72 protein-coding genes, 3 tRNA genes and 4 pseudogenes (1 of these 79 cut by a window edge) are annotated in these 85,848 nt (G+C 71.5%); 30 read left to right on the top strand and 49 right to left on the bottom strand.

The window, feature by feature from the left end; all coding sequences use genetic code 11:
* Positions 1–1,205 (bottom strand): sensor histidine kinase (locus ADK64_RS08655; RefSeq protein WP_053656728.1); only part of this gene is annotated, 1,205 nt, incomplete at its 3' end.
* A gap of 170 nt (positions 1,206–1,375) precedes the next feature.
* Here ADK64_RS08655 and ADK64_RS08650 point away from each other — a divergent pair.
* The 3 genes from ADK64_RS08650 to ADK64_RS08640 are packed head-to-tail and all read left to right on the top strand — an operon-like array spanning position 1,376 to position 4,439.
* A complete protein-coding gene (locus ADK64_RS08650; protein WP_053656726.1) occupies positions 1,376–2,461 on the top strand; it encodes an ABC transporter permease in 1,086 nt (361 codons plus the stop codon).
* Positions 2,458–3,195 carry an ABC transporter ATP-binding protein gene (locus tag ADK64_RS08645; protein WP_053656724.1) on the top strand — a complete coding sequence of 246 codons (738 nt, stop codon included), beginning with the start codon at positions 2,458–2,460 and terminating at the stop codon, positions 3,193–3,195. The genes ADK64_RS08650 and ADK64_RS08645 overlap by 4 nt, the downstream gene beginning before the upstream one ends.
* Complete coding sequence (locus ADK64_RS08640; RefSeq protein WP_053656722.1) at positions 3,192–4,439, top strand: sialidase family protein; 1,248 nt, start codon at positions 3,192–3,194, stop codon at positions 4,437–4,439. The genes ADK64_RS08645 and ADK64_RS08640 overlap by 4 nt, the downstream gene beginning before the upstream one ends.
* Before the next feature lie 10 nt (positions 4,440–4,449).
* Here the strand turns inward: ADK64_RS08640 and ADK64_RS08635 are convergent, their stop codons facing one another.
* From ADK64_RS08635 to ADK64_RS08600, 8 genes are all read right to left on the bottom strand, one after another.
* A complete protein-coding gene (locus tag ADK64_RS08635; RefSeq protein WP_053656720.1) occupies positions 4,450–5,376 on the bottom strand; it encodes a dihydrodipicolinate synthase family protein in 927 nt (308 codons plus the stop codon).
* On the bottom strand, positions 5,377–6,393 hold the full coding sequence (locus ADK64_RS08630; protein WP_053656718.1) for an oligopeptide/dipeptide ABC transporter ATP-binding protein: 1,017 nt from the start codon (positions 6,391–6,393) through the stop codon (positions 5,377–5,379). It lies immediately after the preceding gene.
* Positions 6,390–8,363: a dipeptide/oligopeptide/nickel ABC transporter permease/ATP-binding protein gene (locus tag ADK64_RS08625; RefSeq protein WP_053656716.1), complete on the bottom strand. Its 1,974-nt coding sequence runs from the start codon at positions 8,361–8,363 to the stop codon at positions 6,390–6,392. The genes ADK64_RS08630 and ADK64_RS08625 overlap by 4 nt, the downstream gene beginning before the upstream one ends.
* Positions 8,363–9,319 carry an ABC transporter permease gene (locus tag ADK64_RS08620; protein WP_053656714.1) on the bottom strand — a complete coding sequence of 319 codons (957 nt, stop codon included), beginning with the start codon at positions 9,317–9,319 and terminating at the stop codon, positions 8,363–8,365. Before ADK64_RS08620 ends, ADK64_RS08625 begins: the two co-directional genes overlap by 1 nt.
* A 4-nt stretch (positions 9,320–9,323) precedes the next feature.
* Entirely contained in the window at positions 9,324–10,955 is a 1,632-nt protein-coding gene (locus ADK64_RS08615; protein WP_053656712.1) for an ABC transporter substrate-binding protein, read from the bottom strand.
* A 218-nt stretch (positions 10,956–11,173) separates the two neighbouring features.
* Positions 11,174–12,157 carry an SGNH/GDSL hydrolase family protein gene (locus tag ADK64_RS08610; RefSeq protein WP_053656710.1) on the bottom strand — a complete coding sequence of 328 codons (984 nt, stop codon included), beginning with the start codon at positions 12,155–12,157 and terminating at the stop codon, positions 11,174–11,176.
* Between the two features lie 229 nt (positions 12,158–12,386).
* Positions 12,387–12,590 (bottom strand): DUF397 domain-containing protein, encoded by a 204-nt coding sequence (locus tag ADK64_RS08605; protein WP_053656708.1) that lies wholly within the window; start codon positions 12,588–12,590, stop codon positions 12,387–12,389.
* Entirely contained in the window at positions 12,572–13,405 is an 834-nt protein-coding gene (locus ADK64_RS08600) for a helix-turn-helix domain-containing protein (protein ID WP_053656706.1), read from the bottom strand. The genes ADK64_RS08605 and ADK64_RS08600 overlap by 19 nt, the downstream gene beginning before the upstream one ends.
* Positions 13,406–13,521: 116 nt before the next feature.
* On the opposite strand from ADK64_RS08600, the gene ADK64_RS08595 reads away from it, so the two are divergent.
* From ADK64_RS08595 to ADK64_RS08580, 4 genes are read left to right on the top strand one after another with little or no spacing between them, the layout of a single operon-like run.
* A complete protein-coding gene (locus ADK64_RS08595) occupies positions 13,522–13,713 on the top strand; it encodes a hypothetical protein (protein WP_053656704.1) in 192 nt (63 codons plus the stop codon).
* On the top strand, positions 13,710–13,925 hold the full coding sequence (locus ADK64_RS08590) for a hypothetical protein (RefSeq protein ID WP_053656703.1): 216 nt from the start codon (positions 13,710–13,712) through the stop codon (positions 13,923–13,925). The genes ADK64_RS08595 and ADK64_RS08590 overlap by 4 nt, the downstream gene beginning before the upstream one ends.
* Before the next feature lie 40 nt (positions 13,926–13,965).
* Positions 13,966–14,715: a DNA repair protein RecO gene (gene recO, locus ADK64_RS08585; RefSeq protein ID WP_053656700.1), complete on the top strand. Its 750-nt coding sequence runs from the start codon at positions 13,966–13,968 to the stop codon at positions 14,713–14,715.
* 25 nt (positions 14,716–14,740) lie between these two features.
* Entirely contained in the window at positions 14,741–15,592 is an 852-nt protein-coding gene (locus ADK64_RS08580; RefSeq protein ID WP_053656699.1) for an isoprenyl transferase, read from the top strand.
* Between the two features lie 213 nt (positions 15,593–15,805).
* On the opposite strand, the gene ADK64_RS08575 is transcribed toward ADK64_RS08580, so the two are convergent.
* The 4 genes from ADK64_RS08575 to ADK64_RS08560 form a co-directional block, all read right to left on the bottom strand.
* Positions 15,806–16,222, bottom strand: a complete 417-nt coding sequence (locus ADK64_RS08575) for a Fur family transcriptional regulator (RefSeq protein ID WP_053656697.1) — start codon at positions 16,220–16,222, stop codon at positions 15,806–15,808.
* 61 nt (positions 16,223–16,283) lie between these two features.
* A complete protein-coding gene (locus ADK64_RS08570; protein ID WP_053656695.1) occupies positions 16,284–17,186 on the bottom strand; it encodes a metal ABC transporter permease in 903 nt (300 codons plus the stop codon).
* Positions 17,186–17,956, bottom strand: coding sequence for a metal ABC transporter ATP-binding protein (locus ADK64_RS08565; protein WP_053656694.1), 771 nt, complete (start codon positions 17,954–17,956; stop codon positions 17,186–17,188). Before ADK64_RS08565 ends, ADK64_RS08570 begins: the two co-directional genes overlap by 1 nt.
* 17 nt (positions 17,957–17,973) lie before the next feature.
* The gene (locus ADK64_RS08560) at positions 17,974–18,933 is read right to left on the bottom strand and encodes a metal ABC transporter substrate-binding protein (protein WP_053656692.1); all 960 of its coding nucleotides are present in this window, start codon (positions 18,931–18,933) and stop codon (positions 17,974–17,976) included.
* Between the two features lie 171 nt (positions 18,934–19,104).
* Between ADK64_RS08560 and ADK64_RS08555 the strand changes: the two genes are divergently transcribed.
* Positions 19,105–20,487: a glycine--tRNA ligase gene (locus tag ADK64_RS08555; RefSeq protein ID WP_053656690.1), complete on the top strand. Its 1,383-nt coding sequence runs from the start codon at positions 19,105–19,107 to the stop codon at positions 20,485–20,487.
* 56 nt (positions 20,488–20,543) lie between these two features.
* On the opposite strand, the gene ADK64_RS08550 is transcribed toward ADK64_RS08555, so the two are convergent.
* Positions 20,544–21,587 (bottom strand): chitinase, encoded by a 1,044-nt coding sequence (locus tag ADK64_RS08550; protein ID WP_053656688.1) that lies wholly within the window; start codon positions 21,585–21,587, stop codon positions 20,544–20,546.
* A 163-nt stretch (positions 21,588–21,750) separates the two neighbouring features.
* Here ADK64_RS08550 and ADK64_RS08545 point away from each other — a divergent pair, with 163 nt between their 5' ends.
* A complete protein-coding gene (locus ADK64_RS08545; protein ID WP_053656686.1) occupies positions 21,751–22,761 on the top strand; it encodes an aldo/keto reductase in 1,011 nt (336 codons plus the stop codon).
* A 26-nt stretch (positions 22,762–22,787) separates the two neighbouring features.
* A complete protein-coding gene (locus ADK64_RS08540; RefSeq protein WP_053656684.1) occupies positions 22,788–23,387 on the top strand; it encodes a TetR/AcrR family transcriptional regulator in 600 nt (199 codons plus the stop codon).
* Here ADK64_RS08540 and ADK64_RS08535 read toward each other — a convergent pair.
* From ADK64_RS08535 to ADK64_RS08515, 5 genes and pseudogenes are all read right to left on the bottom strand, one after another.
* The gene (locus tag ADK64_RS08535; RefSeq protein WP_053656682.1) at positions 23,368–23,796 is read right to left on the bottom strand and encodes a hypothetical protein; all 429 of its coding nucleotides are present in this window, start codon (positions 23,794–23,796) and stop codon (positions 23,368–23,370) included. The two genes, ADK64_RS08540 and ADK64_RS08535, sit on opposite strands and share 20 nt — an antisense overlap.
* 135 nt (positions 23,797–23,931) lie before the next feature.
* On the bottom strand, positions 23,932–24,165 hold the full coding sequence (locus ADK64_RS08530) for a hypothetical protein (RefSeq protein ID WP_053656679.1): 234 nt from the start codon (positions 24,163–24,165) through the stop codon (positions 23,932–23,934).
* Positions 24,166–24,277: 112 nt separating this feature from the next.
* Positions 24,278–24,799 (bottom strand): annotated as a pseudogene (locus ADK64_RS08525) (MFS transporter); the annotation flags it as partial.
* A 110-nt stretch (positions 24,800–24,909) separates the two neighbouring features.
* Positions 24,910–26,352, bottom strand: a complete 1,443-nt coding sequence (locus tag ADK64_RS08520; protein ID WP_053656677.1) for an MFS transporter — start codon at positions 26,350–26,352, stop codon at positions 24,910–24,912.
* A gap of 68 nt (positions 26,353–26,420) precedes the next feature.
* Positions 26,421–27,845, bottom strand: a complete 1,425-nt coding sequence (locus ADK64_RS08515) for an MFS transporter (RefSeq protein ID WP_053656675.1) — start codon at positions 27,843–27,845, stop codon at positions 26,421–26,423.
* 102 nt (positions 27,846–27,947) lie between these two features.
* Here ADK64_RS08515 and ADK64_RS08510 point away from each other — a divergent pair, with 102 nt between their 5' ends.
* Both ADK64_RS08510 and dusB read left to right on the top strand, forming a co-directional pair.
* Entirely contained in the window at positions 27,948–28,823 is an 876-nt protein-coding gene (locus ADK64_RS08510; RefSeq protein ID WP_053656673.1) for a helix-turn-helix transcriptional regulator, read from the top strand.
* A gap of 58 nt (positions 28,824–28,881) precedes the next feature.
* Positions 28,882–30,015, top strand: a complete 1,134-nt coding sequence (dusB, locus tag ADK64_RS08505; RefSeq protein WP_053656671.1) for a tRNA dihydrouridine synthase DusB — start codon at positions 28,882–28,884, stop codon at positions 30,013–30,015.
* A gap of 436 nt (positions 30,016–30,451) precedes the next feature.
* On the opposite strand, the gene ADK64_RS08500 is transcribed toward dusB, so the two are convergent.
* The 3 genes from ADK64_RS08500 to ADK64_RS08490 all read right to left on the bottom strand — a co-directional run bounded on the left by ADK64_RS08500 (position 30,452) and on the right by ADK64_RS08490 (position 35,765).
* A complete protein-coding gene (locus tag ADK64_RS08500) occupies positions 30,452–32,020 on the bottom strand; it encodes a hypothetical protein (protein WP_053656749.1) in 1,569 nt (522 codons plus the stop codon).
* 344 nt (positions 32,021–32,364) lie between these two features.
* Positions 32,365–34,302: a glycogen debranching N-terminal domain-containing protein gene (locus ADK64_RS08495; RefSeq protein WP_053656669.1), complete on the bottom strand. Its 1,938-nt coding sequence runs from the start codon at positions 34,300–34,302 to the stop codon at positions 32,365–32,367.
* Positions 34,299–35,765 carry an MGH1-like glycoside hydrolase domain-containing protein gene (locus ADK64_RS08490; RefSeq protein WP_053656667.1) on the bottom strand — a complete coding sequence of 489 codons (1,467 nt, stop codon included), beginning with the start codon at positions 35,763–35,765 and terminating at the stop codon, positions 34,299–34,301. The genes ADK64_RS08495 and ADK64_RS08490 overlap by 4 nt, the downstream gene beginning before the upstream one ends.
* Before the next feature lie 131 nt (positions 35,766–35,896).
* Here ADK64_RS08490 and ADK64_RS08485 point away from each other — a divergent pair, with 131 nt between their 5' ends.
* Positions 35,897–37,117: an ROK family protein gene (locus ADK64_RS08485; protein WP_199829536.1), complete on the top strand. Its 1,221-nt coding sequence runs from the start codon at positions 35,897–35,899 to the stop codon at positions 37,115–37,117.
* A gap of 442 nt (positions 37,118–37,559) precedes the next feature.
* Positions 37,560–40,280 carry a pyruvate, phosphate dikinase gene (ppdK, locus tag ADK64_RS08480; protein ID WP_053656664.1) on the top strand — a complete coding sequence of 907 codons (2,721 nt, stop codon included), beginning with the start codon at positions 37,560–37,562 and terminating at the stop codon, positions 40,278–40,280.
* 209 nt (positions 40,281–40,489) lie between these two features.
* Here ppdK and ADK64_RS08475 read toward each other — a convergent pair whose 3' ends face one another.
* Positions 40,490–41,041, bottom strand: a complete 552-nt coding sequence (locus tag ADK64_RS08475; RefSeq protein WP_063789875.1) for a DUF4232 domain-containing protein — start codon at positions 41,039–41,041, stop codon at positions 40,490–40,492.
* Positions 41,042–41,151: 110 nt separating this feature from the next.
* Between ADK64_RS08475 and ADK64_RS08470 the strand changes: the two genes are divergently transcribed.
* From ADK64_RS08470 to ADK64_RS08455, 4 genes are all read left to right on the top strand, one after another.
* Entirely contained in the window at positions 41,152–42,084 is a 933-nt protein-coding gene (locus ADK64_RS08470; RefSeq protein ID WP_053656660.1) for an oxidoreductase, read from the top strand.
* Positions 42,085–42,171: 87 nt separating this feature from the next.
* Entirely contained in the window at positions 42,172–43,428 is a 1,257-nt protein-coding gene (locus tag ADK64_RS08465; RefSeq protein WP_199829537.1) for an ABC transporter substrate-binding protein, read from the top strand.
* The gene (locus tag ADK64_RS08460) at positions 43,425–44,333 is read left to right on the top strand and encodes a carbohydrate ABC transporter permease (protein ID WP_053656658.1); all 909 of its coding nucleotides are present in this window, start codon (positions 43,425–43,427) and stop codon (positions 44,331–44,333) included. Before ADK64_RS08465 ends, ADK64_RS08460 begins: the two co-directional genes overlap by 4 nt.
* On the top strand, positions 44,326–45,159 hold the full coding sequence (locus tag ADK64_RS08455; RefSeq protein ID WP_053656656.1) for a carbohydrate ABC transporter permease: 834 nt from the start codon (positions 44,326–44,328) through the stop codon (positions 45,157–45,159). Before ADK64_RS08460 ends, ADK64_RS08455 begins: the two co-directional genes overlap by 8 nt.
* A gap of 22 nt (positions 45,160–45,181) precedes the next feature.
* Here the strand turns inward: ADK64_RS08455 and ADK64_RS08450 are convergent, their stop codons facing one another.
* From ADK64_RS08450 to ADK64_RS08400, 11 genes are all read right to left on the bottom strand, one after another.
* Entirely contained in the window at positions 45,182–45,967 is a 786-nt protein-coding gene (locus ADK64_RS08450) for an SDR family NAD(P)-dependent oxidoreductase (protein WP_053656654.1), read from the bottom strand.
* A 71-nt stretch (positions 45,968–46,038) separates the two neighbouring features.
* On the bottom strand, positions 46,039–46,623 hold the full coding sequence (locus ADK64_RS08445) for a TetR/AcrR family transcriptional regulator (RefSeq protein WP_053656651.1): 585 nt from the start codon (positions 46,621–46,623) through the stop codon (positions 46,039–46,041).
* 44 nt (positions 46,624–46,667) lie between these two features.
* Positions 46,668–47,027 carry a nitrite reductase small subunit NirD gene (nirD, locus tag ADK64_RS08440; protein ID WP_053656650.1) on the bottom strand — a complete coding sequence of 120 codons (360 nt, stop codon included), beginning with the start codon at positions 47,025–47,027 and terminating at the stop codon, positions 46,668–46,670.
* Entirely contained in the window at positions 47,024–49,630 is a 2,607-nt protein-coding gene (gene nirB / locus ADK64_RS08435) for a nitrite reductase large subunit NirB (RefSeq protein WP_053656648.1), read from the bottom strand. The genes nirD and nirB overlap by 4 nt, the downstream gene beginning before the upstream one ends.
* The gene (locus ADK64_RS08430) at positions 49,631–50,845 is read right to left on the bottom strand and encodes an NAD(P)/FAD-dependent oxidoreductase (RefSeq protein ID WP_053656646.1); all 1,215 of its coding nucleotides are present in this window, start codon (positions 50,843–50,845) and stop codon (positions 49,631–49,633) included.
* A gap of 243 nt (positions 50,846–51,088) precedes the next feature.
* On the bottom strand, positions 51,089–52,009 hold the full coding sequence (locus ADK64_RS08425) for a hypothetical protein (protein ID WP_234384500.1): 921 nt from the start codon (positions 52,007–52,009) through the stop codon (positions 51,089–51,091).
* A gap of 292 nt (positions 52,010–52,301) precedes the next feature.
* Positions 52,302–52,949: a class F sortase gene (locus ADK64_RS08420; protein WP_053656644.1), complete on the bottom strand. Its 648-nt coding sequence runs from the start codon at positions 52,947–52,949 to the stop codon at positions 52,302–52,304.
* Positions 52,950–53,241: 292 nt separating this feature from the next.
* On the bottom strand, positions 53,242–53,745 hold the full coding sequence (locus tag ADK64_RS08415; protein WP_053656642.1) for a hypothetical protein: 504 nt from the start codon (positions 53,743–53,745) through the stop codon (positions 53,242–53,244).
* Between the two features lie 253 nt (positions 53,746–53,998).
* Positions 53,999–55,273 (bottom strand): sensor histidine kinase, encoded by a 1,275-nt coding sequence (locus tag ADK64_RS08410; protein ID WP_053656639.1) that lies wholly within the window; start codon positions 55,271–55,273, stop codon positions 53,999–54,001.
* Complete coding sequence (locus ADK64_RS08405; protein WP_053656637.1) at positions 55,270–55,953, bottom strand: hypothetical protein; 684 nt, start codon at positions 55,951–55,953, stop codon at positions 55,270–55,272. Before ADK64_RS08405 ends, ADK64_RS08410 begins: the two co-directional genes overlap by 4 nt.
* 102 nt (positions 55,954–56,055) lie before the next feature.
* Positions 56,056–56,778, bottom strand: a complete 723-nt coding sequence (locus ADK64_RS08400) for a TetR/AcrR family transcriptional regulator (RefSeq protein WP_053656635.1) — start codon at positions 56,776–56,778, stop codon at positions 56,056–56,058.
* Between the two features lie 131 nt (positions 56,779–56,909).
* On the opposite strand from ADK64_RS08400, the gene ADK64_RS08395 reads away from it, so the two are divergent.
* Positions 56,910–58,433, top strand: coding sequence for an MFS transporter (locus ADK64_RS08395; RefSeq protein WP_053656633.1), 1,524 nt, complete (start codon positions 56,910–56,912; stop codon positions 58,431–58,433).
* 64 nt (positions 58,434–58,497) lie between these two features.
* On the opposite strand, the gene ADK64_RS08390 is transcribed toward ADK64_RS08395, so the two are convergent.
* Entirely contained in the window at positions 58,498–60,150 is a 1,653-nt protein-coding gene (locus ADK64_RS08390; protein ID WP_053656631.1) for a M4 family metallopeptidase, read from the bottom strand.
* A gap of 137 nt (positions 60,151–60,287) precedes the next feature.
* Here ADK64_RS08390 and ADK64_RS08385 point away from each other — a divergent pair, with 137 nt between their 5' ends.
* Positions 60,288–60,719, top strand: coding sequence for a gamma-glutamylcyclotransferase family protein (locus tag ADK64_RS08385; RefSeq protein ID WP_053656629.1), 432 nt, complete (start codon positions 60,288–60,290; stop codon positions 60,717–60,719).
* A 1-nt stretch (position 60,720) separates the two neighbouring features.
* On the opposite strand, the gene ADK64_RS08380 is transcribed toward ADK64_RS08385, so the two are convergent.
* From ADK64_RS08380 to ADK64_RS08365, 4 genes and pseudogenes are all read right to left on the bottom strand, one after another.
* On the bottom strand, positions 60,721–61,551 hold the full coding sequence (locus ADK64_RS08380; RefSeq protein ID WP_053656627.1) for an arylamine N-acetyltransferase family protein: 831 nt from the start codon (positions 61,549–61,551) through the stop codon (positions 60,721–60,723).
* Positions 61,552–61,886: 335 nt separating this feature from the next.
* Positions 61,887–64,035: pseudogene (locus tag ADK64_RS08375) on the bottom strand (molybdopterin oxidoreductase family protein).
* Between the two features lie 141 nt (positions 64,036–64,176).
* A pseudogene (locus ADK64_RS44780) lies at positions 64,177–65,645 on the bottom strand (membrane-associated oxidoreductase).
* A 15-nt stretch (positions 65,646–65,660) separates the two neighbouring features.
* Positions 65,661–66,341 (bottom strand): SanA/YdcF family protein, encoded by a 681-nt coding sequence (locus tag ADK64_RS08365; protein WP_078992557.1) that lies wholly within the window; start codon positions 66,339–66,341, stop codon positions 65,661–65,663.
* Positions 66,342–66,495: 154 nt separating this feature from the next.
* Between ADK64_RS08365 and ADK64_RS08360 the strand changes: the two genes are divergently transcribed.
* The 4 genes from ADK64_RS08360 to dnaG all read left to right on the top strand — a co-directional run bounded on the left by ADK64_RS08360 (position 66,496) and on the right by dnaG (position 71,911).
* Complete coding sequence (locus ADK64_RS08360) at positions 66,496–67,248, top strand: sirohydrochlorin chelatase (protein WP_053656623.1); 753 nt, start codon at positions 66,496–66,498, stop codon at positions 67,246–67,248.
* Positions 67,249–67,326: 78 nt separating this feature from the next.
* Complete coding sequence (locus tag ADK64_RS08355; RefSeq protein ID WP_053656621.1) at positions 67,327–68,595, top strand: deoxyguanosinetriphosphate triphosphohydrolase; 1,269 nt, start codon at positions 67,327–67,329, stop codon at positions 68,593–68,595.
* 116 nt (positions 68,596–68,711) lie between these two features.
* A complete protein-coding gene (locus tag ADK64_RS08350) occupies positions 68,712–69,977 on the top strand; it encodes an NAD(P)/FAD-dependent oxidoreductase (protein ID WP_053656619.1) in 1,266 nt (421 codons plus the stop codon).
* 38 nt (positions 69,978–70,015) lie between these two features.
* Positions 70,016–71,911, top strand: coding sequence for a DNA primase (gene dnaG / locus ADK64_RS08345; protein WP_053656617.1), 1,896 nt, complete (start codon positions 70,016–70,018; stop codon positions 71,909–71,911).
* A gap of 43 nt (positions 71,912–71,954) precedes the next feature.
* Here the strand turns inward: dnaG and ADK64_RS08340 are convergent, their stop codons facing one another.
* Positions 71,955–72,377, bottom strand: coding sequence for a winged helix-turn-helix transcriptional regulator (locus ADK64_RS08340; RefSeq protein ID WP_053656615.1), 423 nt, complete (start codon positions 72,375–72,377; stop codon positions 71,955–71,957).
* Between the two features lie 84 nt (positions 72,378–72,461).
* Between ADK64_RS08340 and ADK64_RS08335 the strand changes: the two genes are divergently transcribed.
* Together ADK64_RS08335 and ADK64_RS08330 are read left to right on the top strand one after the other, a co-directional pair.
* Positions 72,462–73,277, top strand: coding sequence for an NAD(P)H-binding protein (locus ADK64_RS08335; protein ID WP_053656613.1), 816 nt, complete (start codon positions 72,462–72,464; stop codon positions 73,275–73,277).
* Positions 73,278–73,282: 5 nt separating this feature from the next.
* Positions 73,283–74,284: an IS481 family transposase gene (locus ADK64_RS08330; protein ID WP_053656611.1), complete on the top strand. Its 1,002-nt coding sequence runs from the start codon at positions 73,283–73,285 to the stop codon at positions 74,282–74,284.
* On the opposite strand, the gene ADK64_RS08325 is transcribed toward ADK64_RS08330, so the two are convergent.
* Positions 74,281–75,288 carry a nucleotidyl transferase AbiEii/AbiGii toxin family protein gene (locus tag ADK64_RS08325; protein WP_053656609.1) on the bottom strand — a complete coding sequence of 336 codons (1,008 nt, stop codon included), beginning with the start codon at positions 75,286–75,288 and terminating at the stop codon, positions 74,281–74,283. The genes ADK64_RS08330 and ADK64_RS08325 overlap by 4 nt on opposite strands.
* Positions 75,285–75,905 (bottom strand): hypothetical protein, encoded by a 621-nt coding sequence (locus ADK64_RS08320; protein WP_234384499.1) that lies wholly within the window; start codon positions 75,903–75,905, stop codon positions 75,285–75,287. Before ADK64_RS08320 ends, ADK64_RS08325 begins: the two co-directional genes overlap by 4 nt.
* 111 nt (positions 75,906–76,016) lie before the next feature.
* On the opposite strand from ADK64_RS08320, the pseudogene ADK64_RS08315 reads away from it, so the two are divergent.
* Positions 76,017–77,307, top strand: a pseudogene (locus ADK64_RS08315) (RNA polymerase sigma factor).
* 67 nt (positions 77,308–77,374) lie between these two features.
* Here the strand turns inward: ADK64_RS08315 and ADK64_RS08310 are convergent.
* The 4 genes from ADK64_RS08310 to ADK64_RS08295 form a co-directional block, all read right to left on the bottom strand.
* Complete coding sequence (locus ADK64_RS08310) at positions 77,375–79,300, bottom strand: ABC transporter ATP-binding protein (RefSeq protein WP_053656601.1); 1,926 nt, start codon at positions 79,298–79,300, stop codon at positions 77,375–77,377.
* A complete protein-coding gene (locus ADK64_RS08305; RefSeq protein ID WP_053656599.1) occupies positions 79,300–81,033 on the bottom strand; it encodes an ABC transporter ATP-binding protein in 1,734 nt (577 codons plus the stop codon). The genes ADK64_RS08310 and ADK64_RS08305 overlap by 1 nt, the downstream gene beginning before the upstream one ends.
* Before the next feature lie 132 nt (positions 81,034–81,165).
* Positions 81,166–82,620 (bottom strand): xylulokinase, encoded by a 1,455-nt coding sequence (locus tag ADK64_RS08300; RefSeq protein WP_053656597.1) that lies wholly within the window; start codon positions 82,618–82,620, stop codon positions 81,166–81,168.
* A gap of 60 nt (positions 82,621–82,680) precedes the next feature.
* Entirely contained in the window at positions 82,681–82,986 is a 306-nt protein-coding gene (locus tag ADK64_RS08295) for a hypothetical protein (RefSeq protein WP_053656595.1), read from the bottom strand.
* A gap of 159 nt (positions 82,987–83,145) precedes the next feature.
* Here ADK64_RS08295 and ADK64_RS08290 point away from each other — a divergent pair.
* The 3 genes from ADK64_RS08290 to ADK64_RS08280 all read left to right on the top strand — a co-directional run bounded on the left by ADK64_RS08290 (position 83,146) and on the right by ADK64_RS08280 (position 83,550).
* Positions 83,146–83,218 (top strand) — tRNA-Asn (locus tag ADK64_RS08290).
* 6 nt (positions 83,219–83,224) lie between these two features.
* Positions 83,225–83,297 (top strand) — tRNA-Asn (locus ADK64_RS08285).
* A 176-nt stretch (positions 83,298–83,473) separates the two neighbouring features.
* A tRNA-Ile gene (locus tag ADK64_RS08280) sits at positions 83,474–83,550 on the top strand.
* Between the two features lie 97 nt (positions 83,551–83,647).
* On the opposite strand, the gene ADK64_RS08275 is transcribed toward ADK64_RS08280, so the two are convergent.
* From ADK64_RS08275 to ADK64_RS08270, 3 genes are all read right to left on the bottom strand, one after another.
* Positions 83,648–84,907 carry an ATP-grasp domain-containing protein gene (locus ADK64_RS08275; RefSeq protein WP_053656592.1) on the bottom strand — a complete coding sequence of 420 codons (1,260 nt, stop codon included), beginning with the start codon at positions 84,905–84,907 and terminating at the stop codon, positions 83,648–83,650.
* Complete coding sequence (locus tag ADK64_RS46580; RefSeq protein ID WP_199829534.1) at positions 84,904–85,071, bottom strand: hypothetical protein; 168 nt, start codon at positions 85,069–85,071, stop codon at positions 84,904–84,906. Before ADK64_RS46580 ends, ADK64_RS08275 begins: the two co-directional genes overlap by 4 nt.
* 64 nt (positions 85,072–85,135) lie before the next feature.
* Positions 85,136–85,848, bottom strand: the 3' portion of a protein-coding gene (locus ADK64_RS08270) for a carbamoyltransferase (RefSeq protein ID WP_053656590.1). 1,126 nt of this gene lie beyond the right edge of the window; 713 of the gene's 1,839 nt are visible here — the last part of the coding sequence; its start codon lies off the right edge, out of view; the stop codon is at positions 85,136–85,138.

The following is an 85,848-nucleotide window of genomic DNA, read 5'->3' as shown; positions in this document are numbered from 1 at the left end:
GTCTCGGTCTCGGTGGGGGCGGTGAGGGGGAGCCGGGCGGTCAGCGCGGTGCCCCGGCCCGGGGATGACTCGATGGTCAGGGTGCCGCCGAGGGCGTGGAGGCGGGCGTGCATGGCGGTCAGGCCGAAGCCGCCCGTCTCTGGGTCGGGCGCGGGCAGCCGGGCGGGGTCGAAGCCGACGCCGTCGTCGACGACCGTGAGGGTGGCCTCGTCGCCGAAGTGCCCGAGTGTCACCTCCGCCGACCGGGCCCGGGCGTGGTGCACGGTGTTGGCCAGCGCGGACTGGGCGACGCGCAACAGCGCCACCTCGTGCGCGGTCGGCAGGGGAACCGGGTCGCCGCTGAGGCGGAAGCGGGCGGTGAGCCGGTGCCGGGCGCCGGTGGTGGCGCACAGCCGCTCCAGCGCGTCCGCCAGGGTGCCGCCCTCCAGGGCGGGCGGGGCGAGGGCGGCGACGAAGCGGCGGGCCTCGGCGAGGTTGTCGACCGCTGCCTGGCGGGCCTGGCCGACGTAGCGGGCCGCGTTGTCCGGGGCGGCGGGCAGGGTCCGTTCGGCGGCGCGCAGCAGCAACTGGATGCTGGACAGCCCCTGGGCGAGCGTGTCGTGGATCTCACGGGCCAGCCGCTCGCGTTCCGCCAGCACCCCCGCCGTGTGCTGGGCCTCGGCCAGGTCCGCGCGGGTGGCGGTGAGCTCCTCGATCAGCTGTCGGCGCCGTTCGCTCTCCCGGTACAGCGCCTGGTATCCCCACACCACCGCGACCGCGACGGCGGCCCCGAGCGCCGGGCCGATCGCCATGGCCGCGCTGAACGAGCCCTGATGGACGGCGAACGCGACGACCGCCGCGAGCGTGGTCGCGGCCACGGCGGCCAGTCCGGCGCGGCGCGGCAGCAGATGCAGTTGGAGGAAGTACAGCGGGAAGGCGACCCACACCCCGTCGGCGGACAGCCCCAGCAGCACCAGCCACACCACGCCGACAGCGGCCAGCCACCAGGCCGCGGCCCGCCGGTCGCCGCGGATCCGGGGCAGCAGCGGGCCCGCCGCGTACACCAGCCCGCACACCGCCGCCACGGCGACGGTCGCTCCGGCATACGGCAGGCGGCCGGTCACGGCCCGGCCGCCGGTCAGCGCGAGCAGCCCGACGACCAGCAGATGCAGGCACCACGACAGCGCCCGGGTGGTCGGGATCGGAGCGGGAGCGGTGGTGTTCACAGTCCTCCCAGCGTAAAGAAACGATCCGCGGTCGGGCCTCTGTCGAAAGGTGCAATCCGTGCGCCGCCGTTCGGCCCGCGAAGTGCCCCCCGCCGCCGGATGCCCGAGCGGGGCCCGAGGGGCGACGGTGGAGACACACCGCGTCCACCACCGAGAGAGCAGCCGCAGCCGTGTTCGTCGCCTGGAGAGACCTGAGGTTCGCCAAGGGCCGGTTCGCCCTCGTGGGAGCCGTCATCACCCTGATCACCCTGTTGGTCGGGCTGCTGTCCGGACTGACCGCCGGTCTGGGCCGGCAGAACATCTCCGCGATCACCGGCCTGCCCGCCGACAGGATCGCCTTCGCCGCCCCCGCCGCAGGCCAGAGCCTGTCGTACGCCGACTCCACCGTCACCGCCCGGCAGTGGGACCGGTGGGCCGAGGTGCCCGGCGTCACCCGCGCCGAACCGCTCGGGATCACCACCACCAAGGCCACCGCGGGTGCCAGGAGCACCGCGGTCTCCGCCTTCGGCGTCGGGCCCGGCTCCCGGCTGGCCCCCGACGGGGGCAAGGTGCGCGGGGACACGGCGGTGCTGTCCCGTACCGCAGCCGATGACCTCGGCGTCGGGCCGGGCGGCTCCTTCACGCTGGCCGGCCGGACACTGACGGTGGCCGCCGTTCAGGGAGACGCGTCCTTCAGCCACACCCCCGTGATCTGGACCAGCCTCGCGCTCTGGCAGCAGGTGGCGCCCCCCACCAGGGCCGCTGGTCCGACGGCGACCGTGATCGCCCTGGACCTGACCACCGGCGCCGACGTCACCGCCGCCGACCGGGCCCTCGGCACCAGGACGGTCTCCAAGGGCGACTCGCTGTCCGCGATCGGCTCGTACAGCTCCGAGAACGGCTCCCTTCAGCTGATGCGCGGCTTCCTGTTCGCCATCTCCGCCCTCGTCGTCGGCGCCTTCTTCACCGTCTGGACCATCCAGCGCGGCGGCGACATCGCCGTCCTCAAGGCGCTCGGCGCCTCCACCGCGCATCTGCTCAGGGACGCCCTCGGCCAGGCCGCCGTCCTGCTCGTCACCGGCACCCTCCTCGGCACCGGCATCGCCGCCGCCCTCGGCGCCACCGTCGTGGGAGCAGCGGTGCCGTTCCTCCTCACCCCCGCCACCGTCCTCGTCCCGGCCGCCGTGATGATCCTGCTCGGCACGCTCGGGGCCGCCCTGTCCGTCCGCCGCATCACCTCCGTGGACCCGCTGACCGCCCTGGGGAGCGCCCGATGAGCCTGCACCTGTCCGACGTCACCCTCACCTACCCCGACGGCGACGGCCGGCTGACCGCCCTCGACCAGGTCACCCTGGAGGTGCCCCGGTCCACGGTGACCGCCGTGGTCGGCCCCTCCGGCTCCGGCAAGTCCAGCCTCCTCGCCGTCGCCGCCACCCTCGTCACGCCCGACACCGGCACGGTCACCGTCGACGGCGTCACCACGACCGGCATGAGCCGCGGGGAACTGACCGAGCTGCGCCGCCACACGATCGGCATCGTCTTCCAACAGCCCCATCTGCTGCCCTCCCTCACCGCGGCCGAGCAGCTCCTGCTCATGGCGTCGATCGACGGTCGACGGCCGGCCGGGGCCCGCGGCCGGGCCCTGGAGCTGCTCGACGCGGTGGGCCTCGCCGACCGGGCCGGGCGCCGCCCCCACCAGCTCTCCGGCGGCCAGCGCCAGCGGGTCGGCATCGCCCGGGCCCTGATGAACGACCCCACCCTCCTGCTGGTCGACGAACCCACCAGCGCCCTCGACCACGAACGCGGCGCCGCCGTCGTCGACCTGCTCACCCGGCTGACCCGGGAGCGGGCCACCGCCACCGTCCTGGTCACACACGACCGCGCCCAGCTGACCGCCGTCGACCACATCGCCGAGGTCCGCGACGGACGCCTGCGTGTCCTGCCTTCCGGCGGCGGCACGGGCGTGGGCTACCCGTCCGAGCGGGTGATTGCCGAGAACATGAGGGGATGACCCCGCTCCACCGCGCCGTGCTGACCGGTCTCGCCCTCCTCGCCTCGTTCACCGCCCGGCTGCCCGCCCAGGCGGCACCGGACCACGCGGGCCCGGACCAGGCGGGCCGCGCGGGCCCGGCCCGCACGAGCCCCGGTCGCACCGTGCACGGCTGCGTGTCCTCGGTGCCGTACGTCTCGGGGCGGGGCGGCTATCACACGTACCGGATCCCCGCCGTCGTACGGACCCGGCACGGCACGGTGCTGGCGTTCGCCGAAGGGCGGCGCGACAGCGCCGGCGACACCGGTGACATCGACGTCGTGCTGCGCCGCTCCACCGACGGCGGCTGCACCTGGGGCCCGCTGACCGTCGTGGCCGCCGGGCACGGCGACACCCGGGGCAACCCGGCACCGGTCGTGGACCCGCGTACCGGTGCCGTCGTCCTGGTGACCTGCGGCAACAGCGGGGCGGTGACGGAGGGGCAGATCATGCGCGGGGAGGTGTCGGCCGGCCGGGGCCGTCGGGTGTACGTGCAGCGCAGCTGGGACGACGGCCGCCGCTTCAGCCCTGCGGTGGACATCACGGCGCAGGTGAAACGGCGCGGCTGGCGCTGGTACGCAACCGGTCCCGGCCACGCGGTGGCCCTCACCCGGGGCCCGCACGCCGGCCGCCTCCTGGTGCCCGCCAACCACTCCGCCGCCCCGCGCCCCGGCTCCTCCGACACCGGCCGGGAGTTCCGGTACTACGCCGGTCACGCGCTCTACAGCGACGACTCCGGCTGCACCTGGCACCTGGGCTTCGTGGAGGACACCCCCGACGGCAGGGCCAACGTCAACGAGACGACGGCGGCCCAGCTCCCGGACGGACGGCTCTACTTCAACGCCCGCGACCAGTTCGGCGCCGCCTGGAGCCACCGCCTCGACGCCTACTCCTCCGACGGCGGCACCACCCTCGACCACTCCTACACCGTCCAGCCCACCTTGCGCGACGTCCCCGTGGTCCAGGGCAGCGTCCTCCAACTCCGCGCGCCGCAGGGCTGGTTGCTGTTCTCGGCGCCCTCCGTGCCGACCGCCCGCCGGACCCTGGCGATCTGGTACAGCACGGACGCCGGCCGCACCTTCACCCGCCTGCTCACTCTCGCGAACCGCCCGGCCGCCTACTCCGACCTCGTCCAGCTCGGCCCCGACACGGCCGGCGTCCTGTACGAGACGGGCGCCGCCCGCAGCTACGACACCCTGGAGTTCCGCAGACTGAGCCTCGACTAGAGAGAGCCCGCTAGAGCAGTCCCGCCGCCGCCAGGAACTTGCCGACCCGCTCCGTCTCCTCGCCGGACAGCGGCATCTGCGGCTCGGCCGTCACCGGGCAGTCGATGATCCCGCGCAGATGCAGCGCCGCCTTGAACGCGCCCAGCGCCGAGGAACTCCCGCCCATCCGCGCCGGGTCACCGACCCGGACCATCCCGAACAGCGCGCACAGCCGCTCCTGTTCGGTCCGCGCACCCTCCCAGTCGCCCGCCCGGCACAGCCGGTACAGCCGGACGTACCCGTGCGGGTCGACATTGCCCAGCCCCGGTACGCACCCGTCGGCGCCCAGGGCCAGCGCCGCGTCCACGATCAGCTCGGAGCCGGTCAGCACACTGAACGCGGGATGCGCGCGGGCCCCGGTGACGACCTCACGGAACGCCCCCAGGTCCCCGCTGGAGTCCTTGAGCCCCGCCAGCACCCCGTCGGCGGCCAGCCCCAGCACCAGATCGGCGGGAAGCCTGGTGTGCACGGCCACGGGGATGTCGTAGGCGATGACCGGCACCGGGCTCACGGCGGCGATCCGGCGGTAGTGGCGGACGATCTCGGCGTGGTGGGTGCGGGCGTAGAAGGGGGCGGTGACGACGACGGCCTGCGCACCGGCCGCCGCCATGGCGCCGACATGGTCCAGGACGCGCGGGGTGGTCATGTCGATCGCGCCGGCCAGGACGGGCAGCCGGCCGCCCACATGTCCGACGACCGCCTCGACGACCTGCCGTCGCTGCCGGTCCGTCAGGAAGGCGGCCTCGGAGGTCGAGCCGAGCAGGAACAGCCCGTGCACCCCGCCGTCCACCAGATGGTCGACCAGCCTGAGCAGCGAGGGGACGTCCACCTCGCGGTCCGGTGTCAAGGGAGTGCAGACGGGCGGGACGACACCGGTCAGCGGGGCGGGGAACGTCATTCAGGGCTCCTGAAGCAGGCTCTGTCGGGCCAGGTCGCGGGTCGGCCGGTCCTCCTCCACAGGATGGTGACAGCGGTAGCGGTGTCCGGGCCGTGACGCGGCCGAGAAGTCCGGCATCGTGTCCGCGCACACCCCGTCCGCCTTCCAGCAGCGGGTGCGGAAGGGGCAGCCGCTCGGCGGCCGGGTCGCGGACGGCACCGGCCCGGACAGCGGGATCGGGTCGATGGGGTCCAGCAGCCCGGGCGAGGCCGAGAACAGCGCGCGGGTGTACGGGTGCCGGGCGGCGTCGGTGACCCGGTCGGCCGGGGTCTCCTCCACGATCCGGCCCAGGTACATGGTGATCACCCGGTCGCTCATCCGCCGGACCGTCTGGATGTCGTGCGAGACGAACACCAGGGCGAGGCCGAGACGTTCCTTCAGGTCCAGCAGGAGGTTGAGGATCTGCGCGCGGACCGACACGTCCAGGGCGCTGGTCGGCTCGTCGGCGACGACCAGGGCCGGGTCCAGGGCGAGCGCGCGGGCGATGGCGACCCGCTGCCGCTGTCCGCCGGAGAGCTGTCCGGGCAGGGCGTCGGCGAGCGCCCGGGGCAGACCCACCAGACTCATCAGCTCCCGTACCCGGTCCGCCCGTTCGGCCCGGGCGCCGCGCTCGTGGATGTCCAGCGGGTCGCGCAGGATGCGGCGTACGGGCAGCCGCCGGTTCAGCGCGGTCGACGGGTCCTGGAAGATCATGCCGACGCCCGCGCCGACCGTGGCCCGGCGCTCCCCGGCCGGCATCGCCCACAGCTCCCGGCCCCGGAACGCCACCGTCCCCGACGTCGGCCGCTGGACGCCCACCAGCACCTTCGCCAGCGTCGACTTCCCGCACCCCGACTCGCCGACCACACCGACCGTCTCGCCGGCCGCCACGGTCAGATCGGCGCCGGTCAGGGCGTACACCCGGTCGCGGCTGAACAGACCGCCGCTGCGGGCCTTGTGGACGACATGGGCGTCCCTCACGTCGATGACGGCGTTCACTGCACGGCCTCCTCGACGGGCTCCACGGGTACGGCCGGGTGGTGGCAGGCGGCCGCGTGGGCCGCCGTGCCGGTGAGGACGGGGGCGCGCTCGTGGCACACCCCGGTCGCCAGCGGGCAACGGTCGGCGAAGCGGCAGCCCGCCGGGAAGTCGGCAGGAGCGGGTACGACCCCCTTGATCTGCGTCATCCGCACATCGGCCGACTCCAGCGAGAGCACGCTGCCGAGCAGCCCGCGCGTGTAGTGGTGGGCCGGCGCGGCCACCAGATCGGCGGTCACCCCGGTCTCCACGATCTGTCCGCCGTACATCACCACCACCCGGTCGGTGACGTCGGCGACCAGCGCCAGATCGTGCGAGACCAGGATCAGCGCGAAGCCCAGCTCCGCGCGCAGCCGCAGCAGCAGCTCCATCACCTGGGCCTGCACGGTGACGTCGAGGGCGGTCGTCGGCTCGTCGGCGACGATCAGCTCGGGGTCGCGGGAGAGGGCCATGGCGATCAGCACGCGCTGGCGCTGACCGCCGGACAGCTCGTGCGGATAGCTGCGCAGGGTGCGCTCGGGGTCCAGCCCGACCAGCTCCAGCAGCTCGGCCGGAGCGCGCCGGCCACCGCGCCGTACCAACTGCTTGAGCTGGGCGCGGATGGTCATGGCGGGGTTCAGCGAGGACAGCGCGTCCTGGTAGACCATCGCCATCTCGTGCCCGAGCAGCCGCCGCCGTACCCGCATCGGCTCGGTGAGCAGGTTCCGCTGCCGGAAGCGCACCTGGCCCCCGACCCGGGCCTCCTCGGGCTGGAGCCCCATGATCGTGAGCGCGGTCAGCGACTTCCCGCACCCCGACTCGCCGACCAGGCCCAGCACTTCACCGGGGTACACCTCGAAGCCGACGCCGGCCACGATGTCCACGCCCCGGTGCCGGTCCGGGAAGCCGATGGCGAGGTTCTCGACGGCGAGTACCGGCTGTCCGTTCCGGCCGGGCAGCGGCCGGGCCCGGGAGCGCAGCCGCCGGGCGGCCTGCGCCAGACCGGGCAGCGGCAGCACCTCACCACCGCCGGGCTCCGGTGCCTCCAGCCGGTCCTCGGGCGCCCGCACCTCCCTGGGCGCCGGGGCGGCCCACGCGTCGGACACGCCCTCGGAGAGGATGTTCAGCGACAGCACGGTGAGCAGGATCAGCAGCCCGGGGAAGACGGTCGCCCACCAGCCACCCGTCAGCACCATGTTCTTGCCGTCGGCGATGACGCTGCCCCAGGACGGGTCCGGGGGCCGTACACCCGCGCCGACGAAGGACAGCGACGCCTCGAACACGATGGCCTCGGCGACCTGGACCGTGCAGAACACCAGCACCGGAGCGGCACAGTTGACGGCCACGTGCCGCAGCACGATGTGCGGTGTACGGGCGCCGATCACCCGCTCGGCGGTGACGTAGTCCTCCCCGTACTGATCGAGCACATTGGCCCGCACCACCCGCGCCACGGGCGGTGTGAAAAGGAAGGCGATCGCGCAGATCAGCACCCCGATCCCGCCGCCGAACACGGCGACCAGCACGGCCGCGAGCGCGATCCCGGGGAACGCCATGACCACGTCCAGTGCGCGCATCAGCGTCTCGTCGACGCCCTTGCGGGAGGTGGCGGCGACCGCCCCGATGACGGCGCCCACGACCAGCGCGAGCGCGGTCGCCCCCAGCCCGATCGCGAGCGACCACCGGGCCCCGTACATCAGCCGGCTCAGGATGTCCCGGCCGAGGCTGTCCTGCCCGAGCCAGTGCGCGGCCGACGGATGCCCGCTGCCGCCGACCGGGTCCTGCTGGTCGAGCGGATCGTCCGGGGCGAGCAGGGGAGCGAGTACGGCGGTGAGGATGACCAGGGCCAGGAAGCAGACGGCGAGCTTCGACAGCGGCGGCAGCCGGCGCCAGCCGCGCGGCCGGACTCCGCCGGGCCGCAAGAGCCGCTCGGCAAGACGCGCGCGCGTGACCATCAGGCCGCCCTCAGACGTGGGTTGACCAGCAGATACAGGATGTCGATGACGAGGTTGACGACGACGAACCCGGTGGCCGTGGTGAGGACGACCCCCTGGACGACGGCCGGATCGCCGTTCTGCACGGCGTCGATCATCAGCTTGCCCATGCCGGGCAGCGAGAAGATCGTCTCGATGACGACGGCACCGCCGAGCAGATAGCCGACCCGCAGTCCGAGCACGGTCAGCGGATTGACGAGCGCGTTGCGCAGGACGTTGCGCCCGACGACGACCAGGGGCGGCAGCCCGCTCCCGATCGCCGTGCGCACGTAGTCCTTGTCCAGTTCCTCCACGACCGAGGTCCGTACGATCCGGGTGAGCTGGGCCGCCACCGGCAGGGAGAGCGCGAACGCGGGCAGTGCCATGGTCTTCAGCCACCCGCTGAGGGAGTCGGCGGGGTTGATGTACCCGCCGGTCGGGAACCAGCCCCGGTCCACCGCGAGGTACTGGATCATCAGCAGCGCCAGCCAGAACCCGGGCGCGGCGACCCCGACCAGCGAGAGGACCCGGATGACCTGGTCGGGCGGCCGGTCGCGGTGGACGGCGGCAGTGACCCCGCCCGCCAGCGCCAGCACCACCGCGATACCGAGGCCGAGGAAGGTCAGCTGGAGAGTGAGCGGCAGCGCGGTGGTGACCTGGTCGACGACCGGCGCCCGGGTCAGGGCGCTGGTACCGAGGTCGCCGTGCAGGAGATCGCCGACGAAGTGGACGTAGCGCACGGGCAGCGGATCGAGCAGACCGTTCTGTTCGCGGAAGTCGTGCAGCTGCTTCGGGGTCGGATTGGCCCCCTGGAAGAACGCGGACGCCGGATCCACGTCCGAGAACCGCATCACCAGGAACACGAACAGCACGATCCCGAGCAGCAGCGGGACGAGCAGGGCGATACGGCGCAGCAGAATCCGTACGACGGCTGTCATCCCGTCAGACCCACTTGGCCTGGAGCACGTTGATTCCCGGATACGGCTGGGCCCTTATCCCGGTGAGCTTGCGCGGGTCCCAGGCGGTCATCAGTTCGTTGTGGACCACGGGATACAGCACGGCCTGCTCGGCGACGACATCGATGTAGTCCTGGACGATGGCTTTCTTCTTCGCGGTGTCCGGCTCGCGGGTCGCCCGGTCCATGTCGGCGAAAAGCTTCTTGGCGACGGGGTTGTCGGTCCACCGTGTGTAGCCCATCCACAGATTCTGGGGACCGTAGTTGTAATGCATGATCAGATCGGCGTCGAGCCCGAACTGATTGGGATTCGAGGCGGCGGCGACGACCTGGTAGTCCTGCTTCTGGTCCATCTTGGTGAACACGGCCGTGGTCTCCTGCGGCGCCAGCGTCGTCCCGACGCCGACCGCGTCCCACGAGGACTTGATGGTCGGCAGACAGTCGACGATCCAACTGACGTTGACCGCAAGGATGTTGACCTTCAGTCCGCTGACCCCTGCGGCCTTCAGCAGAGCCCTGGCCCTGTCCGGATCGTAGTCGTACACGGTCTTGGCCCGCCGGTAGGCCGGATTCCCTTCGTTCAGGAACGAGGACGCGGCCCTCCCGTGCCCCTTGAGGGCGACCTGCACCATTTTCTCGGTGTCGATGGCGTAGTGCAGCGCCTGCCGGACCCGTACGTCGTCGAAGGGCTTGTGCTGGGTGTTGAACATGAGGAACAGGTTGTTCATCCCGGCTCCGCCCGCGACCTTCAGCCCGCCCTGCTCCAGCCGGGAGATGTTGGCGTACGGGATGTTGTCGGCGATCTGCGCACCGGCGCCGGACCCGGAGATCTTGGCGACGCGCGGCGCGGCATCGACGATGGTCAGCCAGTTCATCCGCTTGAAGGTGGGCCTGCGCGGCCCGTTGTAGCCGGCGAACGCCTCGAACGTCGTATTCGACTTCGGATGGTGCGCGGTCTGCCGGTACGGCCCCGATCCCACGGCCAGCCCCGTGATCGCCTCGTCCCAGGCACCGGGCCGGGAGAACACGTGCTTGGGCATGATCTTGGCGAGGGTGAGCCGCGAAAGCCCGTCGGGGAAGGGGAACTTGAGGACGAGTTCGACGGTGGAGGCGTCGACCTTCCGCGCTCCCTCCAGCCAGCTCTCGAAGAACCCCTTCGCGAGGGTCGGCGTCTTGGGGTCCAGTATCCGGTCGAAGACGAAGACGACGTCGTCGGCGGTGACGGGCTCGCCGTCGTGGAAGGTGGCACCGGGGCGCAGCCCGAACCGCCAGGTCGTGGCGCCGGGGTCCGTCGGCACCTCGGTGCCGAGCGCCGGATACGGCAACCGGGTGATCGGATCGGTGTCCAGCAGTCCCTCGTAGATGTGGTTGTTGGCGGCCATCGCGAACGCCGACGCCGTCTGCGTCGGATCCCAGCTGCCGTCGTTGCCGTACCCGATCACGGCGGTCAGTGTGCGGTCCTTGCCGCTGCCACCGCCACCGGTGTCGTTCGTGGACTGCGGCCCGCCGCACGCGGTCAGTGCCGGGGGCAGGACGGCGGCCAGACCGAGCGCGCCGGCTCCCTTCAGGAAGGACCGGCGGTGCGGGGCCGGAAGGTCGCGGGTCACGTCGTCGCGCACGGATCCTCCAGCGGGGTCGGGGAGGTGGGAGAGGAGGTACGACGTCCTACGTCCGGTTCGGTAGCGTGACCATAAGAGCGGGTCCGGGGCCGGTCAAGGCAGCGCGCGCGAATGGCCGGAGGCCGCACCAACGGCGATGCCCCTTCGTCCGGCCGCCGACGCCGAAGGTCCGCCGCAGCGGGCTGCGGCGGACCTCCAGGCTGGCGGGTGTGCGTCGGTCAGCCGCCGAGGATGGCGTTCTCGACGCGGGCGGCGGCGTTGGCGTGGCCGCGGGCGTTGGGGTGGACGAGTGCCCAGACGGCCGGGTTCCCGGGGGTGGGGAGACGTTCCAGGATGCCCTCCACCCACTTCTCCTGGCCGAGCGCGCACACGCTGTGGCCCTTGCTGGAGGAGTAGATGTCGACGTAATGATCGCCGTGCGCGGCGGTGACCTGCTGGATGACGGCGTTGAGCGGTTCGAGGGCCGATGCGCGCAGCCAGTTCAGGTCCGCGTGGCGGATGGTGGAGAACTGCAGGGGATTGCCGTAGAGGCAGTTGGAGACGTTGTCCGGGATGACGGTCGGGTAGCCGACGGTGACGACCTTCGCGGAGGGGGCCTTCGCGTGGATCGCTGTCAGCATCCGGTCGTACTCGGCGCGGACGTGCTCAAGACGCGCTGCCAGGCTGTTCCCGTAGTGGTCCTTGCACGGGCTGGAGCCGACGCCTCCCTCGGGGCCCAGCTCGATGCATTTGCCGAGGATCTCGCCGAAGCCGAGGCTGTTGCCGCCGACGCCCACGGTGACCAGGCCGGTGCCGGGGGACACGGCGTCGATCTGCGGGGGGACCGGGGGGAAGGGGTAGTCGGGGTCGTGGTTGTCGACGAGCCCCGGGATGTGCAGCTCGTAGCCGATGGGGTGCTGCTCTTCGCGGTCGACGTTGGCGATGGTCGCGTTGCCGCAGCTGACGTTGTGCAGACGGACCAGTGAGCCCAGGTCCCGCTTGATGACCTCGGGGTAGGACTCGGTGGTGCGCTGGCAGCCGTCGCGGGGCTCCTCGAAGGTGTGGCCCGCCGCGGGGATGGCGCCGGCGGTGTAGGAGTCGCCGAGCGCGACCCACCGCAGGGACTGTGCCGCCGAGGCCGGTGTGGACGATGTGCCGGCGCCGAGCAGGCAGAGAGCCGCGGCGGCTGCCGCTCCTGCCAGCTTCTTGCGGAATCGGGGCATGCTGAACCTCCGTCGGGACACGGTGCGAGACGTGACAGGACAGCGGCCCCGGCGCCGGGAAGACCGCGACCGGCCCGGAGGATCAACTCCCCCGGGTAGTCGTATGGATACTAAGAGTGTCGATCATGGCGTCGGTAGTGGATCCGGATAGATCGTCTTTTCACACTCGTGGGCGAACTCGGCGACGATCACTTCGGGATCGGCGAGCACACCGGTCACCGGGAGGTCCTCAGCGTCGCCCCGCCGCGACCTGACCGACGAACGCCGTCCAGGAGTCCGGGCCGATGAGAAGCACGGCACCGTCCGGGACCTTGCTGTCCCGGACGGGGACGACGCCGGGGACTCCGTCGGCGACCTCGACGCAGTTGCCGCCGTTGCCGTCGCTGTAGCTGCTCTTGTGCCAGCGCGCGCTGCTCAGGTCGTACTCGTGCATCGTCTGAAGTCCTCCGCCGCCGACTCGATCAGGGCCAGGGACGCCTCCGGCGACAGCGCGGCGGCCCTGAGCAGATCGTATGCCTCGTGCGCGGGCTTCACCACAGCCGGATCGTCCAGCAGATTCCCCGAATACACGGCTTCTGTATAGACAGTTGGCGGCGCGTCCTCGAACTCCATCAGGCGCAGGTCCCCGGTCATTACCGGGTACGCCCCAGCCGTATACGGCAGCACCTGCAGCAGCACCGTTCGCTCTCGTGCGAGTGCCGCGAGGCGGTCCAGTTGCTCGGTCGTGACGGCCGGTCCGCCGACCGGGATTCGTAGCACGTTCTCGTGCAGGATCACCCAATACACGGGCCGTGTAGCGTCCTTGAGGATGCCCTGCCGTTCCAGTCGGCCCGACACCTTGTCCTCGATGTACTCGTCCGACGCGAACGGGTTCATCGCGAGCGTGACCGCCCGCGCGTACCCCGCTGTCTGCAACAGGCCTGGCACCAGTGCGGGCGCGAACTCGCAGATCTTCGTGGCCAGTCGCTCCAGCTCGGCCGCCTGGGCGAAGTACTCCGCATACCGCCGGTCATCAATCAACTTCCGGCACAGCCGCTCGAAAAAGCCATCGGTTTGTAGGATCTCGTCGATCCGCTGGGCCACATCTAACTGCGGCTTGCGAATCGCCTGCTCGAACTGCCCGATGTACCCACCGGAGACGAATACGCGCGTCCCCAGGTCCGCCTGGGTGATCCCCGCGTTCTCTCTCCGCCGCTTCAGCTCCGCTCCGAAGAACTCCCACGCCGCCTGCCGCGAACCGTTGGCCATGGCCAACCCCCTTGGTCTGCCTTGGTTTTGTAGGGCGCAGATTGCTGCCGAGTTTACTGGCGGAGGGCCACCATGGAGGCGCTCAGCGTGAAATCCGGAGAAGAAAGGGAAGCGGCGTGGAAGAGGCGGAAGAGGCGATGCGGGAATTGCGGTCGGCCCTCGAAAAAATCGGGATCGTTCTTCCTTCCCTCGGGCTGGACCCCGTGAGTCTCGCGCGGGAGACACCCCGGCCGCTGGTCGAATTGGGCCGGTGTTCCGTGGAGACCGCGCGCCGGCTCGCGGCGGCGCTGGGGGTGGGTGCGGCGTGAGGCCTCCCGTCGGCAGCCATGCCGTCGACACCCGTTCCGGGCGGCTCGGGATCGTCATGGGGCACGAGGGGCCCTACGTCCAGCTGCGACCGTACGGCGGTGGCCAGGAGTGGGACGCCGTGCCCGGAGCCGTGCGGTGCGCCACTCCCGCCGAGCGGCTGAGCGCGGCGACCGCCTACGCCAACGCCCGTAGTCGCGGTGAGGTGCTCTAGTCGCTCACGAGCCGCTCCCGCCATGCGCGAGAATGAGGGCATGAGTCTGTTCCGCGACGACGGCATCGTGCTGCGCACCCAGAAGCTGGGTGAGGCGGACCGGATCATCACGCTGCTCACGCGCGGTCACGGCCGGGTACGGGCCGTGGCGCGCGGGGTGCGGCGGACCAAGTCGAAGTTCGGCGCCCGCCTCGAACCCTTCTCCCACGTCGACGTGCAGTTCTTCGCGCGCGGCAGTGAGCTGATCGGGCGCGGGCTGCCGCTGTGCACACAGAGTGAGACCATCGCGCCGTACGGTGGCGGCATCGTGGCCGACTACGCCCGCTACACCGCCGGCACGGCCATGCTGGAGACCGCCGAGCGGTTCACCGATCACGAGGGCGAGCCCGCCGTACAGCAGTATCTGCTGCTCGTCGGCGCCCTGCGGACGCTCGCGCGCGGGGAGCACGCCCCCCACCTCGTCCTCGACGCCTTCCTGCTGCGGTCCCTCGCCGTCAATGGCTACGCCCCGAGCTTCGACGCCTGCGCGAAGTGCGGCATGCCCGGTCCGAACCGGTTCTTCTCCGTGGCCTCGGGCGGGTCCGTGTGCGTGGACTGCCGGGTGCCCGGCAGTGTCGTGCCCTCGCCGCAGACCCTGGTCTTGCTCGGAGCTCTGCTTACGGGAGACTGGGGAACGGCCGACGCGTGCGAGGCACGGTACGTCCGGGAGGGCAGCGGGCTGGTGTCCGCCTACCTGCACTGGCATCTGGAGCGCGGGCTGCGGTCGCTGCGGTACGTGGAAAAAACCTAGAGCGGTAGAGGGAGACGAGAAGCACATGGTTGTACGCGGGATCCTGGGGCGCCAGCGCCGTGAGTACAGGGCGCCGGAGCCGCACCCGTCCGGTGCCCGCGCGCCGAAGCTCCCCGGCGAGCTGGTCCCGAACCACGTGGCCATCGTCATGGACGGCAACGGGCGGTGGGCGAAGGAGCGCGGGTTGCCCCGCACGGAGGGGCACAAGGTCGGCGCCGAGCGGGTGCTGGACGTCCTCCAGGGCTCCATCGAGGTCGGCGTCCGCAACATCTCCCTCTACGCCTTCTCGACCGAGAACTGGAAGCGCTCGCCCGACGAGGTCCGCTTCCTGATGAACTTCAACCGCGACTTCATCCGCAAGACCCGTGACCAGCTCGACGACCTCGGCATCCGGGTGCGCTGGGTGGGCCGGATGCCCCGGCTGTGGAAGTCGGTCGCCAAGGAGTTGCAGGTCGCCCAGGAGCAGACCAAGGACAACGACCTGCTCACGCTGTACTTCTGCATGAACTACGGCGGCCGTGCCGAACTCGCCGACGCCGCCAAGGCGATGGCCGAGGACGTGAAGGCGGGGCGGCTCGACCCCGCCAAGGTCAGCGAGAAGACCATCCAGAAGTACCTGTACTACCCGGACATGCCGGACGTGGATCTCTTCCTGCGTCCCTCCGGTGAGCAGCGCACCTCCAACTACCTGCTCTGGCAGAGCGCGTACGCCGAGATGGTCTTCCAGCACGTGCTGTGGCCGGACTTCGACCGGCGCGACCTGTGGCGGGCCTGCATCGAGTTCGCCTCCCGCGACCGGCGCTTCGGCGGTGCCGTGCCGAACGAGGACCTGCTCGCGATGGAGGCCGCCCTGAAGGGCGATACGGCCACCTCGTAGCCATCGGCGGTCCGCGCGGGTCGCCGAGGACGCGGGACTCCGCCGGGCGGCACGCGGCCGGCGACGCCGGGGGAGCCGTACACCCGCGCCGACAACCCCTGGCGGGGCGCGGCGGCGGCTCCCCTCGGCGCGGACATCCAGTGGGACATGCACGAGCCGCCCTCGCACGGCGTGCCTCACGGTGCCGCCCGAGCGAGGACCGTCCGGGGACCCTCAGTGGCCCTGCGTCGCGCACTCCGCGCAGGTGCCGAAGATCTCCACCGTGTGGGCCACGTTGACGTAGCCGTGCTCGGCGGCGATCGCCTCGGCCCACTTCTCCACCGCGGGCCCCTCCACCTCGACCGCCTTGCCGCAGACGCGGCAGACGAGGTGGTGGTGGTGCTCACCCGTCGAGCAGCGGCGGTAGACGGACTCGCCGTCGGAGGTGCGCAGGACGTCGACCTCGCCGGCGTCGGCGAGGGACTGCAGGGTGCGGTACACCGTGGTCAGGCCGACCGAGTCGCCCTTGTGCTTGAGCATGTCGTGCAGTTCCTGCGCGCTGCGGAACTCGTCGACCTCGTCGAGGGCCGCCGCCACGGCAGCGCGCTGCCGGGTGGAGCGGCCCTTCACGGGCGGTCCAGCGGTCGTCACCGGTTGCCTCCTCACGTCTCGCCTGTGCCCGGGCCATTGTGCCAGCCCGGACTGTCGGCGGTCAGACGCCGACCTCGTCACCGGCTCCTCTCGTGGCCGGAATCGAGCACTCCGCCGGGTCCCCCGAGGGCCCGGCCAGGCCTGCCGCGCGGGCGCGTCGCCGGGCCAGCGGCGTGGCCAGGGCGGTCAGCGCGATGAACGCGGCGATGGTCAGCAGGACGATCGTCGCACCGGGCGGGACGTCCTGGTAGTACGAGGTGATCGTGCCGCTGACGGTCACGGCCACCCCGAGGGCGACGGCGATCACGAACGTGGCGACGAAGCTGCGGGTGAGCTGCTGGGCCGCCGCCACCGGCACGACCATCAGCGCCGACACCAGCAGCAGGCCGACGACGCGCATCGCGACCGTCACGGTCACCGCCGCCGTCACCGCCGTGAGCAGGTTCAGCGCGCGCACCGGCAGGCCCGTGACCCGGGCGAACTCCTCGTCCTGGCTGACCGCGAACAGCTGGCGGCGCAGGCCGAGGGTGACCAGCAGGACGAAGGCGGCGAGCACGCAGATCGCGGTCACGTCCGACTGCGAGACCGTCGACAGGGAGCCGAACAGGTACGACGTCAGGTTGGCGTTGGAGCCGCCGGGCGCGAGGTTGATCAGCATCACGCCGCCGGCCATACCGCCGTAGAAGAGCATGGCGAGGGCGATGTCGCCGCGCGTCCTGCCGTACCAGCGGATCAGTTCCATCAGGACCGCGCCGAGCACGGAGACGGCGGTCGCCATCCACACGGGGGAGGTCGAGAGCAGGAAGCCCAGGCCGACGCCCGTCATCGCCACGTGCCCGATGCCGTCGCCCATCAGGGCCTGGCGGCGCTGGACCAGGTAGATGCCGACGGCGGGGGCGGTGATGCCGACGAGGACGGCGGCGAGCAGGGCCCGCTGCATGAAGGCGTAGTTCAGGAAGTCCATCAGCTCAGCAGTCCCGTGCGGATCGGTTCGGTGCCCGCGGGTGCGTGCGGGTGTACGTGGTCGTGGCCGGGGAGAGCATGCTGGCCCACGGCCCGCGGGGGCGGGCCGTCGTGCAGGACGCAGCCGTCGCGCAGGACGACCGCCCGGTCGATCAGGGGCTCCAGGGGACCCAGTTCGTGCAGGACGAGGAGGACCGTCGTACCGGCCTCGACCTGCTGTTTCAGCGTCCGCGCGAGGATCTCCTGGCTGGCCAGGTCGACGCCCGCCATCGGCTCGTCCATGATCAGCAGTTCGGGTTCGGCGACCAGCGCGCGGGCGATCAGCACACGCTGGTGCTGGCCGCCGGAGAGGGCGTTCACCGAGTCCTTGGCGCGGTCGGCCATGCCGACCAGCTCCAGGGCCCGGTGCACGGCCTCCCGGTCGGCCTTGCGGAAGACGCCGAAGCGGGTGCGGGAGAGCCGGCCGGAGGAGACGATCTCGGTCACCGTCGCCGGGACCCCGCCGGCGGCCGTCGTGCGCTGCGGTACGTAGCCCACGCGCGCCCAGTCGCCGAAGGAGCGGCGCGGGGTGCCGAACAACTCGATCGTGCCGCCGCTCGCCGGTACCTGGCCGATGACCGTGCGGATCGCGGTGGACTTGCCGGAGCCGTTCGCGCCGAGCAGCGCGACGACCTCGCCGCGGCCGACGGTGAGGTCGATGCCGCGCAGCACGGGACGCGCGCCGAGTTCGGCGGTGACCCCGCGCAGGGCTATGACGGGCTCGCTGGTCATCTGGTCTCCCCTGCCGGTCACTTGGCGCCCAGCGCCTGCTGGAGGGCCTTGAGGTTGGCTTCCTGGACGGAGAAGTAGTCCTTGCCGCGGGACTTGGCGGTGATGCCCTCGATCGGGTCCAGGACGTCGGTCTTCAGGCGCGCGTCGCCCGCGATGGTCTTGGCGGTCTTGTCGCTGACGAGCGTCTCGTAGAAGACGGTGCTCACGCCGTCGGCCTTGGCCATCTTCTCCAGGTCCCTGACCCGCGCGGCGCTGGGCTCGGAGTCGGGGTCGAGGCCGTTGATGGCCTCCTCGGTCAGGCCGTAGCGCTCGGCGAGGTAGCCGAAGGCGGCGTGGGTGGTGATGAAGACCTTGGTCCTGGTGTCCGCCAGCCCGGTCCTGAACCGCGTGTTCAGGTCGTCGAGCTGCTTGACCAGGGCCGCGGTGTTCTTCTTGTAGTCGCCCGCGTGCTTCGGGTCGGCCTTCTCGAAGGCCTTGCCGACTCCCTCGGCGACCTGGGCGTAGCGCACCGGGTCGAGCCAGATGTGCGGGTCCTGGGCGCCGGACTCCTCGCCGGTGTGGGTGTCGTGCGCGGCCGCGTGGCCGCCGACCTCGTTGCCGTGCTTCTCCAGCGTGGTCAGGGAGGCCGCGTCGATCTTCGTCCTGACCGGGGACTGGGTCACCGCGTCGTCGACGGAGGGCTGGAGGTTCTTCAGGTACAGGACCGCGTCGGAGTCCTGGAGCATCGCGATCTGCTTGGGGCTGATCTCCAGGTCGTGCGGTTCCTGGCCGGGGGAGGTCAGACTGGTGACGTGGACGTGGTCCCCGCCGATCCGCTCGGCGAGGAAGGCCATGGGATAGAAGGACGCGACGACATCGAACTTCCCGGTGTTCGCCGCCTCCGCCGTGTCGCCGGAGCAGGCCGAGAGCGTGCCGATCCCGAGGGCGGTGACCGCGGTGACCGCGGCGGCGGGTATGAGGCGTCGTCGTACGTTCATGACAGTCATTTTCAACAAATATGGAAACCGTTGTCAACAACGCTGATCAGGGGCCGGGGGAGGGGCCTGGAGGGGGGCCGATTTGGCCGTGGGGGAGCCTGCGCCGGTAACCTGAATCATTCGCTGGAAGCATCTCGCTTCAACGCCCGTCGTCGTAATGAAGAGAGCACCGTGGCCGCCGACAAGATCGACACCATCGTCAGCCTGAGCAAGCGCCGTGGCTTCGTTTTCCCGTGCAGTGAGATCTACGGTGGACAGCGTGCCGCCTGGGACTACGGACCGCTGGGTGTCGAGCTCAAGGAGAACATCAAGCGTCAGTGGTGGCGCTACATGGTGACCTCGCGCGAGGACGTGGTCGGTATCGACTCGTCCGTCATCCTCGCCTCGGAGGTCTGGGTCGCATCCGGTCACGTCGCCACCTTCACGGACCCGCTGACCGAGTGCACCGCCTGCCACAAGCGGTTCCGCGCCGACCACCTGGAAGAGGCGTACGAGGAGAAGAAGGGCCACGCCCCGGCGAACGGCCTCGCCGACATCAACTGCCCGAACTGCGGCAACAAGGGCCAGTTCACCGAGCCCAAGCAGTTCTCGGGTCTGCTGTCGACGCACCTCGGCCCGACGCAGGACAGCGGCTCGGTCGCGTATCTGCGCCCGGAGACCGCCCAGGGCATCTTCACCAACTTCGCCCAGGTGCAGACCACCTCGCGCCGCAAGCCGCCGTTCGGCATCGCGCAGATGGGCAAGTCCTTCCGCAACGAGATCACGCCCGGCAACTTCATCTTCCGCACCCGCGAGTTCGAGCAGATGGAGATGGAGTTCTTCGTCAAGCCGGGCGAGGACGAGAAGTGGCAGGAGTACTGGATGGAGCAGCGCTGGAACTGGTACACCGGCCTCGGCCTGCGCACTGAGAACATGCGGTGGTACGAGCACCCGAAGGAGAAGCTCTCCCACTACTCCAAGCGCACCGCCGACATCGAGTACCGCTTCCAGTTCGGCGGCAGCGAGTGGGGCGAGCTGGAGGGTGTCGCCAACCGCACCGACTACGACCTCGGCGCCCACTCCAAGGCCTCCGGCCAGGACCTGGCCTACTACGACCAGGAGGCCCAGGAGCGCTGGACGCCGTACGTCATCGAGCCGGCGGCGGGTGTCGGCCGCACCATGCTGGCCTTCCTGCTCGACGCCTACGTCGAGGACGAGGCGCCGAACGCCAAGGGCAAGATGGAGAAGCGGACCGTGCTGCGGCTCGACCACCGCCTCGCCCCGGTGAAGGTCGCGGTGCTCCCGCTGTCCCGCAACCCCGAGCTGTCGCCCAAGGCCAAGGGTCTCGCCCAGGCGCTGCGGCAGAACTGGAACATCGAGTTCGACGACGCCGGCGCCATCGGCCGCCGCTACCGCCGCCAGGACGAGATCGGTACGCCGTACTGCGTGACCGTCGACTTCGACACGCTCGAGGACAACGCGGTGACCGTGCGTGAGCGTGACTCCATGAAGCAGGAGCGCGTGTCTCTCGACCAGATCGAGGGGTACCTGGCCCAGCGCCTTCTGGGCGCCTAGTCACCCTGTCGTGAAGCCGGGCGGGCCGAGTGATCGGCCCGCCCGGCTTTCGCATGTCAACGCCCCTGCAGTGCCTTCACGTTGTCGCCGAACGTCCAGTTCTTCGAGCCGTCCCAGTTGATCGACCAGGTCATCAGGCCCTTGAGCGAGCTGCCGTAGTGCTGCCAGGCCTGGGAGACCAGGGACGGTGACATGTAGCCGCCGCCCGCGCCGGACTGGGCGGGCAGGCCCGGGACCTGTTTGTCGTAGGGGACCTTGATCGTCGTGCCCTGGACCACCAGGCCCTTGTTCAGGCAGTCCGTCTGGGCGGTGAAGCCCGCCACCGTGCCCGCCTCGTAGGAGTCGCCGGAGCAGCCGTACATGCTGCCGTTGTAGTACTGCATGTTCAGCCACCACAGCCGGCCGTTGTCCGCGTACTTCTTGATGATCGGCAGGTACGCGCCCCAGATCGAGCCGTAGGTGACGCTGCCGCCCGTGACGTACGCGGTCTCCGGGGCCATCGTCAGGCCGAAGCCCGACGGCATCTGGGCGAGGATGCCGTCGATGATGCGGATCAAGTTGGCCTGGGACGTGGACAGTTGGTTGATGTTGCCGCTGTTCGTCAGGCCGGTCTCGATGTCGATGTCGATGCCGTCGAAGTTGTACTGCTTCAGGATCGGGACGATCGTCGAGACGAACTTGTCCGCCACGGCGGTCGAGTTGAGGTCGATGCCCGCTGCCGCACCGCCGATGGAGAGCAGGATCGTCTGGCCGGACGCCTTCGCCGCGCACATCTCGGCGGGCGTCGCCACCTTCACGCCCGTGTCCATGCCGTCCTCCCACAGGGCTGTCCCGTCGGAGCGGATGACCGGGAAGGCCGCGTTGACGACGTTGTAACCGTGCGCGGGGATGCGGGAGTCGGTGATCGGGGTCCAGCCGAAGGGCGGATGGACGCCGTTGGCGGAGCCGTCCCAGTTCTCCCAGTAGCCCTGGAGCACCTTTCCGGCCGGGCGGGACTTGACCGCGCAGGTGTCGGCGGCGGAGGCGGTGGGGGCGGTGGCGATCCCCAGGGGGACGAGGGCGGCCGCAGTGAGCGCGGTGGCGAGCAGACGTCTGAGCATGCGAGGCCTCCCGGTGGGGGTGCGGTGAGGTGCCTGTCGTAGGCATGACAGTGCTCGTGGTCCAGACCTCTCGTCAATAGGTCTGGACCATGCAATCCCGAAGCCTGACGGAAATGGAATGACAGATATTGAAATCTGTCAGCTGTCATGGCAAGGTGAAGTCATGACGATGCGAACCCGAACCCTCGGAACCACCGGCCCTGCCGTCTCCGCCCTCGGCCTCGGCTGCATGGGCATGTCCGCGCTCTACGGCGAGGCCGACCGCGCGGAGTCCGTCGCGACGATCCATGCCGCCCTGGAGGCGGGTGTCACCCTGCTGGACACCGGCGACTTCTACGCCATGGGACACAACGAGATGCTGATCGGCGAGGCCCTGCGTACCGCCCCGGCCGCCCTCCGCGAAAAGGCCCTGACCAGCGTGAAGTTCGGCGCCCTGCGTGACCCGGAGGGCAACTGGAGCGGCTACGACGGCCGCCCGGCCGCGGTGAAGAACTTCGCCGCCTACTCCCTGCAGCGCCTGGGCGTCGACCACATCGACGTCTACCGGATCGCCCGCCTCGACCCGGACGTGCCGATCGAGGAGACCGTCGGCGCGATCGCCGAACTGATCGAGAAGGGGTACGTCCGGCACGTCGGCCTCAGCGAGGTCGGCGCCGAGACCATCCGCCGGGCCGCCGCCACCGCCCCGATCGCCGACCTCCAGATCGAGTACGCCCTGATCAGCCGGGGTATCGAGCGGGAGATCCTGCCGACCACCCGCGAGCTGGGCATCGGCGTCACGGCGTACGGCGTCCTCTCCCGCGGCCTGATCTCCGGCCACTTCACCCGGGACCGGCAGCTGGCCGCGACCGACTTCCGCGCCCACTCGCCCCGCTTCCAGGGCGAGAACCTCCAGCACAACCTGAACCTGGTCGACGCCCTGCGCAAGATCGCGGAGCAGAAGGGCGTGACCGTCGCGCAGATCGCCATCGCCTGGGTGCTCTCCCGCGGCGAGGACATCGTGCCGCTGGTCGGAGCCCGCACCCGCGAGCGGCTCGGCGAGTCGCTCGGCGCGCTGGACGTCACCCTGGACGCGGCCGACCTGGCCGCGATCGAGGAGGCCGTACCGGCGGACGCGGCGGCCGGCGACCGCTACCCGACCGCGCAGATGACACACCTCGACAGCGAGCGCTGATCCGGCGCCCGGGTACGGTCTATGTCATGACACCGCCCGCCGAGACCCTGACCGCCGAGCGCATCCTCGAGGCCACCGAGGAGGTGCTGCGCCGGCACGGCCCGGCCAAGGCCACCGTGGTGGACGTGGCCCGCGCGCTCGGCGTCAGCCACGGCAGTGTCTACCGGCACTTCCGCACCAAGGCGGCGCTGCGCGAGGCGGTCACCAAGCGCTGGCTGGACCGGACGGCACAGCGGCTCGCCGGGATCGTCGACTCCGGCGGGAGCCCCGAGGAGCGGCTGCGGGCATGGCTCGCGGCGCTGTTCGAGGCCAAACGGCACAAGGCGGGCGACGACCCCGAGCTGTTCGCCACGTACACGGTGCTGACCGACGAGATGGAGGGCACGGTGGTCGGCGAGCACATCGCCGACCTGACCGGACAGCTGACCCGGATCATCACGGCAGGAGCCGGGTCGGGCACCTTCTCGGTGTCCGACCCGGCCGCCGCGGCCCGTGCCGTCTTCCAGGCCACCGGCCGTTTCCACGACCCCTGTTACGCCCGGGAGTGGATCCGCCCCGGCGTGGACGAGGAGTTCACGGCTGTCGTGGACCTGTTGGTGAGGGGGCTCAGCTCACCTTCACGGTGACGGTGGGGGAGTGGACCTTGCCGTTCATGGTCGCGCTCGAGACCCGTAGTTTCTCGGTGCCCTTGGTCTTGAGCTTGGCGAGGATCGCGTACGAGCTCCCCTTCTTGACCTTCCCCGTCGCCTTCAGGGGGATCCACTTGCCGTTCTTCTCCTGCTGGAGCACCAGCGGACTGTTGATCTTCAGACCCTTGGTGCGCCCGGTGAACTTCACCGTGTCGCCGGCCTTTACCGAGGTCTTGCCCGCCGTGAGGGTGATCGAGGCCATACCGGCCGAGGAGCTTGAAGTGGGGCTGGGACTGGAACTGCTGCCGGCGGCGTAGGCTCCGGCCGTTCCGCCGGAGAGCAGCGCCACGGAGAGGGCGCCGGCGCCGAGCGCGCGGCCGTAGCGATGGCGGAGTACCGAGGTCATGTGCGTCTCCTGTCGCTCGATGGACCTTTCCCAGGCTGAACCAGCCCTGGGAAAGCGGCCACTCGAGACAGGCCGCAGCGACCCGGTGAATCGGTAAGAACCGCAGGTCAAGGCGGGTGGAAATGCCCGGTCTTCTTATCTGGGATCGGCGGGGCGGCTACCGGTCGCGGCCGGGTCGACCGTCGCCTGGTGGGCCTCGGCCAGATGCTCCTCGGCCTTCAGCCACGGCAGGAACTGCGCGTTTCTGCGCCAGCCGCAGGTGCCGCATCTGATCAGGCGCTGCACTCCCGTGCGTTCGACCCGCACGACGTGCTCCCGGCCGTGCCCGTCCCAGCGGCTGACCTTGCTCGTGCTGTTGCCCCGCACCATCACGCCTCCCGCGCCCGACCCACCTCGACACACCCGACCGGAGGGAGTGTGCAGCAAGACGAACATCAACAGGGCGGGATTCACGGGCCGTTGGCCAAGCCGTGGCCGGGGCTCAGCCGATGTCGCGGGGCAGCCGCAGGCTGAGCAGACCTGTCAGCACGATCCCGGCCAGCTGTACCAGCAGCGTCGTGACCAGCGCCTCCCGCATGCCCAGGCGCGGTAGGAGGGTCAGGAACAGGGTGCCCAGCGTGGCCACGCCCAGGGCCGGTGCGGACTGCTGGGCGGTGACCATCGCACCGCTGCCGATCCCGCCCCGGGCCGGCGGCACCTCGGACAGCACGATCCGCATCACATTGGGCAGTTGGAGCGCCTGCCCGGCCCCGGCCACCGCGGCACCCGGCAGCAGCGAGCCGAAGCCGAGGTGCGGCCAGTCCCGCCAGGCGGCCAGCGCGATCAGCAGCACGCCCAGGGCCTGGACGACGGACCCGGCGGTGACCACACGGGTGCCGTGACGGCCGATCAGCCGGGGTCCGGCGAGGGAGACGACGAGGTACGCCACGGCCATCGGCGCGAGCGCGAGCCCGGCCGGCACCGGACCGAGCCCGGCGCCCTGTTGCAGTGCCAGCGCGATGACGAGGGCGCCCGCATGGTGACGTACACCCCGAAGGACGAGGAGACGCGGGCGCGGCTGGAGAGACTGCGTGAGCTGGCGTGCGGGGGCGCGGCGGCCGAGCGGCCCGCGGGCTAGGAGGCGTTCACCGGCTGGCGGATCTCGGGTGCTTCCAGGATCTCGGCCGTGCGGGCCGCCGTGGTGCGGGCCCACCGTCCACTGGTCAGCAGCCCGAGGACCAGCACGGCCAGTCCGCACGCCGTGAGGATCCACCAGCCGGGGCGGGCCGCCGAGACGAAGACCTCGCGGTAGGGGGACGAGCCGATGCCGGAGGCCAGGACGGCGCCGACCACCGCGACGCCGAGGGTCTGGCCGAGCTGCCTGCTGGTGGAGGCGACCGCGGCGGCCACTCCGGCCTGGGAGCGCGGCATGCCCGAGACCGCCGTGTTGGTGATCGGCGCGTTCACGAAGCCGAAGCCGATGCCGAACAGGACGTAGCCGAGGAAGAGCGTGACGTTCGACGTCTCCGCCTCGAAGCCCGCGAAGAGGACACCGCTCGCCGTCATCGCCGTACCGGCGATCAGCAGGGGGAGGCGGGGGCCGCGGGTGCCGACCATGCGGCCTGAGAGCGGGGCGCACAGGAAGGTCGGGGCGGCCATCGGCAGCATCCACAGGCCGGCGTGCAGGGCGTCGAGACCGCGCACGTTCTGCAGATACAGCGTCGACATGAACAGGAAGCCGCCCAGTGCCGCGAACGCGCTGATCGCGATCACCGTGGCGCCGCTGAACGGTGCCGAGCGGAAGAAGCGCAGGTCGATGAGGGGTTCGGCGCGGCGCGGTTCGTACCAGAGGAGGGCCAGCAGAGCCGCCAGGGCGATCGTGGCGAAGGGGGCCACCGTGGCCGCGCCCGCGTCCGGCGCCTCGATGATCGCGTACGTCAGCGAGCCGAAGAGGGCGATCACCAGCAGCTGGCCGAACGGGTCGGGCCGGCGGGCCTTCGGCGCGCGCGACTCCGGGACGTAGCGGAGGGTGAGGAGGAGGGCGGCGAGGCCGACCGGGAGGTTGACCCAGAAGATCGCGCGCCAGCTCACGGACTGCACCAGCAGACCGCCGACCAGCGGGCCCGCCGCCATGGATATGCCGACCACCGCGCCCCACACGCCGATCGCGCGGGCGCGCTCACGGGCGTCGGTGAAGGTGTTGGTGATGATCGACATGGCGACCGGGTTGAGCATCGAGCCGCCGACCGCCTGCACCATCCGGAAGACGATCAGCAAGGACAGGTTCGGCGCCACCGAGCAGAGCACGGAGCCGATGGTGAACACCGTCAGACCCGCCATGAACACCCGCTTGCGGCCGATCCGGTCGGCCGTCGAGCCCGCGAGCATCAGCAGCGAGGCGAGCACCAGCGTGTAGGCGTCGATCGTCCACTGCAGTCCGGAGGTCGTGGCGTGCAGATCGCGCTGCATGGAGGGCAGCGCCACGTTCAGCACGGTGTTGTCGAGGCTCACGATCAGCAGGCTCATGCAGCAGATCGCGAGCACGAGCAGGCGTCGGCGATGGCTCAACTCGGGCATGGCGCCATCGTACGCCGATTTCAATAGTGCGTCTAACTAATGAGTGATACATGATCTTTGTTCGTCGTTCATCCCGGCATCCGGGGCAGCCGCAGGCCCAGCCACCCCAGCCCCGCCAATCCCGCCGCCTGCACCGCCAGCACCACCGCCAGCGCCTCCCGCATCCCGAGCCCCGGGGCGAGGGACAGAAACAGCGAGCCGAGCGTCGCGACCCCCACGGCCAGGCCCGACTGCTGGAGCGTGGCCGCGAGCCCGCTGCCCGTGCCCGCCAGCCGCGCCGGTATCGCGGCCAGCAGGATCCGGTAGTAGAGCGGCAGCTCAAGGCCCTGCCCCACACCGCACAGCACCAGACCGGGGGCGAGGAGCAGCGGACTCAGATGCGGCCAGGGCCCCAGCAGCGCGGTCCCGGCCACCGTCGCCAGACCCGCGATGTGCACCGCCGCCGCCAGCGCCACCGCCCGCCCCCCGAACCGCCGTACGGCACGCGGCGCCAGCATCGACGCCGCGAACTGCGCCACCCCCATCGGCACCAGCGTCAGCCCGGCCCTGAGCGCCCCGTATCCCAGGCCCTGTTGGAGGGTGACCGCGCTCACGAACATCCAGCCCGCGAAGCCGATGAACACCGGCAGCCCCAGCAGCAGCCCCCGGCGGACCTGCGGCGCGGTCAGGAGGGACGGCGGCAGCAGCGGGCTGCCGCCGGCGCGCTCGCCACGCCGCTCCACCGCGTAGAAGGCGGCGGCCAGCAGCGGTGCCGCGCACAGCAGCAGGACCGACCACAGCGGCCATCCCGTCGCCCGGCCCTCGGCCAGCGGCAGCAGCAGTGCGATCAGCGTCGCCGCCAGCAGCGCCGTACCGGCGAGGTCGCCGCGCGCGGGTCGCTCGGCGCGACTGTCCGGCACCGCCCGCAGCGCGCAGACCAGCGCGGCGATCGCCACCGGTACGTTCACGAGGAACACCGCACGCCAGCCGGTGCCCGCCAGATCGGCCGCCACCAGCACCCCGCCCAGCACCTGCCCGAGCACGACGGACACCCCGCCGACCGAGCCGTACAGCGCGACCACCCGGGCCCGCCGCTCGCCGGACGTCGTCGCGTGCAGGGTGGCCAGCACCTGCGGCAGCAGCGCCGCCGACGCCGCCCCCTGCGCCACCCGCGCCGCCACCAGCCACCAGGCACCCGGGGCGAGCCCGCAGGCCAGCGAGGTCAGCCCGAAACCGGCCACTCCCCACAGGAACAGCCGCCGCCGGCCGAAGCCGTCCCCGAGCCGGCCGCCGAGGACGAGCAGCACCGCGTACGCCACCGCGTACCCGGCCACCACCATCTCCAGCGTGGCCGGGGGAGCGTGCAGATCGTGCTCGATCGTCGGCAGCGCGACATTGACGATGAAGAAGTCGATCGTCGGCAGCGCGGTCCCGAGCAGCAGCGTGAACAGGCCCAGGGGGGTGAGCGCGCCGGGCGCGGCCTTCCTGGTGGGAGAGGGTGTCGTCGTGGTCACGCCCCCGACTGTGCGCCCGCGCCCAGCGGGGTACCAGGCGGTGCTTGTCCAGGTACCGGCACCAACTGGAACCGGGGTACGCGCGGAAGGCACCCTGGACCCATGACCATCGCAGCGCCGGAACACCTCAGGGAGCAGCCCGGAAAGCAGCACGTACGGCGCCGGGAGCTGGCCGCCTTCCTGCGCAGCCGCCGCGAGCGCGTCACCCCCGAGCAGGTCGGCCTGCCGCGCGGCCCGCGCCGGCGCACCCCCGGACTGCGCCGGGAGGAGGTCGCCCAGCTCTCCGCGGTCGGGGTGACCTGGTACACGTGGATCGAGCAGGCCCGCGCCACCCACGTCTCCGCCCAGGTGCTGGACGCGGTCGCCCGCGCGCTGCTGATGGACCCCACCGAACGGGCCCATCTCTTCGCCCTCGCCGGGACCGCCGACCCGCGCACCGAGGCCGAGTGCACGGTCGCCGCCAGGTCGGCGCTCAAGGTCGTCGAGCGGCTCGCGCCCTACCCGGCCACCCTCCAGAACGCCCGCTACGACATCCTCGCCGCCAACCATCCCTTCGCCCAGGTCTTCGGCGACCCCGCCGAGCTGCCGAGGGCCGACCGGAACTGCCTGTGGCTGCTGACCACCAGCGAGCGCTGGAAGCGGGACTTCCTCGACCGGGACGAGATGCTGCGCGACCTGATCGCGAAGTACCGGGCGGGCATGGCCGAGCATGTGGCGGAGCCGGTGTGGAAGGAGCAGCTGGACCGGCTGCTCGCGGTCTCCGAGGAGTTTCGCGCGCTGTGGGAGCGGCACGAGGTCGCGCAGATGTCCCCGCACGTCAAGCGCTATCTGCATCCGCGGGTCGGGCTGATCAGGCTGGAGCACCGCAACATGTGGCTGGCCCCGCAGGCGCCGGCCCAGCGGCTGGTCGTGTACGTCCCCGCCGACGAGGACAGCGAGGAGCGGCTGGAGCGGCTGGCCGAGCTGCCGGGGGAGTGAGGGACAATGGGGGCTTGGCCCGTGTCCCTACGCCGTACATCCGTTCCGGAGCCCTGTGATGACCCAGCCCCTCTCCATCGGCCCGCACGCCGTGGCGCCGCCCGTCGTGCTCGCACCCATGGCGGGCATCACCAACGCACCCTTCCGCACGCTGTGCCGTGAGTTCAGCGGGGGCAAGGGACTGTTCGTCAGCGAGATGATCACGACCCGGGCACTGGTTGAGCGCAACGAGAAGACCATGCAGCTGATCAGGTTCGACGCGAGCGAGCAGCCGCGCTCGATCCAGCTGTACGGCGTCGACCCGGCGACCGTCGGCAAGGCCGTCCGCATGATCGCGGAGGAGGGCCTGGCCGACCACATCGACCTGAACTTCGGCTGCCCGGTCCCGAAGGTGACCAGGAAGGGCGGCGGCTCGGCGCTGCCGTACAAGCGCAACCTGCTGCGGGCGATCCTCCGGGAGGCCGTGAGCGGGGCCGGTGACCTGCCGGTGACGATGAAGATGCGCAAGGGCATCGACGACGACCACATCACCTTCCTCGACGCCGGCCGCATCGCCGTCGAGGAGGGGGTGACGGCCATCGCCCTGCACGGCCGTACGGCCGCCCAGCACTACGGCGGCACGGCGGACTGGGAGGCCATCGCCCGTCTCAAGGAGCACGTCCCGGAGATCCCCGTGCTCGGCAACGGCGACATCTGGTCGGCCGAGGACGCGCTGCGGATGGTGCGGGAGACCGGCTGCGACGGAGTCGTGGTCGGGCGCGGCTGCCTGGGGCGGCCGTGGCTGTTCGCGGACCTGGTGGCCGCCTTCGAGGGGCGCCTCGATGATCTGGCCCGGCCGGTGCTCCGTGAGGTGGCCGACGTCATGGTCCGGCACGCGACCCTGCTGGGCGAGTGGCTCGGCGACGAGTCCAAGGGCGTGGTCGACTTCCGCAAGCACGTCGCCTGGTACCTGAAGGGCTTCGCGGTCGGCTCCGAGATGCGCAAGCGGCTCGCGATCACTTCTTCGCTGGCCGAACTCCGCGCCGGACTGGACGAGTTGGACCTCGACCAGCCGTGGCCGGCCGGCGCGGACGGGCCCCGGGGCCGTACGTCCGGCAACAACCGGGTGGTGCTTCCGGACGGCTGGCTGAAGGACCCGTACGACTGCGCGGGGATCAGCGAGGACGCGGAACTGGACACGTCGGGCGGCTGAGCGGCAGCTCTCGCCCACCCACCCGACCCGCCCGCTGGACGGTGACCGCCACGGGGCTCCGCCACGGACCCCGGCAGGGTTGCTCCGGACCCCGGCAGGGTTGCTCCGGGCCCCGGCAGGGTTGCTCCGGGCCCCGGCAGGGTCTGCTCCGGGCCCCGGCAGGGTCTGCTCCGGGCCCCGGCAGGGTCTGCTCCGGTCTCCGGCAGACCCCGTTCCCGGACCTCGGCGGGCTCCTTCCCGGCCTCCGGCAGGGCTCCTCCCCTGCCTCCGGCCGGGTTCGTTCCTGGGCCTCGGCCGGCTCCGCTCCGGGCTTCGGCAGGGCCCCGCCCCTGTCTCCGACGCGGCTCCGCCCCTCCTCCCCTCGACGCGGCTCCGTCCCTCCCCCTCCGACGCGGCTCCGACCCGCCTCACCCGCCAGGGCCCCGTCAGTTCTTCTTCAGTTCTTCTTCGGATGTGGTGTCGAGCCGAACGCCGTCAGGAAGCGGTCACGGAAGGCGCTCATCTTCCATACCGGTGCCTTGTGGGCGGGGCGCAGGCCGTCGGTCCAGCCCCACCCGGCGATCTTGTCGAGGACCTTCGGATCCTTGGCGACGACCGAGATCGGTACGTCACGGCTGGCGTGGTTGCCGCTGGCGTGGGCGTTCGGCTGGTGGTCGCCGAGGAAGACCAGCACCGTGTCCTTCGTGCCGTAACGCTCCAGCCACTGCGTCAGCGCCGTCACCGAGTACTGGATCGACTTGCCGTACTCCTCTTTGGAGTGCGTGTCGTCGGTGAGGGTGTAGGAGGACGGGTTGCCCGCCTTCTCGATGGAGTCGAAGACCGAGCCGTCGCCCAGCTGGTTCCAGGGCACCATCTTCGGGATCGGCGCCCACGGCTGGTGGCTGGAGGTCAGGATGAGCAGCGACATCCGCGCCTTGCCGTCGGCGGGCTTCTTGCTGTGCACCCGGTCCTGGTACTGCTGGAGCGTGTACTGGTCCGGCATGGTCGACCAGCTGAACTTCGGCCCCTTGTAGCCGAGCTGGAAGGCGTTGTAGACCTTGTCCAGGCCGTACCACTTCTGCTCCGGCCAGCCCTTCTGCACACCCGGCATGACGCCCACCGTGTCGAAGTCACCGGTCTTCTTGAACGCGTCGGTCAGGCTGAGGTGGTCGCTCGCCATGACCGTGCGGTACCGCTGCTGGTTGCTGATCCACAGGCCCGACATGGTGGTGGAGTGGCCGAGCCAGCTGCTGCCGCCGTACGTCGCCGAGGTCAGCCAGCCGCTCTTGGCGTGGAAACCCGCCTTGGCCAGCGCCTTGGTGCGGGCGTCGAGGGTCGCGTCGACGCCGGGCGCCATGATCGGGTCCTCCACGGCGCTACGGCCGTAGCTCTCGATGAACGTGAAGATCATGTCCTTGCCGCGCAGATCCGGGACCAGCTGGCTGCCGGGGGTGTTCCCGAAGGCGTCGACCTTGGCCACCTTGCGGAACTCCGCCTCGTCCTTGAGCGTGGCCGAGATCCGGTGGCTCTGGTCCTTCAGCGCGGTGGCGGTGCTGTCGGCGGCGAGCGGCACGCCGCCCAGCTGCAGACCGAGTGAGGAACACGTGATCCACACGACCCCGGCGACCAGCGTGCCCCGCGTCGCGATGCCGGTGTGCCGGGCGAGCACATTGCTCAGCCGCACCATCGACAGCGCCAGCAGTACGAAGACCAGCAGCACGAGAGCGATCACACCGGCCACGACGGCCAGGGTCTGCGTACGGCCGATCGAGTCCTCCAGATAGGACTCCGCGTCGCCGAACAGGCTCCAGTCGAGCACGACGTTGAAGCCACGGCCGAGGTACTGGTTGAACCCCATGTCGAGCAGGTTCAGCACGGTCATCGCCGCCAGCGCCAGCCCGGACACGACGGCCAGCACCAGGCGCGGCCGGCGCGGCAGCGCGATCATCACGGCCGCCCCGATCACGGCCTCCGCCGGTATCCGCAGGAACTTCGAAGGCCCCAGCCGGACCACGGAGTTGGGCATCACCAGCGCGGCGACGACCAGCGCGGCGGCGAGCACGGTGACGGTGACGGACAGCACCTGGACCGCCCCCGGATGCTCCGCCCGCCACCGCCGTGTCCGCGCGGACACCACGGCCCAGGGCCGCGGCGGGCGACCGGACGCGAGCACGGGCGCGGGGCTCTCCTCATCCGCACCCTCGACCGAATCCGTTGGCTGGCGCGTACTCGTGTCCTGAGACAACCCGAAGGTCCTTCCGTGCGAGACCCGTGATGCCCTCTCGTACGGCCACCCGTCGCCCCCCGTTCAGGACACCGGGCAAACACCGGGCAAACACATCGCCCACGACCCGCGGCGCCCCACCGGCGCTAGACCCCGCCCACCGCCGTGAGCAGAGCAAGCGGCGCGGCGGCGGACCGGGACTCCCGCACGCACGCGTGCGGATACGGCACCGGCTCCGGATGCGTGTCCCTCCCGTACCCCGCCAGCACCTCCGGCAGCCGATGCCCCGCGGCCGTCGCCGCGTCGACCAGCGCATGCGCCACCGTGCGCGCCTCGTCATGCAGCCCGTACCGCGTCAGCCCCAGCGTGATCAGAGCGTTGTCATGGGGCCAGACGGAGCCCCGGTGATAGGAGAGCGGATGGTACGCGGGCTGCCCGGAGGCCACCGTACGGACACCCCACCCGGAGAAGAAGTCGGGCTCCAGCAGGCGTCGGCCCACCACCTCGCCGTACTCCTTGTCCAGCAGCCCCGACCACAGCAGATGCCCGGCGTCGGAGGCCAGCGCGTCGATGCGGCGGCCCTCGCCGTCGAGCGCGAGCGCCGGGAAGGAGTGCTCCGGCATCCAGAAGTCCCGCTGGAAGCGGTCCCGGAGATCGGCGGCCGCCTGCTCCAGCAGCGCCGCGTACGTCCCGTCGGCCCACACCGTGCGCGCCACCCACGCCGTGCGGCGCAGCGCGTCGTAGGCGTACCCCTGCGCGCCCGCCGCCATCACCGCGCCGGTGGGCCGGGTGCCGTCGGCGCAGCAGATCGCGCCGGGGGAGTCCTTCCAGTTCTGGTTGGCGAGTCCGCCCTCGTCGGCGCGGTAGACGAGATAGCCGCGCGAGGTCAGCCCGCCGTGGTCCAGCATCCAGCCGACGGCGGCACGCGCGTGGGCCTCCAGACGGCGGGCCAGATCCCCGTCCCCGGTCTGCTCGACATACGTGCCGAGCAGGATCAGGAACAGCGGGGTCGCGTCGACCGAGCCGTAGTACCGCCCGAACGGCACCTGACCGAAGTGCGCCAGCTCGCCGTGCCGTACCTCGTGCACGATCTTGCCGGGCTGGGCGACCGGGGACAGACCGGAGCCGCCCGCCTGGGTCGCGGCGAGCGCGGGGAGCGTGGCGGCGGCCAGCCGTGGCCGGTACGGCAGCGCGAACAGGGAGGTGAGCAGGGCGTCCCGGCCGAGCAAAGTGAGGTACCAGGGGGCGCCGGCGGCCGGGACGCGCAGTTCCTCGCCGTCCGGTCCGGTGGCCGGCACCTGGAGCGCGGCCAGGTCGGCGAGCCCGCGCGCACAGGCCGCCGACAGCTCCGGCCAGCCGGTCGGGAAAGCCACCCCCTCCATGAACTCGCCTTCCTGTGCGAGCAGTTGCTCGTGCACGGCGGCGGGGTCGCGCGGCACCCGCACGGCCCGCTTCTCACCGTGCGGCCGGGCGATCACGCGCAGCATCAGCTCGACCGTGCCGTGCGGCGCGAGGTCGAGGGTCCACACCAGGCGGCGGGCGCCGGTGCCCGTCTCCTCCACGGCGTCGGGCGCCGGGTCGGCCGTGATCGCCGTACAGGACCGCCATTCGGCGCGCCGGTAGCTGAACTCGATGCCGTCGTCCAGGACTTCGCGGGAGCGTACGGCGCCGGGCTTGACGTAGGTGCGGTGGTCGGAGCGGAGCTCGAACTGGTCGGCGAAGTCGGCGTCGGCGGTGATGGCGAGCCGGGTCGTGGTCGGCACCGGGCGGTTGCTGGTGACCCGCAGGGACTCCACGAACGAGCCGTCCCCGACGGCCTGTTCACGGAAGAGGGTGTGCGCCGGGGGCTCCTGTCGCCCGCCGCGCGGCACCAGCACACAGCGGGCCGCGTCGCCGTCGGTGACCGGGGTGAGCACCTCCGGCACGGCGCCGTCGACGGTGAGCTGCCAGCGGCTGAGATGCCGGGCGTCCCGTACGAACAGCCCGTCGGGGGAGCTGCCGCTCCGGACCCCGCTGATGTCGCCCCGGTCGCCCACGGCGGCGAAGGTCGCCCCGTGCACGAGCAGATGATGCCGGTCCGTCATCGCCGGTACCCTCCTTTGTCACTCGTGTCGAACGTGCCGGTGCCCGCCGGGGACACGCCCGCGCCGGGGCCTTTGACAAGGTCTTTGTGCAGCTCGCGCCGCAGGTCCTGGTGCAGGTCCAGGGCGAGCGCGGCGGTCCAGCCGAAGCCGGTCGCACCGCAGGCCTCGCCGGTGTACGCATCGACGTACTCCGCGAAGTCCGTGCTGTCGGCGAGGTGCAGCACGGCCGCGCGCAGGGCGTCGGCCCGGTCCCGCTCGCCGTGCACGCGCAGGCCCCGCTCCAGCAGCCAGCTCGTGTTGAACCAGGCGGGCCCGCGCCAGTACCGGTGCGGGTCGAAGGCCTCGCCGAGGAGGTCGTAACTGGGGACGAGCCGGGTACGCCCGCCGAGCGAGAAGTGGGGACCCCGGAGGGTTCGGACGAGCGCGGCGGCGATGTCCCGGGGCAGGCCGGGCAGCAGCAGGGGGACCAGTCCGCAGACGCCACGCTCGGGGAGGAGCCCGCCGTCCCCCCTGAGGTCCCGGCACAGGAACATCCCCGCCGCCGGGTCCCACAGCCGCTCCACCAGTGCCGCCGTCAGCCGCTCCGCGCGCGCGTGCCGGGCGGTGCCGGCCGCGCCCAGTTCCTCGGCGATCCGGGCGAGCGCGTGCTCGGAAGCGATGAGCAGGGCGTTGAAGGCGGGGTCCTCGACCGCGAACTCGCCCGCGCCGTCGGTATATCCGGCATCCCTGTAGTCGGCGGCCAGCCGCACGTACCGCCCGTAGTCCAGATCCGTCGGCCGGTCCTCCGCCGCTCCGTGGTCGAGGTCGGCGCGCCGGAAGGAGCGGGCCGGGGCCGGGGTGACCCGGGCGAGCGGGGCGTCCCAGCAGGGGCTGTTGTCCATGCCCTGCTCCCAGGGGTGGACGACGGACACCAGAGCGCCGCCGCCCAGGTCCCGGCGGTGCAGCAGATAGCGGTGCCAGGCCGCCAGCCGCGGGTACACCCGGGCCAGGAAGCCGCGGGAGCGCGAGAGCACGGGGTCGGCGCGGTGCACCAGCCAGGCCGCGAGCGCGTGCACCGGTGGCTGCACGATGCCCGACGTCTGTACGGTGCGCGGGGCGCCCGCGGTGCGCCCCGCGGTGGAGGAGCGCCAGAAGTCGGGGCTCGGGAAGTACGCGTCGAGCGGTACGGAGGGGTTGAAGACGATGTGCGGGACGCGCCCGTCGGCCCACTGGGCGGCCAGCAGCGTCTCCAGCTCGGTCTGCGCCCGCAGCGGCGAGACGTGCCTGAGGCCGATGGCGATGAACGCCGAGTCCCAGGACCACTGGTGCGGATACAGGTTCCGGGAGGGGACCGTCGCACTGCCCGTCCAATTCGCGTCCAGCACCCGGGCCGCCCTGACGTGCAACGACGTGCCGGAGGCAGGGGGATCGTATGCGATCTCGTCCCCCGCGATACCGGCGCTGAGCTGGGCGGTGCGATCCACTCGGGGCTCCCCGAAGACGATGACGCCCGGCCGGGCCGACCGGGTTTGGTTGTGTCTACCGTAGAGTTACGTCTATTTAACACGCAAAACTCACTATGTAATGCAGAGTTGGGAAACACAAGGGGGTGCGCATGACCGAACGTCCGGGAAGAGCCGGCCGGAGCGGCGGCCAGGCCGGTGCCGGGGAGCTGCTCGAACTGGTGCGCAGCGGCCGGGCGGTGACCCGGGGGGCGCTGCAGCAGGTCACCGGGCTGTCCCGGGCCACGGTCGGCCAGCGCCTGGACCGGCTGTTCCGGGCCGGCTGGCTGCGCGAGGGCGCCGGCGGCCCGGTCGGCTCACCGCTCGGCGGCCGCCCCTCCATCACGCTGGAGTTCGACGGTTCCCACGCCGTCGTCCTCGTCGCCGACCTGGACACCCGGCACGCCCGCGCGGCCGTCCTCTCCCTGACCGGCGAGATACTCGCCGAGCACTCGGGCACGCTGGTGGTCGAGGACGGCCCGGAGGTCGTACTGGCCGAACTCGCGCACTGGTTCGGCGAGTTGCTGGAGAAGGCCGGGCACGCGGCAGCGGAGGTCAGCGGCGTCGGGCTCGCGGTGCCCGGCCCGGTGGACAGCGAGACCGGCCGGGTGGTGCAGCCGCCGATGATGCCGGGCTGGGACGGCTACGACATAACGGGCCGCCTCTCCCGCGCCTTCACCGAGCACACCGGCGCCCCGGCCGTCCCCGTCCTGGTCGACAACGACGCGAACCTCATGGCGTACGGCGAACAGCGCGCCGGGCACCCCGACTGCCGGGCCTTCGTGCTGGTCAAGGTCTCCACCGGCATCGGCGCCGGGGTGGTCGTGGACGGTTCCATCTACCGGGGGATCGACGGCGGGGCGGGCGACATCGGGCACATCAGGGTCGGCGCGGACGCGCTGTGCCGGTGCGGCTCGTACGGCTGTCTCGCCGCCGTCGCGAGCGGGGGTGCCGTGGCCCGGCGGCTAGCGGAGAGCGGGGTGCCGGCCGCCTCCGGCGCGGACGTACGGGATCTGCTGGCGGCCGGGCATCCGGAGGCGGCGGCGCTGGCCCGGGAGGCGGGCCGCCGGGTCGGCGACGTACTGGCGACGGTGGTGACCCTGCTGAACCCCGGTGTGCTGATGATCGCGGGCGATCTGGCCGGCACTCCCTTCCTCACCGGCGTGCGCGAGCTGCTCTACCAGCGGGCGCTGCCGCGCTCCACGGCCCACCTGGATGTCGTCACCTCCCGGCTCGGGGAGCGGGCCGCGCTCATCGGAGCGGGGGCACTGGTCGTGGAACACCTCTACGCGCCGGAGCGGGTGGAGGAGCGGCTGCTGGCGCTGGGCGTGTGAGGTCTCGCCGCCCTGGCCGTGTGACGAGGTGTTTCGCGGGAGTTTCGGGGTCTCGGCGACGGTCCGCATGGTGAAATCCCGCCCGCTGTGGCAGCGTGATTCTCGCCACCCTTGATAAGGGTTGCGCTCAGATGAGCGGATCATGGGCGACTGCACTTCTCCAAGGGGTGGCACTCGGTGCCACCCCTTGATCGTTCATCGATCGAAATCAGATGTGTATGTAGCCCGCTCATCTGAGCGAAAAACCCCGGTTGTGGGTGGTCTTGCGTTCAAGAAGTGAAAACATACGGGCGCTGCGGCTTGCCAAGCCTTGACTTTCGATCCGCTGGCGGACGGGTGGTTACAGGCGCATGACGCACAAGTGGACGTACCCATGTGCCTTCGATCTGGGTATGTTCCTCGCCGTCAGGGCAGCCACCGTGGCCTCAAGGAGTCGAGACCCGTGTCGGAAAACAAAGACCCCCGTGCAGTGAAGTTCGTTTACGACTTCACCGAGGGAAACAAGGACCTCAAGGACCTCCTCGGTGGCAAGGGTGCCAACCTCGCCGAGATGACCAACCTCGGTCTGCCGGTCCCTCCCGGCTTCACCATCACCACGGAGGCCTGCAAGGTCTACCTGGCCAGCGGTGAGGAGCCCGCGGCACTGCGTGACGAGGTGAGTGCGCACCTCGACGCCCTTGAGCGGACCATGGGCAAGAAGCTCGGCCAGCCCGACAACCCGCTGCTGGTGTCGGTCCGCTCGGGCGCCAAGTTCTCCATGCCCGGCATGATGGACACGGTCCTGAACATCGGCCTGTCGGACAAGTCGGTGCAGGGCCTGGCCAAGCAGGCCGGCGACGACCGCTTCGCCTGGGACTCCTACCGCCGCCTCATCCAGATGTTCGGCAAGACCGTCCTCGGCGTCGACGGCGAGCTCTTCGAGGAGGCGCTCGACGCGGCCAAGGCGGCCAAGAAGGTCACCGTCGACACGGACCTCGAAGCGGGCGACCTGAAGAAGCTGGTCACCAAGTTCAAGAAGATCGTCAAGGCCGAGGCCGGCCGGGACTTCCCGCAGGACCCGCGCGAGCAGATGGACCTCGCCATCAAGGCGGTCTTCGACTCGTGGAACGGCGACCGGGCGAAGCTGTACCGCCGCCAGGAGCGCATCCCCGGCGACCTGGGCACGGCCGTCAACATCTGCTCGATGGTCTTCGGCAACCTGGGCCCGGACTCCGGCACGGGCGTGGCGTTCACGCGTGACCCCGCCTCCGGCCACCAGGGCGTCTACGGCGACTACCTCCAGAACGCCCAGGGCGAGGACGTCGTGGCGGGCATCCGCAACACCGTCCCGCTCGCGGAGCTGGAGTCGATCGACAAGAAGTCGTACGACCAGCTCATGCAGATCATGGAGACGCTGGAGAACCACTACAAGGACCTGTGCGACATCGAGTTCACGATCGAGCGCGGTCAGCTGTGGATGCTCCAGACCCGCGTCGGCAAGCGCACGGCGGGCGCGGCCTTCCGTATCGCCACCCAGCTCGTCGACCAGGGCCTGATCGACGAGACGGAGGCGCTCCAGCGCGTCACCGGTGCCCAGCTGGCCCAGCTGATGTTCCCGCGCTTCGACGAGCACGCGAAGGTCGACCAGGTGGGACGCGGTATCGCCGCATCCCCCGGCGCCGCGGTGGGCAAGGCGGTCTTCGACTCGTACACCGCCGTGAAGTGGTCCCGCTCGGGCGAGAAGGTCATCCTGGTCCGGCGTGAGACGAACCCCGACGACCTGGACGGCATGATCGCGGCGGAGGGCATTCTGACGAGCCGCGGCGGCAAGACGTCCCACGCGGCCGTCGTGGCCCGGGGCATGGGCAAGACCTGTGTCTGCGGCGCGGAGGAGCTGGAGGTCGACACCAAGCGCCGCCGTATGACGGTTCCCGGCGGACACGTCGTGGAGGAAGGCGACCTGATCTCGATCGACGGCTCGACGGGCAAGGTCTACCTGGGTGAGGTCCCGGTGGTCCCGTCCCCGGTCGTGGAGTACTTCGAGGGCCGGATGCACCCCGGCGCGGACGACGCGGACGAGCTGGTCGAGGCGGTCCACCGCATGATGGCCTTCGCCGACCGCAAGCGCCGCCTGCGCGTCCGCGCGAACGCGGACAACGCCGAGGACGCGCTGCGGGCCCGCCGCTTCGGCGCGCAGGGCATCGGCCTCTGCCGTACGGAGCACATGTTCCTGGGCGACCGTCGTGAACTGGTGGAACGCCTGATCCTGGCCGACACGGAGACGGAACGCGAGGAGTCCCTCAAGGCCCTGCTCCCGCTCCAGAAGAAGGACTTCGTCGAGCTCTTCGAGGCGATGGACGGCCTTCCGGTCACGGTCCGTCTCCTGGACCCGCCGCTGCACGAGTTCCTCCCCGACATCACGGAACTCTCGGTCCGCGTGGCCCTGGCGGAGTCCCGCCAGGAGCCGCACGAGAACGACCTCCGCCTCCTCCAGGCGGTCCACCGCCTGCACGAGCAGAACCCGATGCTGGGCCTGCGCGGCGTACGCCTCGGCCTCGTCATCCCCGGTCTGTTCACGATGCAGGTCCGCGCGATCGCGGAAGCGGCGGCGGAGCGGAAGTCGGCGAAGGCGGACCCGCGAGCGGAGATCATGATCCCGCTCGTCGGCACGGTCCAGGAGCTGGAGATCGTCCGCGAGGAGGCCGACAAGGTCATCGCGGAGGTCGAGGCCGCGACCGGTACGCGGCTCAAGCTGGCGATCGGCACGATGATCGAGCTGCCGCGCGCCGCGCTCACGGCGGGTCAGATCGCGGAGGCGGCGGAGTTCTTCTCCTTCGGCACGAACGACCTGACGCAGACGGTGTGGGGCTTCAGCCGCGACGACGTCGAGGCGTCCTTCTTCACCGCGTACCTGGAGAAGGGCATCTTCGGCGTCTCCCCCTTCGAGACGATCGACCGGGACGGCGTGGGCTCCCTGGTGAAGCTGGCGGCGGAAGCGGGCCGCCGCACCCGTCCCGACCTCAAGCTGGGCGTCTGCGGCGAGCACGGCGGTGACCCGGAGTCGGTCCAGTTCTTCCACGAGGTGGGTCTGGACTACGTCTCCTGCTCCCCGTTCCGCATCCCGGTCGCCCGCCTGGAGGCGGGCCGGGCGGCGACGAACTCGACGGGCAGCGACCACCGCTAGTCCCTGCCGGGCCGGTTGAACCCCGGAGCCGCCGTCGGTCCCCGACCCTCACCGATCGGCGACGGCTCCGGCGCACGAAAGAGGAGAGGCGGCACCCTGTGCGGGGGTGCCGCCTCTCCGTGCATCACCCGTGCCCCTCGAGGCGGAGGGGCCGGCGCCCGAGGCCGGTCGTCGTCCCCTCCGCTGTGTCGTCCCCCTCCCGGAAGACCTCAGATGGCGCCCTCGACATTCACCGGGCCGACCTGGAAAACGCCCGAACACGTCGTCCAGGGGGCCGGTATCAGCGCCGCGGTGCGGGACGCCGGCGGGTAGACGCGCAGGTAGGCGCCGGTGCGCAGGCAGGGACCGCCCACCGGGCCGTTGGTGGTGCGGACGACCGCCGGGGCCGAGTGGCCCGGGGTGAGGGTGACCGTGTCGTAGGAACTGCCGCTGCGGGTGGCCGGCCGGCCGAGCTGGTGGTGTGCGGTGTCCAGGACGCTGACGCCCGGGTAGCCGCGCAGGGTGCAGCTCGTCGTGCTGGTGTTGGTGAACCGGATCGGCCAGTACAGCGACCCCGCCGCGCCCTCCTTGCGGCCCATGGAGAGATACAGGTCGCCGACCGTGCAGGTGCGGACGGAGGCCGAGGTCCGTGACGTCGCCGACGGCGCACTCCAGGCGGCTCCCGCGGCCGTGAGGCCCACGAGGGCGGCGGTCAGTACGGCGGCCGCGCCGCGTCGGGGGGATGTGCGGAAGAGTCTCGGAGCGTTTGGATAATGAAACATGGCGTATCCGTCTCCATCGGGCGAATGGGTGGATGAAGGTCACTGTGTTGGATGCGCCCCGGCCCGGAAAAGTTGTACATCGCCCGAAACGATCCAGAGGGAGCCAGCCCATGGCCGCCGCCGGCTGGACCACCGCCGACATCCCCGACCTCACCGGTCGCCTGGCCGTCGTCACCGGCGCCAACAGCGGGCTCGGCTACGTCACCACCCGGGAGCTGGCCCGTAGGGGTGCGAAAGTGGTGCTCGCGTGCCGGAGCGGGACGCGGGGGAGCGCGGCCGTCGAGAGGCTGCTGGGGGAGGTGCCGCGGGCGGACGTCGAACTCGGGGCGCTGGATCTGGGGGACCTCGCCTCCGTACGGGACTTCGCGCGCCGGCTGCCGTACGACCGGGTCGATCTGCTCGTCAACAACGCCGGCGTGATGGCCGTACCGTACGGAACGACCGCGGACGGGTTCGAGACGCAGTTCGGGGTCAACCACCTCGGTCACTTCGCGCTCACCGGGCTGCTCCTGCCCCGGCTGCTCGCCACCCCCGGCGCCCGCGTCGTGACCGTCTCCAGCCTCATGCACGTCCTGGCGAACATCGACCCCCGCCACCTCAACAGCCGTCTCCGATACCGTCGTTGGGTCGTCTACGGGCGGTCCAAGAGCGCCAATCTTCTCTTCACCCACGAGTTGGCCCGGCGGCTGGCCGCCCGCGGTGCCGATGTCGTCGCCCTCGCCGCCCACCCCGGCTACGCCGCCACCAACCTCCAGACCGCCGGGCCGCGTGCCGAGGGGCGCCGCGCTGTCGAGCGGGTGATGGCGGCGGCCAATCGCGTCTTCGCGCAGCCGGCCGCGGCGGGCGCGCTGCCCACGCTGTACGCGGCGACCGCCGACGGTGTGCGGGCCGATCGGTTCATCGGGCCGTCGTTCGCCATGTGGCGGGGCGCGCCCGTGCCCTCGTGGCGGGCGCCCTGGACGCTCGACGACCGTGTGTCGCTGCGGCTCTGGGACGAGTCCGTGCGGCTGACCGGGGTCGCCTACGACGCGCTCGCCCCCTGACACACGGCCGCAACACCCCTTTCGTAATCGACGCGCAGGGTTGATCGTTGGGCCGTGCATCGATGACCGACGTCAGGGGGAATGACGATGATCATGAGCCGTAGGACGCTGCTGACCGCGAGTGCGGCAGCCGCCGGTGCCGGACTGCTCGCCGCGTGCGGGTCCAACACCGGGCGCGGCAACGGAGGTTCGGGCACCTCGCTGTCCCAGTGGTACCACCAGTACGGCGAGGCCGGCACCCAGCAGGCCGTCCAGCGGTACGCCGCCGCCTACACGAAGGCACACGTCAGTGTGGAGTGGCGGCCCGGCAACTACGATCAGCAGGCCGCAGCCGCGCTGCTCACGGACTCCGGCCCGGACGTCTTCGAGGTCAACGGGCCGACCGTGGACCAGATCCAGGGCGGGCAGGTCGTCGATCTCACCGATCTCCTCGACGGGGTCAAGGACGACTTCAATCCGGCCGTACTCGCGACGAAGACCCATGACGGGAAGATCTGGGGCATCCCCCAGGTCATCGACATGCAGCTGCTCTACTACCGCAAGAGCCTGCTCCAGGCCGCCGGCGTCGAGCCGCCCGCCACCCTCGACGCCCTCGTGGACGCGGCCCGCAAGCTCACCGACAGCAAGGTCAAGGGGCTCTTCCTGGGGAATGACGGGGGAGCCGGTGTGCTGGGCGGAACTCCCCTCTACGCCGCCGGACTTCAGCTCGTCACCGCCGACGGCAAGGTCGGCTTCGACGACCCCGCCGCCGCTCGCGCCCTCGGCAAGCTGCGCCAGCTGTACGCGGACAAGTCCCTCCTCCTCGGCGCGCCCGCCGACTGGTCGGACCCGTCCGCCTTCCTCCAGGGGCTGACCGCGATGCAGTGGTCGGGGCTGTGGGCGCTGCCGCAGGTGCAGAGGGAACTCGGTGACGACTTCGGGGTGCTTCCGTTTCCCGGGGACGGCGCTCATGGCCGGCCGACCGTGCCCGTCGGTGCGTACGGTGCCGCCGTCAGCGCGCGCAGCAAGCACCAGGAGGCCGCCAAGGAGTTCGTGAAGTGGCTGTGGGTCCAACGCGGCGACTACCAGCAGGACTTCGCCCTCGACTACGGCTTTCACATCCCGGCCCGGATCTCCCTTGCCAAGAAGGCCGCCAAGCTGCGGTCGGGTGCCGCCGCCGACGCCGTGCGCTTCACCACCGAGCACGGCTACGCCCAGCCCCTGCTGTGGACGCCGGCCGCGCAGACCGCCTACCAGGACGCGCTCAGCCGCATCATCAAGAGCGGGGCGAGTCCGGAGAGCGAACTGCGGGCCGTCGTACGGAAGGTGTCCGGCGAGCTCGACCGTGTGAAGAAGAAGTCGTGAGGCGCCGCAGAGCCCATGCCCTGTGGTTCTGGGTGTTCGTGGGGCCGTTCGCACTCGGGCTCGCCCTCTTCACCTACGTCCCGCTGCTGTGGAGCGTGGGCCTCAGCTTCTTCGACGCGCACAACACCGTCACGCCCACGCACTTCGTCGGCCTGGACAACTACACGGCGATGCTGAAGGACGACGCGTTCGTCAGCAGTCTGAAGACCTTCCTCGTCTTCACCGCCTTCATCGTCCCGGCCACGTACGTCTTCTCCCTCTCGCTCGCCCTGATGGTCAACCGGGTGCGGCGGGCACGCGCCTTCTTCCGGTCCGTGTTCTTCCTTCCGGCCGCGTGCAGCTACGTCGTCGCCGCCCTGGTCTGGAAGATGTCGATCTTCAACGGGGTGCGGTTCGGGCTGGCGAACACGGTGCTCGGGTGGTTCGGCGGGGATCCCGTCGCCTGGCTGTCCACCACGGACCCGCCCTGGTACTGGCTGGTCATCGTCACCGTACGGCTGTGGCTGCAGGCCGGCTTCTACATGATCCTCTTCCTCGCCGGGCTCCAGCGGATCGACCCGGCGCTGTACGAGGCGGCCGCCGTGGACGGGGCCCGGCCCGGCTGGACGGTGCTGCGGCACATCACCCTGCCCCAGCTGCGGGCCACGTCGGTCGCGGTCGTGCTGCTGCTCGTCATCAACGCCTTCCAGGCCTTCGACGAGTTCTACAACCTGTTGTCCGATGCCAGGGGATATCCGCCCTACGCCCGGCCGCCCCTGGTCTACCTCTACTACACCGCCCTCGGGCAGGGGCAGAACTTCGGGCTCGGCAGCGCGGGTGCGGTGATACTCGCGCTGGTCATCGCGGTCGTCACGGTGGGACAGGCGCGCTGGCTGAGGCTGGGAAGGACGGACGCCGATGGATGACGCCCTGGTACGGGCCGGGCGGGCACTGCGGCTGGTACTGCTCGTCGCGCTCGCTCTGCTCTTCCTCGTCCCCTTCTACCTGCTGGTCCGCAACGGCCTGTCCGGCGAGCAGGACATCACCTCACCCCAATGGACCTTCTTCCCCGGTGAATTGAGGTGGGGGAACGTCCGGGAACTGTTCGACGATCCGTCCGTGCCCTTCGCCCGGTCCCTGCTCAACTCCGCGCTGATCGCGGTCGCCACGACCCTCGGCACCCTGCTCCTGGCCTCTCTCGCCGGCTACGGCCTCGCCCGCATCCCGTACCGGCACGCGAACAAGGTCTTCTACGGCATCCTCGGCACCCTGCTGGTCCCGGCCGCCGTCACCTTCGTACCGAGCTTTGTGCTGGTGTCGTCACTGGGCTGGATCTCCACGCTCCGGGGGCTGATCATCCCCACTCTCTTCTCCGCGTTCGCCTGTTTCGTCTTCCGGCAGTACTTCCTCGGCTTTCCGCGGGAGTTGGAGGACGCCGCCCAGGTCGACGGGCTCGGCCACTGGCGTACGTACTGGCTGGTCGTCGTGCCCAACGCGCGGCCGGTGTTCGCCGCCGTCGGGACGATCGTGTTCCTCGGCGCGTGGAACTCCTTCCTGTGGCCGCTGGTCATCGGGCAGGACCAGCGTGCCTGGACAGTGCAGGTGGCGCTGTCGTCGTTCACCACCTCTCAGGTCGTCCGGCTGCACGAGCTGTTCGTGGCCGCCGCCGTGTCGGTCCTTCCGCTGCTGCTGGTCTTCCTCTGCTTCCAGCGGTGGATCGTGGCGGGGGTGGAGCGGTCGGGGATCGACTGACCCCCGACCGCCCCGGCAGGGCTCACAGGGTGGCGCCGCTGTCCACGACCAGGTCGGTGCCGACGACCGAGGCCGCGTCGTCCGAGGCCAGGTAGAGGACGGCGGCGGCGACCTCCTGGGTGGTGGCGATACGGCCGAGCGGGAGGGTGGCCCGCGCCCGCTCGGCCCGGTCCGCCTCGGTCTCGCCGGCGCGCAGGGACATGGCGGTCTCGGTGGCACCGGGGCTGACCACGTTGATCCGGACGCCGTCCCGGACGTGGTCGAGGGCGGCGCCCCGGCTGAGCGCGGTCACGGCGGCCTTGGACGCGGAGTAGGCGGCGGCCCCGGGGGCGGTGGTGTGCAGGCCGAGGGTGGAGGAGATGTTCACGATCGCGCCGCCCGCCGGCTGGCTGCTCATCTGGCGGATCTGGGCCCGGAGGGCGAGGAAGACGCCGGTGACGTTGGTCGCGAGCTGGGTGTGCCAGTCCTCCTCCGGGAGGTCCGCGAGGGGCCGTCCGCCCCGGAAGACGCCCGCGTTGTTGACGGCCACGTCGAGCGCGCCGAAGTGGTCGACGGTGGCGCGGACCACGGCGTCGATGTCGGCCGCGCGGGAGACGTCGGCGCTCACCGCGAGGGCCTTGCCGCCCTGTTCCTCGATCAGCCGGACGGTCTGCGCGAGCGGCTCGGGCCGCCGTCCGGCGACGACGACCTGGGCTCCCTCGGCGGCGAACGCGAGGGCGACGGCCCGGCCGATGCCGGATCCGGCGCCGGTGACGAGTGCCGTCCGGCCGGTGAAGCGGGTGCGCGGGCCCGGAGTGGTGGTGGTCATGATCTCCCCTGTTTTTGACCGAACGGTTCAGTATGAGCTCAGGAAAAGGCACACCCGGAAGAGGGCGTGGGTCAGTCGAGCAGGGTCAGGGCCTGCTCCGCCGCGTCCCGGACGCGGGCCGGGTCCGCCGATGCCTTGCCGACGACCCGCAGGCCCTGCATCAGCACCAGCAGGGTGCGGGCCAGCGCGAGCGGTTCGCGGCCGGCCGGCAGTTCGCCCTGGCTCTGGGCGCGGACGAGCGCGGAGTGCAGCAGAGTCTCCAGGTGGTCCCAGTTGCGCTCGACGCGCCGGGCGGCGGCCGGGTCGTGCGGGGCCAGCTCGGCGGCCGTGTTGGTGATCAGGCAGCCGTTCAGCCGCAGCCGCTCGTCGGCCGCCTCCGCCGCGTAGCGCCGTACGACCGCGCGTACGGCCGGCAGGGCGGCCCCCGGCTGGGACAGCTCCCGCACGATCCGGGTGAGCCCCGACCGCTCGTAGCGCTCCAGTGCCCGCAGGTACAGCTCGTGCTTGCTGCCGAACGTCGCGTACAGGCTCGCCCGGCCGATCCCGAGGTGCTCGACCAGGTCGGCCATCGACGTCGCCTCGTAGCCGCGCCGCCAGAACAGCTCCAGGGCTGTCTGCAGCGCGGCGTCCGGATCGAAGTCCTTGGTCCTGGCCACGTGACGCAGCCTAGGCTTTTCTGGAACGATCAGTCAAGGAAGAGTCAGGCTGCTCGCACCGCGTACGACGTCACCCGTACCGACGCGTCGTCCAGGCACTCTCCGTTGGCCAGGTCGAAGCGCTGCTTCAGCAGGGGAGAGGCGACGAACGGGCGGCCCTCGTGGGTGCCGGTCAGGCCGCGGGAGAGGACGGCCGCGCCGGTGAAGGGATCGCGGTTGTCGATGGCGTAGAGGCGGCCTGCGCGGTCGCGGAACAGGGCCGCCTGGCGGCCGTCGGGCAGCAGGGCGGCGGCCCCCCGGCCCGGGTGCAGCGCGCTCAGGTCGCAGGCCGTGAACCAGCCCTCCGCCAGCAGGAGTTGGACCTTCAGGGTGGTGATCTCGGTGGTCTCGACAGCCAGGGTCATCGCTGGGTGCTTCCTTCCAGGACGTCGTCGGCGGGCCGCATGCCGATGGCGAGCAGCGGCAGGTCGGGCTTGATCTGGTCGCGCTCGGGGACGAAGGCGACGACCGGGTCGGGGGTGTCCGGGGCGTTCACGAAGGACACGAACCGGGCGAGCTTCTCGGGGTCGTTGACGGTCTCGGCCCACTCGTCGCGGTAGTGCGCGACGTGCGCCCGCATCAGTTCCTCCAGCTCGTCGCAGATGCCGAGCGTGTCGTGCACCACCACGTCCCGTACGTGGTCCAGGCCGCCCGGGATCCGCTCCAGCCAGGTCGAGGTGCGCTCCAGCCGGTCGGCGGTGCGGATGTAGAACATCAGGAAGCGGTCGATCAGGCGGACCAGTTCGGCGTCGGACAGGTCCTGCGCCAGCAGGTCCGCGTGGCGCGGGGTCGCGCCGCCGTTGCCCCCGACGTACAGGTTCCAGCCACCCGCGGTGGCGATCACGCCGAAGTCCTTCGACTGGGCCTCGGCGCACTCGCGGGCGCACCCGGAGACCGCCGACTTGAGCTTGTGCGGGGAGCGCAGGCCCCGGTAGCGCAGCTCCAGGTCGATCGCCATACGGACCGAGTCCTGGACGCCGTAGCGGCACCAGGTGGAGCCCACACAGGACTTCACCGTCCGCAGCGACTTGCCGTAGGCGTGCCCGGACTCGAAGCCCGCGTCCACCAATCTGGCCCAGATCAGCGGGAGCTGTTCGGCCCGCGCGCCGAACATGTCGATCCGCTGGCCGCCGGTGATCTTCGTGTAGAGGCCGAAGTCCCGGGCGATCTCGCCGATCACGATCAGCTTCTCGGGCGCGATCTCGCCGCCGGGGATGCGCGGCACGACCGAGTACGAGCCGTTCTTCTGCAGGTTGGCGAGGAAGTGGTCGTTGGTGTCCTGCAGGGCCGCCTGCTCGCCGTCCAGGACGTAGCCGCTCGCGCCGATCGTCGGGGCGAGGGAGGCGATGATCGAGCCGACGGCCGGCTTGCAGACCTCGCAGCCCTCGCCGCCCCGGGCACCGTCCCGGCCGTAGCGGTCGAGCAGTTCGCGGTACGACGCGATGCGCAGGGTCAGGACGATCTCGTACAGCTCCTCGCGGGTCCGGTCGAAGCAGCCGCACAGGCCCTTTTCGACCTCGACGCCGGACGCCTCCAGTTCGGCGTCGACCAGCTGGCCGAGGACCTTGAGGCAGGAGCCGCAGCCGGTACCGGCCCGGGTGCACTTCTTCACCTCGGGCAGGGATGTGCAGGAGTGCTCCGTGACCGCGCCGCGGATCGTGCCCTTCGACACGTTGTGGCAGGAGCAGATGATCGCCTCGTCCGGCAGCGCGGACGGGCCGAGCCGGACCTCCGAGCCCGCTTGGGCGGGCAGGACGAGGGACTCGGGGGAGACTGGGGGCACCGAGCCGGTCAGCGCGCGCAGGGTGCCGTACGCCTCCGCGTCGCCGACCAGGATGCCGCCGAGCAGCGTGCCGTCCCGGCCGATGACCAGCTTCTTGTACAGGCCCGAGCGGGAGTCGGAGTAGACGACGTCCAGGCAGTCCTCGGCGGTGCCGTGCGCGTCGCCGAAGGAGGCGACGTCGACGCCGAGGAGCTTCAGCTTCGTCGACAGGTCGGCCCCGACGAAGGCCGCCTCGCCGGAGGCGATGGTCGCCGCCGCCGTCTCCGCCTGCTCGTAGCCCGGCGCCACCAGGCCGTACACCCGCCCGTCCACCGCCAGCGCGCACTCGCCGATCGCGAACACGTGCGGGTCGGTGACCGTACGGCACCGCTCGTCCACGGCGATGCCGCCGCGCTCGCCGACCGTGAGACCGCAGTCCCGGGCCAGCTGGTCGCGGGGCCGGACACCGGCGCTGAACACCACCATGTCGACGGCGAGTTCGCGGCCGTCGGACAGCTTCATGCCGGTGACGGCACCCTCCGGACCGGCGACTATCTCCTGCGTGCCCACGCCCGTGTGCACGGTCAGACCCATGCCCTCGACGGTCCGCAGCAGCGCCGCACCGCCGCCGTCGTCGACCTGGACCGGCATCAGACGCGGCGCGAACTCCACGATGTGCGTGGCCAGCCCGAGTCCCTTGAGCGCGCCCGCCGCCTCCAGGCCCAGCAGCCCGCCGCCGACCACGGCACCCACCCGGGCCCGCTTCGCGTAGGCCTCGATCGCGAGCAGGTCCTCGATCGTGCGGTAGACGAAGCAGCCCTCGGCGTCCTTGTTCGGGACGGGGGGTACGAAGGGGTACGAGCCCGTGGCCAGGACCAGGGTGTCGTACGCGAAGACCCGGCCGGACCCGGCCGTGACCTTCTTCGCGGCACGGTCGATCGTCCGCGCCGGGTCGCCGACGTACAGCTCGATGCCGTGGCCGTCGATGAACTCCCGGTCCGTCATGGAGAGTTCCTCGGCCGTCCGGCCCGAGAAGTACGAGGTCAGCTGCACCCGGTCGTACGCCGGACGCGGCTCCTCGCACAGCACGACCACGCGGTGCGTGGCGGTCAGGCCGCGTTCGGCGAGCGCCTCCAGGAAGCGCTGGCCGACCATGCCGTGGCCGACGAGCACGATCGTGGGGGTGGCCCCCGGGGAGTCGGTCATTCAGGAGCCTCCGTCGTTGGTGAGCAGATGCAGCAGGGGGCCGTCGCCGGGGAGCGGTTCCGCTCCCTCCCAGGCGCGGGCGAGCGCGCCGACGGTGCCGAGTTCGCCGACGAGCACCCCGCCGACCAGGCGGTCGTCGCGGACGACGACCTTGCGGTACGTGCCGCGGGTGGCGTCGGAGAGCCGTACGACGTCGTCGCCGGGGCGCGCCTCGGTCTCGCCGAACGCGGCGAGGTCGAACGGGGAGCCAGGGCCGGTCAGGGTCAGCCGGGTCAGGGAACGGGTGCCGCGGTAGCGTGCCGCGCGGTCACCGGTCAGCAACCCGGCCAGCACATCGGCCTGTTCGAGGGCGGGTGCCGCGAGGCCGTAGACCGTTCCGTCGTGCCGGGCGCAGTCGCCGATGGCGTGGATGTGCGGGTCGGAGGTGCGCAGTGCGTCGTCGACGAGGACGCCCTCGCGGACGGCGAGTCCGGCCTGTGCGGCCAGTCCGGTACGCGGGCGCACCCCGCAGGCGAGGACCACGAGGTCGGCGTCGAGGACGTAGCCGTCGGCCAGTTCCACCGAGCGGACCGCGCCGGCGACGCAGCGCATGTCCCGCACCCGGCACTCGGTGTGCACCTCGACGCCGAGGGCCGTGAGGTGCCGGTGCACCAGCCGGGAGGCGTCCGGGTCGAGCCGTCGCTCCATGAGCCGCTCGGCCTGCTGGGCGAGGACCACCCGCGCGCCGCGCTCGGCGAGCGCCCGGGCGGCGGAGACACCGAGGAGTCCGCCCCCGACGACCACCGCGCGCACCCCGGGCCGTGCCGCCTCTGCCAGCGCCAGGCAGTCGTCCATGGTGCGGAACGCGTGCACGCCCCGCGGGAGTTGATGCTCAGGGGTGAACAGGGGGCGCAGGGGCGGCAGTACGGGGCTGGCGCCGGTGGCGAGGACCAGCGTGTCGTAGGCGATCGGCGGTCCGTCGGGGCGGTGCAGCCGGCGGGTCTTCCGGTCGATGCCGGTGATCCGGGTGCGCAGCAGGTTTCCGGGTGCCGGGAGGGTGATCACCTCCGGGGCGTACCGGCCGGCCAGGACCTCGGCGAGCAGGACCCGGTTGTACGGCGGGTGCTCCTCCTCGCCGACGAGCAGCGCGGGCGCGCCCAGCTCGCCGAGCCGCCGGGCGAGCCGTACGCCCGCGAGGCCGGCGCCGATCACCACCACACGCGTATTCGAGGTCATGTCCACGAGCGTGCGGCGTTGACGTTACCCGGCCGCATCACCCCTGTTTCCCACGCGGAACGCTGCGCTCAGCTGCCGCCGGCCCGGCGTGTGAGGTCCGCGGCCGCGCTGTCGCCGCTGGTCTTCCCGACCCGCGAGGCCCTCGCCGACCTGCCACATCGACCGGCCCGGACAGGGGCTACCAGTGCACCGGTAGGGCCGTCCTGCGCTGCGGGACGCCGCGGTCGCGGACTGCGCCGGTCCTCAACGCCTGGGCCGGCGAGGGGCCGGACCCGGAGCCTGCGTCAGTGTCGCGAGGGGGAACGCCGCGGTGTCCTCGGGAGGCCGCGACACATAGAGGGCCGTGTGGAAGTAACCCTCGCTCTCCCGCCCGTCGGGGTCCTCGCCCGCGCGGGCCACCGCGTCGACGGCGTATTGCTGCTCCTGCGGGCTGGTGAAACGGCGCTGGGCGAAGGTGGCGCCGGCGGCCTTCTCGGTGACCAGTCCGTGGGAGCGCAGGCTTTCCGCGATGGGCTGGTAGGAGCCCGTCCGCAACACGAAAGCGGCGATCCACACGGGGGCGTCGGCAGCGGCCAGGAGCGGCAGGAAGGTGCGGGGGGACAGGAAACTCGCCCCGCCGGTGACCGTGATCAAGCGGGTGTCGCGCATGGCGTGGCGCAGAGCCGGTGAGGGCGGGGCGGTTTCGAGGTTCTCCGTGAACGCATGGTCCAGGAGGCCGACCGCGAGCGCGTAGTCGAGGGCGGGCGCGGCCACGTCGAGTCCGGTCGCGGGGACCGCGTCCCGGCGTCGGCGGGCCGCGTAGTAGGCACGGTCCCATTCGATCAGCTCGGCGGTGGTGAGCGCGCCGGCCCGTGGCGATGTGTAGTGGGCGTAGAGGTCGTCCCACGTCAGGTCGTGATTGAGCAGGGCCGCGTTGATGCCGTAGGAGCAGCAGATGTCCAGCACCCCCGCACGTCCCGCCGGCCGGGCGGTCCGGTTGGCGGCCATACGCCGGAAGACCCCCTGGGCGTGACGGGGCGTCTGGTAGTCCAGCGCGCCCAGCACACGGAAGTAGGCCCGTGGGTCGGGCTGGTCATAGAGGTCATCGAACGGGGTCCTGCCCGCGGGGGCGGCACCCGGCGTCGACTGCCCGGCAGTGGCATCGCTACCCGTCGCCCTGTTCATCCCCGCAGCTCCCCTTCCTCGCCCGACCGTGACCTCGACAGTCTGAGCCGCACGGCCGCCAGGCCAAACCATCGCAGGACGAAACCGGCCACGCACGGCCCGAGCGGTCGCTCGGGCGTGCGTGGTCCTGTCGGGTTGCGCATGCGGCCGAGGCGGTGCCGTGTTTCCCCGGCATCGCAGGACCGGTCCGCCGGCCCGGCGAGCGGGTCCCGGTGCTGCTCGAACAGGTCTCCTCGGCGACGAGCCGCTCGCCGCCTTCTGCCGACGCCCCGTTGGGCACCGTACCGATCCGTCAGCGGCCGCCTGTCAGATGGGCGAACACCACGACGTTGCCCTGGTAGCCGGTCGCCCGTGAGTAGGCGCCGCCGCAGGTGATGACGCGCAGCTCGGGGCGGTCGGCCGCGCCGTACACCTTGGCGTCGGGGAAGTCGCGGGCCGCGTAGACCTCGACCGCGTCCACGGTGAACACGGCCACGGAGCCGTCCCGGCGGTCCACCTCGATGCGGGCGCCCCGCTTGAGCGCGCCGAGGTTGTAGAAGACGGCCGGGCCCTCGGTGTTGTCGACGTGGCCCGCGACGATCGCGGTGCCCGTCTCGCCGGGCAGGGTGCCCGCCTCGTACCAGCCGGCCAGGTTCTTGTTCTGCGCGGGCGGCACGTCCAGGCTGCCGGAGGGGGTGAGGGCCAGGCCCATCAGCGGGGCGTTCACGCGGATCGCGGGGATGCGGATCCGGGTGGGCGGGGACGGGGCGAGCGCGGGGGAGGCGGACCGCTCGCCGCCGGGATCGGTACGGCCCTCGGTGGCCGCGGGCTGCGGTGGCGTGTGCGTCCCGGCGCCGCTGCCGAGCAGCCACACCCCGGAACCGAGGGCCACGACGGTGACCGCGGCTATCGCGACGTCGCCGAGCCTGGCGCTCCTGCTGCGCCGGCCGCTCCTGCGCATACGAAACCCTCTCCCGGGGACGACCCCGAATCCGCCGGAGCGACCCCTGAACCTGCCGGGGCGGCCCCGAATCCCTCGGGCCCGGCCCCCTGCGTCTTTCGGGGCCGGAGCCCCGTTTCCCGGGGTGATCCCCGGTCTTTCTGGGGCCGGAGCCCTGATTTCCCGGGGCCGGAGCCCCAGCCTCCCGGGGCCGGAGCCCCGCAGACCCCTCCCCCCTCCGGGTCACGAGGGGCATCGGACCCGGAGGGGGTGGGATGTGCGGTACCGGTGGACGGACAGCGGAGGGTGTCCGTCAGATCCCGTCGCCTCTCGCCCGGCGATGCAGGAGCCAGGTACCGCCCGCGGCGGCGACGGCCAGTGCCGCCACACCCACCGCGGTCTGCACGGGGTCGGGGCCGAGTGCGCCGCCGACCCCCGTCTTCAAGCTTCCCCGCGGCTGCATCTGCCCGTGCGCCGCGTTCAACGCCACCACCAGGTCTCCCTTCACCTGCCGGTTGCCCTCGGCGCACTTCACGACGATCTCGTACGTCCCCGGCTGTGCGCTCTCCGGCACCTGGAACTGGCCGACCACGTCGCCCGCGTGCGCGCTGGGCGCCAGCAGGAAGGTGCCGGCACCGACCGCGCCCGCGTCCCCGGTCGCCGCGTCCTTGTCCCCGCAGAAGGGCGTGTTCACCGTGACATGGCTGCCGGGCACCACGTTGGACGGGTACACGTCCAGGCTGCCGGCGGCGTGGGCGGGTGCCGCGGCCGCCCCGAGGAGCGCGAACCCGGTCAGCAGACGGGCGGTGTGACGCATGGTGCTCCCCTGACCTTCGCGAGACGGCTTGTCCAGGGGGTCGCCCCTGCCCTTTCGAGGTAAGTCGCAGTCGCGGAGTTCCGCTTCCTGATGGCCCGTCAGGAATGCGGTGAACGGGTGTCGCCCGCGGCACCCATACGGCCTAACCGCGCGGAGTTCCGCCAGGTCACAGGCGTGCACGCGGGCGCGGGAGACAGCGGTACGAAGAGAACACGAATGGAGCGACGGGCGCCGTTGAACGGGTGACGTCATGTCAGTGCGCCGCCGCGGGCAGCCTCACCTCCGCCTCCGCGCCCCCCGCGCAGGCGTTGCGCAGCCGCACCCGCGCCCCGATCACGTGTGCCTGCCCGAAGGCGATGGTCAGCCCGAGCCCGGTGCCCTGCCCGCGCTCGGCGGCGCCGGTCAGGAACCGCCGCGGCCCCTCCTTCAGCAGCCGCTCCGGGAACCCCTCCCCGTGGTCCCGCACGGTCACCGCGCACCCGGACACGGACACCTCGACCGGGCCGCCGCCGTGTCTGCGGGCGTTGCCGATCAGGTTGGCCAGGACCCGCTCCAGACGGCGCGCGTCCGTCCGTACGGGCGTCTCGTCCTCCGCGCCGGTGAGCCCGACGTCCTCCCCGGCCCGCCGCACGATCCCGGCGACCAGCGGCCCCAGCGGCCGTACCGCCAGGTCCGGGCGCTCCACCGCCGCGTCCAGCCGGGCCACCTCCAGCAGATCCTCGGTGAGGGTCAGCAGCGCCCGCACCCGGTCCCGGACCAGTTCGCTCGGGCGGCCCGGCGGCAGCAGTTCGGCCGCCGTGTGCAACCCGGTCAGCGGGGTGCGCAGTTCGTGCGCCACGTCGGCGGTGAACCGCTGCTCCGCCTCCAGCCGGCTCTGCAGGGTGGCCGCCATCGTGTCGACGGCGGCGCCGAGTTCGGCCACCTCGTCGCGCCCGCCGGCCGGTACGGGCCCGCCGATGCGGGCATCCAGCTCGCCCTGGCTGATGCGGCGCGCGGTCGACGCCGCCGTCCGCAGCTCACGGCTGAGCCGGCCGGCCAGCAGCGCCCCGCCGAGCGTGGCGAGGACGACGACGCAGGCGCCGGAAATCAGCAGCTGCCGGTCGAAGGCGGCCATCTCGCGCGCCTCCTTCTCCAGCGGCTTGCGCACGGACAGCACATGGCCGCCGACGGGCCGCGCCGCCCACACGCCGGGGTGCGCCGAGGACAGGTCGAGGTAGGTCGTGCGCCGCCCGTCGAGCGCCGCGCTCCTGAGCGGCGCCGGCAGGGCGGCGGAGTCCAGGGCCGCGTCGGAGTCGTCCTGGCTGACGCGGCCGGTGAGTTCGTACACCTGCCGGACCCGGACCAGCTGCGCCAGCGCCTCCGCCCGGGCGCCCGCGCCGACCTGCTCCAGCCGCTGCTGGTGCACGAGCAGTCCGATGGCCACGGCGACCAGCGAGCAGCCGACGGCGAGCAGGACGGCGATCTTGCCGCGCAGCCCGAGCCGGCGCAGCCCGAGCCGCCGGTGCAGTGCGCTCGGCGGCGCGGTCATCGCCCGCCGTCCCTGCTGTGCGTGGGGGTCGGCGTGGGCTCCGTGGCGGCGGATCCGTACCGCTTCTCGTCGCTGACCGTCACCAGCCGGACCCCGTCCCAGTGGAAGCGCACGGCCTGCTGGGCGCCGTCCGCGCACAGGCTGCGCAGCACCAGGTCCCGGCCCAGCGTCTCCACGGCCACCCGGCGGCCCCCGGTGAGCAGCACCTCGTACACCCGGCCGGCCCGCTCGGCGTACACGGCGAGCAGGGTGCGGCCGCTCTCGGTGTCGACGGCGACGAGCAGTTCGGGGTGGCCGTCGCCGCTCAGGTCGGCGTAGCGCGGCGGGCGTATCCCGGCCGGGCCCGGGCGGTCGGTGAGCGGCCGGTCGGCGTACGGCCAGGTGCGCGGGTCGGCGCGCAGTACCTTCCGTACGTCCAGCTCCTTCAGCTTCCCGGCGGCGACGCGGGGCAGTCCCGCCAGCGGCTCGGGCGGCGGCTGGTGGGTGGACGTCTGCGCGCCGGGAGCCGAGGGGGACGTGCCGGACCAGGCCGGCCACACCGCCTCGGGGCGCGGCTGTACGGAGACGGAGGGTGCCGGTTCCCCGGCGGCCAGCCCGTCCGTGGCGGCGCACCCGGAGGCGGCCCCGGCGGTGACGAGCACGGCGCACGCGGGCAGCAGCAGACGCAGGGACGGCTTCATGCCTTCGACCGTCGCACCGCCTCGTAACAGAAATCCGGAGATCGTGTAACAAGGATCAGCAGAAGCGGGTGATCCGGGTGATTCGGGACGAAGGTCCCGGGACTAATGCGGAAGTCGTGCGGTCAGGCCGTCGAGGACGACGTCCAGGCCGTAGGCGAACTTGGCGTCCCGGTCCCGGGCGGGGTCCCGGTCCGTGGTGGCGTAGGCGGCGGAGAGGTGGGCGTGACCGGCCGTGGCCTGCTGGGCGGCGGGCATCAGCCGGGCGACGAACTCCGCCTCGGTGTGCCCGGACCGGGCGACCGTGGTGAGCCAGGCGGACTCGGTGGTGGCCATGCCGAGCACGTACGCCAGCAGGGTGCTGATCCCCTGGTCGGGGTCGCGGAACCCGGCCGCCGTGAACAGCGTGGCGAGCCGTTCCGAGAACGACATCAGGTTCGGGCCCAGGTAGACGAGGCCCGCCTGGCCCATCACCGAGGACACCCACGGGTGGCGCAGCGCGGCGGCCCGGAAGGAGCCCGCGGCCTCGGTGACGGCCGCCCGCCAGTCGGACCCGTCGCTGTCGGGCACCCGGATCTCGGCGGCGACCTCGTCCACGGCCAGCTCCATCAGCTCGTCCTTGGTGGCCACGTGCCGGTAGAGCGAGGTCGCGCCGGCGTTCAGCCGGGTGCCGAGCTTGCGCATGCTCAGCGCGTCGACGCCGTCCGCGTCCAGTACGGCGATCGCCTCGCGCACGATCGACTCCCGGCTGAGGGAGGGCTGGTCGGGTTCGCGTCGCTGCCGGGCCCAGACGGAGGGGATCGGGTTGTGCTCGGTCCTTGCGGCCATCGGTGGCCTCCTCTGTGTGCGTACGTCGTTCGCATCCAGCGTACAGAGTTCAAGGCTTGCGCACGCCGTTCCGATCTGCGTACAGTGTGCGCATCGAACGGAACGGTGTTCGCATACGAGGGGGACAACCCATGGAAAGCCCGGAGAGCCTGGCAGGCGCGGAGAGCCGCAATCCGCGCCGTTGGTGGATCCTGATCGTGCTCTGCCTGAGCACGCTGGTCCTGACGATCGACAGCATGGCGCTCACCGTGGCCGTGCCCTCGATGACCGAGGACCTCGGCGCGAGCGCCCAGGACGTCCAGTGGATCCTCGACTCCTACGTCCTGGTCTTCGCCGGCCTGCTGCTCACCTCCGGCAGCCTCGGTGACCGCTTCGGCCGCCGCAAGGTGATGCTGGTCGGCCTGCTGCTCTTCGGCGCCGCATCACTGGCCGGGACGTTCGCGGCCGACCCGGGGCAGGTCATAGCCCTGCGGGTGGCCATGGGCGTCGGCGGGGCGCTGATCATGCCGTCCACCTTGTCCATCCTCATCACCGTCTTCGACGAGGCGGAGCGCGGCAGGGCGATGGCGACCTGGGGGTCGGTGTCGATGCTCGGCCTGGTGGGCAGCCCGGTGCTGGGCGGTGTGCTGATCGACCACTTCTCCTGGCACGCGATCTTCTTCCTCAACGTCCCCGTGGTCGTCCTGGCCGTGATCGCCGGCGTCACCCTCATGCCCGAGTCGAAGGCGCCGTGGCAGAAGGCCGACCCGCTGGGCGCCGTGCTGTCGGCGGCCGGGATGACCGCACTGGTCTGGTGGATCATCGAGATCCCGCAGCACGGCGCCTTCGGCGGCCGCTCCCTGGCCGGCCTGACGGTCGCGGTCGTCGCCCTCGCCGCCTTCGTGGTCTGGGAGAACGTCACCCCCTCGCCGATGGTCCCGCTCGTCCTGTTCAAGAACCGCAACTTCACCGGCGGTTCGCTCTCCCTGGCCCTCGTCCAGATCGGCAACGGCGGTCTGCTGCTGGTCCTCACCCAGTACCTGCAGTTCGTCCTCGGCTACTCGCCGATCAAGGCGGGCCTGGCCTTCCTGCCGCTGGCCGTGACCGCGATCATCGGCAACGCGGGCGGCGTGAAGCTGGCCGCGAAGATCGGCAACCGCTTTGTGATCCTGACCGGCATGCTGATCATGGTGGCCTGCTTCGCCCTGCTCACCACGGTCGGCGCGGGCTCCGGATTCACCGTCCCGGCGATCGCCCTGGGCCTGCTCGGCCTCGGCGCGGGAGCCGCCATGCCGGCCGCGGTCGGTGCGCTGATGGGCACGATCCCGCCGGAGAAGGCGGGCGTCGGCTCGGCCCTGAACGACACCGTCCAGCAGGCGGGCACCGCCCTCGGCATCGCGATCCTCGGCTCGCTGCTGGCCAGTGGCTACACGGACCGGATGCCGGCCGGCGCCCCCGCCCAGGCCCGTGAGTCCATCGCCGGAGCGGTCGCCGCGGCCCACCCGGGCCTGGTCCGTGCGGCCCGCGAGGCCTTCACCTCCTCGATGTCCACCACCTTCGCGGTCAGCGCGGTCGGTGTCCTGGCGGCGGCGGTCCTGGCCACGGCGGTGATGCGGGACGGCAAGGCGGAGCAGCCCGCCGAATCCGCCGAGCGGGAGCCGGAGCTGGTGTCCTGAGCGCGGCGCACGACGGAAGGCCGGGGCCCGGACGGGCACCGGCCTTCCGTCGTCCTGGCCCGGATCAGTTCACGTTGACCGCGCTCCAGGCCGCGGCCACCGCGTCGTACTCGGTGCTGCCCGCGCCGTACAGGTCCTTCGCGGCGCTGAGGGTCGCCGTGCGGGCGCCCGCGTAGTCGGTCGAGGACGTCATGTAGACCGTCAGCGCCCGGTACCAGATCCTGCCGACCTTGTCGTGGCCGATGCCGGTGACCGTCGAGCCGTTGTACGTGGGCGAGTTGTAGCTGACGCCGTTGATGGTCTTCGCGCCGCTGCCCTCGGCGAGGAGGTAGGCGAAGTGGTTGGCGACGCCGGAGGAGTAGTGGACGTCGAGGTTGCCGACCGAACTGCTCCAGTAGTCCGCCGAGTTGCCGTCCTTGGACGGCTGGTCCATGTAGCGCAGGGCGGTCTTGCCGAAGCCGGGGCGGACGACCTTCTCGCCGATGAGGTAGTCACCGGGGTCGGAGGGGTTGTTCGCGTACCACTCCACCATCGTGCCGAGGATGTCGGAGGTGGCCTCGTTGAGTCCGCCGGACTCCCCGGAGTAGGTCAGCGCGGCCGTCTTGGAGGTGACCCCGTGGGTCATCTCGTGCCCGGCGACGTCGAGGGCGACCAGCGGTCCGAAGGCGGTTCCGTCACCGTCGCCGTACGTCATGCAGAAGCAGCTGTCGTCCCAGAAGGCGTTGTTGTAGTTGTTGCCGTAGTGGACGCGGTTGTACGAGCCCTTGCCGTCGCCGGCGATGCCGTTACGGCCCTGGACGTTCTTGTAGTAGTCCCAGGTCTCGTCGGTGCCGTACTGGGCGTCGACGGCGGCCGAGGAGCGGTCGGCGGTGCTGCCCGTGCCCCAGTGGTTGTCGGCGTCCGTGAACACCGTCGAGGGTGCCCGGCTGATGCAGATGCCGAAGATGCACAAGTCGGTCTTGTTCGCCGCGTCACCGGTGTAGGTGTTGCCGCGCGTCGGGTCGGTGAGGTTGTACGTCGATCCGGACTGGGTCGTCTGCAGCGGCACCGTTCCGCTGTACAACGACTGGCCGTCGCCGGCGGCGGTCTCGATGCTGTCCCAGGCGTCGATCTGGGCACCGGTGCGGGCGTCGGTCAGCACCGTGCGGGCGACCGGGTTGCCGAGCGAGTCCCGGCCGACCGCGTTGGTGCGCCAGGCCAGCTTCGGGGTGCCGTGCAGGGCGTCGACGATCAGCTCGGGCTTGGCCTTGAGCTGCTGCAGCCGGTCGCCGAGGTTGACCGCCCGCAGCGCGTTCACGGCGAGGTCGGCGGCCTGCGGCGCGGATATCCTCGGGATGACCGAGGTGAGGGATATCGCGCCCCGGGTCGCCCGGTCGGCGCCGCGGTAGCCGCCGTCCTTCTTCAGATGGACCACGAAGTCGCCGCCCAGGACGGGGAGTCGGTGATAGGTGCGGTCGTAGCGGACGTGCTGGGTGCCGTCCGGGTCCACGATCACGTCGCGGACACTGGTGTCCTCGGCGGAGGTCAGGCCCAGGTTCGCGGCATGGGCCAGGAGCGCCGACGCCGCGTGCTCGATCGCGGTGGCGCGGGTCGGTCCCGGGTCGGCGTGGGCGGCGGGGGAGAGGGCGACGGTCAGCAGGGTCGCGGTGGTGACGGCGACACCGGCGGTGGTGGTGAGACGACGGGATCCTCGGGCGTGCTGCCGTATCCGGCTCATCGGTCTCCTCGGGAAGGCGCCAGGCTGGACGTGGGGATGGCGCTGATGTCGACAGATTTAAGGGGGCATGACAAGTCATGTCCATAGCGGCTTCATGGAGATGTGTGAGAAGCCGGCGGGGGTACAGAATCGTTTCCGTGATCACTTCGGACCCCGGGACCCCGCTGCCCTTCTTCGTCTACGGCACGCTGCGCCCCGGCGAGGCCAACCACGACCTGTTCCTGTGGGGCCGCACCGCGTCCGAGGAACCGGCCCGCCTCCCGGACGCCGCGCTCTACGACGGTCCCGGCCACCCCTACGCCGTCGAGTGCCCCGGCACGCACGTGTACGGCGAACTGGTCACCGCCCGGCCGGACACCTACAGCGAGCTGCTCGCCGCCCTGGACCGGCTGGAGGAGTACCTGCCGGGCGACCCCCGCAGCCTCTACGAACGCGTCGCCCGGCATGCCGTACGCGCCGACGGCACCACTGCCTCGGCCTGGGTCTACCTGGCCGCCCCGCGCGTCGCCGCCCGGCTGCGGGCCACCGGCACCCTCGTCGAGGGCGGCGACTGGCGCTCCCGCCGCTGAGTCAGCCGAGCAGGCACAGCCCCCCGGGCACGGTGATCCCGAACTCCTCCGCCACGACGCGCCGCACCTCCGCCTCGTTCGCGAGCTTCCGCTCGGTCACCGTGCCGTCGGCCCGGGTCTCGGTCAGCAGGTCGCCGTCCAGGGCGAGATGACGCTCGGCGGTGGTCCGCTGCAGATACGGGCGCCGGGTGAAGGGAGAGCGGGGATTGGTCCCCACGTGCCAGTTGAACACCTCGTAGTCCGGGGCGGCGAACGGTTCCAGCGTGAACGCGTACTGGCCGACCCAGTCCTGCTGTCGGCGGTCGTACGCCTGCAACTCCAGCAGCTCCAGCGGCCCTTCGTGCGACAGCGGCATCAGCCGGTGCCGGCGCCCGCCGCCCTCGAACGCGGTGCCGGTGACCAGCGGCACCGCCACCAGCAGCGAGCCGGACGCCCCGAAGCCCACGTCCGCCAGATACGGCTCCGGCTCGCCCGGCACCTCGACCCGCAGCATCATGTGCGTGCGCGGCCGGCTCCACGGCGTGGGGGCGCCCAGCACCACCCGCGCGGCCAGCCCGCCCACCCGGAACCCGAGCGCCTCCAGGGCCAGCCACATGAGCGTGTTGTGCTCGTAGCAGTAGCCGCCCCGCGGGCCGTGGACCATCTTGGCCATGAGGTCACCGGGCACCAGCGAGGGCGCCCGGCCGCTCAGCGGGTCCAGGTTCTCGAAGGGCAGGGACAGCGCATGGGCCAGATGGACGCCGCGCAGCGTCTCCGGGCCGGCCTGCCTGCCGCCTTGCCACCCGATCCGCTCCAGGTAGGCGTCGAGGTCGAACTGCTCGGTTTCGGACATGGCCCGAACCTACGCGAACCCGGCCCGCCGCGCCGCAGCCCGCGGATCGAACCGCACTACTGCGCTCGCCCTAGGACCCGGCCGAGGCGCCCTCGTGTGCAGCCGCCCGCGCGGGCCACCGCCGCCCGGAAGTCCCGGGCCGGCGCCCGGTCGGCCGTCCGGGTCTGCACGAGGGTCTGCTTGCCGCCGCACTTCCGCGTGACCGACCCGGCGGCGGTGACAGCGCTACGGCTGCGGAACGGAGCAGCTCGCGGCCACCAGGACCGCCGCCACGATCGCCGTGACCGCAGCCGTCCCCTGACGGAACCCGTGCGCACGCACCGTTCGGCCGGCCCTCATGGCGAGGCCGGTACGACCGCCTCCACCCGCACCGCGCACGACTTGAACTCCGGCATCCGGGACGTCGGGTCGAGCGCCGGGTTGGTGAGAGTGTTGGCGCGGCCCTCGCCGGGCCAGTGGAACGGCATGAACACCGTGTCCGGGCGGATGGCGGAGGTGATCCGGGCAGGCGCGGTGGCCCGGCCCCGGCGCGATATCACGGTCACCGGATCACCCTCGACCGCGCCGATCCGGGCCGCGAGCCGGGGGTGCAGCTCCACGAACGGACCGGGCGCGGCGGCGTTCAGCTCGGCGACCCGCCGGGTCTGGGCGCCCGACTGGTACTGCGCGACGACCCGGCCGGTGGTCAGCAGCAGCGGATACTCGACGTCCGGCTCCTCCGCCGTGGGCCGGTACGCCACACCCGCGAACCGGGCCCGGCCGTCCTCGGTGGCGAAGCGGTCGAGGAAGAGGCGGGGGGTGCCGGGGTGCACCGCGTCCGGGAAGCCCTTCGCGGACGCGGAATCCGGGCGGCCCGCACCGGGGCCGGTCCGGGTGGGCTTCGGCTCCGGGCACGGCCAGAACACCCCGTTCTCCGCCGCCAGCCGCCGGTAGGAGATCCCCGAGTAGTCCGCCGGTCCGCCCGCGCTGGCCCGGCGCAGTTCGGTGAACACCTCCTCGGGATCGGTCGGGAACCCCTTCTCCACACCGAGACGCGCGGCCAGCTCGTGCAGGACGTACAGGTCGCTTCGCACACCGGGCGGCGGCCCGACCGCCTGCCGGCGCAGCAGCACCCGCCCCTCCAGGCTGGTCGTCGTCCCTGTCTCCTCGGCCCACTGGGCCACGGGAAGGACCACATCCGCCAGCTCGGCCGTGTCGGAACGCACCACGTCACAAACAGCAAGGAAGTCAAGGGACGTGATGCGCTTCTCGATGTGTGCGGCGCGTGGTGCCGACACCACCGGGTTGGAGCCCATCAGCAGCAGAGCCCTGATGTCCGTACCGAGGGCGTCGAGCAGCTCGTACGCGCTGCGCCCGGGCCCGGGCAGGCTGCCGGGGTCGACGCCCCACACCTCGGCGACATGGCGTCGGGCCGCCGGGTCGTCCAGCTTGCGGTAGCCCGGCAACTGGTCGGCCTTCTGGCCGTGTTCGCGCCCGCCCTGCCCGTTGCCCTGCCCGGTCAGACAGCCGTACCCGGACAGCGGACGCCCCGCCCGCCCCGTCGCCAGGCACAGGTCGATCCACGCGCCCACCGTGTCCGTCCCCTTGGACTGCTGCTCGGGCCCGCGCGCGGTGAGCACCATCGCCGCCGCCGGCTCGCAGAACAGCCGTACCGCCTGCCGGAGCTGGGGCACCGACACCCCGGTGATCCGCTCCACGTGCTCCGGCCAGTGCGCCATCGCCACGGCCCGGGCCTCGGCCCAGCCGGTGGTGCGCTCACGTATGTACGCCTCGTCCGTCCGCCCCTCGGCCACCACCAGGTGCAACAGGCCGAGGGCGAGGGCGAGATCGGTGCCGGGCCGGGGTGCGAGGTGCAGGTCGGCCTGCTCGGCGGTGCGCGTCCGGCGCGGGTCCACGACGATCAACGTGCCGCCGTTCTCCCGCAGTTCGCGGAAGAAGCGCAGCGACGGCGGCATGGTCTCGGCGGGATTGGAGCCGACCAGGATCACACAGCCGGTCTTCGGGATGTCCTCCAGCGGGAACGGCAGCCCCCGGTCCAGCCCGAACGCCCTCGTGCCCGCCGCCGCGGCCGATGACATGCAGAAGCGGCCGTTGTAGTCGATCTGCGAGGTGCCGAGCACCACCCGCGCGAACTTGCCGAGCGCGTACGCCTTCTCGTTCGTCAGCCCGCCCCCGCCGAAGACCCCGAGCGCGTCGGGACCGTACCGCTCCCGCGTCCGCCCGAGCCGCTCCGCGACCAGGTCGAGGGCCTGCGCCCAGCCCGCCGTCACCAGCCGCCCGCCGGACCGCACGAGCGGCGAGGTCAGCCGCGCCCCCCGGCGCCAGCACCTCGGCGGCCGTACGCCCCTTCCCGCACAGCGCGCCCTGGTTGACGGGGAAGTCCGTCCGCGCGGACACCTCGACGCCCCCCTCTGCCAAGGGCGTGAGGTTCATTGCGCACTGCAGGGCGCAGTACGGGCAGTGGGTGGGCGTCGAGGCGGGCATCTCCATGGGGCCAGCGTGCGTCGGGCGTGTTACGGCACCGGGCCGCTCCCGGTTACACGGCCGGGACGCCCGCCTCCCCGCCGGGCCGGGGGCGGCGTGAGGTGCCGGTTCCCCGTGCCGTTCCCGACCGGTCCCACTGCCTCACTGCCGGTTCAGCGAGCGGGTGACGCCCGCCGCGATCGTCGTCGCCAGCACCCAGCCGGTGACGATCAGCAGATACGCCAGCCACTGGTACCCGCCGCGCGGCGCGTACGCCCCCTCCTGACCGAAGTCGATGATCGGCAGCAGCAGATCGAGGGTGTAGAAGAGCGGGTTGAACGCGGGCGCCTCGGAGGGCTTGAGCGCGGGCGGGTGGTGCAGGGCGAAGGCGAGCGTGCCGGTGCACAGCAGGAGCAGCAGCCACCCCGCGGCCCGCATCGGGCGGAAACCGTAGCCGACGGCCGCGTCCTGGAGATGGCCCCACAGCCGGGCGTACGGCGGCAGGGTACGGCGATGACGACGGAGCCTGGCCAGTTGGACGGTGCGCGCGGCGGCGTCGTCGCCCACCGTGCGGTACGCCGTGGCCAACTGCTCGTAGGGGTGCGGAAGATATCCCTCCGGCTCGCGCTCCAGCAGGGGAAGACGCAGTTCGGCCGCGAGATGCGGGGTCAGCACGCGGTAGCCGAGCCCGTCGAGCCGGACCTGCCGGGGCCACACCTCGGGCGGTACGTGCAGCAGGTCGAGCTGGGCGCGGCGCAGATTGACGGCCCCCTCGATCGGTGCGGCCTCCCGCAGCCACAGCTCGCCGATGACGCTGCTGCTGGCGCGCAGGGCCTGGCCGCCCGGGTCGGACAGCCGGGCGTGGGCGAGATTGAGCTGACGGGGTATGCGGGCACCGGACAGATTGACCCGGCCACGGGTCCGCAGGCGCATGGCGTGCAGGTCGGTGCCGACCGTCAGGACCTCGGCGTGCAACGCGGTTTCTCCGGGGGCGTTCAGATACGCGTCGTTGAGGTTGACCTGATTGCGGACGACCGCCCCGTTCAAGTGAACCTTTCCGTGCGCGACCAGGCCCGGGGCCCACACGTCCGTGCCCACCTCGGCATGGTTGAGCTGCAGCACCGGCTCCTCGGGGACCTCGCCGGGCCTGCCGAGCCGCGCACCGCCCGCGAAGAACGCCCCGGACAGCTTCGCCCCCTGGAGCCGTACCGGCCCCGTGACCCGGCAGCAGGAGATCCGCACGACCCCTTCGGCGCGCAGGTTCCCGGCCGTCAGCCCCGGCAGCACCGAGTCGCTGAGGACCAGCGCGCCGACCTGCGCCCCGTACAGATCCGGCGCCTCCTCGAAGTGGCAGAAGCGCAGCCGGACCGGATGGCCGACGGTGCCGTACTTGAGTCCAGCCGCCCGGTGATGCGCGCGCCCCACACCTTCAGGCCGGCGACCCGCCCCTCCCGTACCGGCCCGGCCAGCAGCAGCTGCCCCAGCACCTCCGCCCGCAGCGTGCGCTCGGGACCCCAGGAGGCGCCCTCTGCGGGGTCCTCGTCGTCGCCCTCCCGGAAGTCGACGCCCTCGCCGAGCGGGAAGGCGTCCAGGACGCGGCGCTCGGCAGGCGTCAGACCGGTGATCTCCATACTCAGCCTCCCCGCTCAGCCCCGCGCCTCGGCCAGCGCCTTCGTGACGCCGTTCTCCCGCGGCCCCAGGAAGGTCGGATCCGGCCGGAACACCGTGTCCAGCACCGCCTTGCCGGCCGCGAACACCTCGCGGGTCCCGCCGTAGTACCAGGTCACGTCGTGCTTCTCGGTGACCCCGACCCCGTACGACGCGACCCCCGCAGCCTCGCACAGGGCCACGGCCCGCCGGATGTGGAAGCCCTGGCTGATCAGCACGGCCCGGTCGACCCCGAAGATCTTCCGGGCCCGCACACAGGAGTCCCAGGTGTCGAACCCGGCGTAGTCGCGGACGATGCGCTCGCTCGGCACGCCGTGTCCGGTCAGATAGGTGCGCATGGCGTCGGGCTCGTCGTAGTCCCTGCGGCTGTTGTCCCCGGTGACGAGGACGACCTCGATCCGCCCCTCCCGGTACAGCGTCGCCGCCGCGTCCAGCCGGTTCGCGAGGTACGGCGACGGCTCCCCGCCCGCCAGCCCGGCCCCGAACACCACGGCGACCTTGGCCGACGGCACGTCCGCCAGTGTGCGCAGCCGCTCCGCCGTGGACACGTACAGCCAGGTCGAAGGCAGCAGCGCCAGCACACACCCGGCCATCACGGCCTGCACCAGCCGTCGCCGCCCGGTACGGGTGCGCGGCAGTCGCGGTCGACGGATCCTCATACGGTCCCCCCAGTGATCGGTCCCGACCTTGGAGGACGCCGGCGGCCCGGATCCGGTTCGCCTCACCTCGCGCATCCGTACGAGGTGAACCCGTGGAAAATACCCGTGACGGCCAGGCAACGGCCACGCAACCTGCCCCCGCCACCATCGGTCCATGACGCGCTCGCACCCGCACCTCGCCCCGCCCCCGCCGGCCCTGGTCCTGGTCGCCCACGGCAGCAGGGACCCGCGCGCGCTCACGACGGTGACGACGCTCATGGACCGCGTACGCGAGCTGCGCCCCGGCCTGTCCGTCCACCTGGGCCACATCGAACTGAACGAGCCGCTCCTCGCGGACACCCTCGCCGCCCTCGGCGACACCCCCGCCGTCCTGGTCCCGCTGCTCCTGTCCCGCGGTTACCACGTCAAGCACGACATCCCCGAGATGGCGGCCACGGCCCGGGTACGCGCACGCGTGGCACCCCCGCTCGGCCCGCACCCCCTCCTCGCGGAGGCCCTCCGCGACCGCCTGCTGGAGGCCGGCTGGCCGCCGGTCCCGGACGAGGCCGTGCGCCGGGGCGGCGCGGTGATCCTGGCGGCAGCGGGCTCCCGCGACCCCGACTCGGCCCGGGACACCCGCCGTACGGCCCGCCTCCTCGCCACCCGCCTGGGCGTGCCGGTCCTCCCCGCCTACGCCTGCGCAGCCACTCCGAGCGTCCCGACGGCCGTGCGCACACTGACGGCCCGTGGCCGGCACCGGGTGGCGGTCGCGTCGTACTTCACGGCGCCGGGGCGCTTCGCGGCCCAGTGCGCGCAGGCGGCACCGTGGCTGGCTTCGGCACCGCTCGGGGACCATCCGGCGATGGCCCGCTTGATCCTGCATCGCTACGAGCAGAGCTGCGCGACACCGCTGGCGCAGGTTGCCTGAAGGGGCGCGGGGACCGGGGCAGACGACCGGGCGCACCGCCAACACCCAATTGTCACTACCGACGCCTACTGTCGAATCATGGAAGGCACCGCACTCAGCTACACCCCGGCCGCGCTGGAACGCTACGCCCCCGAACCCGACAAACGGCCAGGCCGCACAGCCTTCCAACGCGACCGCGCCCGCATCCTCCACTCCGCCGCCCTCAGGCGCCTCGCGGGCAAGACCCAGGTGGTCACCCCGGGAACCCGCAGCCAGGTCTGGGACGCCAGCCCGAGAACACGGCTCACCCACTCCCTGGAGTGCGCCCAGGTGGGCCGCGAGCTGGGTGCGGCCCTCGGCTGCGACCCCGATCTCGTGGAGGCCGCCTGTCTCGCCCACGACCTCGGCCACCCCCCCTTCGGCCACAACGGCGAACAGGCGCTGAACGACTTCGCGGACGACTGCGGAGGCTTCGAGGGCAACGCCCAGTCCCTCAGGCTCCTCACCCGCATCGAGCCCAAACGGTTCGTAGAAGACCGCTCCGTCGGCCTCAACCTCACCCGCGCCGCCCTCGACGCCGCCACCAAGTACCCCTGGCCGCGCGGCGCCCACCCCACCGACCCGGCGTCGAAGAAGTTCGGCGTGTACGAGGACGACCGCCCGGTGTTCGACTGGGCCAGAGCAGCCGCCCCGGGCACCCGCACCTGCTTCGAGGCGCAGGTCATGGACTGGTCGGACGACGTGGCGTACTCGGTGCACGACGTCGAGGACGGTCTGCACGCCGGCCATATCGACCCCAACTGCCTGCACGCCGAGCCCGAGCGGCAGGAGGTGTTCGCGGTCGCCGTCGGCCGGTACGTACCGGCGGACACCGACCCGGCGGAACTCTCCGCGGCCCTCGACCGTCTCCAGGACGAGGAGTGGTGGCCGCACGGGTACGACGGCACGGCGGTGGCCCAGGCCCGCCTGAAGGACGCCACCAGCCAGCTCATCGGCCGGTTCTGCCTGGCCGCCGAGGGCGCCACGCGCGCTGCGTACGGCACCGGCCGGCTCAGCCGCTACGGCGCAGAGCTCGTCGTACCCAGGCAGGCCCGGATGGAGTGCGCGGTGCTGAAGGCGGTGGCGGACCGGTATGTGATGCAGCGCGCCGAGCAGGAGCGGCTGCGCGCGGACCAGCGGGTGATCGTGGCGGAGCTGGCGCAGGCGCTGACCGTCCGCGCGCCGGACGGGCTCGATCCGCAGTTTCGGACCCTCTTCGACGGGGCAGGCGACGACCACACGCGCAAGCGGGTGATCGTCGACCAGATCGCCTCTCTCACCGACGCCTCGGCGCGGTCCCTGCACGCGAGACTGACGGGGCATATGTGAGAGGAACGTGACCGGTCCTGGCCTGATCGGGTCACTCCCTCTTCCCGCAGCACGCCGTGTGCGGGACGCTCGCCTATGGCGGCGCATATGGCGGCACCCCTACGAGGAGGCATCAAGTGGTCGACGCGGATCAGACATTCGTCATCGTCGGAGGCGGTCTCGCCGGCGCGAAGGCGGCCGAGACGCTCCGGGCGGAGGGCTTCACCGGCCGGGTGATACTGATCAGTGACGAGCGCGACCACCCCTACGAGCGCCCGCCGCTGTCCAAGGGGTACCTGCTCGGCAAGGAGGAGCGCGACAGCGTCTTCGTGCATGAGCCCGCCTGGTACGCGCGCAACGACATCGAGCTGCACCTCGGCCAGTTCGTCGACCGCATCGACCGTACGGCGAAGACGGTCCGCTACGGCGACGACGGTACGCTCGTCCGCTACGACAAGCTGCTCCTGGTCACCGGCGCCGAGCCGCGCCGCCTCGACATCCCGGGCACCGGTCTGGCCGGCGTGCACCATCTGCGCCGTCTCGCGCACGCCGAGCGGCTCAAGGGCGTACTGAAGTCCCTCGGCCGGGACAACGGGCACCTGGTGATCGCGGGCGCCGGCTGGATCGGCCTGGAGGTCGCGGCGGCGGCCCGTGAGTACGGCGCGGAGGTCACGGTGATCGACCCGGCGCCGACCCCGCTGCACCACGTCCTCGGCCCGGAGCTGGGCAACGTCTTCGCCGAGCTGCACCGCGAGCACGGCGTCCGCTTCCACTTCGGGCGGCAGCTCACCGAGATCGTCGGCCAGGACGGCATGGTCCTCGCGGCCCGTACCGACGACGGCGAGGAGCATCCGGCGCACGACGTCCTCGCGGCGATCGGCGCGGCGCCCCGCGTCGGTCTCGCGGAGGCGGCGGGCCTGGAGATCGCCGACCGGGCGCTCGGCGGCGGCATCGTCGTCGACGAGCGGCTGCGCACGTCCGACCCGGACGTCTTCGCGGCCGGCGACGCGGCGAACTTCCCGCTCACCCTGTTCGGCACCCGGCTGCGGGTGGAGCACTGGGCCAACGCCCTCAACGGCGGACCGGCCGCCGCCCGCGCGATGCTCGGCCAGGAGATCGCCTACGACCGCGTGCCGTACTTCTTCACCGACCAGTACGACCTGGGGATGGAGTACAGCGGCTGGGCGCCGCCGGGGTCGTACGACGAGGTGGTGATCCGGGGCGATGCCGGCAAGCGGGAGTTCATCGCGTTCTGGGTGAAGGAGTCGCGCGTGCTGGCCGGGATGAACGTGAACGTGTGGGATGTCACAGAGGACATCCAGAAGCTGATCCGTTCCGAGGCCCAGGTGGACACCGAGGCCCTGGCCGACCCGCACGTGCCGCTGGACAGTCTCGTCCCCTGAGCACCGGGGCTGCCGGTCCGCCCCCGTAGAATCACCTCGTGGCAGGACGGATCAACGACGAGGACGTGAAGGCGGTACGGGACGCGGTCCCGATCGACGCCGTGGTCTCCGAGTACCTCCAGCTGCGGAACGCGGGCGGCGGCAACCTCAAGGGCCTGTGCCCGTTCCACGACGAGAAGTCGCCGTCCTTCCAGGTCAGCCCGAGCAAGGGACTCTTCCACTGCTTCGGCTGCCAGGAGGGCGGCGACACCATCACCTTCGTGATGAAGGTGGACCACCTCTCCTTCTCGGAGGCGGTCGAGCGCCTCGCCGCCCAGGCCGGCATCACGCTGCGCTACGAGGAGGGCGGGTACAACCCGGCCCACCAGCGCGGCGAGCGGATCCGCCTGGTCGAGGCGCACAAGATCGCCGCGCAGTGGTACGCCGAGCAGCTCGCCACCAGCCCCGAGGCCGACACCGGCCGGCTCTTCCTCGCCGAGCGCGGCTTCGACCAGGCCGCCGCCCTCCACTTCGGCGTCGGCTACAGCCCGCAGGGCTGGGACCACCTCACCCGCTATCTGCGCGGCAAGGGCTTCACCGACAAGGAGCTGCTCCTCTCCGGGATCTCCCAGGAGGGCCGCCGCGGCCCCATCGACCGCTTCCGGGGCCGCCTGATGTGGCCCATCCGGGACATCGGCGGCGAGGTCGTCGGCTTCGGCGCGCGCAAGCTCTACGAGGCGGACAACGGCCCGAAGTACCTGAACACGCCCGAGACGGCGATCTACAAGAAGTCGCAGGTCCTCTACGGCATCGACCTGGCGAAGAAGGACATCGCCAAGGCCAGCCGCGCGGTCGTCGTGGAGGGCTACACCGACGTCATGGCCTGCCACCTCGCCGGAGTGACGACCGCGATCGCCACCTGCGGTACGGCCTTCGGCGGCGACCACATCAAGATCCTGCGCCGCCTGCTGATGGACAACGGCAGCGCACGCGTCATCTTCACCTTCGACGGCGACGCGGCCGGCCAGAAGGCCGCCCTGCGCGCCTTCGAGGACGACCAGAAGTTCGCCGCCGAGACCTACATCGCGATCGCACCGGACGGCATGGACCCGTGCGAACTGCGCCTGGCCAAGGGCGACGAGGCGGTGGCGGACCTGGCCGAACCCCGCACGCCCCTCTTCGAGTTCGCGCTGCGCCAGATCGTCGTCCGCTACGACCTCGACACCCCGGCCGGCCGCGCGGCGGCGCTGGACGAGGCCGCCCCGATCGTCGCCCGCATCAAGAACAGCGGCGCCCAGCACGAGGTCGCCGTCGACCTCGCCGGCATGCTCGGCATCCTCGACACCCAGTTCGTGGTCAAGCGGGTGGCCCAGCTGGCCCGCTGGGCGAGGGACCGCGGCACCAAGGCCCCGGCACCCGCCGGCCCGCAGCCGTACGAGGCCGCCGCCCGCCCCGCCGCGGCCGGGCCCGCGCTCCAGTTGCGCAACCCCATCTACGCCACCGAGCGCGAACTGCTCAAGCTCGCCCTCCAGCGCCCGGAGCTGGTCTCCCCGGCCTTCGACGCGTACGGCGTGGACGAGTTCACCGCCGCCCCCTACGCCGCCGTGCGCCAGGCCGTCCTGGACGCGGGCGGCGCCGAGTACGGCATGCAGGACTCGCAGGAATACCTGGTCCGCGTCCGCGAGGCGGCCCCCGACGACACGGTCCGCGCCATGGTCACGGAGCTGGCCGTGGAGGCGATCATGCGCCGGACGGTCGACGAGAACTACGCGGGCGAACAGCTCGTACAGGTCCGCCGCCGCGCCGTCGAGCGCCGCGTCCAGCAGATCCAGATCACCGTCCGCCGTCTGGAAGCGGGCGGCGACCCCGCCGAACTGGCCGCCGTGCGCAACGAGTTGTGGGTCCTCCAGCAGTACGACCAGTCACTGAAGACGCGGGGCATGGAGGCGCTGTAAGGGGGCTAGCTGTTGCGGGTCATGACGTTGTTGACGCGGGCGGTCATCGGATCTCGCTGTCGGGATGCTGCGCGTCGTAAGCCTGGCGGGCATGGGCGATGCCGTCCCGGTGCTCGAGTGACCAGTCGGCCAGTGCCTTGACGAGATGGGTCAGGCTCGTACCGGTCTCGGTGAGGCGATAGTCCACCTGAGCAGGCACGGTCGGATAGACGGTTCGAAGGACCAGCCCATCGCGTTCCAGCCGGCGCACGGTCAGGGTCAGCATCCTCTGAGAGATCCCGTCGATTGCGCGTTGCAATTGCCGAAAACGCCGTGCGCCGCTCGCAAGCTCGACGATCACGAGGACCGACCACTTGTCGCCCACGCGGTCGAGGACGTCGCGGATCCCGCAGTCGGGGTGGTCAGGCTGTCCGCACGGGTCGAGCTCTGCGGGCCCAGCGGTTACCTCGGTGTGCGTCACTGACATCAAACTGCCTCCTTGTGGGCCGACCGTGACCGGTCGAGACTCATCGTAGTTACTGATGAGAACCACCTAGGAGAACGAACCACAATGATCATGGTGACCGGCGCGAACGGACAGCTCGCATCCCTCACGCTTCAGGAGTTGGCCGAACGGAAGGTGCCCGCCCTGGGTGGCAGCCGGACTCCCGGCGATAGGCAGCGCCACCTGGACTTCGACGACCCCGCCAGCCTTGACCTGACCGGTGTCTCGACGCTGGTGCTGGTCTCTGCCGGGTATGCCGAGGACGACCAGGTCATCGCTCGGCATCAGGCCCTTCTCGATGCCGCCGTCCGCGACGGCGTCGTACACGTGATCTACACCAGCCTGACCCGCACCGGGGATCACCTCGGGTTCGCGCTCGCCCACCGCGCCACTGAGGAACTGGTCAAGGCCAGTGGGCTCGACTGGACGGTCCTGCGCAATGGGCTCTACGCCGAGCTCTTCGGAGCGTTGTTGACGTGGACACCCGACGGTCTGGAGTCAGCCTTTGGCGATGGCGCTCTCTCTGCGGTGGCTCGGGCGGACCTGGCTGCCGCAACAGCCATCGTTGCCAGCCACCCAACAGCGCACGCCGGCAATACCTACGACCTGGTCGGCGACCCGATCACCGCCGAGGACATCGCCCAGCGCCTCGACGTCGTACACCGGACCATCGGGCTGGGCGAGTACCGCGCCCGGCTCCTCGCGGACGACGCACTGCTGCCGTTCCAGCCGCCGATGCTCACCTCGATCGCCACCAGCGTCCGCCATGGGTTCCTCAGCAACTCCAGCCCCGACCTCGTGCAACTGCTCGACCGGCCGCTCACCGACGCGCTGGCCGTAGCAGCGGACACCGCGGCCGCGATGCGTCCCAGCGCACGCTGACGCGCATGGCTCATCGCAACGCGCCGCTGTCCCTCGAAGGTCGTCGGCGACTGGTCGAACGCTGCCATACCCGTCCCATCGCGCACGTGGCCGCTGAGATGGGAATCTCTCGGGCGTGTGCATCGAAGTGGGTCAACCGCTACCGACAGGACGGGGAGCTTGGCCTACTGGATCGTTCCTCGGCCCCGCACCGCCAGCCCACAGCGATCTCCGCGGACGCGGTGGCACGGATCGAGGACCTCCGTCGCACACAGAAGTGGTCCGCCTCCCGGATCGTCTTCGAGCCCCGCGACGAGGGCATCCAGATCAGCCGTCGTACGGTGTCTCGCCACCTTCTCGCCCTCGGGCTGAACCGCCGCAAGTTCATCGATCCGAACGGCGACTCAAACCGCGAACCACGCAAAATCATCGCCCGCAGGCCCGGGCACATGGTCCACATCGACGTGAAGAAGGTAGGCCGAATCCCCGACGGCGGCGGCTGGCGAGTCCACGGCCAAGGAACCGACCAGGCCAAAGCAGCCGAACGTTCCAAGAGGAAGACGAAGCGGGGCGGCTACGTCTACCTGCACTCCGCGGTCGACGGCTACTCCCGAATCGCCTACACCGAAGCGTTGTCAGACGAGAAAGCCACTACTGCGATCGCGTTCATGCACCGTGCCCGTGCGTGGTTCGGGGCCAACGGCATCCCCCGCATCGAGCGGATCGTCACCGACAACGGAGCCTGCTACCGGGCCGAAGCCTTCTCACGGGCCCTGCTCGGCTCCCGGCACCAGCGGATCACCCCATACACACCGCGACACAACGGGAAAGTAGAGCGCTACAACCGGATCGTCGCCGAGGAGTTCCTCTATGCCCGCACCTGGACCTCCGAAGACCAACGACGCGCAGCGCTCGACGTCTGGAACATCCACTACAACTATCACCGGCCCCACAGCGCTGCCGCAGGGCAGCCACCCGCAGCCCGACTACGCGATCGCGTCACCAACGTCGTGGCCTCATACAGCTAGCCCTCTTCGCGGGGCTGCTCGGGCCGTGTGATTCCGGGTGGAAAGGCCGGGGTCACCGCGCGCACGAGTCGCTGCGCGAACTCCCGCTCCCTGTCGGTGAACTGCGGGTACTCGGTGACGAAGTGATGCCACTCGACGTTCCCGACCGCTTCCACGACGTCCTCCAGCAGGACGCTGCCCTGGTACGGGTACGGCCACTCGCCCGACAGTCGGAACACCTCGTGCAGCAGCTCGTGGGAGAGCGGGTGGCGCTCGGCGAGCAGGACGGCGTCGTAGAGGTCCTTGCCCTGGGCGTATATGTCGGTGACCAGCCACATCAGCTTCCAGGCCAGCGAGAGCGCGGGCGTCGCCGCGCGCAGCACCGCCCCGCCCGGCAGCTCTACCGGCTCCGGCTCCTCGGGCAGCTCCTCGTTGAAGACGAAGTCCAGCTGCACGTGCCCGCCGGGCAGACCCGGTGCCGACCAGGGCAGGATCATGCGGCGGCCGGGCACACGGTCGTAGGTCCAGATGTCCTCCACGACCGCGTCCCGCGCCGAGAAGCGGACCTCGCCCTCGCGGGCCTGCGCCGCCTGCGCGAGGCCGGCGAGCATCCGGGCGGTGCGCTCCTCGTCGATCCGCCAGTGGGCCGGTACGACGACGAAGTCCAGGTCACCGGGCTCGCGGGCCGCCTCCCCGAACCACACCGACATCAGCACGCTGCCGCGCAGCACCAGCGCGTCCGCCCACGGTGAGCCGGCGATCGCGGCCAGGACCAGGTACAGCGCCTGCCGGCGGGCCGTGTGCCAGGCCTCGCCGCGTGCCGGGTCCGCGAAGACGGGGTCGGTGGCGCGGTAGGCGTTCTGGTACTGCTTGAGGGCCGGCTCGAAGACGGGCCGCTGCGTCACGTCGGCGCCGGGCACCTGGATCAGCGTGCGCGGCAGATGGCTCGTCTGCCGGGTCGCCTCGTCCAATGGCTCGGCGGGAAGCTCCGTGCTGCGCCACAACGCCCGCCACACCTCACTCATCGCGACGCCTCCAGCCATCCGTCGTCCACCGACTCGTCACTGTCGTACAGCACGAACTCCCGCTCCACCGCCAGCACGTCCAGCCCGTCCAGCTCCGCGAGAAGGCGGCGCAGAGCCTCTTCGGCCCGCGCGCGGCCGACGCCCCGGCAGCGCTGCGTGACGAACCGTTCGTGCCGGCCGCCGCCGCGCACCCGGCGGGCGTTCCACGACAGGTGCGCGCCGTGCGGCACGACCCGCTCGGTGAGCTCGTCGAGGTCCGTGCCGGCGTCGAGGAGGAGCTTCACATGGTGCTCGAAGTACTGTCCGCCGGACCGCCCGCCCCCGCCCGGGCCGGCCGGTACCTCCGGTGCCCACGGGGCCGACTCGGTCTTCACCCGGACCGGCGTGAATCCCGCCGAGCGCAGTGCCGCCACCGTCGCGGTCGCCCGCGCCGACTGTTCGCAGTGCGACGCCGAACCGGCCAGGGTGAGCATGGGCTGCTCCCGCATACGGCCGCGGGCCAGCACGATGTGGGTCAGTTTCAGTCCGGTCGCGTCCGCCCAGCCGCGCAACCGCTCCGTCTCGGCCGGATCGGAACAGCGGACAGTGACGTGGGTTTCGTACAGAAGGTCGGGCACTCGCGGATTCTGCCAGTTCAGGGCCGTACAGCGCGCCCGGATTTCGGGCCCGGATCACCAACCCGTCACGGACCGGACGCAAAAAGTCACCGCACGCCCCTCGTGGCGGGGATGTGTCGTACTCCACACTGGGGGCGGTGCCCGAGTCCTCGGAGCGCAGGCCGTCGACTCTCCGCTCCCGAAGTACCGCTGCCGCACACCTTCAGCAGCGATCATCCTGGAGGTCGCCCTCGTGCAGACCCAGACCCTCACCCAGACCGACAGCGCCACCAGCGCCACCAGTGACAGCAGCGCCACCAGCGGCAGCGCGGACGAGCCGGACGCGGAGACGGACGTCCTCGTGGCCGTACCCCCGCAGAGCCGTGCCGCCGTGCACCCGGAGGCCGCTTCCGCCGAGCCGGTCGAACCGCCGGCGGAAGCGCTCACGGACGAGCCCGAGGAACCCGACGAACCCGCCGGGACACCGGCCGCCGCCAGGGCCGAGAGCAGCGGCCCCTCGGCCGACCTGTTCCGCCAGTACCTGCGCGAGATCGGCCGCATCCCGCTGCTCACCGCCGCCGAGGAGGTCGAACTCGCCCGCCGGGTCGAGGCCGGCCTGTTCGCCGAGGAGAAGCTGCTCAACACCCCGGACCTGGAAGGCCGGATGGCGCTCGACCTGGACCGGCTGGTGGTCATGGGGCGGATGGCCAAGCGGCGGTTGATCGAGGCCAACCTGCGGCTCGTCGTGTCCGTCGCCAAGCGCTACGTGGGCCGCGGGCTGACCATGCTCGACCTGGTCCAGGAGGGCAACCTCGGGCTCATCCGCGCCGTCGAGAAGTTCGACTACGCCCGCGGCTACAAGTTCTCGACGTACGCCACCTGGTGGATCCGCCAGGCCATGTCCCGGGCCCTGGCCGACCAGGCCCGCACCATCCGGGTCCCGGTCCATGTGGTCGAGCTGATCAACCGGGTCGTCCGCGTGCAGCGGCGGATGCTCCAGGAGCGGGGCTACGAGCCGACGCCCGACGAGGTCGCCGACCATCTCGACCTGCCGCCCGAGCGGGTCAGCGAGGTGCTGCGACTCGCCCAGGAGCCGGTCTCCCTGCACGCACCGGTCGGCGAGGAGGAGGACGTCGCCCTCGGCGACCTCATCGAGGACGGCGACGCGGCGAGCCCGGTCGAGTCGGCGGCCTTCCTGCTGCTGCGGGAGCACCTGGAAGCGGTCCTGTCCACGCTGGGGGAGCGGGAGCGCAAGGTCGTCCAGCTCCGCTACGGCCTGGCCGACGGCCGCCCCCGCACGCTGGAGGAGATAGGGCGCATCTTCGGCGTCACCAGGGAACGCATACGGCAGATCGAGTCCAAGACCCTCAACAAGCTCCGCGACCACGCGTTCGCGGACCAGCTGAGGGGTTACCTGGACTGAGGCGCACTGAGCGGACTGAACAGGGGGGCCGCCTGTCCCCGGCGGCCCCCCTCCCGTCCCCGGCCGACTAGTCGACCTCGGCGACCGCCTGCGCGAACTGCGCCTTGTACAGCCGGGCATACGCGCCGTCCGCGGCCAACAGCTCCGCATGCGCGCCCTGTTCCACGATCGAGCCGTTCTCCATCACCAGGATCGTGTCGGCGTCCCGGATCGTCGACAGCCGGTGCGCGATCACGAACGACGTACGGCCGTGGGCCAGCTTGGCCATGGCCTTCTGGATCAGCACCTCGGTCCGGGTGTCGACCGAACTCGTCGCCTCGTCCAGGACCAGGATCGTCGGGTCGGACAGGAACGCCCGCGCGATGGTGATGAGCTGCTTCTCGCCGGCGCTGACCCCCGTGCCCTCGTCGTCGATCACGGTGTCGTACCCGTCGGGCAGGGTGCGCACGAAGCGGTCGGCGTGGGCCGCCCGTGCCGCCTCCTCGATCTCCCCGCGCGTGACCTCGCGCGACGCGCCGTACGCGATGTTCTCCGCGATCGTGCCGCCGAACAGCCAGGTGTCCTGCAGCACCATGCCGATCCCGGACCGCAGTTCGTCGCGGGTCATCCTCCGGATGTCGACCCCGTCGAGGGTGATCCGGCCGCCCGACACGTCGTAGAACCGCATCAGCAGGTTGACCAGCGTGGTCTTGCCCGCGCCGGTCGGGCCGACGATCGCGACCGTGTGCCCCGGCTCCACCGTGAGCGACAGGTCCTCGATCAGCGGCTTCTCCGGGTTGTACCGGAACGACACGTGCTCCAGACGCACCCGCCCGCGCAGCTCCGCCGGCCGTTCGCCCGGCACCGGGTCGGCCTCCTGCTCCTCGGAGTCGAGGAGTTCGAAGACCCGCTCGGCCGAGGCGACGCCGGACTGCACCAGGTTCGCCATCGACGCGACCTGCGTCAGCGGCATCGAGAACTGCCGCGAGTACTGGATGAAGGCCTGGACGTCGCCGATGGACAGGGAGCCGGAGGCGACGCGCAGACCACCCACCACCGCCACCAGCACGTAGTTCAGGTTGGACACGAACATCATCAGCGGCTGCATCACACCGCTGTTGAACTGCGCCTTGAACCCGGCCTCGTACAGCGCCTCGTTCTGCTCGGCGAACTGCTGCGCCGACTCTTCCTGGCGGCCGAACACCTTGACCAGGGTGTGCCCGGTGTACATCTCCTCGATGTGCGCGTTCAGCTTGCCGGTGGTGCGCCACTGCTGCACGAAGTGCGGCTGGGACCGCTTGCCGACCCGGGTGGCCACCAGGGCCGACAACGGCACGGTGACCAGCGCGACCAGCGCCAGGATCCAGGAGACCCAGAACATCATCACCAGCACGCCGACGATGGTCAGCAGCGAGTTGATCAGCTGGCCCATCGACTGCTGGAGCGTCTGGCCGATGTTGTCGATGTCGTTGGTCGCGCGGGAGAGCACCTCGCCGCGCTGGCGCTTGTCGAAGTACGACAGCGGCAGCCGCGACAGCTTCCCCTGCACCTGCTCGCGCAGCCGGAGCATGGTGAGGTTCACGGCCCGGTTGACCAGCCGGGTCGCCACCGCCATCAGCAGGCCGGCGACCATGAACGTACCGAGCGCGAGCAGCAGGACGTTGCCGACGGCCCCGAAGTCGATGCCCTTGCCCGGGGTGAAGTCGGTGCTCTTGAGCATGTCGGCGACGGAGCCCTGGCCGTGGGCCCGCATCCGGTCGAGCACCTGCTGCTTGGTGGTGCCGGCCGGCATCTGCCGGCCGATGATGCCGGCGAAGACCAGGTCGGTGGCCTTGCCGAGGATCTTCGGGCCGACCACGCTCAGGCCCACGCTGACCACCGTGCACAGCAGCAGGAGGCAGATCGTGAGCCGTTCGGGCCGGAACTGGGCGAGGAGCCGTTTGCTCGACCCCTTGAAGTCCATCGAGCGCTGGTCGGGACCGCGCCCGGCCATCATGCGCATGGGCCCGGACATCAGGCAGCCTCCGCTTCCGTCAGCTGGGAGAGCACGATCTCCCGGTAGGTCTCGTTGGTCGCCATCAGCTCCTGGTGCCGGCCGGAGCCGACGACCCGGCCCTCGTCCAGCACGATGATCCGGTCCGCGTCGCGGATGGTGGCCACGCGCTGGGCGACGATGACGACGGTCGCCTCGGCGGTCTCGTGGGAGAGCGCCGCGCGCAGGGCCGCGTCGGTGGCGTAGTCGAGTGCGGAGAAGGAGTCGTCGAAGAGGTAGATCTCCGGGCGCTGCACCAGCGTGCGGGCGATGGCGAGCCGCTGGCGCTGACCGCCGGAGACGTTGGTGCCGCCCTGCGCGATGGGCGCGTCGAGCCCGCCCTCCAGCTTGCTGACGAAGCCCTTGGCCTGTGCCACCTCCAGCGCGTGCCACAGCTCCTCGTCGGTGGCGTCCGGGTTGCCGTAGCGCAGGTTGGTGGCGACCGTGCCCGCGAAGAGGTACGGCTTCTGCGGGACCATCCCGACCGTCTTCGCCAGCAGTTGCGGGCCGACCTGCTGGACGTCCACGCCGTCCACGAGGACCTCGCCCTCGGTGGCGTCGAACAGCCGCGGGACGAGCCCGAGCAGCGTGGACTTGCCGCTGCCGGTGGAGCCGATCACGGCGGTCGTCTCACCCGGCCGGGCGACCAGGTCGACGGCCTTGAGCACAGGCTCCTCGGCCCCCGGATAGCGGAAGCCCGCCCCGCGCAGTTCCAGATGCCCGTGCCGGCGCAGCTCGGTGACCGGCGCGGCCGGCGGCACCACGCTGGAGTCGGTGCCGAGGACCTCCTCGATGCGCTCGGCGCAGACCTCCGCACGCGGCACCATCATGAACATGAAGGTGGCCATCATCACGGACATGACGATCTGCATCAGATAGGCGAGGAACGCGGTCAGGTCGCCGATCCGCATTCCGCCGCTGTCGATGCGGTGCGCGCCGAACCACACGACCGCGATCGACGACAGGTTCACCACGGTCATGACCATCGGGAACATCAGCGCGAGCATCCGGCCGGTGGCCAGCTGCATATCGGTCAGATCGGCGTTCGCCTTCCCGAACCGGCCCTGCTCGTACGCGTCGCGGACGAAGGCGCGGATCACCCGGTTGCCGCTGATCTGCTCGCGCAGCACCCGGTTCACCGTGTCGAGACGGACCTGCATCGAGCGGAACAGCGGACGCAGCCGGCGCACGATGAGCGTGACGCAGATCGCGAGCACCGGCACCACGGCGACCAGCACCCCGGACAGCGGAACGTCCAGACCGAGGGCCATGACGATGCCGCCGACACACATGATGGGCGCCGACACCATCAGCGTGAACGTCATCAGGGCCAGCATCTGGACCTGCTGTACGTCGTTCGTCGTACGGGTGATGAGCGAGGGGGCGCCGAAGTGTCCCACCTCACGCGAGGAGAAGGACTGCACACGGTCGAAGACGGCACCGCGTACGTCACGGCCGAGCGCGGAGGCGGTGCGTGCGCCGAAGTACACGGCTCCCATGTTGCACACGACCTGGGCCAGCGAGATGCCGACCATCAGGGCGCCGTACGACAGGATGTAACCCGTGTCACCCTTCACGACGCCGTTGTCGATGATGTGCGCGTTCAGAGTGGGCAGGTAGAGGGAGGCGCAGGTCTGCAGGAACTGCAGCAGCACCAGGAGGGCGATGGGTTTCTTGTAGGGCCTGAGATAGGTCCGCAGAAGTCGTATGAGCACGCTACGTCTCTCGGAGTCGGCGACGGGGGCTGGTTCGGTTGCCCTTGGCCCCTATCGTCGGACACTCCACCCGCGTTACCTCAACCCATTTACTCGGGGGCGAAGCGCGTACGACCATATGCTTTTGTGGCGTTACGGGCGAAATGCCCCCGGATGGGTCTGCTCCCGCACGGCGGTGAACTGCTGCCGTACGGCCTGGCCCACCGCCAGTTCGTCGCCCGGCTCCAGCACCTGCGCCGCCGCGCCCTGCCAGGCCGGCGGGGTGCGCGGGTCGAGTGCGCCCTGCGACACGCCGAGCGCCCACGCGGCCTGCCGGGCCGCACCGATCGCCGCGTAGTCCGCCGGCTGCGGTACGACGACCTGGGCCCCGAACAGCGACGGCGCCGAGGCCTGTACGGCGGGCAGCTCGGCGGCCGGGCCCAGCAGGAAGATCCGCCGCACCTCCACGCCCCGCCCGCGCAGCAGGTCCAGCGCGTCGGCGAGCCCGCACAGCATGCCCTCGAACGCCGCCCGCGCCAGATGCTCGGGCTTCATCGACTCGCGCCGCAGCCCGGCGAGCGTGCCCGCGGTGTGCGGCAGATGGGGCGTCCGCTCGCCCTCCAGATAGGGGAGCAGGACCAGCCCATGGGCCCCCGGCGTCGACTTCGTCGCCAGCTCGGACAGGCTCTCCAGATCCGGCAGCCCGAGCAGTTCGGCGGTGCCGCGCAGGGTCCGTACGGCGTTCAGGGTGGTGACGACCGGCAGGTGCATGCCGGTCGCGTCCGCGAGCGAGGTGATCATCCCCGACTGGTCGGCGAGCGCCTCCGGATGCACGGCCATCACGGACCCGGAGGCCCCGAGCGAGACGACGGCGTCGCCCAGCCCGATCCCGAGCCCGAACGCGGCGGCCATGGTCTCCCCGGTACCGGCCGAGATCAGCAGCCCCTCCGGGGTCGTACCGGCCGCGTCCGACGGGCCGATCACCTCCGGCAGCATCGCCTGGTGCCCGAGCGCCAGCTCGACCAGGTCGGGCCGGTAGCCGCCGGTGGCGGCCGACCAGTACCCGGTCGAGGAGGCGCCGCCGCGATCGGTGGTCCTGCGCACCGGCCGCCCGAGCAACTGCCACACCAGCCAGTCGTGCGCCTGGAGCAGCACGGCCGTCCTGCGGGCGTTCTCGGGCTCGTTCTTCGCGAGCCAGCGCAGTTTGGTGACCGGCTGGGCGGCCTGCGGCACGCACCCGACGGCCTGCGCCCAGGCCTCGCGTCCGCCGAGCGCGTCGACCAGGTCGGCCGCCGCGACCTGCGTCCGCTTGTCGCCGCCGACCAGCGCCGGGCGCACGGTGTTGCCCTGGGCGTCCAGCGGGACCACGGTGTTCTGCTGGGCCGACACGCCGATGGCCTGCACGCCCTCCAGCAGACCGCCCCCCGCGGCCTCGCCCAGGGACAGCAGCCAGGCCTGCGGGTCGACGTCGCTCGGACGCTTCTCGCCGTCCGGTGCGTCGACCGGGTGCGGCGCGTATCCCTGCCGTAGTACGGCACCGGTGTCCGCGTCACAGACGACGATGCGAGTGAAATCGGGCGAGCTGTCCAACCCGGCGACTATCCCCATACGGAGAATTTTGCCGCATCCCCGCGGTTGCTTCGCCCGGGAGCGCCCAAGGGGGCTGCCCTACGTGTTGCTCGTGCCCCAGTCGTCCTCGGGGGTGCCGTTGAGGTTCCGCTCCCGCAGCGACCGCACGCGCTGGGCCACCGTTTCCGGGACCCGGTCGCCGACCTTGCCGCTGACCGTGTGGAAGGCCCTGCCGGCGTACTGGCGGCCCTGCTGGGCGGCCGTCTCGGCGGTGTTCCGGACGGCCGGGTTCTGCGCGATGCGCCGAGCGGACTTCTTCAGCTGTTCGTAGCGCTCGCGTCCGGCCCTCGTGCCGAGTACGTAACCGAGGGCCAGACCGGCGACGAACGTGAGCCGGTAGCGCATGGCTGCCACCCTTCTCTTGCCTGGGTCTGCGGTGCGACGTGGGCGCCGGGGGATACCGATTGGCGGAGCACCCCCCTGCTTGCGCTAATGTATGTGTCGCAGCGAGCGCCCGCCCCCTGGCGAATACCCAGGTAGGTACGTTCGATGCAATCGAGGCGATCCTCCGTAGCTCAATTGGCAGAGCAGCCGGCTGTTAACCGGCAGGTTACTGGTTCGAGTCCAGTCGGGGGAGCTTCGGTCCTCCGTAGCTCAATTGGCAGAGCAGCCGGCTGTTAACCGGCAGGTTACTGGTTCGAGTCCAGTCGGGGGAGCGCAGTGAACGAGGACCCCTTGAGGGTCCTTTTTCATGTCCGCGGGAACCGCCGGGGGTGCGGCGATGTCCTGAGGATCATGAGCAGCACGGAAGCCGACCATCCGAAGCAGGAGATCGTATGAGCGGCTATGCTGCGGCAGACGGCGCGCACACATGTACGCGACACGCCGCTATGGGGCGGTAGCTCAGCCGGTTAGAGCAGCGGACTCATAATCCGTCGGCCGTGGGTTCGAGTCCCACCCGCCCCACCAGTGCAGGTCGGTGCAGAATCGATCTGACCTCTGAGAACGCGAGAACGGTGGCCGCCATGCCGATGCGGCGGCCACCGCTCACCCGCTCGGGCCAAGATCAGTCTCGGTAGACCGGTGCCAGGTGGGCCAGTGCCGCGTCGGCCTCCACCGCGGCCCGCGCCGGGGTCGCCGCGCGGGTCATCACATGGCCGAGCCGCTCATGGCTGTGGGACGGCCAGGTGGTCCGCATCCCGGGCTCGGCCTTCATCCGGAAGGCGACGACCGAGGGGAAGCCGTCCAGGACACCCGGGTCGGGAACACCGGTCACCGTGCCCGACCGTCCGGCGATGAACCGGATCGCGGCGCCCTCGGCCCGCGTCGGCGTCAGATCGGGGCGTCCGCCGCTGTGGGTGACGACCGACTGCCGCAACAGTTCCACCCCCGTGGCGTGATGGACCAGATCCGGGATGAAGTCGCCGCCCGTCCGCGCGTTGACCTCGATCAGCACCGGGCCGCGCGGGGTCAGCTTGGCCTCCACGTGCGCGGGGCCGAAGTCGAAGCCGAGGGCGTCCAGTGCCGCCACCGCGAGTTCCGCGGCCGCCGTCGCCTCGTCGGCCAGCGCCGACGGGAAGGTGTGGCCCAGTTCGACGAAGTGCGGTGTGGGGCCCAGCAGTTTGTCGGTGACCCCGAGCACGCTCGTACGGCCCTCGAAGGTGAACGTCTCGATGCTGACCTCGTGACCGAACAGACACTCCTCGAGCAGCGCTCCGGGAACCCGCGGCTGCCCCTTGGAGTTGGTCGGCCGGCCGGCGATGTCCGCGACCCGTTCGACGGCCTCCTCCCGGGTGCGGCACAGGGCCACACCGATGCTCGCCGACTCGTCGATCGGCTTCACCACACAGGGCAGTCCGGTCTCGGCCAGCGCGGCGTCGACCTCCGCGGCGTCGCGTACGAAACGGAACGCCGGTACCGGCACCCCGCGTTCGGCACACCGCACCCGTGTCCTGAGCTTGTCCCTGGCCAGCTCCGCCGCGGCCGGAGCCAGTCCGGGCAGGCCCATGCGGTGCGCGACGGCCGCCGCCGTGGGGACGTAGTACTCCATCACCGTCATCACGCCGGCCGGTGGTGTCGCACCGGCCCGCAGCGTCTTCTCGATCGCCTCCACGCTGTGCGTGTCGCACTGCAGGATCTCGTCGGCGTTCTCGCGGATCGCGCGGGCCGTGTCCGGGTCCACGCAGTAGCGGTCGAGGTCGGACGTGACGAAGAGCGTGCGCAGCCCCAGCGAGCGGGCCAGGCGCAGGGCCTGCATGCCGGTGCCGGTGAGGTTGCTCTCGACGAAGGCCAGGGCCCGGACCGCGGAGCCGGCCGGGGCGCTCATCGCAGGGCCGCCTGCCGGCTCGCCGGACCACCGGTGACGGTGACCCAGTAGGTGTCGGCGGCCGGATCCGGGCGGCGCGACAGAGGATCACGGACCACCCGGCTGATCAGGCCGGCCGGGACGACCAGGACGAAGTAGACGAGGGACAGCAGCAGGTTTCGCATCGGTGTTCATCTCCGAGTGGTGCGGTGGCGCCGACGGCCGGTCGGGCGGCGGTGGACGGGACCCTCAGTCCAGCGGAATGGCCTCGCGCCAGTCCTCCGTCTCGTGCCAGCTGGGCTGGTCCTTCTTCTCCAGCAGGAAGTCACCGAGTACGAGCACGTCGATGTCGGTGCGCATGAAGCAGGTGTACGCGTCCCGCGGGGAGTTGACGATCGGCTCGCCCCGGACGTTGAACGAGGTGTTGATCAGCACCGGGCAGCCGGTCCGCTCCTTGAACGCGGTCAGCAGCCGGTGGTAGGCGGGATTGCCGTGCTCGTCGACGGTCTGCACACGTGCCGAGTGGTCGACGTGGGTCACGGCGGGAATCGTGGAGCGCCGGACCTTCAGCAGGTCCAGGCCCGTGACGCCCTCGCCCGGGTCCCCGACGGTCAGCCGCTGTGCCGGGGCCACGTCCGCGACCACCAGCATGTAGGGACTGTCCTGGTCCAGTTCGAAGTACTCCTTGGTGTCGTCGCGCAGGACGGAAGGGGCGAACGGGCGGAAGGACTCACGGAACTTGATCTTCAGGTTCATGGCCGACTGCATGTCCGGATCCCGTGGGTCACCGAGGATGGACCGGGCCCCCAGGGCCCTCGGACCGAACTCCATGCGCCCCTGGAACCACCCGGTGATCGCCCCCTGCGCCAGCCGGTCGGCCACCGAGCCCGGAGTGTCCCGCGGATCGAGTTCCGTGTAGACGGCGCCGGCGTCGTCCAGGAACGCACGGATCTGCGCCGCGT

The sequence above is a fragment of the Streptomyces sp. MMG1121 genome (genome assembly GCF_001280015.1).
Classification (GTDB): domain Bacteria; phylum Actinomycetota; class Actinomycetes; order Streptomycetales; family Streptomycetaceae; genus Streptomyces.
The sequence above is the reverse complement of the archived record's forward strand: the minus strand, read 5'-3'. Positions and strand labels throughout refer to the sequence as shown.

What these genes read in the sequence shown, in the direction of transcription:
- ADK64_RS08645 (WP_053656724.1), top strand. Translation starts at nt 2,458, where the DNA reads ATGAGCCTGCACCTGTCCGACGTCACCCTCACCTACCCCGACGGCGAC.
- ADK64_RS08640 (WP_053656722.1), top strand. Translation starts at nt 3,192, where the DNA reads ATGACCCCGCTCCACCGCGCCGTGCTGACCGGTCTCGCCCTCCTCGCC.
- ADK64_RS08635 (WP_053656720.1), bottom strand. Translation starts at nt 5,376, where the DNA reads ATGACGTTCCCCGCCCCGCTGACCGGTGTCGTCCCGCCCGTCTGCACT.
- ADK64_RS08625 (WP_053656716.1), bottom strand. Translation starts at nt 8,363, where the DNA reads ATGGTCACGCGCGCGCGTCTTGCCGAGCGGCTCTTGCGGCCCGGCGGA.
- ADK64_RS08620 (WP_053656714.1), bottom strand. Translation starts at nt 9,319, where the DNA reads ATGACAGCCGTCGTACGGATTCTGCTGCGCCGTATCGCCCTGCTCGTC.
- ADK64_RS08610 (WP_053656710.1), bottom strand. Translation starts at nt 12,157, where the DNA reads ATGCCCCGATTCCGCAAGAAGCTGGCAGGAGCGGCAGCCGCCGCGGCT.
- ADK64_RS08605 (WP_053656708.1), bottom strand. Translation starts at nt 12,590, where the DNA reads ATGCACGAGTACGACCTGAGCAGCGCGCGCTGGCACAAGAGCAGCTAC.
- ADK64_RS08600 (WP_053656706.1), bottom strand. Translation starts at nt 13,405, where the DNA reads ATGGCCAACGGTTCGCGGCAGGCGGCGTGGGAGTTCTTCGGAGCGGAG.
- recO (WP_053656700.1), top strand. Translation starts at nt 13,966, where the DNA reads ATGAGTCTGTTCCGCGACGACGGCATCGTGCTGCGCACCCAGAAGCTG.
- ADK64_RS08580 (WP_053656699.1), top strand. Translation starts at nt 14,741, where the DNA reads ATGGTTGTACGCGGGATCCTGGGGCGCCAGCGCCGTGAGTACAGGGCG.
- ADK64_RS08570 (WP_053656695.1), bottom strand. Translation starts at nt 17,186, where the DNA reads ATGGACTTCCTGAACTACGCCTTCATGCAGCGGGCCCTGCTCGCCGCC.
- ADK64_RS08565 (WP_053656694.1), bottom strand. Translation starts at nt 17,956, where the DNA reads ATGACCAGCGAGCCCGTCATAGCCCTGCGCGGGGTCACCGCCGAACTC.
- ADK64_RS08560 (WP_053656692.1), bottom strand. Translation starts at nt 18,933, where the DNA reads ATGAACGTACGACGACGCCTCATACCCGCCGCCGCGGTCACCGCGGTC.
- ADK64_RS08550 (WP_053656688.1), bottom strand. Translation starts at nt 21,587, where the DNA reads ATGCTCAGACGTCTGCTCGCCACCGCGCTCACTGCGGCCGCCCTCGTC.
- ADK64_RS08545 (WP_053656686.1), top strand. Translation starts at nt 21,751, where the DNA reads ATGACGATGCGAACCCGAACCCTCGGAACCACCGGCCCTGCCGTCTCC.
- ADK64_RS08540 (WP_053656684.1), top strand. Translation starts at nt 22,788, where the DNA reads ATGACACCGCCCGCCGAGACCCTGACCGCCGAGCGCATCCTCGAGGCC.
- ADK64_RS08535 (WP_053656682.1), bottom strand. Translation starts at nt 23,796, where the DNA reads ATGACCTCGGTACTCCGCCATCGCTACGGCCGCGCGCTCGGCGCCGGC.
- ADK64_RS08530 (WP_053656679.1), bottom strand. Translation starts at nt 24,165, where the DNA reads ATGGTGCGGGGCAACAGCACGAGCAAGGTCAGCCGCTGGGACGGGCAC.
- ADK64_RS08520 (WP_053656677.1), bottom strand. Translation starts at nt 26,352, where the DNA reads ATGCCCGAGTTGAGCCATCGCCGACGCCTGCTCGTGCTCGCGATCTGC.
- ADK64_RS08510 (WP_053656673.1), top strand. Translation starts at nt 27,948, where the DNA reads ATGACCATCGCAGCGCCGGAACACCTCAGGGAGCAGCCCGGAAAGCAG.
- dusB (WP_053656671.1), top strand. Translation starts at nt 28,882, where the DNA reads ATGACCCAGCCCCTCTCCATCGGCCCGCACGCCGTGGCGCCGCCCGTC.
- ADK64_RS08500 (WP_053656749.1), bottom strand. Translation starts at nt 32,020, where the DNA reads ATGCCCAACTCCGTGGTCCGGCTGGGGCCTTCGAAGTTCCTGCGGATA.
- ADK64_RS08495 (WP_053656669.1), bottom strand. Translation starts at nt 34,302, where the DNA reads ATGACGGACCGGCATCATCTGCTCGTGCACGGGGCGACCTTCGCCGCC.
- ADK64_RS08485 (WP_199829536.1), top strand. Translation starts at nt 35,897, where the DNA reads ATGACCGAACGTCCGGGAAGAGCCGGCCGGAGCGGCGGCCAGGCCGGT.
- ADK64_RS08475 (WP_063789875.1), bottom strand. Translation starts at nt 41,041, where the DNA reads ATGTTTCATTATCCAAACGCTCCGAGACTCTTCCGCACATCCCCCCGA.
- ADK64_RS08470 (WP_053656660.1), top strand. Translation starts at nt 41,152, where the DNA reads ATGGCCGCCGCCGGCTGGACCACCGCCGACATCCCCGACCTCACCGGT.
- ADK64_RS08465 (WP_199829537.1), top strand. Translation starts at nt 42,172, where the DNA reads ATGATCATGAGCCGTAGGACGCTGCTGACCGCGAGTGCGGCAGCCGCC.
- ADK64_RS08455 (WP_053656656.1), top strand. Translation starts at nt 44,326, where the DNA reads ATGGATGACGCCCTGGTACGGGCCGGGCGGGCACTGCGGCTGGTACTG.
- ADK64_RS08450 (WP_053656654.1), bottom strand. Translation starts at nt 45,967, where the DNA reads ATGACCACCACCACTCCGGGCCCGCGCACCCGCTTCACCGGCCGGACG.
- nirD (WP_053656650.1), bottom strand. Translation starts at nt 47,027, where the DNA reads ATGACCCTGGCTGTCGAGACCACCGAGATCACCACCCTGAAGGTCCAA.
- nirB (WP_053656648.1), bottom strand. Translation starts at nt 49,630, where the DNA reads ATGACCGACTCCCCGGGGGCCACCCCCACGATCGTGCTCGTCGGCCAC.
- ADK64_RS08430 (WP_053656646.1), bottom strand. Translation starts at nt 50,845, where the DNA reads ATGACCTCGAATACGCGTGTGGTGGTGATCGGCGCCGGCCTCGCGGGC.
- ADK64_RS08425 (WP_234384500.1), bottom strand. Translation starts at nt 52,009, where the DNA reads ATGAACAGGGCGACGGGTAGCGATGCCACTGCCGGGCAGTCGACGCCG.
- ADK64_RS08420 (WP_053656644.1), bottom strand. Translation starts at nt 52,949, where the DNA reads ATGCGCAGGAGCGGCCGGCGCAGCAGGAGCGCCAGGCTCGGCGACGTC.
- ADK64_RS08415 (WP_053656642.1), bottom strand. Translation starts at nt 53,745, where the DNA reads ATGCGTCACACCGCCCGTCTGCTGACCGGGTTCGCGCTCCTCGGGGCG.
- ADK64_RS08410 (WP_053656639.1), bottom strand. Translation starts at nt 55,273, where the DNA reads ATGACCGCGCCGCCGAGCGCACTGCACCGGCGGCTCGGGCTGCGCCGG.
- ADK64_RS08405 (WP_053656637.1), bottom strand. Translation starts at nt 55,953, where the DNA reads ATGAAGCCGTCCCTGCGTCTGCTGCTGCCCGCGTGCGCCGTGCTCGTC.
- ADK64_RS08400 (WP_053656635.1), bottom strand. Translation starts at nt 56,778, where the DNA reads ATGGCCGCAAGGACCGAGCACAACCCGATCCCCTCCGTCTGGGCCCGG.
- ADK64_RS08395 (WP_053656633.1), top strand. Translation starts at nt 56,910, where the DNA reads ATGGAAAGCCCGGAGAGCCTGGCAGGCGCGGAGAGCCGCAATCCGCGC.
- ADK64_RS08390 (WP_053656631.1), bottom strand. Translation starts at nt 60,150, where the DNA reads ATGAGCCGGATACGGCAGCACGCCCGAGGATCCCGTCGTCTCACCACC.
- ADK64_RS08380 (WP_053656627.1), bottom strand. Translation starts at nt 61,551, where the DNA reads ATGTCCGAAACCGAGCAGTTCGACCTCGACGCCTACCTGGAGCGGATC.
- ADK64_RS08365 (WP_078992557.1), bottom strand. Translation starts at nt 66,341, where the DNA reads ATGAGGATCCGTCGACCGCGACTGCCGCGCACCCGTACCGGGCGGCGA.
- ADK64_RS08360 (WP_053656623.1), top strand. Translation starts at nt 66,496, where the DNA reads ATGACGCGCTCGCACCCGCACCTCGCCCCGCCCCCGCCGGCCCTGGTC.
- ADK64_RS08355 (WP_053656621.1), top strand. Translation starts at nt 67,327, where the DNA reads ATGGAAGGCACCGCACTCAGCTACACCCCGGCCGCGCTGGAACGCTAC.
- ADK64_RS08340 (WP_053656615.1), bottom strand. Translation starts at nt 72,377, where the DNA reads ATGTCAGTGACGCACACCGAGGTAACCGCTGGGCCCGCAGAGCTCGAC.
- ADK64_RS08335 (WP_053656613.1), top strand. Translation starts at nt 72,462, where the DNA reads ATGATCATGGTGACCGGCGCGAACGGACAGCTCGCATCCCTCACGCTT.
- ADK64_RS08330 (WP_053656611.1), top strand. Translation starts at nt 73,283, where the DNA reads ATGGCTCATCGCAACGCGCCGCTGTCCCTCGAAGGTCGTCGGCGACTG.
- ADK64_RS08325 (WP_053656609.1), bottom strand. Translation starts at nt 75,288, where the DNA reads ATGAGTGAGGTGTGGCGGGCGTTGTGGCGCAGCACGGAGCTTCCCGCC.
- ADK64_RS08310 (WP_053656601.1), bottom strand. Translation starts at nt 79,300, where the DNA reads ATGTCCGGGCCCATGCGCATGATGGCCGGGCGCGGTCCCGACCAGCGC.
- ADK64_RS08300 (WP_053656597.1), bottom strand. Translation starts at nt 82,620, where the DNA reads ATGGGGATAGTCGCCGGGTTGGACAGCTCGCCCGATTTCACTCGCATC.
- ADK64_RS08295 (WP_053656595.1), bottom strand. Translation starts at nt 82,986, where the DNA reads ATGCGCTACCGGCTCACGTTCGTCGCCGGTCTGGCCCTCGGTTACGTA.
- ADK64_RS08275 (WP_053656592.1), bottom strand. Translation starts at nt 84,907, where the DNA reads ATGAGCGCCCCGGCCGGCTCCGCGGTCCGGGCCCTGGCCTTCGTCGAG.
- ADK64_RS46580 (WP_199829534.1), bottom strand. Translation starts at nt 85,071, where the DNA reads ATGCGAAACCTGCTGCTGTCCCTCGTCTACTTCGTCCTGGTCGTCCCG.